This window comes from Paenibacillus sp. JDR-2 (genome assembly GCF_000023585.1).
In the GTDB taxonomy this organism is placed as follows: domain Bacteria; phylum Bacillota; class Bacilli; order Paenibacillales; family Paenibacillaceae; genus Pristimantibacillus.
Genome location: NC_012914.1, coordinates 2,759,721 through 2,875,063, shown reverse-complemented (window position 1 = coordinate 2,875,063; position 115,343 = coordinate 2,759,721). Strand labels below are relative to the sequence as shown.

Here is a 115,343-nt window from a genome sequence, read left to right as displayed (position 1 = left end):
AGGATAAGTTGTACGTACAACTTATCCTCTATACTACTCCGAACATGGCAGGATTTCAATATGCTTTTTTATTATTTTTTGCTATTACAACTTGTCCATGCGATAGGTGTATCCGCAAAACTTACATTTAAATAGCACTCCGTCTTCCCCAACGATATAAGTCATGCGGTCATCGTCTTCAAGCTCGATAAATTCTCTCCCTGTTTCGTCGCGGTCTCCGGTTGCAAACAGCCCTGTTTTATTGCCGCATTCGCATTCAAAGGTCAAAACCATGCTTTCCTATCTCCTTTCCTAATTTTTTCTATTATATTAGTAACTTTCTCATATAAAGCTTGACAATGATACGATTCGTATCATAAATTACTATTAGTGAGTGTAACTTATTGCTTGATTGATTACCAATGTGAGGAGCGAATGACCTTGACGATGGGAGATCGCCTGAAGGAGCTGCGCCGAGAGCGAAGCTTATCGCAAGAAATAGTTGCACAATCCATCGGCATAACGCGATCCGCTTACAGCCACTACGAGATCAACAACCGGCAGCCCGTGTACGAGACTCTGATTAAACTAGCGTCCTTTTTTGAAGTCACTACGGATTTTATTATCGATGGTGACACGCGCAGCACAGAACCCCAAGTTGCAGCAGATGCGGCTGAGATCATCCGCCTGCTCAATAACATGGACGTAGACAAACGCAAGGAGTCCATCGACAAAATGTTGGACGCTATCCGGGAGTCTTAATTAGCCGCTGTCCACTTTGACTAGCGGCTACTAAGCCTCTTCCCCCTTGCAAGCGCCATCACCAAGCATACGATTACAAATCCGGCTGCGTAACCGCCAATAATGTCCGTAGCATAATGCACGCTGAAATATAAACGCGATGCTCCCATTAGTATGATCAATAGAATGGCGATCATAGCCGTAATCCATTTGACCGTACGGGTTATACCGCTATCCGCTATGACCCAGGCTGCGGCCAGACTATACATAACAATAGCCAGCATGGCGTTGCCGCTCGGAAAGCTGGAACCATCAGCTTCAATTCCCCAGGCCATTGCCGGTCTTGCCCGGTCAAAGCCGGACTTCGCGAGCGTATTCACTACATAAGCCCCCGCTACCCCCGCAAGCAGCAGAACCGCGCTCTTCCACCCCTGCTTCCAGGCAAACCATACCGCAAGCAAAAGCGTAATCGCAATAATGCCTACCGTTGATCCCAATGCTGTCATCGCCTTGAACAAATCGGTTAAGATGCTGCTATGTATGCTTGCAAACCAATCAGCAACCGAATCATCCAGCTCCGAGGTCTTATGGCGCGAGGCCAGCATCGCAGCTGCGATAAAGATGATTAAGCTTACCGTCAAACCGATTAACCACCCTTGTTTTCGAATAATAAGTCCCCTCCTTAAAAGAATTGTCACACGCTTTTCGTGGCGATTCTTGCTTCGTAAGCATTAACCTAATTGCTTCATCTGGTGCGCTTCGTTATAATAGTCGAAGACTTCATTATAATACAAAGAAAATTATACACCAAGGAAGGATCACTATAACATGTACGTAGCAGATAAATGGGTTGATTACGAGGTAATTGATACGGGGGCAGGAGACAAGCTTGAACGCTGGGGCCAATACATTCTCCGCCGTCCGGACCCTCAGATTATTTGGCCAATCGCAAATGAAACCGGAGCTTGGAAAAAGGCAGACGGGCATTATCACCGCAGCTCCTCCGGAGGCGGAGAATGGCAGTTCAAATCCAGCCTGCCTGAGCGCTGGACCATCGCTTACGGAGAGCTCAAATTCCACATCAAGCCTACAAGCTTCAAGCATACCGGCCTGTTCCCCGAGCAAGCGGTAAACTGGAGCTGGATGATGGACAAAATCCGTTCCGCCGGCCGTCCAATCCGCGTGCTGAACCTATTCGCCTACTCCGGCGGAGCTACGGTTGCGGCTGCGGCAGCCGGCGCGGAAGTTGTGCATGTGGACGCCTCGAAAGGCATGGTGCAGTGGGCTAAGGAAAATGCGCAGCTGTCCGGCCTTGAAAGCGCCCCTATCCGGTATATTACGGATGATGTCTTCAAATTCGTGCAGCGCGAGCAGCGCCGCGGCCGCCAATATGACGCGATCATCATGGATCCGCCTTCTTATGGGCGCGGACCTAACGGCGAAACCTGGAAGCTGGAAGAGAACCTGTTCCCGTTCTTGGAGTTCTGCACAACCATTCTGTCGGATAACCCGCTGTTCCTGCTGATCAACTCCTATACGACGGGCCTGTCTCCAACCGTGCTTCACAATTTGCTGCATACAACGATGAAGGGCAAATTTGGCGGCATGATCAACTGCGGCGAGATCGGCTTGCCGATCACACAGTCAGGCCTGCATTTGCCTTGCGGCATTCTTGGACGCTGGGAGTCGGAATAATGACTGCGGGAAACGATGCGATTCAAATACCGGTATTGTATGAAGACAATCATATCATTGCCGTCGTCAAGCTCCCTGGTATCCCTTCCCAAGAGGATGAGACCGGGGATCCTGACATGCTCACGCTAATTAAACAGGATCTGAAAATCCGCCATAACAAGCCGGGGAATGTCTTCCTCGGCCTTATTCACAGACTAGACCGGCCGGTTGGGGGAGCAATGCTGTTCGCAAAAACGTCCAAAGCGGCTTCCCGCTTGTCCGAAGCCGTCAGAAGCCGTACCTTCGGCAAGACGTATGTCTGCGTTGTTCACGGCAAACCGGCGAAGCAGCAGGACCGTCTCCGCCATTACATACGCAAAGACGCCAAACGCAATCAAGTAACCGTATACAAAGAACCGGCTGCCGATGCGAAGGAAGCCATCTTGGAGTATAGGGTATGCGCACAGGCCGGAGGTTACTCTCTGATCGCCGTTAAGCTGCATACAGGCAGACCGCATCAAATCCGGGCCCAAATGGCTTATATCGGCTGTCCGCTTGTCGCAGACCGCAAATACGGCGCTCCTAACACGGCGTCCGTAACGGATATCGCCTTGTGGTCTACTTCGGTTGAAGCGCCTCATCCGGTTACGAAGGAGCTACAATGCTTCCGTTCCATACCATACGGTTCTCCAGCATGGTCCTGGTGGACGAGCGAACAGCTTGATGAAGCATCCAGCATCTATCTTTAAGGAGGGATCCGCCCTTCATGCGCAGAATGCGAAGCAAGAAGCGCTTGACCGTTCAATTCTTTCTCCTGCTGCTCTCGGCAGCAGGAATCTTGATTATCGTTACCGCAACCTTAAAGCAGGATTCCGTCAAACCCACTACGGCAACCAATAGCCCTGAAGCTTCCGTACAGCCAACGGCCACTCCGGTTCCTACGGTTGTTCCGACAGCGACGCCAGAGCCGACGCCAACGCCAGTGCCCACCCCGCAATACGAGGAGGCCGTATGGATGGCCGTCGGCGACATAATGATGCATAAGCCGGAGCTTCCTGGCGCGTACGACAGCAAGACGAAGAAATACAACTTCAATTATTTCTTCGACGAAGTAAAACCGATTCTTAAACAAGGCGACTGGGTAATGGCGAATCTGGAGACTCCGGTTGCCGGCCCCGCTTACGGCTATACGGGTTATCCAAGCTTTAATGCTCCGGTAGAGCTGCTGGACGCGCTGCAGTATGCCGGCTTCAACATCTTGACCAACGCCAACAATCATTCGCTCGATAAAGGCGACAAAGCACTGATGCTCACCTTGCAGCATCTCAAGGAATATCCTTTTGTTATCAAAGGCACGGCCGAATCCCAGGAAGAAGCGGATACTCCAGTCATCGTCGAGCATAACGGCATCAAGATGGGATTGCTCGCTTACACCTACGGAACAAACGGAATCCCGCTTCCGAAGGGAAAACCGTACGCCGTCTCCATGATCGATGAGCAGAAAATGATAAACGATATTCATCGCCTGAAAGAGCTTGGGGCCGATTTTGTTACGATAGCTTTGCACTTCGGCATCGAATATCAAACAACGCCTAACGATGAGCAGAAGCAGCTGGCCCGCAAGCTGGTTGCCGAAGGGGCGGATATTATCGCCGGCTCCCATCCCCATGTTATACAGCCGTACGAAGTACTAGATACGACAGACGCCAACGGACATGACAGACACGGACTTATTATTTATTCTATGGGCAATTTCATCTCCGCTCAGCGCGGCGATACAAAGGATTATGGCGTAATCTATAAAGTAACCGTACGAAAAAATAAATCCGACGGCTCAATCGAGCTATCGGATATTGAAGCAACTCCTACATGGGTACACCGTTACTTGTCAGGCAGCTATTATAAATACCGCATCCTGCCTGTTGAGCAGACGATTACAGCCGCCAGCGACAGCCTGCTTACGGAGAATGACTACAGCTCCATGAAACAAACGCTTAAGGTTCTACGCAATCGTCTGCGAGCTATGTTGAATACGGATTCACAGTGAAGCTAGTTAAGCATTTGCAACCTTGCCCAGCAGATACACAAGAAGCTGCTGGTTATGGGAAGAAATACGGTCCAGCGAATCGCCAATAAGTTTGGAGCGGACTCCCGCTCCGCGCTGGGCCTCGCTTTTTCCTTTCTCCGATACAGATACCCATACAATTCTGCGGTCCTGATTATCTCTTGTACGTACAATTAACTCGTTGCGCTCCATCCTGTCGAGCAAAGTTGTAATGGCAGCAGGAGTCGTTGCAAGATACTGCAGCAGTTCAGAAGGCTTCATCGGCTCGTGCCGCAGCAAAATATCCAATACATTCAATTGACCTTCCGTCAGAGGCGCAAGCCCCTCTTCCAAACTATCCTTCCAATCTCTTGTCATCTTCATCCACAGACGAGTAAATTCCTCAGAAACCATATCAGCACCCGCTTCCTGTCCAATTTTCTCATTTATACCAATTATAACATTCGCTAATGTCGAATAAAAGGTTAACCCGATTAATAATTTGAGTCATTAATCGCGATAAAGTCGAACATTCTGACAACAGTAGACATACAATGGACATAGGCATCTGACCAATTCGTCGAATTGATGCATGAAGGAGTGATCCCTATGGATGACCAAAAAGCAGAAATCATTCGCAAAATAAAAGCCTACGGCATCATAACAGACCCACAATGGCTTGACCGCCCGGATGAGCTGGTGCCAATGTGGGTCATGTTTGATGCGATCATTCGGTTGATCGAACGGTTTGATCCGCCTAACCGGCCTTATGACTGAGGAGATATTTCAGGCCTAACAAAGATCGTCGTAATAACATCGTTTTTCTCCATCGGAAGCAGGATGCGTCCAATGGACTTCCGGTCTTCAATCGGCGCTTTTTCCGAAGACGCCGCAAGTTGTGCGCCTTGCGATGTAAGCGCTATAATGCCTAACTCTTCCTTACAATATAAAGCTGCGACGAGTGCTGAACCGTTTGGCTTCACGCGCTTGCCTTCCTTGAATTCGAAGGTCTGAACGCCTTTTCCGCCTCTGCCTTGAAGCGGATAGTCAAGCAGCAGCGTGCGTTTGGCATAACCCAAATCCGTCACGACGAGCACTTCGCCTTCGTCATCCGCAACCCATTCCGCAGCAATCAGCTCATCGTCTTCTCTTAGCTGCATGCCGCGTACGCCTGCTGCGACACGCCCCATCGCGTTTACTTCCTGTTCACTAAACCGAATGCTCATACCAAGCTTGCTAACCAGCAGCAGCTGCTTCGTACCTTCGCTTAGCGTAACGCGGATAACCTCGTCTCCTTCAGCAACCTTGGCGGCTGCAATGGCGGTTGAACGGGTAGTCATGTATTCTTTAAGCTCCGTCCGTTTCACTTGGGCGCGTTTGGTTACGAATACAAGCGAAGCTCCCGGCAGATTGAAATCTTTAACCGGAATAATGGCTACGATGGAATCGTCTTTCGGGATCGGCACGATATTAACGACTGCCGTACCCGTATCCTTCCATTTGAACTCCGGAATTTGATGTACGGGCAGCATGTAGTATTGGCCCTTGCGGGTGAACAACAGCAGGTTGTCAATCGTATTTACTTCATAAACGCTGCTGATGGCGTCGCCTTCCTTCACCCCTGCCGTCTGCAGATCGCCGCCTGAACGGGTGAATGACAGCATGCTTGTCCGCTTCATGTAGCCTTCTTCGCTAAGCGTAACAATTACGTCTTCGGATTGAACCATAACCTCCAGGTTCACCTTCAGCTCTTCCACTTCGCCGCGGATCGAAGAACGGCGGTCGATGCCGTATTTTTCGCGGATCTCGGTCAGCTCATCCTTGATTACGCCAAGCAGCTTCTTCTCGCTCTCGAGAATCGAGCGCAGATAAGCGATCTTCTTCTGCGTTTCTTTCCATTCCTTCTCGAGCGACGTAATCTCCAGATTAGTCAAACGATACAGTTGGAGTGTCAGAATAGCATCCGCTTGCCGCTCGCTGAAGCCATACTTCGCAACGAGGTTGTTTTGCGCGTCAGCGCGGTTCTTCGAAGCCTTGATCGTCGCAATCACTTCGTCGAGGATATTCAGCGCCTTTACGAGGCCTTCCACGACATGCGCACGCTCTTCGGCTTTCTCAAGCTCATATTGGGTCCTATGAGTCACGACTTCCTTCTGATGGTTGATATACGCGTTCAGAATCTGCTTGATGCCAAGCTGCTGCGGCGCTTTGTTTACAATCGCAACCATGTTGAAGTTGTAGGTGACTTGAAGATCGGTTTTCTTCAGCAAATAAGCCAAAATACCGTTCGCATCCGCTTCCTTCTTCAGTTCAACAACGATACGAAGACCGTTGCGTCCGCTCTCGTCGCGAACCTCTGAGATCCCCTCTACCTTCTTCTCGAGACGGATATTTTCCATCGCGCTGACAAGACGGGATTTCACGACCTGGTACGGAATTTCCGTAATCGTAATCTGCTGGCGTCCGCCGCGTACATCCTCAATCTCGACTTTCGAGCGGATATAGATCCGGCCTTTGCCTGTCGTATAAGCTTCGCGGATTCCTTCCTCGCCCATGATAATGCCGCCGGTCGGGAAATCCGGGCCTTTCACGATGCCCATCAGCTCTTCAACGGTCATCTCCGGACGAGCCATGACGGCAATACAAGCGTCGATTGTCTCGCGCAGGCTATGCGGGGGAATTTCCGTTGCAAAACCCGCCGAAATCCCGCTTGTGCCATTCACCAGCAGGTTCGGATAGCGGGACGGCAATACAACCGGCTCTTTTGTCGTATTATCGAAATTGTCCTTGAATTGGACGGTTCGTTTATCGATATCGCGCAAAATTTCCATGGCGATTGGCGACAAACGCGCTTCGGTGTAACGCATTGCCGCTGCCGGGTCGTCGTCCATCGAGCCCCAGTTGCCGTGTCCGTCGATCAGAACATGGCCCATCTTCCAAGGCTGCGCCATACGCACCATGCCTTCATAGATCGAGGAGTCACCGTGAGGGTGGTAATTGCCCATCACGTCCCCGACGGTTTTCGCTGATTTGCGGTATGGCTTGTCCGGGGTATTGTTTGAATCGTACATCGCATACAAAATGCGGCGCTGAACGGGCTTAAGCCCGTCCCTTACATCAGGAATAGCGCGGTCCTGAATAATATATTTCGAATAACGGCCGAATCGGTCTCCAACGACCTCTTCCAAATACGCCGGTAAAAACTGTTCCAGCATGCCCATGCCGTTACCTCCTATTCTACGTATTCTGTGAAGTCCACGTTCTCGATAATCCAACGCTTACGCGGGTCAACCTTATCGCCCATCAGCGCGGACACGCGGCGTTCTGCTTTTGCCGCATCCTCGATCTGCACCTGCAGAAGCGTCCGCGTCTCCGGATCCATCGTGGTCTCCCACAGCTGGTCAGGGTTCATCTCGCCAAGTCCTTTGTAACGCTGAAGCTCAAAGTTCTTGCCGAATTCCTTCAGATAATTTTGCAGTTGCTCATCCGTCCAGGCATACCGGACCGTCTCCAGCTTGCCGGATTTGCGCGTAATTTTGTATAAAGGCGGCTGAGCGATATAGACACGCCCGGTGTCGATCAGCGGCTTCATGTACCGGTAGAAGAACGTCAGCAGCAGCACCTGAATGTGCGCGCCGTCCGTATCCGCGTCGGTCATTATAATGATTTTGTTGTAATTGCATTCTTCCGCGTCAAACTCCGGACCAACGCCCGCTCCAATGGCGCTTATAATCGCTTTGTATTCCTCGTTCTTCAGAATATCCAGCAATTTCGCCTTTTCCGGATTCATCGGCTTGCCTTTCAGCGGCAGAATTGCCTGATGCTTCGAATCCCGGCCTTGCTTCGCAGAACCGCCCGCGGAATCCCCTTCGACGATAAACAGCTCATTGCGCGAGAAATCCTTCGACTGCGCCGGCGTCAGCTTGCCGTTCAGATTGGAGCTTTCGCTCTTCTTCTTGCCGCTTCGGATCTCTTCGCGCGCTTTACGCGCCGCTTCCCTTGCCTTGGAGGCTTGAACAGCCTTCTTCAGAAGCATCTGAGCAACTTGCGGATTCTCTTCCAGGAACACCTGCATTTTGTCGGACACTACGGCGTCTACCGCGCTGCGGGCCGATGCGCTGCCTAACTGGTCCTTCGTCTGGCCGACGAATTCGACCTCGGACATCTTGATGTTAATGACCGACATCATGCCTTCGCGCAGGTCATTGCCTTCGAGATTCTTTTCCTTCTCCTTCAGGAGACCAGCTTTGCGGGCGTATTCGTTCATAACCCGCGTATAAGCGGTTTTGAAACCGGTCTCATGCGTGCCGCCGCCGCGTGTCGGGATCGAGTTCACGAAGGAAGCGATCGTCTCGGTATATCCGTCATTGTACTGAAGGGCAACCTCCACTTCAATCTCGTCTTTCTCTCCCGCGAAATGGACGACATCATGCAGGACGGTCTTGTCGTCGTTCAAATATTGCACGAACTGGCGTGCGCCGCCTTCGTAGTGGAAAATATCCTCTTTGCCGCTGCGGTCATCCTTGATCGTAACCTTAAGCCCCGAGTTCAGGAATGCAATTTCCTGCAGGCGCTCGGCCAGCGTATCGTAGTTCAGCGAGGTACCGCCCTGGAAGACACGGCCGTCCGGCTTGAACGTTACTTTGGTGCCCGTCCGGTTCGTGTTCCCCGTAATCTCAAGGCCTGTTACCGGCTCGCCGACATGCTCCTTGCCTTTATTGTCTACCCAGTATTCGAAGCGCATCTTATGTATTTTCCCGTCACGGAAAATTTCCACTTCTAGCCACTCGGATAATGCGTTTGTCACCGAAGCGCCTACGCCGTGCAGACCGCCGGATTTCTTGTATCCTCCGCCGCCGAACTTGCCTCCCGCGTGCAAGATGGTGTAAACGACCTGCGGTGTTGGAATTCCTGTCTTATGCATCCCTGTCGGAATGCCGCGCCCGTTATCCTGTACGGTAACCGCGCCATTCTTGTGCAGCGTGACGTCAATCGCCGTACAAAATTTCGCCAAATGCTCGTCCACGGCATTATCGACGATTTCCCAGACCAGATGATGCAGGCCGGAGCTGCTCGTGCTGCCAATGTACATGCCCGGCCGCTTTCTGACAGCGGTCAAGCCTTCGAGCACTTGTATGTCATCGGCCTCGTAATTCCGTTCCGGGGCCGCTGTTTTTGCGAAAAGATCTACTTGCTCTGCCATGGGTATGCCTCCTAAATTTTGCGAAGCTTCACGTTTCCATATCTTCAAGCTATTTTAATTCAACTTATCCCGATTAGTAAAGATACGAGTATGAACGACTGCTATGAAGTTTGTGCCCTTATCAATATCGGTCAAAAGCGCTCGATGGATTAACAGAATAACATAAATTCGCGTCCCACGCTAAATTATTCATGCTCGATATCGCCAAGTTCCATTCATGATCCATCAAAATGTGATTAAAATAACTACCTGCCAGTTTTCAAAAAAGGAGCGGCTTCTCCTTGTTCTCGCACAAGGGAAGCCGCTGCTAAGATGTCTGATTAATCGTACTGGATATAGAGAGATTCCGCTGCTTGGCGAGCAAGATCACGAGCCTCGTCTACGCTGCCCGCGGAGCTTAAGGCAACTGCCATACGACGGCCGACTTTTGTCTCCGGCTTGCCAAAGACGCGCACCTGCGTGTTGGGCAGAGCAAGCGCTTGTTCAACGCCGCCGATACGGAAGGAAGCCGACTCCCGGTCAGCCTTCAGCGTATGGGTTGCCCCAGGCGTAAGCAGACGGATCGTAGGGATCGGGAAACCGAGGATGGCGCGTACATGCAGGGCGAACTCCGACAGATCCTGCGTCGCCATTGTGACCATGCCTGTATCATGCGGACGAGGAGATACTTCGCTGAACAGAACGCCGTCCCGGGTAATAAACAGCTCTACTCCGTACAAGCCGTAGCCTCCTAGCTCGTCCGTAATTCGCAATGCAATATCTTCCGCTTGCTTGATTTGCTCCGGAGTCATATGATGAGGCTGCCAGGACTCGATATAGTCTCCATCCTTCTGAACATGGCCGATTGGCGCGCAGAAGCTTGTCCCGGATACCGAACGGATCGTAAGAAGCGTAATTTCGGATTCAAACGTAACAAAGCCCTCCACGATAATCCGCGCTTTTTTCGCGCGGCCGCCTTCCATCGCATAATTCCAGCAGCTTTCGATGTCAGCTTCCGTCTTGCAAACGCTTTGCCCTTTGCCCGAAGAGCTCATAATCGGCTTGATTACGCAAGGCAGACCTATTTCTTTGACAGCGGCCTTTAGCTCGTCAAGCGAATCCGCGAACTGATAAGGAGCCGTTGGCAGACCAAGCGTCTCGGCCGCCAGACGGCGGATACCCTCGCGGTCCATCGTCAGACGAGCCGCGCGTGCCGTAGGGATGACATTAAAGCCTTCTTGCTCAAGCTCCAGCAGCGTTTCGGTAGCAATCGCTTCAATCTCCGGAACGATAAAGTCCGGCTTCTCGTCTTCGATAATCCGTCTGATTGCGGCACCGTCAAGCATATCCGTAACATGGCAACGATGGGCAACCTGCATCGCCGGCGCATTCGCATAGCGGTCAACCGCAATAGTCTCTACGCCAAGGCGCTGTGCCTCAAGCGCAACCTCCTTGCCAAGCTCGCCCGAGCCGAGCAGAAGAAGCTTGCGTGCATTCGTTGTCAATGGTGATCCATACATAATAAAAAAGAACCTCCCGGAAGAACCCAGCGACGAGTGAAAGGAATATCCTTGTATTCCTCGAAGTCTGGTTTATTTTCTTCCATTGTGGAGGTTCTTTAACTAAAAATCAATACTAGGCCGACAAGAATCGATATTGGGCTTCGATAAGACCGTTATAAACGCCGTTTTTCTTGATTAGAGCGTCATGATTGCCTTGCTCCACGATCCGGCCATGATCCAGAACGATAATTTCGTCCGCATTGCGGATCGTTGACAGACGGTGGGCGATCATAAACGAAGTACGTCCCTTCAGCAGCGTCTTAAGCGCCTCCTGGATCTTCAGCTCCGTCTCGGTATCAATGCTTGCCGTCGCTTCGTCCAGAATAAGCACGCGCGGATCAGCCAGCAAGGCGCGGGCAAAGGAAAGCAGCTGGCGCTGTCCCATCGACAGAACATTCCCCCGCTCCTCGACTTCCGTATCGTAGCCGTCAGGCAGAGACATGATGAAATCATGCGCGTTAACGGCTTTGGCAGCCTCTACAATCTCGTTGTCCGTTGCGTCCAAGCAGCCATAACGGATATTGTCGCGGATTGTACCCGAGAAAATAAAGGTATCCTGCATTACTAGACCTACTTGAGAACGAAGACTGTCAAGCGTAATGTTGCGAATGTCTTGACCGTCAATCCGGACAACGCCGGAAACCGGATCATAGAAGCGGCAGAGCAAGTTAATAATCGTACTTTTGCCGGATCCGGTATGGCCAACAAGCGCAATGGACTGGCCGGCTTTTACATTTATGCTGATGCCATGCAGCGCAGGGCGCCCTTTCTCGTACTCGAACACAATATTATCGAAATGCACGTCGCCTCGGATGCTGGCAAGCGGCTTGGCGTATTCCAGTTCGCCTACAGTCGGCTCTTCGTCGATAAACTCGAAGATACGCTCGGACGAAGCCATCGCGACAAGCAGCTGGTTATACACCTGGCCAAGGCGGTTGATCGGATCCCAGAAGTTGCCGACATAGTTGGCAAAGCCGACGAGCAGACCAACGGTAATCTCCTGATGCTCAATCAAATAAGATCCGTACCAGAATAAGATAAACGTACCGATTGCCGAAGTAACCTCGATAACCGGGCCAAACGTCTGGTTAAGCGCGGAAGCCTTATTCCACGCTTTTACGTTGACCGCATTCATGTTCTCGAAGAAACGCATGTTTTCTTTTTCCTGTACGTAGGCCTGCGTAATTTTCATCCCTTGAATGCTTTCGTTCAAGTGGGAGTTGATCCGCGACTGCTTCTTGCGCACATCCTGCCAGGCGAAGCGGATCCGCTTGCGGAGCGTGGACGAGACAAGGAACATAATCGGAACCGTAATCATCACGGCAAGGCCAAGCTTGAAGTTCCAGATCAGAAGAATGATCACGATACCTGCAAGCTGCACGCAGTCCATAAGCGAGTTGACAACACCGTTCGTGAATAAATCCTGCAGGGCGTTAACGTCATTGGTTACCCGCACAAGCACGGAGCCCGCAGGACGCTTGTCGTAGAAACGGAACGACAGCTTCTGAATATGCTGAAATAGGTGATGGCGGAGGTCATAAATAACCTTCTGGCCGATAATGTTCGTATACTTGATCCGATACTGGTTGGAAGCCCACTGGATAATGAAAAGAGCCACCATAATGCCTGCAACCAAATAGAGCTTACCGTAGCTCGTATCGCCATTCTCCGGCTGAATAGCCTGGTCAATCGCCACGATGGTTAAGGCCGGAATGGTCAGTCTGGTAATCGTGCCGATAATCATGGCGACAATCACCGGAATCAGTTGGCGCGTATACGGCTTCATATAAATGAACAAGCGCCGCATCTGGGACCAGTTGAACGGCTTTTCGATCGCATCGTCATCCTGGTAAATAAACCGTTCCTTTTTATCGCTTGCATTCTTGATTCTATCCTTCAGTTCCTTATTCGAACTGCTCATTGAACAACGCTCCTTTTCCGCTCCGGTACCGAAGAATCGAGGTTCGCAAGCGGCCGATCGGCATATTGAATGTTATAGGTTTCGCGATAAGGTCCATGCTCGGCAATCAGCTCGTTATGCGTACCGCGCTGCACGATATGTCCGTTATCGAGTACGATAATTTCGTCTGCATGGCGGAGCGAGGAAATCCGGTGCGCAATGATAAACGTAGTCCGTCCGGCCATCAGCTCTTTAAAGCCGGCCTGGATCTCGTGTTCCGTCTCCATATCGACGGCGCTGGTCGCATCGTCCAGAATAAGAATCCGGGGATTACGGATCAGGGCGCGGGCAATCGCGATACGCTGCTTCTGTCCGCCGGATAAGCCCATCCCTCTCTCGCCAACGATCGTATCATAGCCAAGCGGCAGCTCCATAATGAAATCATGCGCTTTCGCAAGCTTGGCTGCGCGGATAATCTGTTCGTCCGTTACATTTTTTTCCCCATAGGCAATGTTGGTACGGATCGAAGCCGAGAACAGGAAGGTCTCCTGAAATACCGGCGCAATTTGGCTGCGCAGGGTTTGGACATCCAGATTCTGAATATCGATGCCGTCAAGAGTAACCCGGCCCGTTTTTACGTTATAAGCCCTCATCATGAGTTGAATAATGGTGGATTTGCCCGAGCCCGTTGCCCCAAGCAGACCAACAACTTTGCCCGGCGGTGCGTCGATGTTAATGTTCGTGACCGCAGGCGTTTTGTCCGGATAATTAAACGTCACGTTCTCAAAGCGGACATGGCCTCTAACCACTTCTTTATCCACTTCAACGGCGTTTTCGATGCTTTGGACATGAACATGAGTATTAAGCAGCTCCATAATCCGCTCGCCGGAGGCTTTGGACTGGGTATAGTTATTGATATGGAAGCCAATCCCCCACATCGGACCAATGATGTACCAGATTAAACTGAAGAAGGCTACCAGTTCGCCAAGCGTTAAAGACCCGCGGATAACCATCGTACCGCCTGCCACCAGCAGGATGACGACGCTTACGTTGGCGAGAAGCTCCATCGATGGGAAAAACTTCGCCCAAATCGAGGAGGCGCCAATCTGGTTCGCCTTGTATTGCTCGTTGCGCTTTGAGAATTTATCTACCTCATGAGGTTCGCGGGCAAAGGATTTGACCGTCCGCACGCCCGTAATATTTTCCTGAACCGCCGTTGTCAGATTACTCATCGCTTTACGCATTTCGCGGAAGGCCGGATGAATCCGTTTCTCGAAGCGGATTGCCGTAAAAGCAAGGAACGGGATCGTGACCAGCGTAATCAGCGTCAGCCTCCAGTCGATCGACATCATCATCGCTCCGCCGAACAGAATCATCAGCGCCACGTTCAGAATCTGGGCAAAGCCAAAGCCGATAAATTGGCGTATTGCTTCAAGATCGGCCGTTAGCCTCGACATCAAATCGCCGGTTTTCGCTTTATCGTAATATTGAAATGAAAGCGTTTGAAGTTTGTCGTAACAGGCGTTGCGCATGCGGAAGACTACCCGGTTGCCGAGCCTGCCGCCAAAAAATCCGTGCAGAAACTGCATGAATCCTTTCAGGGTAACGACCCCTACGACGGTAAGAGCTAACATCGGCACTTTGTCAAAGTCTTTTGGCTTGATAACATTGTCAATCAAGTAACGCAGCAAATTCGGATACACCAGGCCAAGCGCGGTCGCAAACATCAAACAAATAATGGATGACAGCAGGTACCTTCGCTCAACCCAATAAAACCGTTTCAATTGCCTAAAGACGTCCAAGTAAATCCATCTCCCCGTTCTTTATTTGTAAGTATAATTATGCAATGAATATTAGCAGTAACGGCGAGACCCGCGCAAACAGTAGATAATCACGTATATTTAGCTGAAACAGCCGATTATGGCGAATCGGGAAAGATTAGAGGGGTATCCTCCTAAATAATCCATAATCATCCCAGATGTGTGGCAATTCCTCCATTTTTGCACAGAAACACACAGAGATATGTAAAAGCGCCATAGAAAAGATTTTAAAAAAAATAAAAATGCGCCCTCTCACGCGGAAAGGACGCCTCTTTGCATGGGTTCAACAGGACAACGACTAACTTTTGTTCCATCCCTATCCCCGAGTATAATGAGGGGTATATAGGAACGAGGAGGATTATGCCAAATGGATAAGCAAAAAGCAGTCCTGCTCGGACAATTTCTGAAATCGCGCAGGGAAAAAATGAATCCTTCCGATGCCGGTCTTCCGCCCGGTTACGGCAAACGAAGAACCCCCGGTCTCCGCCGCGAAGAGGTCGCCCAGCTCGCCCATGTCAGTACAACCTGGTATACCTGGCTCGAGCAAGGGCGTGCATCTACCCCATCGAGACAGGTGCTGGACAGCGTCGCCCAGGCACTGAAGCTAAGCAAGAATGAGCATCTGCATATGCTTCATCTGGCAAACCTGGAGCTGCCAAACCCTTCTCCAGCCGTGAATCAGTTGTCTCCGGATATCGAAAAGCTTATCGATCAGCTTCCTTACCCTGCTTTCATTGCGACGGAACGTACGGAGGTTTTGAGCTGGAATGCTGCCGCCTGCCGGATTATTTTCGATTTCCCATCGGTTCCCGCCGAAGACCGCTCAATGGCCTGGTTAACGTTTATGAACGAAAATTTGCGCCGTTCCGTACCGGATTGGGAAGAATACGCCCAATATACGGCCGGAGTGCTTCGCGGACGTTATGAAAAAAATTTAAACGACCTGACCTTCCGCAAGCTGATCGACCGGCTGACGGGCGCAAGCCCCGAATTTCTCGAGTTATGGTCGACGCATGACATTATGGATAAGACAATCAAGACCATTCGTCTTCTTCATCCCGAGGCTGGGCTGCTCACCTTCAATATCAATACCTTCTCCCAAATTAACGGGAACAGCAGCGCGCATTGCTGCGTCTACATTCCCGTGGAAGGAACCGGTACGCAAGAGAAAATGCAGCTGTTGCTTGACAGTTAGCGGTCCGCGTGTCAGGATCCCACTTTTAATACCATTTTGCCCGTAGATTTTCTATCCTCGATTTGTCTATGGGCCTCTTCAGCCTTGTGCAGCGGCAGAAGGCCGGTAACATCAACTTTTACCTCCCCGCTCGCTACCAGAGCCAAGGCCTTTCTGGCGGATTCAGCCACTAGCCGCGGTGCCGTCATACTCAATAGCTGCAGGTTAAAGCCGGATACCGTTTTGCTTGTAAACCATAATTCATTTAGGGATTGCTTCACGTCTTCGGCGTCGCTGGCATTCCCCATTGCAATTAATCTTCCGAGAGGCTTAAGCAGCCGCAGCGACGCTTCCCTCATCAACCCGCCAACCGGGTCAACCACAACGTCTACTCCCTGCCCGACCGTCATCTCTCTTACTTGCTCTTCGAAATCCTCCCGCAGATAGACCTCGTCATAACCTAGGGCTTTCGCATAATCCACTTTATCGGGACTTCCGACCGTTCCTATAACAAGTCCGGCCCCCAGCGCCTTCGCTACCTGCCCGATTGCGCTGCCTACACCTCCCGCAGCCGCGTGGACCAGCACCGTCTCTCCATGCTGCATACGGGACACCTTCGAAATAATCATGTACGCAGTCGTTACATTCGACGGGAAAGCTGCCGCGCTTTCCATGCTGACTTGACCTCCCGCTTCATCAAGCGGGAATACAAACTCTGCCGGCACTTTGACAACCTCCGCATAACCGCCGCCCCCAACTATCGTTAAGGCTGCAACCGGCTGACCGGGACGCAGGCCCATTACTTTCTCCCCTATCTCCCGAATCGTGCCGGAAACTTCGATTCCCGGTACGAATGGAAGAGGCAATTTCGGGACGCCGCCTTTTCGGAACAATACCTCTGCGTAGTTAACCCCCGCAAAAGCAACATCTATCGTAACTTCTGAAAGTCCAGGTACAGGAACCTCCAAATGGGTCAGGGTCAATACTTCAGCTTCGCCAAACCGTGGAATCATTAATGCACGCATACGAAGCGCCTCCTTCTTCTTGTAAGTTCTCCTCCATTATGAAAAAAACAAAGGAAGGCAGCCAGTTGGCGGTTATACAGGTACCCGCAGTAACAGGAAATAAAAGGAGAAAAAACGGAAAATGATTGATCCTAATGATTGTAAAATGAACCGCGTGTCATTATAATAAATAAATGACACGCGGTTCATTTTAATGGAAGGTTGGTATGCAGGAAATGTCACCTAAAATATCAAACGATCAAAAGGAACAACGCAGGCTTCAAATTCTCGAAGCTGCAAAGCAAGTGTTTACGGACAAAGGCTACGGTGCAGCGACATTAAAGGACATTGTAGTCGAGGCGGGCATGAGTCGTGGGTGGATCTACTTATATTTCCAAACCAAAGAAGAGATTTTCGAAGCATTGATGGACCATCAAGACGAGGAATACGACAAGCAGCTAAAGGAAGCTCTAGCCATGAGCCCCCGCATCTGGCCGATCATCAACAATCAGATTAATCAGCTGAAAGAAGAGCTATGTTTATCCGGAAATGAAAGCTTGCTTCCCGCCTTCTATGAATATTTCCTTACCGGCTGGAGGGACAAAGAAATAAGAGCCCTCCTCCTTCAACGTTACGAGAACGGAATAAACCGTTTATCGGGCCTACTTCAGATTGGCATTGACAAAGGTGAATTTAATCCCGCAAAGCCGGTGGCGGATATCGCCAGACTCATCAGTTCCTATCAGGAAGGCATCATAACCCTGACCGTTGCCGTTGGAGCTGAAATGGCGCGCACAGCAGTACAGCTTGAAGAGATGAGCCAATATTTTTATCGTTTATTAAATCCGTCCCTGGACGGATAGGAACAACAGGAGGATGAGCTGTGATCACTTTGTTTCGCAATCCCGCGTTTAACAAGCTATTTATGGCTTCGATCGCTTCGCAGCTTGGAACTGTCATCGGCAATATGGCGTTCGCTTATTATCTCGTTGACAGATTTGCTTCCCGCCCTTCGCTCGCTTCAACCGCGGAGCTTATGTATTCGATCCCCACTCTCGCCGTATTCTGGATTGTTGGAGTTGTCGCCGACCGCTTCGACCGAAAGTTCATTGCGGCTTATAGTGACTGGATCCGCACATTGCTTACATTCGTCCTGCTTGTTTGCGTTCATTCCGACTGGCTCTTTCTTTGTTTCTTGGTATTGTTCCTTCGCAGTGCGGTAGCCCGATTCTTTGGACCTGCCGAGATGGGACTCGTGCAAGGATGTCTTGCGCAGGAACAATATGTTCAGGCAGCGGGACTAAATCAGATCGTAAGCGCATTATTCATGCTGTTTGGATTAAGCCTTGGCGCAGCGGCCTATCACTGGCTCGGGATTGAAGGTGCCATCCTTATTGATGCAATCAGCTTTATTATCTCCGGCTTGCTTATAGCATGGGGAAGATATCCCGAAGCTGCCCGAATTCCTAACGGAAAAAGCCGGGTTCGCGATATTAGCGCTTCGCTCATATGGAAAGATTTCGCGCAGGGAATTCAATATATTTATCGCAATAAACTGCTGTTGAACCTGATCCACGGCTTCTTATTTTTCGGTATCGTGAATGGCGTGTTCGCCGTTCTTCCGATTTTCGTCATGAAATACAAGCTAAGTCCGGAAAATTATTTGCTCTATTCCTCCCTTATTATGATTTTTCTCGGGATCGGTTTCTTAATCGGGAGCATGATTGCACCTGTTCTCATAAAAAAAATCTCAAAAACCAATGTCATGATTGCCGGTTTTTTCCTAGCCAGCCTTCTTGCGTTTACAATCGGCTCGATAACGTCAATCTACGTTTATCTTGGCCTTATTCTTCTAACCGGGGTTATTCTTGCACCTGCTAATATCGTCATCGGCGGATGGATGCCCGAGCTTGTTGCGCCGCAATTCATGGGGAAAGTCAATGCTTTGACCGATCCTGTTATGATGCTGGGCCATTCCTTGGCTCTTGGCTTTGTTGCATTGGCGTTTCCTTCATGGATCTCCATTAGCTGGCTGCATTACATCCTCGCGATCTGCATGCTTGGAGTAAGCATTTATTACTTTGTAGTTCTGCCTCCGCTTGTCAAAAATCAAGCAAAGACCACGCACACGGGATAAACAAGAGCAACCATTCCTCCACTTTTTGCGTTAACCTTGCAAGGGGGGAGAAAATGATCCGAATTCTTGTCATCTTAAGCATTGCCTTTGCATTTCTCGCGGGATGCAGCAAGGAGACTCAAAAGCTTCAAATGCCCGAGAATATGCCGGAGGACTTCCGATTCTCTGTCAGCTTTGGATACGGGGAAGTCAATAAAAACGAAATCGACACGTACAACGGCACCGTCACAAAGGATCTCGTCACGAAAGGGACGGCCTCGGCAGCTTTGACTTTTAGCAAGGATGAGCTTCAATCCATTTATGGCAAAATGAAAGACATCGCCATCCTAAGCGAGAAACGGTTTCCGCAAAAGGGTAACTGTTCTCAGACACCAAGCAGCACCGACAGTTGGAAAATTACCGTGAACGGCGAAACGAAGACCTTGTCATGGACCAATGAGTATTGCGACGTAACGAAGGATGCACAGGATTTGCTCGAGCTGAGGAGTTATATCCAGAAGATTGTGGAGGGAAAAGATACTTATAAAGCCTTGCCTGCTGCAGAAGGCGGATATGATTAAGAGGCAGTCTCAAAAGGTGATTGCTCACTTTAAAGATGGCTCGCATTAGTAAATAAAGAGTGATTCTTATGAAAATAGTGCTGCATAGGGTTACCCTTGCAGCACTATTTTTGTTCTTGCTGCTTTCTTCAGCAAATTGTGGGCAAGCGAAAGCCACCCGACCTCCAGGCTAACTTTCGGCAAGCCTCGAAGTAGGAATCTGCGGAATCCCCGATTATTTTTTATTTGGCCAAATACACTCTCGGGTTCGTGCATTCGTCGAACCGACAGGGCATGTCCTTCCTCGCTCTTTAATTGTTTCCTTGCTTGTTGTTTGAGTCGAAGATATTCCATGCTGACCTTTATTTCTCGATCCCCTTGGGCCTTTGTACATCTTTCCTTTAGCGGACAGCCCTCGCAAGAGATACTGCGGTAGTTACGCGTAACGATTTCATATTCGCTCTCTGTCGTGCTTTTGCTTTCATAACGGAATAGCAGTTTCTGACCAGCCGCACAGGTCCAGATATCTTCGCTCTCGTCATAGAGCCAGTTCTCGAACTTACTAATATCTTGTTTCCATGCCCTCGTGTTTTCTTTGTGATAAGTATTGTATTTCACAAGTGCTCGTTGTTCTTCGGACTCCAGATAAGCATAGTTTTCTTCGCTGCCATAACCTGCATCTGCGATGATGGTTCCCGGCAATTGCCCTAATGAGGCTTTTACTTTGTCTAGATGCGGCTTCAGGCAACGTGTATCTGTGGGACGTTGATGAATGCTGTAGCTAAGAATGAATTGATCTTCTGTTCCGATCTGCACGTTATATCCAGGTTTTAATTGTCCATTGCGCATGTGGTCTTCCTTCATGCGCATGAATGTGGCGTCGGTGTCCGTTTTACTAAAGCTGTTTCGGCTTCCGAGCGTTTCTTGCTGCCCTTCATATTTTTGCAGGCGAGGCAGAAGATCCCTCCGGACAAGGCGAACAGCTTTCTTTAGCGGTTTGTCCTTCGGCTTTTCTTGAAGCTTGTTTTCTAATTGCTGAACAGCCTGCTCCAGCTTTTCGCTCGTAATGGCTGAAGCTTCTCCGAGCTCTGGAAGGTCCAAGTTATTCAGCACCTGATCTTCCTGTTTCTCTGCTTCTTCAATAGCAGCGAACAAGGTCTGCACCTTTTCTTGCAACTTCATCTTCTGTTTGACGACAGCCTTGCCCCAGACAAACGTGTAACGATTGGCATTGGCTTCGATTTTTGTTCCGTCTAAAAAGTAATGCTCCAACTTTATGTAGTTTTCTTCCTTGAGAAACTGAAGAACTGCCGTGAAGACGGTCTCGAGCACGTCTTTCATGCGCTCAGAACGGAAACGGTTAATGGTACGGAAATCTGGACGTTGCCTAGCAGCCAGCCACATGAACATGATATTCTCACGTACGGCTTTGGCAATTTGGCGAGAGGAGTAGATGCGCTGTGTGTACGCATAGATAACGACTTTCATGAGCATCTTTGGATGATAGCTGTCCCGGCCACCTCCGGGATAAGCTTTGGTGAAGAGCTTCATATCTAAGCGATTGACCGCATCGTTGATGACGCGTACGAGATGATTTTCGGGGATATCTTCTTGCAAGTCCATTGGCAAGGACAGTTGATCCATGTTATATTCTTTGTACATAAAGAAGCCTCTCTTTACTTAGAATGGTTGGGTGGTACCTCCATTTTAACAAGGGTTGGCTTCTTTTTGTTTGAGCATTTCATGAACAGGTTAAAGGCAGACGGAGCATTAAATGATTCTGGAGAAGCGTCAGCGGTCGCTTTTGCTCAGGGATTCCTACCTTACCTCGTTTATTAAAGGGAATCCCTGAGCAATGGCGATTGGAAGAACATTTAATGCGCAGGCAGCTGGTTTACCTAAAACAAAAAACAGGGGTGTCCCATCGTCATTTTCATGACTTATGGGACACCCCCTTTCTATTTACGCTTATTTAGACCATTGCGAGAGCAGCAGCTTGGCTTGAGAGGTCAGATTTTTAACAGCCGCATCCGATACTTGATCCTTACCGGAACGCTTCTCCAGCTGAGACAAGAATTTGCTTACAAAATCAGCGGCTTTGTCCTTGGATCCCTTCTCGTATTGATGCTGTGCTTGCTCCAGGGAATTGGTCAGCTGACTGACAATTGCCCCTTTTACGCTGCCGTCCGCGATATAACCATCCAGCTTATTCTGCAGGTTGCTTAATAGACCCGGAAGCGATGCAATCGGAACCGGTACGTTGTTAAAGTTTGTGTCCGATGCAAAATAGAAGCTTGTATACGATGGCTGGTTATACGCCGTATTTTGACGGGCAACCTCGGCTCTGTACTGCGGATCATGCATTAAAGTATACAGCTTCCGGTTCGTCAGCTCGGTACTCATATAAATCCGGATGGCACTGCTGTCCGTTGTACGTACAAGCAATTCCTCTCGCCAGTCGCCAAAAATATCCGCCACCAGCGAAGGATTCCCCTTCGTATAGTTGTTGGTCAAGGTTCCGGTTGCCGTCAGCAGGTTCCCCCGCTTCCAGTCATCAATGGTTGGCGTTACGTCGATAGCGCCATTAACGATTTGCGTCGTCATATCCCCTGCCCATTTGATGCTCATATTCGTTCCAGGGGCTGTATTCCCGAGCTTCTGTCCATCCGCGCTCCAAAGACCAACTGCCCAAGTTTCCAGTCCAGGCTTCGTTGGATCCACATCTCCAACCATACCGCGTCCCGTATCCTTGCCGGTATATCCGCCGTACAACACTTCCCCAGTCTTTGCATCACGCAGAGAATAGCCGTAAGGGGCATAAGCTCCGCCTTCATGTACCATAAAGATTTCAAGACCCGGGCGGTTCGGATCGATGTCCGTCACATGCAAAGCATCGCCGTGGCCTAGTCTTGCTACCGCGCCGGGCGTTGCGCTTTGAGGAGGCATCACATCCATCGAGCTGTAGAGCAGACTGCCGTCATGGTCAATCGTTGCGGAGCCGTAAACAATCTCCTGCTTGCCGTCGCCGTCTACGTCAGCCGCGCTTAACGAGTGCGCGCCTTGGGTAGTAAGCGTACCAAACTCCGGATCCGTACCGTCGCGGCCATGCGGTCCGTCATTGAACGGATTCGTCATCGGTGTCCAGCCGCTGTCCACGTACCAGTTCTCTTTCAGATGATGGCCGTCCCAACCGTAAGAGACGAGAGTTGATCTTGTATAATAACCTCTCGCAAAAACGGCATACGGATTTTGACCGTCCAGATAAGCAACCCCGGCAAGGAAACGGTCTACCCGGTTAGCCGGCTCGATTCGGCTCATCGCATAATCGCCCCATAACAGTCCGTCATCCTCCCGAGGCGTCTTGAACGGAATGGTCTCCAACTCTTTGCCGGTCTCCCCCTCGAATACGGTCAAGTATTCCGGCCCGTCCACAATAAAGCCCTCGAATTCGCGCAGCTTGTTGTTTACGCTCCGGCTTGGCGCGTAGACATCCATGAAATAATCCGTCAGGCTTCGCGCATCCGCAAGCGACAGCGGATAGCTGTATTTCGGCGCAATGCCGAAAGCCTCTTCCAGCGTTTTCGGCCAGCTGCCGTTCTTCACTTCTTCCCGGTCGCTCCAGCCCATAAACATGTTCACCACATGATCGTAATAGCCTTGCGCGCTGAGACGGTAATCGTCCTCATTGCTGTAACCGGCATCGAGATCCGCTTTTGGCATGGTAATATATTTTTCGGATTCAACCTTGCCGTCTGCTCCGTATTTCATCACTTTAGTTCCCGGAGCAGTCTTGAACATCATCTCCGACTTGCCGTCCCCGTCAAAATCGTATACCAGAAACTGCGTGTAATGCGCTCCGGAACGAATGTTAACGCCAAGGTCAACCCGGTACAGCAGCTTGCCTTCGAACGTGTAGCAATCGATATAGGTTTTGCCCGTATAACCCCGCTGCGAGACATCCTTGGAATTGGAAGGCTCCCATTTGACGAAAAACTCATACCGTCCGTCGCCGTCTACGTCTCCCACGCTCATATCGTTAGCGGAATACGTGTAAGCCTCGCCTTTTGGCGTAACCCCATCCGCAGGCTTGTTCAGCTTCAGGTCGTAATAAGTCTGCGCCCATGGCTGAACGGCAGCGCTTTGATCGGTTTCTTTCCCATCGGTTACCGCAGACACGTAATAATGGGAAGATGATGTTCCCGACCGATCCAAATAATTGGTGCTGTCCGTAACGGTAGCGATCTTAACCCCGTCCCGGTAGACGTTAAACGCGGGTCCAATTAATCCTTTTTCCGTGCTGCCCGTTACTTCATTGGATAAAAGCCTCCAGCTGATGAACGCACCTTCTGAAGTTGTAGCTGCCGCAAGTCCCCGGTCCAAATATTCTAATTGCACGCGTCCTTTGCCCCCTTGCTGGCTAACAGTACCTTGCTCCGCAGGAGCTGCCCATGCAGAACCCGTCATCGTAAGGGATAAGGCGAGAACGCCAGCCATCATTGTACGAATTGTTTTCCCGCTAGTTGCACGCTTTGCCATTTACTAGTTCCTCCCGAAGAAAAATAGATTTGGATGCGCTTACAAAAGCAGTTTCCAGGATTACCCTCCTTTCTTCCTATAACAGATAAATACTGGAAATTCACCCCTTCATTATAGTTGCAGGACGAACATTTCCCATCTAAAAAACAGTGTATTTCTTGCAAAAAACCGACTTTATGAACCGTTTTTCTCTACTGCCCAGCAACAAGCGGAACCGTATCCTGCATCCGGAGGATTGCATTCCAAAGACATAGTCCGTAAGATTCATAGCGCTGCACCTCCCTTAGTTGCAAAAAAAGCCCGCAACGGCTCACTAAGCCATTGCGGGCATAACCACTATAAATGCAATAATCGTTAAGCCTTCGCCGAGGATTGAAGCTCCGCAATCTGCTGATGCAGTCTGCCAAGCTGCTCGGTATCCGCTTCGTCGGACAAGGAAGTCTGCATGCCTTGCACATAACGGGATAAATCGTCTGCAAGAGCAGAGCTAGTCTCCTCCGCACATTGTCTCCACAGGCCGGTATACAGGCCGGACCAGCTGTCAATATGCTCATTCATCCACATATGCAATGCTGGAGACAAGGCCTCCTCCAGCTCTTTGCGAAGCTGCCCTTTCCCGTCTCCTTCGAAGAATTGACGGGGAGATTTGAACCGGCTCCACAGCCATTTGGCATCCACGCCGGACATTTTCCATTCTGTTACAGCGTCGGGAGTAGGAAGATCCTTAGCCGTATAAGCTGCGCTGCTGTAACCGGCAATCAGTAATTCCAGCTGCTCCGTCAGATTCGCGTACAGCTTCTTGAGCAGGCTGTTCACCTTGCGGTCCATCCTAAGCGTTGTCGCCTGGAGTTCCTGGGACAGCTCGGTCTGTACCTGACGCTGAAGCTCCAGCCATGCGGTCCAGATCATTTTGCGCAGATCGCGGCCGTCATCCTGCAGCGTTGAAGGGTTAAACGCATAGTTGTAAAATTCTCCGAAGCGGAGCTGAATCCGCTGCACCACGTAATAGAGCAGCTCGTTCAGCTCTTGAAGCATTTGCGCCGGAGGATCGTTTTCCTGGAAGGTCCGGATCGAGGCATTCGCTTCAAGCTGCAGCTTGCCCAGGCGGTCGCTTTCCGCTTGGCGGGATGCGGCATCGCCTGCAGCGCTCTTCAGCCAGCCTGCCACTGTGGAAGCGGCTCTTGCAATCTCCTGCTCTGCAGCATTGATAGCCAGCTTGCCTAGGTCATTCTGCACAAAGCCAAGGAACGACTGTTCAAAGGCGCCGATACCCGACTGAGACAGCAGATCCATATTGCCGTCCATCTTCGCATCCAATCCTTGCAGACTGGATACCGGGAACAAGCGCGGATTCCGGATACCATGCTGAAGCAGGTTGGTCTCGACGTGGCTAAGCACGCCTTCAAGCTCTTCCTCATCGGCTGCCAGATCGGCTGCGTTGACCAGGAAGAACATTTTATCAAGCTCGAATTGATCCTTCACGCGTCCAAGCTGCATCAGGAACTGACGGTCCGCTTGCGAGAAGGCATGGTTATAGTAAGTGACGAACAGCACGGCGTCCGCGTTCTTGATGTAATTAAAGGCTACTCCCGTATGCCGGGCATTCACGGAGTCGGCTCCCGGCGTATCAACAAGCACGATCCCTTGGCGTGTCAGCGGGCAATCGTAATGAAGCTCGATTTCGCTGACGAAGCAGGAACGGGACTCCTCGGCTACAAACTTCTCGTATTCGTCCTGCGAGACCGAAATTTCGGTGCCAAGCAGCGCTTCATGCGCTTCCCAGCCTTTGCGGGCTGCGCGAAGGAAGCTGTAATGCGGACGTCCTCCGGCATGGATCACATCCGGCGTCAGCATATCAATGGCAAGCATAATTGCCGATGCGTTCGGCAAGGCGGATTCCGAAGCGTCCTCGCCAAGCAGTGCCAGCGAGTAACGCAGATCTTCGATAATGGCGTCACGGGACTTCATGACGACAAGGGCAGTGCCATGCTCGTGCTCAGCCGTTGGCGGCACGAGACGGTTGATCGCTGCGGTCGTCGGGTTCGGCGACACCGGCAGTACGGGCTCGCCAAGCAGCGCGTTCGCGAGCGAGGATTTGCCCGCGCTGAAGGCTCCGAACAGCGCGATGGTGAACCGGCTGTCCCGCAGCCGGTTGGCTTTATCGCGCATAGCGTCCGCGCTTGCGGTCAGCGGCGCGTAAGGCGCGAGCAGCGCCGCAGCGCTCTCGAGGCGCGATGCAGCGCTATGCTGCTGCGCGAGCGCTGCGCCGCCGGCCAGCGCGGCGCCTGCCTGCGGCGCCGCGGCGCGCGCGGCCATGCGCGGCTTCGCTGGCGCGCCGGCGCTGCCGCTTGGCGAAGCCGCGGCGCTTGCCGCTGGCGTTGCCGCGTGCGCGGCGCGAGGCGCCGGCAGCGCCGGGCGCGGCGCACGCGGCGGCAGCGCTGCGGCGAGCTGCGCCGCATGCGCCGCTGCGCGCTGCGCCAGCGCCGCTAGCTGCGCGAGCGCGCCAGCTTGCTCGCCAAGCGCCGCTAGCTGCGCGGCAACCTCATCCGCCGCGGCTGTGCTCGCGGCGGCAACATGCTGCGCAAGCACGTCGATAATATCGAACGCGTGCTTGCGGTAGACGAGCTTCACTTCCGCGGCAAGCTCGCGGCTGTAGACCATCGTATATTCATTACCGAAGGTTGCTCCGGTATTTACTTTCTCGATAAGCCAGTTCGCCTCAGGCTGCCAGGACAAGCCGGAGATAATCTCCTGCTCCATCCGGTCAGCCGGATAGCCCGCCTTCTCCGCCGCACGGCGAAGCAGATCCTTCACATGCCAATCGATGGCCGCATTCACCTGGGAAGCAAATTCCGTCCGGAACGTTTCCAGTCTGCGTTCCTGCTCGGCAGCCGTTTTCGCCCCGGCAAACAACAAGCCCGTCTTGAAGCCGGGCTTCCGGCTTTCCAGGAAGACATGCGCTTTGTCCCGCAATGGCGCCGGTGTAATGATCGCATTATCAAGAAGCGACTGAACGCTGCGGCGGAGCTCAACGCGCAGGCGCTCCGGCTCTTCGGCAAGCCTGTTCTTCTCGGCTTCAAGCTGAGCCATCTCCGCCTTCACCTTGGCTGCCGCTTCTTCGCCGCCAGCTTCCGCAATAAGGCGTTCACGCTCCGGCTCATCCCGCAGGTCCCACCATTTCTTGTGCTCAGCCACCAAATGATGCAGCGACGCATCCACGCTGTAAGCCGCTAGAGGTACTCTTTCCTCTGCCAGCTGGGACAGCAAAAGCTCAAGCTGCTCCCATTCCTGATGCGGATGATCCGGCTGCCGCAACGACAAATAAACGATTCCCGCCGGCTCCAGATGCCAAGCTTGAAACGCTTCTTCCACGCTCTTCCGGTACTGCTCGAACGACAATTCACGGTCACGGTGCTTATCAATCTGATTTACGATAAAATATAAGGGCTTGCCCCAGTCCTTCAATTGCTTCGCAAACGCAAAGTTAATCTCGGATTGGACATGGTTATAATCCATTACATAAAAGACGACATCCGCCAAATGAAGGGCGGATTCGGTCGACATTCTGTGAGCGTCATCCGTGGAATCAATACCGGGAGTATCAAGAAGAACCGTATGATCGCCAAGGCGGTCGGTAGGATAATAAATCGAAACGGACTCAATGTTCTCGCCGTCTTTGCAATACGCGTCAAGCTGCTCGAGCGGAATATCCACGCTGACGTGTTCTCCGTTCTTCACGCTAACGACACTTGCCTTTGCCGTCTCTCCGCCGCGAATGGCTACAACGTTTGCGCTTGTAGGAATCGGGCTGGACGGAAGCAGTTGTGCTCCGCATAATCGGTTGACCAGAGTTGATTTGCCTGCAGAAAAATGTCCGCAAAATGCAACAGTAAGCCGGCCTTCGGCCAGCTTACTGTTCAACTCCAGTACTTGCTTTGCGTGTAGACTGTCGCCAGCCGACTGCATTTCTGCAGCGGCCTGGGACAGTGCCTCTGTCATGCTTCGTACTGTCGTTTCCATCATGGTTTATACAGCTTCCTCTTCCGCAGGCAGGCAGATTTCAAATACATTGCCATGCTGCAAAATCATAATGTTGCGCTCTTTTTCTTTCATAACAACGACTTCAGGCTTTTGGCGCATACGCTCGATGTACTGATCCGGTACATCGCCGGAGCCGCTTACGGTAACGCCTTCTACCAGAATATCCTCGTTCTCTTGCGGAGGTGCTTCGAGTACCTGTTCAAAAATATCGGAGAACAGCTCGAAACTATTTGTATACACGGAAATGCATTTCATTGTCATCATCCTTCACTGGCTTTTTTCGGTTTGGTTGCCTTAATTTTAGTTTTCGTTTGTCCACCCGGCTTCATGCGCTGTTTGCCTTCCTTGCACATATCCAGCAGCGGGCATATCGGACATTGCGGGTTTTGTGCTTTGCAATGATAGCGGCCGAAAAAAATTAGCCGGTGATGGGTGAGCGTCCATTCCTCGCGGGGCACAAGCTTCATCAGCTTCTTTTCAACTTCCAGCACGGTATCATCCAGCTTAGCCATGCCAAGCCGTTTCGATACCCGCTCCACATGCGTATCTACGGCGATTGCAGGAACGCCAAACGCGTTTGAGACAACAACATTGGCTGTCTTTCGCCCAACGCCGGGCAGCTCTGTCAGCTGCTCGTGCCTCTCGGGAACTTCCCCTTCGTATTTATCGATTAGGATGCGGCATAGCTTTTGAATATTAGATGCCTTACTGCGGAATAGTCCGATACGGCGAATATCCTGCTCCAGCTCTTCCAGCGGCACAGCCAAATAATCCTCCGGCCGTTTGTATTTCTGAAACAGATTGACAGTGACTTTGTTCACCGTCTCATCCGTACATTGCGCCGACAGCAGGACGGCTATGGTCAGTTCAAACGGGTTGCTGTGATGCAATTCACAATGTGCATCCGGGAACATCTCCGCCAACGTATCCAATATATGTCGCATCTTCTGCTTCGCATTCATCGTCTCTCTCCTAATCCCAAACACTATCGTTCAAAGTGTAGCGAAATTTGTCACGAGAAGCAACCTTATTCGGCCTTAAATATAGAAAAAACCGCCCTTTTGGACGGTATTTTCACAAAATATAAGAATTTAGGCCGAGATCTTCTTTAAATCCCGTTAATTTTTAACAGAAGCCTACGATTTTACGATTTTGAGCGCCGTATTATTGAAGGCATAAACCGTAATCGTATCCCCGTCTTTTAACGCGCTCACTTGGATGGACGCATTGTTATACAGGATTTTTGTGTTCGAAGTAATATAGGCAAAGTTGCCGTTATCCTCCGATGTGTTTTTGTAGGTCCACAGGGTTGCGTTAGGAGCATCGTACTTCCAGAAAGTACGCTTGTCGCCGACTGCTACCGTAACAATCGTCTGCTCGTTCTCGTCCTTGTAGACTTGAATGATGTCGCCAGCGGCAATCGCTGAGGACGAATAGGTCGTCTGCGTGCCTTTAATGACTTTAATGCCTTTCGAGAACGATACTGTCGACGATGTACCGTTAGGTTCGGTAATGGTCAGGCTGCTTGCCGCCGCGGAGGACACCGTGCCGTATTTCATCGTAATCGTCTTCACCGACTGGACGTTGCTGCCGATGTAAGGAACATTAATGATAGTGCCGCTTGTCAAAGCGCCAACCGTCAAGGCATTCCCGTTCTCGTCCGTGATAGGAACATTTACCAGCGAAATGTCTTTTTGCGAATTATCCGCCGCTTTTACCGTAACTAGCTTTGTAGACGCGTTTGCGGACACAACCTGGTACTGCAACGTTTTATGGACCTGAATCGTAGCTGCTTTCTCCTGGTTGGCATCCAAGAGCACGGTTACGGTATCCCCTGCCTGCAGGCTTCCGATCGTCGGAACCGAAACACCAGGAATTTGGAGAAGCGGCGACACATAAGGAATGGATACCTTCTCGCCCGAATCCAGTTTAACGGACAATAATTTATCCGTTGTATTTACCGACACCAAGCTGCCGGTTTGTTTGTAAATAAAGCTGAGCGAGATAATGTTTTTGCCGGAATACGTAATTTTTACTTTGCGGTTGGCTACCAGATAAGATCTTGCCTGGCTGACTGTAATGGACGATCCGTTGTAATCAATCTTGGTGGAATCCGTCAGGAATAAGGCGTTGGCGTTTGAAGTAGCAGGATCGTATAACGTGAGCAGCTTGTTGTCGCCGCTGTAATTTACAACCGTCGCGGAATCAATCGTCGAGACGTTCCGGTTGACCACCTCAATGCGAGTCACCTGCTGATCGTCATTCAAAGTAAGCTTGATATTATCAACGTCTTTGAGCAAGTCGCTAACCGTAGGCGCATCGATGCCGTTGATCACGACAGTTACGTTATCGGCCAGGAACTTGGACTGCAGAGTGCCGTCTACCAGGTAATTGATCAGGCCGCTGCCTGCGGAATAAAATTGTCCGGTTACGGTATTAGCGCCCGTCTGTACATCTGCCGTAATGGATACAACCTGAGGCGCCGTACGGAAAGTATCCTGGACGATTGTCAGGTTCGCATCACGCTTCAGATCGGAAATTTGCAGCGTTTTGCCGGTGCTGTCTTTTACGGTAACCGCGCTGCTGTACGTGAATTTCACAGGCTCGTCGTTCACCCAAGCGTAGAAGTAACGGTCCGTCGTATTAATGCGGTCCAGCTTGGCGATTGTCGTTTTGACATGCTGCTCCGTGCCTTGCGATTCCACATAAAGCGCTTTGCCGGAGTTGCCAATCAATGTAACGTCCGTATACAGCTTGATATCCCCTGCAGCAATGGCGTTATCGCTGTCTGCCGCATAGTACAAAGTATTGGAATCAAGCGTGTAGGTTGTTTCCTTCCCTTCGCTGTACAGCGTGATCGATGTAGCGGTTTGAGCGGTAACAATGCCGCTTACTTGTCCGGCATAAGGCACCTTGTATTGATTCTCTGCCCGGCTGAACAAGGTTGCAAGGCTCGCCCGGTTAACCGGAGCTTTCGGATCAAACTTTGTTGCGGACACGCCTTTTACAAGGTCAAGCGATACGGCCGCATTAACGTAGCCCAAATATTTTGCCGTAATCTGATTGCCGTCGGCAAAAGTAGAAGCGGTCTTGCTTAGATCATCCGCTAATTGTTTCTTGTCAATGGCTTTCACGAGCAGCTTTGTTACCCATTCGCGGGTCGCCGGCGTAGTGCCCCATGCCGCTTTCGGGTTAGCAGCCGCGTTAGCGTACTCATCATTCTGGTCAAGAAGACCATGTTTGAAGGCTACGATAATATAAGGCTTGGCATAGTTGCTTACCTTGAACGAATCCGGATAAGCGACGATACCGTCCGGATCTACTTCTCCCTCAAGTCCGGCGAAACGAAGCGCCATAACGACCGCTTCTTCTTGGGAGACGCTTTTCAGCGGGCGGAATTCCGTCGTGCCGCTGGATGTTTTATAACCGTTGATAATTCCTTGAAGCGCCAGCTTGGAAACATGCTTCTGCGCCCATGCGGGGATGGTGTCGACAAACATGCTATTCGATACAGCCGCAAACGCAGATGGAGCCGGAACTGCAATGGAGGTGCCACCGGCAAGCAAGGAGAACGCTAAGGCGCCGGCAATAAGCTTGGAACGGGATGAATGCATTGGCATGGTTGAATAATCCTCCTCAATTCATTTGTTTGATTCTAGGAATGACGAACCGCCGGATGATCCAGATCAAAGTGACCCATCAGGCTCTCCAGCGCTTTGCCGTCAACCAGAAGATCATAAGATTGCACAAAATCGAACTGGAACAAGGTCTGACCCAGGGAATCCAGCAGCATTTGCTCTCCCGGTGCGCCAAGACGCGCGGTATCCGGCAGCTCGATATCAATCGTTACCGCATTATCCTTAAGAGTCACGGATTTGATTGGAATAGGCTTCCACAAATTGACCGTGCCCTCAGGACCGTCTTGGTGCAAAGCATCCAATACCTGCTTAATCAGGTCTTCATTCGAGCTCGACTTCACTTGAATATCCTTTGAAACCATCTTCTCGAGCTCTGTATCCGAATAATAGACTTTAACGGAAGTCTCTTGATCTGCCTCTGCGGTCGGTTCTACGGACGGATCAGGAGTTGCCGAAGGCTCCGTTGTTGCAGGCGTTTCTATCGTTGGGCTTGGCGAAGGTGCATTGCCGCTTACCTCATTACCGGACTGGCCGAGTGGTTTATTTGTATTTCCGCATGCCGCCGCAGTAAGAATGATGACAATTAATAATAGGATGAATGCCGGTTTGCGCACGATCGAATTCCTCGCTTTCTCAAGGTGAAACAGCTTTCGCCGTACTTGGACGGCAAGCGTGATTCATTCCGGTGAATTCTAAGCCTTGATTTAAGACGATAGATTTAATTCTTAGAATTTAGGAAAGTTTCAGGTATTCCTTAATTCCCGCTACGATTTCTGCTGCCATTTTGTTTTGTGCTGCATCGCTGTAGAGAATGTCGGAGTCGCCTTTATTGGACAAAAATCCGGTCTCGAGCAAAATGGCAGGCATCGTTGTTTCTCTCGTTACATGCAAATTTCCATATTTTACGCCGCGGTCCTTAAGACCGGTAGCCTTCACGAGATGTTTGTGGATCACATTCGCAAGCGCTTTACTGCTGTCGCGAGTGTAATAGGTTTCTGTTCCGGTAACGCTCGAAGTAGGATTACTGTTTGCATGAATCGAAATGAAAATATCTGCTTTGTTGTTCTTAGCGAACGTTACACGATCTGCAAGCGTTACGAATTTATCTTCCGGTCGGCTAAGAAGCGGTTTGATATTTTTTTCTTTGTCCAGCAAAGCTTTCACTTTAAGGGAAACAGCAAGATTTACTTCCTTCTCCCAGCGACCGTTGATGCTTTGCGCGCCTGGATCGGTTCCGCCGTGACCGGCATCGATAACGACGTTGTAGACCTTCGTTCCCGGATCTGTTGTAACTGGCGGAGTTGTCGTATCAACCGGAGGAGTTGTCACCGGATCCGTAAGACCAATGGTTATTACCCCAGCCCCGTTATCTTGAACCACCGCATCCGCATCTTTGTCCGTATTCAAATCGAGCACTAGTCTAGCAGTAGCCGGATTCGTAGAGAATACCGAATAACGGAACATGGAAATATACGGATTGTCCGCTACGGGAATGCGTGTTTCCGCTCCCATGAATTGCGACGACAAATTGTCCGAATAAGTCGTGTTCGGGAAATCGATTACGATGCGCTTAGGGCTGTCAAGCTTAAACGGTTTATTCGCCGTTACTTTACCATCATAGTTGATGATAATGCCGAAGCTGCTGTCGTATTGAACAGAAGTGATCGAACCTGTCTGACCGGGATCCGGCGTAGTAGAAGGATCTTCAGGGTCCGCTGCCTTATACAAATAGACGGACTGCGACGCTTGATCCCACTTCACCGTTAATCCAAGCTGTTCGCTTACAAAACGGATTGGAATCATGGTTGTTCTGCCTTTCTGAAGCTTGGCAGACATGTCCATTTGCACCTTGTTGTTGTTGACGAGTGCGATGTTGTTGTCAATGGTAAGTACAATTTCGTTCTGATCGTTATGTATGGTGACTGTCTTTGTGGCTGCCGCCCAATTCACCTCATAGCCCATGTTCTCGGACACGACCCTGATCGGAACGAGCGTGAAATTGTTGACGATCTGAGGATCATCATAAGGCTTAAGCAATTGGTCGTTCAGATAAAGCTTCGGGACGACTGGCGTTGTTGCAGCTTGTCCCACACCGGTGAACAAAGTAAACAGAACCGCCATAAACAACAAAATAGGTACAAACTTCTTCTTCATTTTCCACCTCGATGACTGAAATTGCCTGCATCGAATGTGAGATCATTCGACTTTGCTAGACGATTAAATAGACGCAATTTGTCAGAAAAAGTTGCGTGCAGAGGAAAAAAGAGGACAACTCTTCTTCATTCGAAGAGCTGCCCCCTTTTCTTAGTCCATCTATTAACCCAAATAGGCAGGACGCTTTTGTTCGTAAGCTGTAATTTCGTCTGCATGCTGCATTGTCAGGCCGATATCGTCCAGACCAAGAAGCAGGAACTGGCGGCGGTGCTCGTCAAGATCGAAGGAAAGATCAAGACCGTACTCGTCAGTCAGCTTTTTGTTCTCGAGGTCAACCGACAGCTTGTAGCCCTCATGCTTCGCTGTGCGTTGGAACAGGTCTTCAACTTGCTCTTCGCTCAGCTTGATTGGCAGAATACCGTTCTTGAAGCAGTTGTTGTAGAAAATGTCCGCATACGATGGTGCGATAACGACTTTGAAGCCGTAGTCCAGAATCGCCCAAGGAGCATGCTCACGGGAGGAGCCGCAGCCAAAGTTCGCACGGGAAATCAAAACGGAAGCGCCTTGATAGCGCGGTTTGTTTGGTTCGAAATCAGCGTTTACTTCGCCGTTTTCGTGGAAGCGCCATTCGAAGAACAGGAATTGGCCAAAGCCGCTGCGCTCGATGCGTTTCAGGAATTGTTTAGGAATGATAGCGTCCGTGTCGACATTCACGCGGTCGACCGGGGCAACGATGCCCGTAAGTTGTTTAAAAGCTTCCATTTCGGTAATACCCCTCTCTCACACGTTCAATTAGTTCAACACTTCGGATTTGACATTCCAATCGCGCACGTCTGTAAAGCGGCCGTTAATTGCGGCAGCTACAGCCATTGCCGGCGATACGAGATGCGTACGTCCGCCGCGGCCTTGACGGCCTTCGAAGTTACGGTTGGATGTCGATGCGCAGCGTTGTCCAGGCTGCAATACGTCAGGGTTCATCGCAAGGCACATCGAGCAGCCTGCTTCGCGCCATTCAAAACCGGCTTCCGTAAATACTTTGTCGAGACCTTCTTTTTCGGCTTGCAGCTTAACGCGGCCGGAACCCGGAACAACGATAGCTGTTACTTTCTCGCTTACTTTGTAGCCGCGTGCGATTTCAGCCGCTGCGCGAAGGTCTTCGATACGGCCGTTTGTACAGGAACCGATAAAGACATAGTCGATCTCGATTTCGGACATTGGCGTACCTGGTTTCAGGTCCATATATTCAAGCGCTTTTTCTGCTGCTTTGCGCTCGTTTTCCGTCGGCAGGTCTTTCGGGAACGGAACAGAAGAAGTAATGTCTGTACCCATGCCCGGGCTAGTGCCCCAAGTTACTTGCGGGATCAGCGAGTCTACGTCGAAGTCGACAACCACGTCATAAGCTGCGCCTTCGTCAGTAGTGAGCTGCTTCCAGTCTTCTACGGCTTCGTCGTAGTTGGCAGGAGCGTACTCGCGGCCTTTCAGGTAATCGAACGTTGTTTGGTCAGGTGCGATCAGACCGGCGCGCGCGCCGCCTTCGATCGACATGTTGCAGACCGTCATGCGCTCTTCCATAGTCAGGGAGCGGATAGCTTCGCCCGTGTACTCGATAACATAACCAGTAGCGAAGTCTGTACCGTATTTCGCGATAACGCCGAGGATCAAGTCCTTCGCGGTAACGCCGGGTTTACGGGAACCGTTGAAGCGAACTTCCATCGTTTTAGGTTTTGCTTGTTGCAAACATTGCGTCGCCATAACGTGCTCAACCTCGGAAGTACCGATACCGAACGCAAGAGCGCCAAACGCGCCGTGCGTCGAAGTGTGGCTGTCGCCGCAGACGATTGTTTTGCCCGGGTAAGTCAGGCCGATCTCAGGACCCATAACGTGCACGACGCCTTGGTCCAGGTTGTTCAGGTCAAACAGTTTTACGCCGAAGTCCGCGCAGTTTTGTGTCAGCGTATCGATCTGTTGTTTGGAGATCGGGTCTTTAATATTGAAGCGATCCTTGGTAGGAACGTTGTGGTCCATTGTCGCGAAGGTCAGGTCAGGACGGCGAACTTTGCGGTTCGACAAACGGAGTCCTTCGAATGCTTGCGGCGAAGTTACCTCGTGCACCAGATGAAGGTCGATGTAAATGATGCTTGGTTTGCCTTCTTCTTGATGAATGACGTGCTTATCCCAGATTTTCTCAAACAGTGTTCTTTTCGTCATTATGTTCACCCCATCGTTCAAGCGAATAATCGCTTTGCTCTATTAGATGTTACTAGCATAGCATCTCCTTCTTGATTCAACAAAGATATAATATCTATAATGATTATAGGCAATAACTATAAAAGATCGATAACTATTCTCATTTGGACTATAAGGGGAATGCTGGAATGGAACTTAGACAACTTCAGTACGTGATTCAAATCGCAATAGAGAAAAATTTTTCGCGCGCTGCCGAAAAGCTGCATATTGCTCAGCCTTCGCTCAGCCAGCAGCTGTCCAAGCTTGAACAGGAGCTTGGCGTCCTGCTGTTCCGCCGCACGACGAATTCGGTTGAGCTGACGCAGGCCGGCCAGGTATTTGTTGATAAATCCCAGTCGATTCTGGATGCCATCGAACAATTAAAGCAAGAGATGGACGATATGGCTCAGATGAAGCGAGGTCGTCTTGTCGTAGGAACGCTGCCTATTACCGGATCGCACATTCTGCCGCTTGTTCTACCGGTATTCGGCGAGCTGTATCCGCAGATCGAGGTTATATTAGTAGAAGACACAACCGTCAAGCTGGAGCAGCTTACGGCTAACGGGGGAACGGATATAAGCCTTCTTACCCTACCTCTCGTCGATCAGACGCTGGAATGGGAGCCGCTTATGGAGGAAGAAATTTGCCTGGCCGTTCCGCCGAGCCATCGCCTTGCCGGACGCACCGACGAGATTTCGATCGAGGAGCTGCGGGAAGAGCATTTTGTCGGCCTGAAGAAAGGCCAAGGCTTCCGCCAGATTCTGGTGCATCTGTGCCAACAGGCCGGGTTTACTCCTAACATCGTGTTTGAGAGCAGTAACATTGAGACGGTGCAATCGCTGATTGCGGGCGGCATGGGCATCACGTTTGTTCCGAAAATGCTGACCCGGGCCGCGGGCGGCGATTTCGTCCCCGTCTATTTATCGCTAAAGGACCGTCCTTCTCGCACTTTGATTATCGCCAGCCGCAAAGGACGGTATTTGTCCAAAGCGGCCGTGGCGTTTATCGAAACGATGAACAAAACGATCAGTCAGTACAAATAGCTCCTTAATATAAGGAAGGTCTGCGGTCCTCGAATACCGGAATTTTACCGCGTACGGTATCAACGAGAGATAAATCGATCTCGGCATAAAGAATAGTCTCTTCTTCCCCGGCTTCGGCGATTGTCTCGCCCCAGGGATCAAGAACCATCGAATGGCCGAAGAAATGCGTATCTCCGCTGATACCTACGCGGTTGCAGGCGATCACGAACATTTGGTTTTCGATTGCGCGGGCCGTCAGAAGCGTGCGCCAGTGATGAAGCCTTGGATGCGGCCATTCAGCCGGCACGAAGAGCAGCTTCGCACCATCCAGCGCAAGCTTTCTGGCCAGCTCGGGGAACCGGATGTCATAGCAGATCATCATGCCTGCTCCCGCACCCTCAATTTCCAGCTTGCCAAGCTTATCCCCCGCCGCCAGGTATTTTTCTTCATCCATCAGGCGGAACAAATGAATTTTCGAGTAATCCCCGATCTGGTTTCCTTCCCGGTCAAAAGCGTAGATCGTGTTGTATACGCCGTCTTCGCGCCCTTCCGCGATCGATCCGGCAATGATATGAATGCCATGCTTGCGGCTGAACTCCGTCAGGTAAGCTTTTGTGCGTTCGCCATTCGGGTCCGCAAGCGTTGTAATTTCGGTTAAAGCATAACCTGTATTCCACATCTCCGGAAACACAATGACATCCGGTTTGTTAGGCTGAGATGCCGCCTCTTCGAGCATGCTGGACAGCTTGCTGAAATTCGCTTCAGGCTGTCCTACCTCTATATTCATTTGCAAAAGTGCAATACGCAATGGCTGTGTCATATGTCTTGTTCCCTTCATCAATTACTTTTCCCTAATGATACCTTCTCATGGTTCTGTGTCAAGATGGACAGATTAATGGAGAAGAGTTATTCATTCCCGGACAAGGAGAGAAATAAAATGCGCCAAAAACGATTAGCAGCACTGCTGCTCGCCTTATGCTTCATGCTGACCTTCACCTCTGCCTCCGCCTTCGCGGCAGCACCGGAGGATCAGCCTTTCAAACCGGTTCAGGTATTTGACGTGAAAGCCGGAAAAGTCGTGCTTACTACGCCAAACGACAAGGAGTATCAGGAGTTTGCGAACAAATGGATCTCATCCATTACGGGACTTGCCCCGCAGCTTACGAATGACGACAGCTGCAATTACGTCTACCGCGTTCCGCTTGAGAAGCCGGTTACGATTTCCGTAAACGGCACCAAGCTGCTGGCTGACGATGTGTTCTTATTTTATTGCGACGGCAAGCCTCCGCTTCTTCTCGTATTTGATGAACAGCGCAGACCTTACCTGCTGCTCTTCAAAGAGGATATTAAACCATTTATTAAGAAGATCGGGATTCCTGCCGAGTAATAACAGCCTAATTGCACGCTCCATGCCGACTAATTTACTCGACATAAACGGTTTTTACATGCTACATTAAAGCTAATGTCGTTAAGGCGATTAGAGAGCATTTATGGTGGAGTGTGAGCAAATGGAAACTCAATTGAGTGAGCATGTAATAAAACCGGCAGACCGCATGACGGCGCTGCCAACGCAGTTTTTCGCCAAGCTTGTCGGCAAAGCGAATGCCCAAGCGGCCAAAGGCCGGGATGTTATCAATCTGGGGCAAGGCAATCCGGACCAGCCGACCCCTCCCCATATCGTAGCAAAGATGCAGGAAGCATCGGCGAATCCGATGTACCACCGGTATCCGCCTTTCAGCGGTTATTCGTTCCTGAAGGAAGCAGTAGCCACGCGCTATAAAGAAGATTATGGCGTTGAGGTTGATCCTGCCACCGAGGTGGCCATTTTGTTCGGAGGCAAAACAGGCCTTGTCGAAATAAGCCAGTGCATGCTTAATCCCGGTGACGTATGTCTTGTTCCGGATCCCGGTTATCCGGACTACTGGTCGGGCGTTGCGCTCTCCGGCGCGGAGATGAGCTTTATGCCGCTGACGGCGGATAACCGCTTCCTGCCTGACTATAACGCAATTGATCAGGAAGCTTTGAAGCGCGCCAAGCTGATGTTCATCAATTACCCGAACAATCCGACAGGCGCCGTTGCGGATTCCGCCTTTTATGAAGAGACGGTTGCCTTCGCCCGTCGTACCGGAGTCGTTATTGCAAGCGACTTTGCTTACGGCGCCATCGGCTTTGACGGCAAAAAACCGGTCAGCTTCCTTCAAACGCCGGGTGCCAAGGAAGTTGGCGTAGAGTTCTATACGCTCTCCAAAACCTACAACATGGCTGGCTGGCGGGTTGGCTTTGCTATCGGCAATGCCCAAATCGTCTCCCTGATCAATCTGATTCAGGATCATTACTACTGCAGCCTGTTTGGCGGCATTCAGGAAGCGGCAGCGCTTGCCCTTACGGGTCCGCAGGATTGCGTAACCGATCTTACCGCCCGTTACGAAAGCCGCCGCGAAGCGGTATTCGGCGCACTTGCGAAAATCGGCTGGAAAGCTGACCGTCCCGGCGGCTCCTTCTTCTGCTGGCTTCCGGTGCCCGAGGGTTATACGTCGGAATCTTTCGCCGATCTTGTCCTTGAGCAAGCAGATGTTGTAGTTGCCCCGGGCAACGGTTTCGGCACGCATGGCGAAGGCTATGTGCGCCTAGGTCTATTGACCAGCGAAGAACGGCTGGTTGAAGCTATCGAGCGGATTGGCAAGCTAGGCATCTTTTAACCTGTGCTGCAGACCGGCAAATCCCGGTCCGCAGCATGTTTTTATGGCGGTTGCCTTGCTTTACAGTAGGGTATGATCATGATATGCTAACATTAACTGAACATGTAACGTGATGACGGGACTAGTAAGTGAGATGGCCGTGTCCAGAGAGCAAATTCGTCAGGCTGCAAGATTTGCCTCGGTTCCTTGCTGAATCCAACCCCCGAGCGGCCGGCGAGAGCCGGACAGCGCCTCCTGTTATGAGGCTTGAGATGGACCTGTATGCGCGTATTTGCCATTCGGTCAACAAAGGTGGTACCGCGGAAGCTATAGACTTTCGTCCTTTATGGACGGAGGTCTTTTTATTTTGTCAGGAAATGGGATGAGAAGATGTCGGAGAGAATTGTTGTCAAAATCGGTAGCAGCTCCTTAACCTCGGAAGAAGGCGGCTTAAACCGCGAACGTATCACCTATTTTGCTTCTGAACTTGCCGCTTTGCACAAGCAGGGCTGCCCTCTTATTCTGGTAACCTCCGGAGCGGTGGCTGCCGGCTTCCGCCAGATCGGTTACGCAGCACGGCCAAAAGCGGTACATGAAAAGCAGGCCGCTGCCGCGGTTGGCCAAGCGCTGCTTATGCAGGCTTATCAGGAAGCTTTCGGAGAGTTCGGCATTGGGGTTGCCCAAATCCTGCTTACGCGGGCAGACTTCTCCAACCGCAAACGGATCCAGAATGCGCTCAAGACGATTGAGGAATTGCTTCGCCTCCGCATCATACCTATTATTAATGAAAACGATACGGTAGCTACCGACGAGCTTGAGCTGAAGTTTGGCGATAACGACAAATTGTCCGCGCTGGTTGCGGCGATGACGAAAGCAAGCAGTCTGGTCATGATTACCGATATGGACGGCTTGTATACGGAAGATCCGCGAAAAAATCCCGAAGCCGTCAAGATCGAACGGGTTGATCAAATCTCGGAGGAGATTATGCAGCTGGCCGGCGGAGCAGGCTCTGCGGTCGGCACCGGCGGCATGCGTTCCAAGATTGAAGCCGCGCGTATCTCCATGCGCGGCGGCGTCAGAGCTTTTATCGGGAAAGTTCAACAGCCTGGCGATTTGCAATTAGCGCTTAACGGTACAGGCAAAGGCACTTATTTCGATACCCAGTTACATAGCCTGCCTATGAAGAAGCAATGGCTGGGCTTCCACTCCAATCCTCATGGCCGCATTATCGTTGATGACGGCGCCGAGCATGCCCTGCTTGTACGCGGAAAAAGCTTGCTGCCGGCCGGAATACGCGAGATTCAGGGTGATTTTCATTCGGGGGATGTTGTAGAAGTGACAAACCTGACGGGCGACACCATCGGCCGCGGGGTAGTAAACTACGAAGCTTGGCAAGTTCAAGCCGTAGCCGGTCTCAGTACGGAAGAAGTGAAACGCCGGGTGGATGTTAACAGAATCGAAGTCATTCACCGCGACGAGTGGGTTTCCCTGCGATAGGATGAACTTTTCAATTCATTTTAGGAGGAATCGAGATGGTTAGTGAAGTTAGACAAAAAGCAACGATTGCTCAGGCCGCTGCCAGCATCATGAACAAAATGACGACCGAGCAGAAAAATACTGCTCTTACGGCGATGGCCGATGCCCTTATCGAGAATCAGGCTTCTATTATCGTAGCCAATAAGAAAGATCTGGAACGAGGCCGGGAAAACGGCACTAGCCCTTCCCTGCTGGACCGTCTCGCCTTGAACGAAAGCCGTGTTGCGGACATTGCGGAAGGACTTCGTCAAGTTGTGGAGCTTCCGGATCCCGTTGGAGAGCTGCTTGAGCAATTCGACCGCCCTAACGGTCTTCGCGTGGAGAAAACACGCGTGCCGCTTGGCGTTATCGGCATGATTTACGAAGCACGTCCTAATGTTACCGTTGACGCTGTCGGCCTTTGCCTTAAAACCGGCAACTGCGTTGTGCTTCGCGGCGGCTCCGCTGCTCTGGAATCTAACCGCCGGATCGTTGAGGTATTGCGCGAAGCTTTGGCGTCAACCGCTTTGCCGCAGGATGCGATCCAGCTTATTGAAGATTCGGACCGCGCCTCCGTTAATGAAATGCTTAAATTAAACGGACTGCTGGATGTTGTTATCCCTCGCGGCGGCGCCGCACTGATCCGCAATGTAGTCGAAAACGCGACAGTGCCTGTTATCGAGACAGGTGCCGGCATCTGCCATACCTTTGTGGATGAGAGCGCGGATTACGACATGGCGGAACAGATCGCCTTCAATGCGAAGGTCCAGCGCCCTTCCGTCTGCAATTCAATGGAAACCCTGATTCTGCACGAAGCATTTGCCAAACGTCACTTACAGCAAATCGCCGACCGTTTCCTTGCGGCAAATGTCGAGCTTCGCGGCGATAAGCAAGCGACCGAAAGCATAACGCAGGCCAAGGCTGCAACCGAACAGGATTTTGCGACGGAATATAACGATTATGTTTTAAATATCCGTATTGTAGCAAACTTAGATGAGGCGCTTGAGCACATTCGCAAGTACAGCACGAAGCATTCGGAATGCATCGTAACGGAGAATGCCGGACACGCCGAGCGTTTTCTCAACGAGGTTGACGCGGCAGCGGTATATCATAACGCTTCTACCCGCTTCACGGACGGTTTCGAATTTGGCTTTGGAGCGGAAATCGGCATCAGCACGCAAAAGCTGCATGCGCGCGGCCCAATGGGTCTGCCGGCTCTTACATCAACAAAATTCCGGGTTTACGGCAACGGCCAAATCCGCGGTTAAGATAGAGGAAAACCAGGTTGGAGGGTGAACGGTATGTTATCAATGGAACAAACAAATGCCGGTGTAAATATTGAAGCTTTGAAAATCAGCTTCTACGGCGCAGGCTCGATGGCGGAAGCTATCGTACGCGGACTTATTAATCAAAAACTGACAAAACCGGAGCAAATCTCGATGCTGAACCGGCAGAACGCGGACCGTTTGAATGAGTTGAGCGAGAAATACGGCGTGCAAACGGTATTGAACGGATCTACGAACGAGCAGTTTATTCAGGATGCGGATATTGTTTTCCTGGCGATGAAGCCTAAGGACGCTGTCAGCGCGATTTCGTCCATCAAGCATCTCCTCTCGGAGAAGCAGCTGATCGTCTCGGTTATTGCCGGCCTGTCGATCTCTTCTATTGAACGCGTGCTTGGCAGATCCGCCGCTATCGTGCGGACGATGCCCAATACTTCGAGCACAATCGGTCTTGGAGTAACGGGAATCAGCTATTCGGGCAGCGTAACGGAAGAGCAGCGCAAGCTTGCGGAAACGATGTTCGCTTCGATCGGCATTAATGCGGTTGTCGAGGAATCGCTGCAGGATTCGATCGTGGGCGTGTCGGGCAGCGGCCCGGCATATGTCTATTTCTTCATGGAAGCGATGATGGAAGCTGCGGAGAAGCTTGGCCTCCCTGCAGACCAAGCGAAGGAACTGATCGTTCAGACCGTGCTTGGCGCTGCCGAGATGGTCAGAACAACCGGCGAGGAGCCGGCTGAGCTCCGCCGGAAGGTGACTTCCCCTAACGGTACAACGCAGGCTGCAATCGAATCGATGGCCGCAAGCGGCTTGACGGATGCTGTCGTTCGCGGCATGCTGCGCTCGGCTGAACGCGCCGGCGAAATCGGAGCAGATATTGAAAGGAGCACGTTGTCCTAATGAATCAGATGTGTGTTGCAACTTACCGCTGTTTTGACGAGAAGGCGGATTTTGATAAAAAAGCATTATCCATTGCCGTTGGCTTAACGGTTGGCAGCTGGACGGAGCTCCCAGAAGCACGTAAGGCCGAGATGGAAAAGCATCTTGGCAAGGTACTGTCCGTTGACGTGCATGAAGAGGCAGGCAGCGAGCGTTATGCCGATATTCGGATCGCGTATCCGGATATCAACTTCAGCCGCGATATCCCTGCCCTGCTCGTTACCATATTCGGCAAGCTGTCCATGGACGGTAAAATCAAGCTGATTGATCTGAATGTCTCGGAGCAATTCCAGTCCGCCTTCCCTGGTCCCAAATACGGCCTTGAAGGCGTGCGCCAGCTTCTAGGCGTTCACGACCGCCCGCTTCTGATGAGTATTTTCAAATCGGTTGTTGGGCATGATCTTCCGAACCTGCAAGAGCAGTTCTACAAGCAGGCGCTTGGTGGCGTTGACCTTATCAAGGATGACGAGATCCTGTTCGAGAACCCGCTTACTCCGCTGGAGAAGCGCGTGGAAGTATGCATGGAGGCGGCCCGCAAAGCACAGCAGGAAACCGGTCAAAAGCTGCTTTACGCGGTTAACCTGACAGGTCCAACATCGCAGCTGGCAAGCCAAGCGCGAAAAGCTATCGCAGCTGGTGCAAACGCATTGCTGTTCAACGTATTGTCTTACGGCTACGACGTGCTGCACGAGCTGAGCAAAGATTCTGAGATTAATGTGCCAATCGCGGCGCATCCGGCAATGGCAGGCGCCTTTTACCCATCGCCGCATTACGGGATCAGCGCATCCGTGCTGCTTGGCAAGCTGATGCGTCTGGCCGGCGCGGATCTGGTGCTGTTCCCTTCTCCTTACGGTTCCGTTGTTATGCCGAAGGAAGAGAACATGGCCGTAAAAGACGCGCTGCTTGCGCCTTCGGATACGCTCCGGACGAGCTTCCCTGTACCGTCGGCCGGCATTCATCCCGGACTCGTTCCGCTTATTTTGCGCGACTTCGGCACGGACGTGGTCGTTAATGCCGGCGGCGGTATCCATGGCCATCCTATGGGCACAGCGGCCGGCGGCAAAGCTTTCCGCAGCGCGATTACGGCAGCAATGAACGGCGTACCGCTTCGCGAAGCAGCGGCGCAGCCGGGTAATGAGCCGCTTCAGGCGGCTATTGACGCATGGGGGATTAAGGAATGACAACAGCTAAGAAACGCGTCATCTTCTGCGACTTTGACGGAACCATCACCGTCAACGATAACATTGTAGCTATTATCAAGCATTTCAACCCGCCGGGATGGGAAGACATTGCAAATGCGGTTCTATCCCAGAAAATATCGATCCGCGACGGCGTTGGCCAGATGTTCCGCCTCCTTCCGACTTCCATTCAGAAAGAGGTTGTGGAGTATGGCATCAACAACGTGCAAATCCGTGACGGCTTTGCCGAACTGCTCCAATACTGCAAGGACGAGCAGATCGAATTCTACGTGACAAGCGGCGGCATCGACTTCTTTGTGTACCCGGTGCTTGCCCGTTTCGGTATTCCAGAGGATCATATCTACTGCAACGGCAGCGACTTCAACGGCGAGCAGATCGAAATTACATGGCCTCATCCATGCGATGAGCATTGCTCCAATGACTGCGGCATGTGCAAAACAACGATCATGCGCCGTTTCCCGGCAAGCGTGTACGAACGGATTATTATCGGCGACAGCGTAACCGACTTTGAAGGCGCCAAGCTGGCCGATACAGTCTTTTCCCGCCATCATTTGACTGTTAAATGCAAGGAGCTTGGCCTTCCGCATACCGAATTTACTACCTTCCATGACATTGTGCATGAGCTGAAGAAAGAAAGGATCGTATAATATGGCTTTTACCGATATTAAGCTGGAACAAAAGCAGCAGGCGCTCGCCGAGTTGCGCAGCGTTAAAGAACTATTCGCCTCCCGCGGCTGGTTTGCCGGAACAAGCGGCAATCTCTCGGTTCGCGTAGGGGATTTCAACCCTGACGAATTCTACTTCGCCATTACGGCAAGCGGCAAGGACAAAACGGTACATACGCCGGAAGATTACCTGTTCGTCGACAAAAACGGCCAAGCTTGCGAGGCGACTAATCTGAAGCCTTCCGCAGAAACGCTTATTCACAACGAAATCTACCGTTTAACGGGTGCAGGCGCTATTTTCCACGTTCACTCCGTATACAGCGCCGTTATGTCCGAATGGTTCTGGGAGCGCAAAGCTGTGCCTGTGGATGGGGTAGAGCTGATCAAAGGCCTGAACATCTGGGATGAGGAAGCGCATATCGACATTCCGATCGTCTCCAACTTCGCTGAAATTCCTCGCATCGTACCGGAAGTGACGGAGCGGATCGACAAGCGTATTCCGGGCATTATTCTCCGCAAGCACGGCATTTACGCATGGGGGGCGAACGCCTTCGAAGCGAAGCGCCATATCGAAGCGTTTGAGTTCCTGTTCGAATACGTGTACCGCTGGGAAATGCTGAACGGCCGCAAATGAATCGAAAAAGCTGGTCAACTCGTTTGTTACGAGATTGACCAGCTTTTTATTTACCACTATAGAAAGAATAAATGACGGGTTTTCTTACACGCTCTCTTCAACTGCGGCCAGTAATTCTTCCATCTTGTACAAGGAGCGAACTTCGAATTCCGCTTCTTCAAGATTGGCTCTGCCAGCCTTTTCATTCTCGATGACGCAAAGCACCTCTTTCAGCTCCGCATCGTGGTTCAAAAGGTCTGCCGCGCTTAAGAGCACCTGTCCGCCCGTTGTAATGACATCCTCGATAATGCAGACCTTCTTGCCCGTAATATCGATTCCTTCGGCCAATTTGCTTGTTCCGTATTCCTTCGCTCTCTTGCGGACAAATACGACCGGAATGCCCGTTTTGAGGGAAAGCGCGGTGGCAATCGGAATACCGCCCATTTCAAGTCCGGCTAAAACTTCCGTTCCTTCAGGAACAAGGGGTGCAAGCTGTTCTGCGATCGCAGCTAGAATCGCGGGATTGGATTCGAACAAGTATTTATCGAAGTAATGATTCGAGGTTTTACCTGAGCGAAGCTTGAATTCTCCCGTCAGTCGTGACGTTTGCATAATTTCTCTTGCAAGCTCTGTTTTGTTCATCTACAGTCCCCTTCTTCCTTAAAAGTTAATTACCCTAAACATACGCCGTTTGACAGTTTAGCAAATCTTAAAGGAATTGTCTATGCGGCTATAGAGAGTTTTTTAAATCGAAGTCGATTGATATTCATCCTTCAATAATTGCTTGGCGATATAAAATATCTGGCCCATATGCTCCGAGTAATGCGCCGCGCATTGGTGCAGCATATCCAGATTGCTGCGTTCCTTGCCGCGGACCAGTTGCTTCTGTTCCAGCTGCTCATCCGATAAGGAGGGAATGGTATCTATCACAAATTGGAGGCGTTCCTGTATGCTCCTGGACAGCTCATCCTTTGTTACGAAAGCCGGTTTTAACTCCGCCTCCCTGTCTCTTATCCTATTCTGGCAGAGAATCCCTTTATTAACCCGTTCCAAAATATTGCCTTCCATATGCCTGATTAAAGTCGAAATAGAGTGGCTGTTTGGTCCCGGACTCCAATTGACCTGCCCATCATCCAACTGATTAAGCGCTTTCAAAACTCGCTTCTGCATCTCTTCGAACTTTTTGGTTAACCACACTCGATTAAATTCATAGGTCATGTCAATTACCTCCGCCAAAAAAACTCCATCCCACCGGGACGGAGTATAGTTGAATAGGCTGCTAGTCGCCCTTCAGCATATTGAAGATAGAGCCTGCCGCGCTTCCTTCATCCTTGCCTCCCGTGCCGAATCCGCGAGGCGCTGCTGCGAATACGCGGCTCGCCAGCCTGCTGAACGGCAGCGATTGAATGTAAACGGTGCCTGGTCCTTCCAGCGTTGCGAAAAATAGACCTTCTCCGCCAAAGAGGAAGGTTTTAACCCCTTTTACCATTTCAATGCTGTAATGCACGCTTGGCGTGAAAGCCACGAGGCAGCCCGTATCGACACGAAGCTTCTCTCCCGGGTTCAGGTCTTTGCGGATAATCGTACCGCCCGCATGCATAAAAGCAAGACCGTCGCCTTCAAGCTTTTGCATAATAAAGCCCTCGCCGCCAAAGAAGCCCGTTCCGATCTTGCGCTGGAACTCGATGCCCACCGACACGCCTTTTGCGGCTGCAAGGAAGGCGTCCTTCTGGCAAATCATTTTACCGCCTGCGGCATGCAGGTCAATCGGGATGATTTTGCCCGGATACGGTGCTGCAAAGCTGGCTTTCTTCTTACCCATGCCTTCATTCGTAAAAGCTGTCATAAACAAGCTCTCGCCCGTCAAAATCCGTTTGCCCGCGCTCATCAGCTTACCCATAAGACCGCCGGAGGACTGTGCGCTTCCATCGCCGAAAATCGCTTCCATATGTATGTCGTCATCCATCATCATAAGGCTTCCCGCCTCGGCAATAACCGTCTCGGCAGGATCCAGCTCAATCTCTACAAATTGCATATCGTCGCCATGAATGTAATAATCGATTTCGTGATTGCTCTTCAAAATATAATCCCTCCTGAACGATAATAAAGCTCCCTCCTATCATAACATTAACATCCAGTTATTTCCCATATAAAAAAAGAAAGCATACGACGAATCGTATGCTCCCGCTTCCTATCCCAAAGCCCTTACCCAGACGGTCATCTCGCCTTTCTCGCGGTTGCCCCATAGATAATACGGGACGGCCGTCAGCCGAACTTGCTTCGAAGCTTGTTGCTGCGTATACGGACGATACGGCGTATTCTCCTGCCAGGAATCCTGTTCATCCAGCTGCCCCTCGGCTTCTATGACGACCGCTCCGCCCAACAATTGATCATCAAAGCGGAAATGAAGCTCCCCGTTTGTAACGAGCGACACCGCAGCAAGCGGGCTTCCGTTATCCGTTTCCTCCAAGCAATAAACGAGCGGCCCGCGCTCAATGGCTACCTTGCCGGCATTTGCGCGGATTTGCGGGTGGGCAGCCGTCAATTGAGCTTCAAGTGCCGGTTCCCATTCCGCAACGTCTCCCTGCTGCCAATTGCGGTTAACGAGTGCGTACCCGTTCTCTTCCGTATATTCCGCAGCCTGGCCATTAATATTCAGTACGGCCTTCCCTCTGCTCCAGGATGGAATCCGAAGAGCAAAAGTAAATGCGGCACCCGGAACATCGTCAAACTCGAATCGGGTATATCCCTTCCATGGCAGCTGCGACTGCTGCTTCAAAGAAACGGAGCCTGCAGCAAGTTCGAATCGGGCAACACTGCCAATAAACAGATGGGTGTAAATAGTGTTGTTCGCGGCAGATACCGTGTAAATATAATCGTTCAGGGAGCTTAGCAGACGCGCCACATTGGGAGGGCAGCAGGAGCAGCCAAACCATTTCTGACGCTCGGCCTTCACATGATGGCGGCCCGGATTTTTCTCGGAGGCTTGAGGCCATACTTCAAGCGGATTGACGTAGAAGTAATGCTTGCCGTCCTGCGACATGCTGCCTACCACGTTGTTATATAACGCCCGCTCCAGAACATCGGCATATTCGCTTTTTGCTTCCAGCTTCAGCATACGCTGAGCAAAGAAAATCAGGCCGATCGAGGCACAGGTCTCCGCGTATACCGTATCGTTCGGCAGATCATAGTCAAAGGAGAATGCCTCGCCATGATGCGTAGAACCGATGCCGCCGGTAATATACATTTGTTTTCTGGTCATGTTGTTCCATAACCGCTCACATGCTTCGAGAAGCTGCTTATCCCCCGTTAATCTGGCCAAATCCGCCATCGCGGTATACATGTACACGGCGCGGACCGAGTGGCCAACCGCCGCTTCCTGCTCGCGGACCGGCGTATGCGCTTGGTTATACGCTAATTGCTGCACGGTCGGAATAGGACGTTTGCCTCCGGCCCATAAACTATAGCCATCCCGCTGCTTCCCTTCTTCCACCAGGAAATTCGGTTCCGCCCCGCGTTCGTCAATAAAGAACTGGGCCAGCTTCAAATAACGCTCTTCCCCAGTCGCCTGTTGGAGTTTCACCAATGCAAGCTCAATCTCCTGATGGCCGTCATAGCCTCTTAACTTGCCTTCCTCCGTGCCAAAGACCTCATCGATATGATCGGCGAATCGGCTCATGACGTCCAGCAGCTTGCGTTTTCCCGTAGCGTCATAATAGGCAACCGCCGCTTCCATCATATGGCCCGCACAATACAGCTCATGAGCCTCATACAGATTGGTCCACTGCTTGCCCGGATCTTTTATCGTGAAATACGTATTTAAATAGCCGTTCTCATGCTGCGCCATCGCGATAAGATCGATTACTTCATCAGCGGTGCGCTCCAGCTCGGCATCGGGATGATTCGCCAAGGAATAACCAACTGCCTCCAGCCATTTCGCCACATCGCTGTCCTGGAACACCATGCCGCCGTAAGGATGCTCCTCGAGTCCTGCCGCGACGCGGAAATTACGAATGGCATAGCTTGGCTCCGCATCCGCGATCCTGTCGTTTAACGCTTCCCATTGATAAGGAATAACGGTCTCTCGCACCAGTTCCGTAAAGCGGTTCCAAAAAGCATCCTCAATATGTACCCTGCTGCTTCCCAGCTGTCCGTTAAGTTGCTTCGCCATGAATGTTCCTCCTGCTCGAATATAAAAGATTTGATTATTGCTGATTTCTAGTTTATTCTCGAAAAGACAAGGAAACTACAACTAAAACGACCTTCTTTTTTATAAAATATAACACTGACGGGAGATGGGACAACCGCATGACTTACGTATCCCTGCAGCTTCCTCCTATTCCTTATTACATCGCAACCGGCCAGACCGTCTACAAGCCTGGCGAACAGCATCCTAACCGCCGCAACCTTGGTTTGTTCGATCTCCTGTGGGTAACGCAAGGCACCTTGTATATCGGGGAAGAAGACAAGCAGTGGGAAGTTAAAGCCGGGGAGGCGCTGCTGCTTCTGCCGGACCGCTATCATTATTCGACCAAGCCTTGCGATAGCGATACGTCGTTTCATTGGATACATTTTGACTTCCAAGGGGAATGGAAGGAGCATACGTCGGATGCTCCTTCCCCTCCTCTGCCTTTGCGTCACGCCTGGGAAAATCCGTATTTCATCCAGATTCCCCAGTATGCGGCACCGCCTGAATTCACCCTTGCCGAACGGCATCTCGGTCAGCTGTTAGCCTATGCAAGCGAGCATCAGAGAGGCGTTTACTGGCAGGAGCACCAGCTCTTTATCGAGCTGCTGGGCTTGCTGGAGGAACGGCGGGACCGCGCCAGCACGGATTCCCCGGCTATGAAGCTCGCAAGCAAGACGGAAGCTTATATCCGGCAGCATTATCAATCGGAGCTGACCAATGCGGCGCTGGCAGAAGCCCTTCATTTTCATCCCAATTACATCGTCAGGTGCATGAAAGAAATCTATCATTGCTCCCCAATGGACTATTTGCACCAATACCGGCTGGAGCAAGCAAAGCTGCTGCTCGTAAAGACCGAATGGTCCATCGCGGTTATCGCCGATAAGACTGGCTTTCGCCATGCTCCTTACTTCTCCAACTGCTTTAGAGCATACACAGGCACATCACCACTGAAGTACAGGAAGCAATTCTCGCGGTGACGGAATGAAAAAAGCCTTGTACTCTCCCTTTGGGAAGTACAAGGCTTTTGTATAATATTCGATATAAGTGCTATCCGCGTGGTCCACGGAACTTCTGGGAATGAGCTCTTGCTTCATCCACGTTCGTAACCCGGTTTCGGCCCCACTCGATCAGAATCCGGTCGATATAACGGAAATTCAGCTTGCCTGCAAAGACAGCTTCCTTCAAGGCAAACCGGATGAGTTCATCCGCGTAACGGTCCTGATCCAGCCATCCGGATATCGTCTCGCATTCCATGGGCGATAACAGACGTCCAAACTCCTGCTCGAATACCGAAAAAATGTTGCCCGGATCCGTTGCCCGCTTAACGGTACGGCGCTCCGCTCTCCGTGTCTCCCGCTTCTCTTCGGCCGCCCATTCGGCAGCCTTGAGCAGCCATCCGCTCCAATTATATTGCTCGGATTGAATTCCCGTCGCCGGATCAATGCGCTCGTCAATCGTCAAGAAGCCTTCTTTCATCAGACGGCCAATCGTCTGCTCAATGGTTCTGGTCGTTGAGCCGCTACGTTCTGCCAACTGCTCCATCGTCGGGAATTCGATCCCTTCCGACTCTCCGAACAGCATCAGCTGCAGCATCAGCATCGCTTCCGTATCGGATAAATTCAATTGGCGGTAAGACCGTAGAAGAAGTGCGGATACATGCACGCCTCCTTCACTCATTACGGCCGCCATCCCCCGCGAATAGGCCTTCCACATGTCCTCATTGCTCATGTAACCGATCCCTCCGCTACCTTAACTACTGCTATTCTTTTATTTCGACTCGCCTTTCACAATCGCATACGTATCGCGGGCAATAAGCAGTTCCTCATTCGTAGGAACAACCAGCACTTTTACTCGGGAAGCATCCGTCGAAATCTCGCGGACTTCCTTGCTGCGGATGTTGTTGCGTTCTTCATCCAGCTCAACGCCCAGGAACGAGATGCCTTCGCATACCGCTTTGCGCAGAACGTTCGAATTCTCGCCAACTCCAGCCGTGAACAGAATAACGTCAACGCCATTCATCGCTGCTGCATAAGCCCCGATATATTTGCGCACGCGGTACGTATACATATCGAAAGCCAGCTTCGCATTAGCATCGCCTTCGTCCATTGCTTCTACGATTTCGCGCATATCGCTGCTGATGCCGGAGATCGCAAGCATACCGCTGTGCTTATTCAGCATCGAATTCACTTCGCTTAACGTCAGCTCTTCTTTGTTCATAACATACGGCACGATTGCCGGGTCCAGGTCACCGCTGCGAGTACCCATCATCAAGCCTTCCAGCGGCGTCATCCCCATGCTGGTGTCAAACGACTTGCCGTCCAGAATGGCCGTAGCGCTTGCACCGTTGCCGATATGGCAGGAGATCATCTTCAGCGACTCCAGCGGCTTGCCCAGGTACTTGGCAGCCTTCTGGCTGACATATTGATGCGATGTTCCGTGGAAGCCGTAACGACGCACTTTATGGCGGCGGTAGAGCACTCTCGGAATAGGATACAGGTAGGAAGTATTAGGCATTGTCTGATGGAAGGCCGTATCGAATACGACCACCTGCGGAACATTAGGCATATTCGTTTCTACCGCATTGATGCCCATCATATGTGCCGGATTATGCAGCGGAGCAAGATCAAACAGCTTTTTGATTTCCTGTTTCGCTTCAGCCGTTACAAGCGCCGAGCTCTTAAACACTTCGCCGCCGTGCACGATCCGGTGCCCAACCGCATCGATCTCTCCCATTGAAGCAACAACGCCATGCTCGGGATGCGTCAGCATGTCGATAACCTTTTTAACCGCCGTGATGTGGTCAAGAATCTCGCTCACTTGCGTCACGTCCGGCTTGCCTGGAGGTTCGTGGGTCACGATCGAGGAATCCATGCCGATTCTCTCTACGCGCCCGCTCGCAAGCACCGTCTCATTCTCCATATTATAAAGCTGATATTTCAGCGAAGAGCTTCCTGCATTAATTACGAGTACTTTCATCTAGATACGGTCCCCATCCTTGTCATATTTGAAAAATCCGATGCCCGACTTCACGCCGAGATGTCCTCCGCGCACCATCTTCTTCAGGACGATAGAAGGACGGTATTTCAACTCCCCGTATTCGCGGAACATCCGGTCAAGGGCGGCAAGGACGGAGTCCAGACCAAAGCGGTCCGCCATCTCGAAAGGTCCGTTCTGGAAAGAATAGCCGATACGCATCGCATTGTCGATATCTTCGGCAGAAGCTACGCCTTCCTCTAGAACATGCAGAGCTTCGTTTATGAAGAGACAGATCAGACGGGTAGTCACAAAGCCTGGCGATTCGAACACCATGATCCCCTTTTTCTGAATAACCTCATCAACAAATTCTTTCGTAGCGTCAAACGTGGCATCGGAGGTCTTTAGACCGCGGACAATTTCGACCAGATCGATCTTGGATACCGGATAAATGAAGTGAAGGCCAATGACACGCTCCGGGTGGCCGGTTACGCTTGCCAGCTCGGTCAAGCTAAGCGTGGAGGTGTTGCTTGCAATAATGACCTTATCGTCGCAAATCTCGTCCAGCTTCTTGATTACCTGTTTTTTACTCTCCAAATCCTCGGTGATGGATTCAATAACCAGCTCGCAGGAAGTCAGATCCTCATAGTTCTTGCATGTATGGATACGATTCAGAATCAATTTTTTCTCAGCCTGCGTCAGAGCCCATTTCTCAATCTGTTTATCCAGGTTGAGTTCGATCATCTGCATACCGTATGTTAAGCGTTCCTCCGAGCTTTCGATTAAATACACATCCAGCCCTTTAGAAGCGAGCATTTCCGCAATTCCTTGCCCCATTGTACCGGCGCCGATAACGCCAACTTTTTTGATTGCCATAATTCTGTAGGTTCTCTCCTCGTATGTTTTTCTCTTTTTTTAAGTGTTATTGAGAATAGTTCTCTCTACCTCGCATCCATTATACCCTTTTTTAGACAAAGAATGAAGGCGGGAAGATGAACGGATCTTGAACACCTCATGAACAACACATGAACGATTTATGTGCTTATCGATTTATCTTTACACCAAAAAATGAACGGCAGCTTAACATGAACTGCCGTTCATTGTGGTATACCACTTTTTATGCGCTTTGGGACAACCGGCTCAGAAGAGCGCGGAAATCATCGCCGCCAAGCGTTTCTTCCTTGATCAGCACATCCAGGGACTGAACAAACACTTCGCGTTTTGCTTCCAGCATCGCTTTCGTTTTTCTCATCAGCTCATCCAGAATGGAACGGGTAATGTTCGCCCATTTATCCGGCGTCATCATGTTTGCGTCAATGATGCCAAGTTCGGTAAGTCCCGATTCCACCATCGTGCGAACGATGTTCATCGCCTGATCGAAGTCGCCTCGGGAGCCGGTGCTGCGTCCGCCGTAAAAAATCTCTTCGGCAGCTGCGCCGCCAAGCGCGATCATAATCTGGCTTTCCAAGAACTCTTTCGTGTACAGGTAACGGTCCTGCTGAGGGTTATGACGGACATAACCAAGCGCTTGACCGCGCGGCGACAAGGCGACCTGCGACACGCTGCCCGGCCGAACAAGCTCTGCAGATATAGCATGACCAAGTTCGTGCAGGGCAACACGTTCGCGTTCCTCGGCCGTAGCCTCGCGGTCCGTTTTCTCGCCCATCATAACCTTATCAATGGCCATCGCAAGGTGCTGCTCCAGAATAGTCTCGTTCTGCTCGCGCATCGCGTAGATTGCGCCTTCGTTCATGACGCTCTCCAGCTGTGCGCCCGAGAAGCCAAACGATTCGGATGCGATCCGCTCCAGATCAACCGATTCATCTAGAGGTTTGTTTGCCGCATGCAGACGCAAAATATGAAGACGGCCTTTCTTATCCGGCAGATCAACGCCAATATGGCGGTCGAAACGGCCCGGACGGAGTAACGCGCTGTCCAGCATTTCTTTGCGGTTCGTCGCGGCAATAATAAGGATACGCGGCGCTTCGTCGGAATGAATGCCGTCCATTTCCGTAAGCAGCTGATTTAGCGTCTGATCGTATTCCCGATGCTGGCCGCCGTCTCGTTTGCCGCCGATAACATCGATCTCGTCGATGAAGATAACGGCGCTTTTCTTGCTTGCTTTTCTTGCTTTCTCACGAGCTTCTTTGAACAAATCGCGAATACGACCCGCACCTACGCCAACATACATCTCAACGAATTCACTGCCGGATGCTGCCAGGTAGATGGAATCCGTATAATGGGCGGCTGCCTTCGCAAGCAGCGTTTTACCTGTACCCGGAGGGCCTGTAAGCAGGATCCCTTTCATCGGGCGAATACCAAGCTTCGCAATTTCGTCTTGTTTAACCAGGAAGTCCAAGGCTTCGGTTAGCTCTTGCTTGGCTCTGTCTTGGCCGCCGATCTGATCAAAGCTGATGGATACCGCATGAATCTGTTTGCTGCGCTTTGACCCCGGCAGAGCGGTCATACGTCCTTTGCCTCCGCGCGATGCAAACCAGACCCCTCCCGCCAAACAGGCAAGCAAAAGGACAGGAATAATATTAATTCCCCTAAAAGCAAGGAAAACAACAACCATCAGAACAAAGCCTGCCGTAATCTCAACCCAATATTTACGCATTAGCCGACACCTCCAACATAGCAGGAGTGCGTGGAAGCACTACATACTTCGTCGAGTTACCATCCTTCAGCGTGATATATACATTGTTATCGTCTAGCGCGGTTTCATATTGAACGCCCGCATGACCTGCGGTTGCTTTCTGAAGAGCGTTTGGAATTTCCGAATAGTTTTTCTTCTCCATCGCTTCGGCTACATTAAACAATACCGAAGACCAGACCTTCTCTAATTGATCGCTTGGCGCCTGATTCGTAATATCGAGCGATAATTCGCGGCTGCCAATCGCCTCTTTGCCTTCTTTGGAAATGGATTCGTAGACGTCTTTCAAATTCGCATCCGGCTTGAGAGTTACCTGCACCGAAACGCGGTTTTGATCTATAGTAGGGGCATTCGCCGAAGCGATGCCTTCAATGTGTCCGATAGATTTCTGAAAAGGAGAAACAACGGCGAACTGCTTATATAACATCCACCCGCCAAAGAGCAGCAAGGCTGTGGCTACAGCGGAAAGCACGAACGGGACAATACGAAGTTTCATAGTTGGTTTCCTCCTCTATATCTGTTATATAGCAACACTAACGTATATCAACTCTGCCATACGAAAGTATATCATATAACGACATCAAAGAGGCGGTGTAAAAACAGGAAGCGGAGCCAGCCGCTTGATTGCGGCTAGCTCGCTGTTTTGGCAGGAAGATGATATTCGGTCACATACGTACCGCTGCGGAAATCATAGAAATCGTAGCTGTATTTCTCAGGATTGCTGCCTTGCGAATAGAATACTTCCCACACGAGCTGACCGTTTAACGTTCCCGGCTGAATGCGTTTGATCGCTGCGTCCGGTTTCTTCTGCAAGACGGCTTGTTTAATCGCAGCTGTATCTATTGCTTCGGAGGCCTTAACCGTTTGAACGGTCTTGTCAGGACCAATCAACCACACGTAAATTTCTTCATTCGCGTCATTCTCGCCCTTTACGATCCACGATGTCGTATCCCAAACCTGCTTCGTAATGGATGATACCTCGGTCAGACCGGCTGCTTCCTTTGCCTCTTTCCGGATCGGATTCTCCGAATTCCAGAACGGCTGCTGAATCGTGTTATAGTACATGATGACTACCGCGATTACAGCAACCAAGGCGACTAGGAAAACAGCCAGCCAGCGCTTGGCGCTCATCACCGGCTGACGTTTTCTCGTTGTCGCTCTCATTAGGCGTTGAGCAGCCGTTCAAAGCTGGCCTGTGCCTCGAAACGGATTTTTTCCTCGTCCATCATCGTGCATTCGCCATTATGAACAACCTTCTTGCCATCTACCCATACATGCTTGACATCCCGGCCGGATCCGGAATAAACAAGGTGGGATACGATATCTGTGAGCGGATAGTAATGCGGCTGATCCAGATCAATCGCGATAAAATCGGCCTTCATCCCCGTCGCGAGCTGTCCGATGCTGCCTTCCTGCCAGATCGATCGGGCACCGTAGACGGTCCCCATGCGCAAAGCTTCCATCGCCGGAATGACCGTAGGATCCCCGGAAATTCCTTTATGCAGCAACGCCGCAAATTTGATTTCTTTAAACAGGTCCAAGTTGTTATTGCTTGCTACGCTGTCCGTGCCAAGCGACACCGTCACGCCTGCGCGGAGAAGCTCGGGAACGCGGGCTACGCCGCTTGCCAGCTTGAGGTTGCTGACAGGGTTATGGGATACGGCTACGTTGCGTTCAGCAAGCAGAGCAATCTCTTCATCGTTCAGATGCACGGCATGCGCCACAAGCGCCGGACGCGAGAAGAAACCAAGCTTGTCCAGATGCTCCACCGGACGGGAACCGTAGTCGCGGACATTTTGCTCCACTTCGGCAAGCGTCTCGGACATATGGGTATGAACTGGCAGATCATAATCATGGGCAGCTTGTACAAACTTCTCAATATAATCCGGAGGGCAAGTGTAGGGAGCATGCGGTGAGATCATCGTTGTGATGCGGCCATCCGCCTTTCCGTTCCAGTCACGGGCAAAAGCAATCGCTTCCTTCAGCTTCGCCTGTTGAATCTCCTCCGAACACAATCCGATTACGCCGCGGGTCAAAGCGCTGCGGATCCCCGATTGCTCAACCATTTGAGCAACCTGATCCATCCGGTCGTACATATCAACAAAAGCGGTTGTTCCCGTCTTCAGCATCTCCACAATCGCAAGCGCGCTGCCTGCACGCGTATCTTGGTCGACGTATTTGGCTTCCATCGGCCACATCTTCTGCTCCAGCCATACCTGAAGGTTCTGATCATCCGAATAACCGCGGAGCAATGACATGGCAGCATGGCCATGAGTATTAATAAGTCCCGGCATGAAAGCCAGCTTGCTGCCGTCAAGACGCTCTGCCCGCTCATCCAGTCCGGTTGGAGCCTCCGCTCCGATATATGTAATTTGATTGTCCGTAACGACCATATGGCCGCGGAAAACCGCATTAACATCGTTCATTGTTACAAACAGGCCGTTCTCAATCCACAACTGCGCCATTTTCCTGCTCATTCCTTTCCTTCTCCAAATAATAAGCCAAGCTCAGCAACTCTCTCGTAAAGTCCGCATGGTGAATGCGGATATGATCGGGTAAACGCAAAATTGCCGGTGCGAAATTAAGAATGCCCTCGATCCCGGCCTCCACGAATTGATTGGCTACGTTTTGCGCTTCAGGGCCGGGCACGGTAATAATGCCGATCCGTATATTGTTCTCCTGAACGGTCTCCTTCAGCTTGTCCATCGGCTGAATGGTCAAGTTGTTGATCATCGTACCGATCTTGTTCTGATGATCGTCGAAGACCGCGACGATTTTCATATTGTCCTTGGAGTATTTATTGTAATTACACAATGCATGTCCGAGATTGCCGGCGCCAACAAGCGCAACGTTAATCCGCTGATCGAGCTTCAGAATCTGCTGAATTTTCTCTATCAGGTAAGAAACGTCGTATCCGATACCTTTACGGCCGAAGTCGCCGAAATAAGCAAGATCCTTACGGATTTGAGCGGGATTGAGATCCAGCTTGAGTCCTAGCTCCTGCGACGAAACCGTCTGCACTTCACGGTTATACAATTCGTTTAGCACCTGCAGGTAGATGGGAAGCCGTCTGACAACGGCCTCCGAAATTTTCGCCTGCTTCACCCGATTTCCTCCTCTTCCGTTTGCAGCCATTCCCGCATCCGCGGTACCATCTGGTCGATATGCATCGTTTCGATCTTTGGACCAGGCAGCGAATAGAGGAAGTGCTTGCCGTAATACGTATCAATGACACGCGTGTCGTAGATAATAACAATTCCTTTGTCCTTCGCCGTGCGTACAAGTCTTCCGAAGCCTTGCTTGAAACGGATGACCGCCTGCGGAATCGACAGCTTCATGAATGGATTCTGCTTCTGCTTCTGCAAGAGCTCCGACTTCGCTTCGACAAGCGGATGATTCGGCGGCTGGAAAGGCAGACGGACAATAGCCAGACAAGTCAAAGCCTCGCCCGGAATGTCTACCCCTTCCCAGAAGCTGCTTGTTCCGAGCAGAACCGTTTCGGGCTGCTGGGTGAACCGTCTTGTAAGCTTCGTCCGGTTGCCGCTGTCGATGCCTTGGCCAAGCACTTGAATGCCAGACCCCATCAGAGCTTCTTTAAGCGGTTCGTAAACCTGCTTCAGCATCCGGTAAGAAGTGAACAGCACAAGCATGCGGCCTTTTGTCTCAACCGCTGAATCGGCAAGCGAGCTTACCAGCATGGAGATAAACTGCGGATCGCCCGCAGAACCCTTCAGGGTCGGGAAATTACGCGGGATTATGACCAGTGCTTGCTCCCGGTAATTAAACGGAGATGGAAGCTGCACGGTCTTCAGCCGGTTATTCTCTTCGAATCCTTCTAGTCCAAGCTGCTCTTCCGCATATTGGAACGATTTATGAACGGACAAGGTTGCGGAAGTTAGAATAATACTATCCTTCACGTCGAAGAAATATTGTTGCAGCTGCTTGCTTACGTCAACCGGGACCGCATACAAATGAACGGAACGGTAACGGTAAGTCGTGCTTGCCTCGATCCAATATACTTCCGAATTCTGCTCCATCTTGAGGAACGTACGGAGATCATCCTTCACCCGGGTCAGATCGCGGACAACGCCGTTCAAATCCGTTATCAGGCCCTGTATCGATTGATCGTCAAGCCGGTCCTTGATATCCGTTGCCATTTTATCAACCGTCTTCACAACGCGGCTCAGCTCGGTATGCACATTGTTCTCAATCGTCAGAACGTCGTCCCAACCCTTTGGCGGCGTGTCGCTGCGCAAACGGCATACGGCCTGACCGTTATCATTGCCGGCCTCTCCCGACTCTCCCACAAAGGCATACAACAGCTCAAACAGCTTATCCCAATGCTCCTTCACGTCCTGGAACACCGGAATAACCGTATCGATCGTTTCCGTCCATGCCTGAACCCGCTCGTCATCCTCTTGCTGAAGACGAAGTCTAAGCGCTGGCAGCAGACCCGAACGGGCATCTTTAAACAGCCTTGTTGTCTGGTGGGTCAAGGAGAAATAATTTAATTGCATGCCAAGATGCTTGCCGGCTACTTCTTCCACATGATGGGCTTCATCGATAATCAGATGGCTGTAGCTTGGCAACAGACGGTGATCCGCCTGGACATCCGTAAACAGCATCGAATGATTCGTAATGCATACATCGGCAATATTAGACTCGTGCTTGGCGCGATGGTAATAGCAGCGCTTGAACCACGGACATTGGCGATTAAGGCAGGAATCCGCGTCGCTTGCCACGGTTGACCAGAAATCCGAGCCTTTATTGCCGAAATTGAGCTCTTCCTGATCGCCGGTTTCCGTTTCGCTCAGCCAAACGACCATTTGCGATGCCGTAATGGCATCGTCAATGGGAGCAACTAGATCTTTCGCATTGATTTTACTTTCAAATTTCCGCAGACACAAATAATTGCCCCTGCCCTTGAAGATCGAGGCACGGAAATCAAAAGGTAAAATCTCGCGAAGCAGCGGTACATCCCGCTGACGAAGCTGTTCCTGCAGATTGATCGTATGAGTGCTGACTACGATTTTGCTTTCCTGTTGAATGCCATAGTAGAGCGCAGGAATCAGATAACCAAGCGATTTGCCTGTGCCCGTTCCCGCTTCAATGAGCAAATGACGGTCACTGCACAACGAGTCGTAGACCTCGCGGAACATTGTTGTTTGCGCTTCACGCTCTTCATAATTCGGATACTTCTCCATAAAACGCTGCCGGATACCGTCCAGATATTGCTCGAAGGAAACATCCTTAAGCGGATCATCCTCCTGGTCGGCACGGGCGGGCTGTTCATCGGTCCATTCTCCGGCTTTGAGCGCGAATTGGTTGAAATACTGGTAAGCATTCATATCGATGGAGGTATGAAGCTCGGCATATTTCAACGTTTCGGCCATAAACCAGCTCAGATCGCTTCCGTTGTCTATAAGAAAGGATAGCCGCTGCAAAGTGAGCAGCGGCAACTGTCTGAGCTTTTGTACGGATTGAGCAAATAATTCGGCTGTTGCTATCGCGTCGCTGTCGGCCCGGTGATGCTGATCATGGGCAATGCCAAACAACTCGGTTACAGCTCCTAGCTGATACGTCGTAATGGACGGATATAAAATTCTTAGCAGCTCAATCGTATCCAGCCGCCGTCCGATAAACGGATGGTAGCCGCACCGGTCAAGCGCCTGATTTAAAAACCCGGCGTCGAAGTTAACGTTATGAGCGACCAGCACGGCATCCTCCAAATAAGGGATGAGCTGCATAAGCACCTCATCCAATTCTGGAGCATCCGCCACCATATCGGCGTCAATTCCGGTCAGCTGCGTTATAAATGCCGGAATTTCTATTGTAGGGCGTACAAAGGAGCTGTAGGTTTCAACGATTTCGAGATTGTCGTCCAGCACGGCCAGACCAACCTGCAAGATATCATCGCTGACGCTATGTCCTGTCGTTTCCAAATCCAATACTGCGAATTTCATTAAGTTTCTATCCCCTCATAAGCAGCAAAGCTCGGTACTGCCGAAAAATAAGGATAATTGCTGCGGCGTTTCTTTACAACATTTCAAATTGTTTAACGGGTCCTTGAAGCTTGGGCAGGTTTCGTATGCCTTCAGAAAAAATTGCTCCGCCTGCTCCAAATTCATATAAATCGCTTGAATGCACCCAAGGGCATTATAGCCTAAAGCACGCCACTTCGGATAGTCCGTTAATGAAACCAGCAATTGGAAATGCCGCTGCGCCTCACTCCAATTTTGCAGATGCATATGCGTCATTGCCAGATAAAGCCGGGCCAGATTACATTCCGGAAGATAAGAAACCGCGGATTGAAAATGAGTGGCAGCATCGGAAAACATAAATAATTTATAATACCCCTGCCCCTTCGAGATCATCATCGCGTATTCGTACGGTACCTCCATATCAAGCTCCGCATTGTAAGCTTCCTCGGCCGATACTGGTTCATGTTTCTCTGCCTGTTTGGCAGAATGCATAGCCTGCGGCGGCGCAGTCGGCTTCATGGACGGTGACGGCGTAACATGATCTGCTGCCGGGAACGGCTTAGCAGGCGGTTCGCCAAGCTCCGTGCTGCTCTCCATCGCCAGCATGGGCGGCGGAATCATTGGCGTCACGTTGCCTTCCAAGGCAGCTGTATGCTGCTCCACAAAACAAGAAAACTTTTCTTCGAAATCAATCCACTGCTCGACAAGTGAATCGCTCATTTTCTTGAGCATTACGAGCTGCTCATCGAATTGGGCTTTCTGCTCGTCGGTTGCCGTTGGATAGGCTTCAATCAGGTGATCCAGCATTTCGTTCATGGCTTCGAACATTTGTTGAAACATTACGCATCCCGCCTTCACCAAAGAATTGAGGAGTGTTATGCTCATTCTTTGTTTCGGGGGTGCTTTTCATACCCCATGCCATTCGTTACATAGCGCTGGAACGGAGCTTTTACAAAACCGTTGCGTGAATTTCCTCGGACAAGCTTTTCAGCGGACGGTTATCGCTGTCCAGGATCGTTACGATCGGCTTGTGCGCGCGCGCTTCTTCGTTGGACATGGAAGCATAAGAAATAATAATGACCTGGTCTCCCGGCTGAACCTGTCGCGCAGCCGCGCCGTTAAGACATATCACGCCGGAGCCGCGTTTGCCCGTGATAACATATGTTTCAAAACGAGCGCCGTTGTTGTTGTTCACGATTTGCACCTTTTCATTTTCCCAGATATCGGCTGCATCCATCAAATCCTCGTCAATGGTAATGCTTCCGACATAATTCAGGTTCGCTTCCGTTACGGTAGCCCGGTGCAGCTTCGATTTCATCATCGTTCTATACATGATCATTCACCTCGGTAGTTGGTACAAATAAGGCATTGTCAATCAGGCGCGTCGAGCCAAATTTGACGGCCAGTGCCAAAATAAATTTACCGCTCTGGGCAGCAATTGGCTCACTCCGGACCGGCAGCTCCAGAGAAGGATAAGTCAGCCATTCCGCGTAGTCAATGTCAGCTTGGCTTGCTTCGTTGATTTTCGCTTTTATTCTTGCAAGCAGTTCCTCGGGAGTGATCCCTTTCTCTTTCATCCATGCTTTCGCAAGGTTCAGTGATTGGGACAATACCACTGCCTGCTGGCGTTGCTCCGCCGACAAATAGACATTGCGCGAGCTGAGCGCAAGACCGTCCGGCTCCCGCACAATCGGACATGGCACGATTTCGACCGGAATATTCAAATCATCTGTCATCTGTTGAATAACCGCAAGCTGCTGGGCATCTTTCATTCCGAAATACGCCCGGTCCGGCTGCACCAGATGGAACAGCTTGCTGACGACAAGACCCACCCCGTCGAAATGTCCCGGTCTCGAGGCGCCGCACAGACGGTCCGTCAGCTGGCTTATAATAACCGAAGTGCGCGGCTTAGAAGGGTACATTTCCTTTACATCCGGCATAAAGACGATATCAATGCCGTTCTCCTTCGCAAGCGCAAGATCCCTCGCCTCATCGCGAGGATAACGATCGAAGTCTTCGTTAGGACCAAACTGCATCGGGTTAACGAAAATGGATAAGACCGAAGCGGTATTCTCCGACACCGATTGGCGCATCAGGCTGGCATGGCCTTCATGCAGGAATCCCATTGTCGGCACTAAGCCGATTGTAGCATTGTCGTTAGATTTTTTAATAGAAATGAGTTCGTTTTTTAGCTCAGCTATGGTTCGACACAAAATCACGCTTGGGAGACTCCTCTCTGCTTGCCTGACTGTTGCTTGCATTTGTTGCTTCTCCTGCGCCATACAAATGATTGATGGCTGCCGGCTTGGCTCCAAACGAATGCTCTTCAGCCGGGAAAGCACCTGCTTTCACTTCATTGACATAGCTGCTAATGGCATTCCGGATCGTGGAGCCGATATCCGCATAGGTTTTGACCATTTTTTTCTCGATATAAGGAGAAGAATATTGCAAAATATCATGATACACGAGTACCTGGCCGTCACAACCGCGTCCAGCTCCGATCCCTATCGTTGGAATCTTAAGTTCTTTGCTGATCGCTGCCGCAAGCGGCTCTGTCACAAGCTCAAGGACAATCGCAAATGCTCCTGCGGCTTCCAGCGCTTTGGCATCCTCCATCAGCTTTTCCGCTTCCGCATCCAGCTTGCCCTGCACTTTGTAGCCGCCAAGCTGGTGCACGGATTGCGGCGTTAGTCCGATATGCCCCATTACCGGAATGCCGGCTTTGACGAGCGCTTCGACTTCCGATGCGATTTCCGTTCCGCCCTCAAGCTTGAGTGCCTGGGCTCCGCCCTCCTGCATCAGGCGTGCCGCATTGCGCAGAGTTGTTTCCCGGCCGATGCCGTAAGTCATAAACGGCATGTCGGTTACGATAAAGGTGTTCTTCGCACCGCGCGCAACGGCGCGTGTATGATAAATCATATCATCGAGCGTGACCGGTATCGTGGTGTCATAACCAAGTACAACGTTACCCAGCGAATCGCCGACCAGAATAACATCCAGTCCGGCTTCCTCTGCCAGTACGGCAGACGGATAATCGTAAGCGGTCAGCATCGAGATTGGATTTTTGTCCTGCTTCATCTTCTTGAGGTTGGTGATCGTTAAACGTTTCCTCATTACGCTTCATCCCCTTTTAAGTTTTAGGATAAACACAAAAAAACCTTTTAGCCGCTGCTAAAAAGGTTCCCGAACTAAAAAGGAAACGTATGCTAAATATTTGCTTCCTTCTGTCTCGGTCCCTACGGCTCAGAGCAGAGTGTGCCTTGCTTGCTTACAACATCTATTACCCTTCGCAGTGCAGCTCTTACCAGATACCGCCTGCTTCCTTTATAGTAGCAAAAAAAGGCGTGCCCGTAAACGCCCTTAGCGTACGGGCTCGCCCATTTCGGCGGAGAACACGACAACCGTGCTGCCGTCGTCCTTGCGAACGGTTAATGCGCCGCTTGCGTCAAGGCCAATTGGCACGCCGTCAATTGTTCCTTGCGGGGTAATCAGTCGCGCTGGCTTGTTAAGGGATACCGATAACGCTTCCCAAAGCGTAATAATCGGCGCAAATCCTTTGTCCAAATAGAGATTATACAACTGCTCCCACTCCTGCAAGAAATCGGTTATAACCGTGATACGGTCAAAGCCGTCTCCTCCGTTGGCAATTCGTAAAGAGGTAACTTTCTCAAGCATTTCCTCCGGATAATCCGTTTTCTCCAAATTTACGCTGATACCGATTCCGGCAATGACATAGCGGAGACGTTCCTCTTCTGCCGTGGATTCCAGCAAAATGCCGCTAATCTTCTTCCCTTCGATCAGCAGGTCATTCGGCCATTTGATCCCAATGGGCAGCGAAGTGATCCGGCGCAAGCTGCGGCATAAAGCAACAGCCGTGAGAAGCGTTAATTGCGGTGCAAAATGAATCGGTACGGACGGACGGAGCACCATGCTCATCCAAATGCCCTTTCCTTGCGGCGACACCCAGCCGCGCCCCATCCGGCCGCGTCCGTTATGCTGCTGCTCCGCGATAACTAGCGTCCCTTCAGGTGCACCTTCTTCCGCCAGCTTCTGTGCCAGATTTTGCGTAGAGTCAACCGCTTCATGCCACTCTATCGCGCTGCCGAACACCTTTGACTTCAATTCTTTTATCAGCTTGGGAATGGACAAGGTATCTGGTGAAGATATCAGCTTATAGCCAAGCCGTCTGGACGCTTCAAAAATATAGCCAAGCGACTCCAGCTTCTTAATCTGCTTCCATACGGCTGTCCGGCTGACGCCTAGCTCTTGGCTGATCATTTCTCCCGACACATACGCGCCGGGATTTTGTTCAAACAATTCAAGCAATCGGTTATTTGACATGGTTATTGGTCCTCGGCATTCCATATTTGAGCTTGCTTAAGTAATAAATCTTTCTCGTTTGGCAGCTTGTCCAGCGCTACCTCCAGCAGGAGGCGTTTAAGCATCAGGCCTGTCCAATTACCAGTTACCCTTTGCAGTTCTTCCGCGAGTTGTTTGCCGTTCAGGTTCAGCTGCTTTAACGTCATGGCGGGCATTGCGTCCAGCCATTTATCAAACAAGTTTTTCTGGTCATGAAGATGATGCTTTTGATTCCACACGACTATCGAAAGCCATCTGCGAGATGCTTCTTCTCCATATTGAAGAACCGTACTTGTCCAAACAAGCCGCAAACCGGATTGCTGATTAAGCTGATTCATGGCGAACTGTACGAACAAAACGGACAAAATTGCGTTCATCTTCTGAGTAGGAAGACGAAGCGCCTTTAAAGTTTCTTCTGCATCAGAGAGCGTGATCCCTTCCGCCAATAATAGCGCGGCATAACGGGCATCCGGATCGTTAAGCTTGTCTAATTCGCTATAAGAAGGATCAACTTGCGCAAGCTTTTCTGCTGCAGGCAGAACCGTGCCCGTGTATCTTAGCAATTTGCTGGCTGCAAGAAGATGCAATGCACGCCCGGGATGAGCTCCTCCTATCATGCGGTCCAGCTCGGCATGAACGCGCTCCATGGCAATGTGTCGAAGCAGTTCCCGATGCCTGACAAGCGCTCTCCAGGTAGTGTGAGCAATAGTGAACTCAAACTGCGAAGCAAACCTGATCGTCCGCAGCATTCTCAGCGCATCCTCCTGGAACCTGGCGTCAGCATCGCCTACGCAGCGAATCGTTCTATTCTTAAGATCATTCAAACCGCGAAAAGGATCGTACAGCTCCCCGGCAGCATTCATCGCCATTGCATTTATGGTTAAATCACGGCGCAGCAAATCGCCGTCCAAGCGGTCGATGAACTCGACCTGCAATGGGCGGCGATGCTTCTCGTATTCCGATTCCGTACGGAAGGTCGTCACTTCATAAGAGCCGCCATCATGCAGGACAGTCACCGTTCCGTGCTGCAGCCCCGTCGGAATACAGCGCGGAAAAATCGACATCACCTGCTCGGGTCTAGCCGAAGTTGCAATGTCAACATCCTTAATCGGCAGTCCCATAGCTGTATCTCTTACGCAGCCTCCGACAAATACAGCTTCAAAGCCCTGCTGCACAAGCGCTTCAAGCACAGGTATTGCCTGCAACATGAGGTTTGGCATATCGAAGCGTACTTCCATTGGCCTTAAGCACTTCCTTCCTGTATTAAGCCTCACATACCGGCATCGGCAAATCGGCTTCCATTCCCAGAACCCGATAATAAATTTGTTCATATTGCGTGGTAATCACATCATTGCAGAATTCGTTGCGCGCACGGAACAAGCAGGCTTCCTTAAACGACTGATGAAGCTTCTCGTCCTTGAGCAATTGAGTGGCATATGCGGCCATTCCTTCAACATCTCCGATTGGGCACAAATAACCGGTCTCGCCATGCGTCACGAGTTCAGGGATGCCACCGGCATTAGAACCAACGGTAGGCACTCCGCAAGCCATCGCTTCAAGCGCAACAAGGCCAAAACTCTCCTTCTCCGAAGGCAGGAGCAATAGATCGGCCATCGAAATAACCTGTGCGACGTCCTCTTGTTTGCCAAGGAAATGGACACGGTCTTCCAGGCCCATTTGGCGGATCTTGCATTGGATTTTGGACAATTCCGGACCCTCGCCTACAAGCAGCAGCTTAGCTGGAAGTTGCGAGGACACCCGTTCAAATACATCCACAACGTCACTAACTCTCTTCACGGGACGGAAGTTCGAAATATGCATAAGTATTTTTTCATGCGGCTGCGCATAATCGGCTCGCAGGGATTCCGCGTCTCGCGGATAATAAACGCGTTTGTCTACGAAATTGTACGTCAGATCAATCGGGCGCGTAATATCCAAAAGCTGTCTGGTTTCATTAATCAGGTCCTGCGATACGGCTGTCACGGCATCGCTTTCGTTAATGGCCAGACGGATCAAATCCTTGAGCGATTCATCCTGAGCAAGCACGGTAATGTCGGTGCCATGGAGCGTTGTAACGGTTTTGAAGCCGTCGCCAATCATTTGTTTGGCCAGATGCGCGCAAACGGCATGAGGAACCGCGTAATGCACATGAAGAAGATCCAGCTTCTCCATTTTGGCAACCTGAGCCATCTTGCTTGCTAACGATAAATCATATGGCGGATAACGGAAAACGTAATAATCATTAACTTCAACTTCATGGAAAAAGATGTTTTTATGAAATTTCCCGAGACGGAACGGTATGCTATGGGTAATAAAATGAATTTCATGGCCGCGTTCGGCCATCAACTTGCCAAGCTCCGTAGCTACAACGCCGGAACCGCCCAGGGTAGGATAACACGTGATTCCGATTTTTAATTTACGTGCCATATCGTAAGTCCACCCTCTCGTGTAACATGCTGATATTCTATATATTCGACATCATTTTGATTATGAGATTTTTTTATCTTTGTTAAAACCACTCAACGGCATGCGGGCGTTTGATGGCAAAGCCCTCCGCATAATTCCAGCCTCGAGTCTGGCCAAGCAGACTATCCCGTGCTTCAACCCGCTCTATATAACGATCCGTAAGAGGTGTCGTCACTCGGTCTTCGCCGGGGGCAGCCGTTTGGAATTGCGATTGGTAAGCCATTAAAGATTGTCTCTTCTGGTTGTAAAAATCCGATACGTTAACCATAAGCGAGACATCATCCACATCGTTTATGTAATAATAGATGAATTGTTCCACCTGCACGGCTGGCAGCTCCGGCATATAACGGCGCAGCTTTGCATTAAATACAGCCTCTTCAACCAGCTTGCTGCAAGCAATATGATCCGGATGGCGGTCCACCCAATACGGAGCGAACACGATGCGCGGACGGGAGCGGCGAATTTCCGCAACAATCGCATCAATGTGCGGCTTGTTGATTTCGAGCCCCCGGTCTGGCAGTCCCAGATTGGTACGGGTATATAAACCAAGCACCGAGGAAGCCTCGGAAGCTTCCTGCTTCCTGAGCTCCACGGTGCCGTTTGAAGACATTTCCGCTTCGGTTAAATCACAGATGCCTACCCGTTTACCGGCAGCCGTATACTTCGCGATCGTTCCGCCCATCCCGATCTCCGCATCATCCGCATGTGCGCCAAAGACGAGAATATCTAACGGTTCGCTCATGGTGCATCCACACCTGGCTTATATTTGTGAACAAGCTCACGCCATGCGAAATCCCCGCGTGCCAATGCACGGACAAGCAGCTCTGCAGTTGCCACGTTTGTAGCAACCGGAATCCCTTGTACGTCGCAAAGGCGAAGCAATGCGATAATGTCCGGCTCGTGAGGCTGTGCCATGAGCGGATCCCGCAGGAAGATAATCAGATCCATCTCGTTTTGGGCAACCATAGCGCCAATCTGCTGGTCTCCGCCAAGCGGACCGGACATAAAGCGTTGGATCTGCAGATTTGTTTTTTCCATAATGCGGGTACCTGTTGTACCGGTAGAATATAATTCATGCGGCGCAAAGACGCTCTCATAAGCGGTTACAAAGTTAACCATCTCTTCTTTTTTACGGTCATGCGCGATAAAAGAAATTTTCAACATCCTAAATCCCCACTCTTTCTAGGCTGTATATAGATTAGTCCATCAAATGTTCAAAGCCATAAATCAAGCCGCTGTAGTCCATCACTTTCTTAACCGCTACGTTAACTCCAGGCATATAACCGGCACGGTCATAAGAATCATGACGGATCTTCAACGTTTGGCCATAACCGCCAAATACAACCTCTTGCTGCGCAAATACGCCCGGGAGTCTGACACTATGTATACGGAAGCCGTTATAATAGCCGCCACGTGAGCCTTCAATGACTTCTTCCTCATTGGGGTTGCCTTGACGAAGCTCTTGGCGAACCTGAGAGATCAATTCGGCCGTTTTAATCGAAGTGCCCGATGGGGCATCCAGCTTTTGATCGCCGTGATATTCGATAATTTCAACATGAGGCATGTATTTGGATGCTTCCGCAGCAAATTTCATCATCAGAATGGCGCCAATCGAGAAGTTTGGAGCAATCAGCCCGCCAATTCCTTTTTCCTGGCAGAGCTTGTCCAGCTCTTCGATTTGTTCCGGCGTAAACCCGGTTGTGCCCATGATGGGACGGACGCCATGCTCAATCGCAACCTTAGTATGTTGATAAGCAAGCGCCGGCACGGTGAAATCAACCATAACATCTGCTTTTACATGGCTTAACGCTTCCTCAATGGTTGCGCTAACGGTAACTCCCGTATTCGCTTTGCCCGCAAATACGCCTGCGTCCACAGGACCTGCTGAAGGAGCGACGGCAGCAACGAGCTCGAGCGCCTCGTCCTCCAGCACCATTTTCACAACTTCACGGCCCATTCGGCCGCTTGCTCCGATTACTGCTACCTTAATTGCCACCAAGATCACCTATTCCTTCTGTTGTTGTTTGCCCATCACCCGTTTGCGCAGCATTCTGCGCTTCCGATTCACATCAGCGAATAAGCGGCGCGCCGCGGAATGACCGGGATCTAATCTGATTGCTTCCCTGGCGTTTATTGCGGACTCCTCCAACCGCCCCATCTCCGAGTAGGTTAACGCAAGCAAATAAAACGCCTCGAAGCTAAGCGGATCCAGATCTGCCGCCTGCTGCAGCAAAGGTATTGCATCCGTATACTGCGATGGCTCTTCCGCAAGCTTTTGCTCCGCCGCGGCCACGAGTAGTCTCGATTCAATCGTTTGTAAATGGTATTGATATTCGGGATGATTTCCGTCAAGCTCTACTGCTTGCTTCGCATATTGATGCGCCTTGGTCCATTTCCCGCTTCTGGCGCATGAAACCGCGCATATATGTTGATAGCCCGCATTTAGAGGTTCTGCCGCTATCGCTTGCTCGAACCAATAAATCGCTTGTTCAAAATCACTGTTAAGAATAAACTCATACGCCTTCTTCACGCAGCTTTCCCCGTCCATCTGCCCATCCTCCTTGTACACAGGTTGATGGTACAGCATATGTAAAGGTACGTTCTACTGTTCGCCGTTTTTTCTCGTCCAGCGGTTAGCGTCCCGGGTATTGAATTTATTCATGACTTTGTTATGCGCTTCAGTCAAGTCAATGTTGAGTGAATTTGCAAAACAGGACAAAATAAACAAAATATCGCCAAGCTCCATCTCAATGGAGTTTTCTTCTTCATTCGGCTTCTTTGGTTTCTCGCCGTAATAGTGATTCACTTCCCTAGCGAGCTCGCCAACCTCTTCGCTCATACGCGCCATAAGCGCTAACGGGCTGAAGTAGCCTTCCTTAAATTGACCGATATAAGCATCCACCTCACGTTGGATATCGGCTAAAGATTTCTCTGCCATGTGTGAATGACCCTTTCTTCCTTATGTATAACGCTAATATCACCTATGTTAACGTAAAGAAGCAATGAAAACAATGTTTTTTGAACCGTCTGTTAAGCTATAATACATAAATAGCCTGTTCAAGAACTTAAAAGGAGTTTACTTTATGTCCCGGAAATTCATGCTTCAGCTTCAAACCGTGCTGCCGATTCTGGTCGGTACAGCCGTCTATGCTTTTGGCCTTCACTATTTCGTTATTCCGAATCAGCTGATGGAGGGCGGCGTAACCGGTATTGGCGTATTACTCAATTACGCAGCCGGAATTCCTTTGTCTCTTTCCACGTTGATTTTGAACATACCGCTTTTCCTGATCGGCTGGAGGAAATTAGGCCTTGGCGAAATGGCCTATACCTTGGTTGGCGTCGTGTCTTTATCAGGCTTCCTAGCACTAATGGAATGGATGATCGACAAAGGCTGGATTGTCACCTTTCATAATTCCCATGATTACCTGCTTGCCGCCCTTTATGCCGGCGTTACCTTGGGAGGCGGTTTAGGCATCGTATTCCGCGCAGGCGGAACCACCGGCGGTGTAGACATTATCGCGAGGATTGCCTCAAGACGCAAGGCGTTCAGCATGGGGCAATTTATATTAATCTCGGACGCTGTTATTATCGGGATTTCCTTATTGTTCATTCCGATCGAAAAGGTTTTGTACACGCTAGTTACAGTCTTTGTTGCTTCCAAGTTGATTGATTTTATTCAGGATGGCGCTTATGCAGCCAAATCCTTCTCCATTATTACCGAGCAAGGCAAAGAAATGGCTGCCCAAATTACGACCGAGCTGGACCGGGGCGTCACGTTAATGCCGGCAAGGGGCGCTTTTTCCGGACAATCAAAAGAGGTCGTCTACTGCGTTGTTCAGCGGCAAGAAATGCGCCGTCTTAAGAACATCATACGCCGTATCGACCCCAAAGCGTTTACCGTTATTAGCGAAGTGCACGATGTGCTTGGTGAAGGATTCAAAGAAGAATAAATTAAGACAATGGCTTTACTCCATAAGGCTGCTGCTTGTACTTCCTCCAGCCTGTATAGGTAAGAACCGCCATAATAATGGCGCCAAGAAGCAAAATCCAACTAATGGGATGTGCTTCTCCAACTGGAGCAACAACCGGTTCCTCGTCCTGCGAATGACCGTTATCGAATAACCGGTTTACCGAAAACTCAAGGTCCGATATCGAATTGTCCGTCCAGTCCTGCTTGGTCTGCCCTTTCATCCCCGCTTCAAGCAGTACGTTCGTATAATGGATCCGATCACGCAATTCGTCAATCCGTTCCATTGGCCGCTGCATGGAAGCAGCGGCTTCAATGCGCGATAAATGTTGATTAAAGCTGTTCATCGCAGCTCTCGCCGCTATCGCGCCGTCATCCGTCTGCCTGTTCCAGGAGCGGTTCACCCTCTCTAAATCCTCCAGCATCACTTTCTCATACTGCAGCCATAACGCATGATCCGGGCGCAGCAACGCATCAGTCGTTAAATGAATGCGCGCCGCTGCCGTCAGCCAATCGGAGGTTACCTTGCCGTTTTTAAGCGTGTAGGTAATCGAAGCAATGCTCTCCTCCATCAGTTTCCATCCGGCAGCTTGTCCGGCATGTCTGATATCGCTCTTGTTCACAAGCTTATCCAGCTGCTGGACATATTTATAGCCGGCTTGGCGATTATTCATGTAAGCAGCTTGGTATAAAGCTGCAGCCGTCTCGTCTAGGCGAAGCAGCTCGTTCCTGGTTTCGTTTGCATTGCCTGTCCTAAGCAGGTCCGCAGGAAAGGCTTTGGCAGCCGTAACCGAACAGACGGTCATGACGATACATAAAAATAATGGCAATACAATTCGTATCTTCATGGTCATCCCTCCTAAAGAGAATTGCTATGACCACTTTATGAAGGGATGTCCATACTTATGTCTCTTTTCTTGCCCTTAATGCAAGTCCGCCGACAATAAAGCTAAAGATCGTTAAGCTGTATGTAAACCATTTGACAGCCGTCAGATCATCCATAAGCCTATCCGAAAGCCACGGAAAAACATCATACGCATAGTCTACGGTGTCATTTAGCAAAAGCCACAACGTACCAATTACGGCCGCCCATATACCGGCTTTCATAAAACGGGCATATAACAGCACTTCTACGGCCATTGCCGTATGCGAGGCCATCAGCATCCAATGCTCCCATTGAAGCGGATCCCCCTGCATGCTTCCTGCAACAATCATAGAAACCGCCCAGATGCCATATTTAATAGAAGTAACGACCGCGAGGCCTTCAATAATCATTCGCGCTCCGTTGACAAAGCGGGAGTTGCCTTGCGGCGGAAACAGCCAATACAGCAAGGTAAGAGTAAAGAACAAGCTTGCCGTTGGACTATCCGGGACAAATACAACCTGCCATAACGGATGGTTGCTTACCGTATCTTCAATCTGATTACCGTACCAGATGTAACCGTACACGGTGCCCAGGAAATTAAAGATAAACAATACCCATAAAAAGAGGCGGCTTAATAAAAAAGATCGGCTCCAGAACCAAGATATCGGTACGCCCATAGAAATATACGCCTCCTGTTTCGTCGTTTAGATTTGAAAAAACCTGACCGCATAAATACGATCAGGTTTTTAAATGTTGCTATTATTCAGCCGGCGCTTTTTGCTTCGCAAGCCAAGTTGTTAATTGGTCAATCTCTTCAGCTGACAACTGATCTTTGAAAGATGGCATGCCACCGCGTCCATTGGTCACGGTTTCAACCAATTCTTCCTTCGACAACCGGTCGCCTACGCCAGTCAAAGCCGGCACTTGCGGCGGATTGCCCTTCAGATCGTTAGCATGACAAGCAACGCATTGTGCTTTCTTGACAATGTCCATTGCCGGGTCATTCGCGTCAACCAATGCTACCGTTTTTGCCGGCTTCGATGCGCTTGGAGCTTCTTGACCTTTCTCATGTGCTTCGCGCGCTTTCTCTTCACGGACCTTATGCTCCGGAATCGAATTCGTAGCTTCCATCTCATGCGTGTAGTGACTCCATGAGATAACCGTCAAATACACACAGGCGATCAAGGACAAGAACATGAGCGATGATGCGATTGGACGGCGGTAGAACCGGCGCTCTTTACCTGTGTCCAGGAACGGAGCAAGCAGCAAGCCGCCGAACATAACAGCTGGAACCCCCATCGTACCAAGCACGATGTAGTCGCCAGAAACCCATGGATATTTCAAAAACTGATACAGGAACAAGAAGTACCAGTCCGGCATCGGAATAAAGGATGCATTCGTAGGGTCCGCCGGATAACCAAGCGGTGCACCTTCTGCAATGGTCCAAGTCAGGAAACCAACCAAGACTACGCAGCCAACCATCCATTCCTTAAGCAGGAAGTTCGGTATGAACGCTTCCGATTTACCGGGGTAGGACGTATAATCTGGCGGAATGTTCGGATGATTGCTTTTCTTCACCCGCGAGTCGCCAACATAAACGACCTTCTCGTTCGATTTATGACCGTGCGCCATAATAAATCCTCCCTTCGCTTAAAGTGGTCCCGAAATGCCTTGCTTCCGAATCATCAGGAAGTGCGCTGCAAGCATTGCAATCAAAGCGCCAGGCAGGAAGAATACGTGAATTGCGAAGAAGCGTGTTAGCGTTTGCGCGCCTACAATGTCGCCGCCGTACAGGAACTCGCCGATGTAAGGACCGATATACGGTACGGATTCTGCGATCTGTACGCCTACTTTTGTTGCAAAGTAAGCTTTGTTATCCCAAGGCAGCAGGTAGCCCGTGAAGCCAAGGCCTAACATAATGAAGAAGATCAGCATCCCTACGACCCAGTTCATTTCACGCGGTGCTTTGTAGGAACCCGTGAAGAATACACGCAAGGTATGTAAAAACATCATTACGATAACCAAACTTGCGCCAAAGTGATGCATGCCGCGAACAATGCCGCCAAATGCAACCTTATGGTTCAAGTAGTCAACGCTTGCATAAGCGTTGATAATGTCCGGTACATAGTACATGGTTAGGAACATGCCGGACAAAATTTGAATTACGGTGATAAAGAACGTCAAACCGCCGAAGCAGTAAACGAATGCCGAGAAGTGGTGAGCAGGGTTAACGTGCTCCGGTACTTCATGGTCCGCTACATCCCGCCACAGCGGCGTAATATCAAGACGTTCGTCAATCCAGTTGTACATCGATTTAAACATCTGCTATTAGCCTCCTATACACGAGAGTTCGCTTTAATCGGACCTACGTACACAAAACCGTTTTCAACTTTCACTTCATATTCATCTAATGGATGTGGGGCAACTGCAAGGTTTTTCCCGTCAACGGTATAACGTGCACCGTGGCATGGACAATCATACTCGTGATGGCCAAGCGTATTCCAACCGATTGTACAACCGAGGTGCTTGCATACCGGAGAAAGCGCAAAAACCTGATTATTTGCGTCCTTCGTAATCCAGGCAGAAAGTTCGGGATCGCTTACATACCAGCCATCGACCTGATGAATTTGGAACTTGAATTCTTGAGGCTCAGTTGTTACTTTGCTCTCTTCAACTACTTTAACCCATGTTCCCTCAGCTTTTTTTGCCAAGAGAGGATCAACCGCAAAACGGACCATAGGCAAAACCGCGCCACCAACCATAAATGCAGTCGTACCGCCGAGTGTATACGACAAAAATTGACGCCGGGACATCTCTTTGCGTTGAACCGGACGATGCGCGGTTTCTTGATGTTCGTGGTTACTCATCTTCTGTTCTAACCCCCTTTGCCAACCATTTCTCGCGTTCAGCCGCACGGCAAAACGCTTGACGAACTAGGACATAAACTATAATAGCCTAGGCGCTTGGGAGCGTCAAGAATATGGCTCGCGATTTATTTACCTATAAAATGCCATTCACAAATTTGTTGGCAATTTGTCACATTTAACCTTGCCTTAACTTTTGTTTCCCCAAAACCCATTTTTTTTATTCAAAAATACCCCCGTTTGGAAGATGACAGCGCTTTATTGTCGTTTAGGAGCCGCCGCGGTTCCACAAAGCCTGCACGGCTTTCGACACATTTGCCGCAGTTGGCGCTTCCCCTTCGCCGTCCGGACAGATCACAAGATCGGCATCCGGGCATTCCAGACCTTCCTGATTCTTAGCCGAGATGACGATGACAAACCGGAATCCGGACTCCTTTAACGATCGGCAGGTTTTCGAAACGAGTGCCCCTGCAGAGTCTCCATTCATGTAGTGCATCGCCGGATAGGTCACGATTCTTCCTTTAAAAGGGATTTCTATGAGGTCCATTACGTCCCTTAACTGCTCAAGTGCAAGTGTTGCTTCAAACGGCTGCTCTAATCCCGTCATTCCGGTGACCGGCAGCAAGCATGTGTCGAGGTAGGGCTTAAGCTCGTCCCATTGTTGCTCGGCAATGTCGCTAAATTTCATTTCCTGCTCCCTTTCCTGTTGAGATTCGTCCGTAATCTCTATGTTACCCATAAAGGGGGATTTTGCCAATCCAAACAACAAAAAAACTCCCGCTGCTATGACGGATCCTTAAGTCCTCCATCATAGGGCGGAAGTTTCTATTCGCGTAAATTAGCTCTTTAATTGATTTAATTGAGCGGCTAAACGGTAGAACGTATCCTCGTCTCCAACGGCCAACGCTTGATCGATCGCTTTGTAGATCCGATCCGAGCGAAACTTGTGAACGGCTTCATCTAATACCATCTCCGCTGCTAATCCTAGCATTGCTTCATAAGCAACTTTCATTTTGTCCATAGGATACACCTCCAAACCGGCGTTAAAGAGATCCTATCGTCTTCGACTATCGTCACGCGGTGATTCAAGTGAAAGAGTATAGGTCAACTCGTCATTCTCAGTCACAATCGAACCGGCTCCTACTTTAAGCATATTCACCATTCTGCGCGCCGATAAGTACGATTGCCCCCATTTCAATTAATATGCCATCGCCTAGTTGGTTTCATAGAAAAACTAATAGAGAAACATCCGGTCCTGATCTTCGAGATTTACTCCGGCGACAAGCGCCCTTCCCAATTTGGTCATCCGCACAACCGTCCCATGCTCCTGATGCTCGCCAATCCGAAGCATACCCAGATGAACCATCATTCCAATTAATCGGATATCCAGCACCTTATCTGCTGTATCGTAATAGAACGGTTTGACGAAGGGAATAAGCACAGTGCGAAGTGAATCAACCGTAACCCATTGCTCCGCCAGATTATTCATCCAATGCACAAGCGAATGAATATTGGGGATTGCCCCTTTGTACAACTTCAGCCAAAATTTATAGATTTGCTCCATTTCATTGGCTGGTTTGCTGCGCAACCGCTCTTCGCCGCTCGGCGATAAAGCCAATACCACGTTATCGTCCACGAAATACTTCATATAGCCGCAATAGTCAAACAGGAGAGACATTCGGTTCGGATAATGGTGAAAATGTCTGCCGTATCCGAATCGCCATTCGCCTTTACCGGGCGGTTCTTCCGAAATGGCCAGCTTTTCCAAAATCTGTCCGCTGAACCGTTTGTACATCGAGCCGTCCGCCGACAGCTGTACTTCATTGTGATAAATATAATGAAGCAGCTGATAAACATCTTCTTGAACGAGCATTTGTTCGTCCCGGTACATATGCGGCTCATCCGTGTAATGCAGCTCTGCTGTAAACTTTTTGCGCAGCGTTTCGCGGAATCTCGTTCTCAGATCCTGCGGTACCTGGAACATATAACGATTGGTTCCGGTTACTCCGTTAAACAGCCATCCCTGATGCTTGAACCTGGATATCATCTCGCGTGGTCCGGATTCTTTAGGCGCTTCGGCCTCGGCTTGCTTCTTCTTTGTGCGTTTCGTTTTCTTCTGCGGCGGTTCTTCCGCTGGGGGCTCGAGCTCGCCAAACTTGCTTTGCTGAACCCTTGCAATCAGCTCTTCCAGACTGAAGGAATCTCTCGATTCAAAGAGCAGGGAGTTCAAGAACCGCATTTCGTCCAGTTTCATACTGCTGATCTGCGCCTCAAATACATCTTTCCGGCTGACGGTAGAGAGAATCGACTGAATCAAATCATTTTTTGAGTGGCCATTGCACTCACATTGATACACGGAGGCGATCCGGCTCAATTGCTGAATATCTGCATAGCCCAACATATCCGACAAATTCATGGTATCTCTCCTTTCCGTAACTGCCCGCCGTTTGTGTCTCGTTCGCGAGCTTATTTGATTCGCTAGCAATAGTTAGTACCATTATGGGAAGAATTTTGAATTTTAAAACTAGTTGTGTGAAAAAGCTTCACATTTGGCGGTTACGTTGCAAATTGTGGCCGCTGCGCAAGCAAATGTTCTTTCGATCGCCGTTGATACCGGATTCCCTTCGATTCGAAGTTTTATGGAGGGGAATCCGGATATCAAAAGCGAACGCTGAGCTTCTCAATGAACATTTGCTTGCTCCGCTTCCGCTCGCTCGTTTTTCACACAAAAAGCCTTGTAAAATTCAAAGGCGGGAACAGCAACAAGGGCTGCCATTGATATTGGCAGCCCTTGTTCTTCATAAAAAAAGGCTGCCAAATTAACGGCAGCCCAAACTGTTGTAAAAAAAATAAATTGACGAGGAACGAGCGGCGAATGTATCTCTTGGAGGAAAGTCTATGCTTCCGAAGCAGCTTTCTTTCAGAAAGCTTTTAAGCGTACGCCTTTGTCACTTCTGAATACACCTTATCAAATCTAATCCATATTCAGAATGACAACAGTTGCCGGAAGGAGATACATTTCCGAGAATGACCTATTTCGTCAAACTCTCGAATTCGCCTCCTCAAGGTGACGAGTGCAATTATATAGAAGCGGAGCCCATTGTTCATCCTTCAACTGGAGAATCGAGTAAGAAAGATTGCCCAGATGCTGCTTCTCGAGGTCGGCGCAAAGCGTGTCAAACATTTGCGCCAGAAACCCGCCATGGGACACAACCAACAGCCTGCCTTCTGGCCGCTGTTTCTGCCAATCCTGCAGAAATGCCATTCCCCGGGCACGGACCTCCTCGTCCGTTTCCAATCCTCTCGCTACTTCACGCCAGTTCTCTCCCCAACGCTCCACTCTCTCGGGCAATGTCAGACCTTCGACTTCGCCGAAATTTCGTTCCCGCAATCGCGAATCGCCCTCCAGCAGCGGAATATCCAACTTGTCTGCAATTACTTCAGCCGTCTGGCGAGCACGCTGCAAATCACTCGATATAACGGCGTCCCACAGCTTCTCATCTAGGCTTAAGCGCTCGGCAAGTGCATTCGCCTGCTTTTTCCCAAGCTCATTTAACGGAATATCAGTCTGGCCTTGAATCTTCCCTAGCGCATTCCAATCGGTATTGCCGTGTCGTACCATACCAATAATCAATTGTGATTCCTGCCTTTCCGACTATAAATGAGAAAACCTCTACCGCGGCCCTGAATGGAAACGGCCACGGTTAGAGGTTGAATATCTGAACAACACCTTTGTTAAGCTTGTGCATTAGCTTCGCGTTCTAGACAACCAGTTCAAGATTAACAACGTCATCACAACCCCAAGAAGTGAAAGTGCTACCCAATATTGCGGGAAGGTTGGAACGACTTGCAAAACAAACGGGTCACTAACGCTTGCCACGGGAACTTCAAATTCCGCGCTAATGACAAAATCACTGCCCGATGCATTAGCAGTATCCATTAATCCGGTTAGTTGCGCCATTTTTTCTTCCGGTGTGCCATGTTCGTTGCCTTTGATGAAGAAAATAAGCGAACACGCGAAAATTGCTAAACAAGCGGACAACACAATAGCAAGGTTACGCCTGAAAGCAGGCGAGAAATAATAGCTTTTCTGGGACACCGGCATCAACCACGATTGTTCAGCATAAATGCGATCCATAACGCTGCGATTGACATGCTCCATCTGGGCTGTAACAACTTCATCCTCTTCCGAAAGCTTAAGGATCATTTCTTCGCTTTCTTCCCATAGACGGTATTGTTCAGCACATTGCTCGCAGTCGAGCAAATGGGCTTCCATCGCTTCCCGTTCGGCATCTTCCTCTGATAAATATCCGAAGACATCGAACTTGTCTTGTACGTCATCGCATTTCATCGCGTGTTCATCCCTTCGTATTCTTCCATCATCGGCGTCTCGCCAAAGTAAGGCTCAAGCTGCGACTTTACGCTGGCTCGTGCCCGGAATAACAACGATTTTACGGAGCTGACCGTTTGGCCCAGAATATTTGCGATCTCCTGATAGTCTAACTGGTCATATTCCCGCAGAATGAGTGCTGAGCGTTGTTTCTCAGGTAGATTGTTAATCGCTTCGCGAACCATCGCCATCCGTTCGTTGCGCAACACATGCTGCTCCGGCACTTGGTCTGGCGGAGCGGCCGGCATCATATTCGACTCATCGAGCGGGACGTGAGCCGACTTCTGCTTGCGCAGTTCACTAAGCACGGTATTTCGTGCTATCGTATACAGCCACGTCGAAAAAGAAGCATCCACTTCGCGGAAGGAATGGAGGCTGCGGTATGCTTTATAAAACGTTTCCGAGCACAAATCCTCAGCGAGCAGCTCCAGCTTGGCACTCTTCAACATATGATAGATAAATGCTAGTATCTTGCGTTGGTAACGGCGCATCAGCTCCGAGTAGAGCTCGATGTTACCGTCCTTAATCTCACGTATTAATTGGGAATCAGTCATGACAGGCGAACCTCCTCACCTGCGAATTCTTCTTCCCAGTTCGATTATGTATCCTTATACCGAACCGGAAGCGAAAAGTTGCGGTTATTATCATAAAAAATTTCAATAATACGATGTATGTAATTCGATTCATAATAGCCAAATTCCTTCTTGTTTCGACAAAAAGGATTTTAACCCATATTTTAACAATACCCACTGTCCTTCCGTATTGTAACATACCTCTTCCTGTTAGTCTCAAAAAATAAGTAAACTCTAATTTCTGATTGCAGGATTTTGTCGGAATTAGAGCAAAAGGCATGTCCACTAAAAAAGAACAAAAAAAAACCACTCCGAAGAGTGGTCAGCATTCATGTTGAACGCTATAGTTTTGGATAGGAGTGGAGAGAAACCATACTGTACTTTTATTATATGTATACGCTTCCACAATGTCAACGGTTTTTTTGAAAACGCTTAAACTTTTTTCGCCTTGATAAATCTAATCATGAATCTAAATCTTTGAAAACAAAAAAACCTCTTTCGAGGTTTTATTGACGAACGGTATATCCGGTTTTGCCGAGAAGCTCCATCGCTTGGTCCAGATCTTCTTGAGTCCGGAACGATAAGCGAAGCACGCCGGGAACATCTTCCCTGCTCTCGATAATATTGATGTTGCTAAGGTTAATACGGGCACTGCCCAGCTCGCTGGCAATATTGCCGATAATGCCGGGATGATCGGGTACATCCACGTAACAATCGTATAAGGAATGAATCATGCCTTTGCGTCGCTCAGGCAGCTTACTGCGGAATTCACCGGCTGTCTGGAAGGCTTCCTCAATCGCATCGCCGTTCAAAGCTTCCAGCATTACCGCAAACTTCTCCACTTCGGCATTCCAATCCTTCAGAAGCTTTAACAGAACCACGCGGTTGTTGATTAGTATATCCCGCCATACAATCGGGTCGCTTGCCGCGATTCTCGTAATATCCCGGAAGCCCCCGGCAGCCAGCAATTCGTACAAGCCGTTATTCTCATTGTAACCGCGGACCTGATTAACGAGAGCTACCGCGATAATATGCGGCAGATGGCTAATTGCGCCTACAATCTCGTCATGCGAATTTGCATCAACGCTGACAAGATGCGCTCTTGTATGAACCAGAAGGTTTCTCAGCCGTTCCAAAGCCTCCGGCGGTGTAGTCTCTTCCGGCGTCAAAACATAAAACGCGTTCTCGAACAGATTCGTGGAGGCTGCTTCAACACCCGAGCGTTCAGAACCTGCCATTGGATGGCCGCCGATGAACGACACGCCATTCCGTTCCAGTCTTCTTCCGCACTCGGCCACCGAAGCTTTCGTACTGCCTACATCCGTTACGATGCAGCCTGGCTTCAATTCAAGCTTGCCGAGCTCCGTTACGTATTCCTCCAGCTTGCCGACAGGCACGCACAGGAATATAAAATCTGCACCTTCGGCTGCTTCGCGCAAGGAAGTTGTCGCATAATCAACAACTCCCCTCTTCATATATTTTTCAACGGAGGACTGACGGTTCGAGTAGCCTACAACGGTAAGCTCCGGTTTGCCTTTGAAGCAAAGCGCCAAAGAACCGCCAATCAATCCTACCCCAAATATCGCGATCTTCGTCATAAGGCTATCCGCGCACCGCCGCTTCCTGCAGAACTAGCTCAAGAGCTGCGATAAACTTTTCGTTTTGTTCCGGAGTACCTACCGAGACGCGGATGTGAGTCGGATAGTACGTCCAGCGCGGCCTTACGATAACTCCTTTGCGAAGCAACGACTGGAATACGTCAGCTGATGGAAGCTTTGTATCAACCATGACAAAGTTGCCGTATGCCGGGAAGTAGCTCAAGCCAAGACGGTCGAAATGGTTCGTCATGTATTCAATGCCCGCACGGTTCTGCTTGCGGCAGAACGTAATGAAATCATCGTCGGCAAGAGATGCTTTTGCCGCTACTTGTCCGAGACGGGTCGTATTAAACGGTTCACGGATTTGATTCATATATTGAATGACATCCGCGTGGCCGATTCCGTAACCGATACGCAGCGATGCCAGACCGTAAATTTTCGAGAAGGTGCGAAGCACGATCACGTTACGGTATTTTTTCAGCAGCTTAATGCCGTCCGGGAAACCAGGCTCGTCCACAAATTCGCAATACGCTTCATCCAATACGACCAGAACATCCTTAGGGACCTGATCCAGGAAGGCGGTTAACTCTTCTTCAGAGACGATTGTGCCGGTCGGGTTATTCGGATTGCACACCCATACCAGCTTGGTGCGGTCCGTAATCTTAGCCAGCATCGCCGGAAGGTCATGTTTACCCTCCTTTAATGGTACTTCAATAATGCGGGCATTTTCGATTTCTGCGTTATGTTTGTATTGGGAGAACGTTTCGTCGGCCATAACCGTTTCGTCCCCTGGAGCCAGGAAAGTTCTCGCCAGCATAAGGATAATGTCGCTCGAGCCCGTGCCAAAAATAATCTGATTGGACTCTACACCGTATTTTTCTGCTACAGCGGCAGTAAGCTCAAAGCTGGCACCGTCCGGATAGGTTGCAATTTGATCTAATTCATTTATAATAGCTGCTTTCGCCTGTTCCGAATAACCAAACGGGTTCTCGTTGGAAGCAAGCTTGATAACCTCGTCTAATCCTAGCTCTCTCTTCACGTCTTCAACCGGTTTTCCCGGCTGATAAACAGGGAGATGCACGATATTGCTTTTTGGCTGCATCGCCATTCACCTCTTTGTCATATTGGCCATATTGGCTAACCGCATGTTTTCTATTGTCTCACATCTTGTCAAGGTTTTAAAGGGTCGTCTTATAAAATAGGAATTGGAGCACACAAGGCGCAACGAATCTGTCATCCTTTGGCAGGCAGCCCAAATGCTTAGAATTAAAAAAAGGACAGAGCCAGCAAGCTCTGTCCTTTCGCATCAGCCCTTGAATCCGGCAACAAAGCTGCGGATTTCGGCAAGTCCATCTTCCCGCTTCGAAGAATCGCTTAATTTAGGAAGCGTTTCTTCGATTTTGCGCACAATCGCGCTGCCTACGACTACGCCGTCGCAGATTTTCTCGAACCGCTCCACCTGCTCGCGGCTGGAAATACCAAAGCCCACGGCAATTGGCAGGTCTGTTGCTTCGCGAACCGTTGCAAGGAATTCGTCGATTCCGCTGTGGAATTCGGCACGGACTCCCGTTACCCCCAGCGAGGATACGCAGTAGACAAAGCCGCGTGCTTTCTTGGAAATGCGGACAACGCGGTCCTTAGAAGTTGGGGCTACCAAAGGAATAAGGTGAACGCCTTTCGCTTCAGCCAGCGTACGTACTTCCTCATCCTCTTCAATCGGAAGATCCGGAATAATAAGACCGCTGATTCCCTTTTCCACGACAAGATTCATAAAGTCCTCCAGGCCAAATTGCAGCACCGGATTGAAATAAGTAAACAAAATAAACGGCAGCTTGACGCCGGCTTCACGGGCTTGCGCAGCCGTCTCGATGCAATCCAGAATCGAAATACGGTTCTTAAGAGCGCGTTCGGATGCCCGTTGAATAACGGGACCGTCTGCAAGCGGGTCGGAATAAGGGACACCAAGCTCAACGAGATCCGCGCCTGCTTGTTCAAGCTCTTTAATAATAGCGATTGATGTAGGGATATCCGGATCCCCAATCGTCAAAAACGGAATAAGCGCCGTCTTTCCTTCTTGCTTCAATTTGGCAAAAGCAGCATCAATCAAATTCACGCCTCCGCACCTCCCAGGTAACCCATGATCGCTTCGACGTCTTTATCGCCGCGTCCGGACAAGCTGACAACGACAATTTTATCTTGATCAAGCGTTGGAGCCAGCTTAATCGTCTGCGCAATCGCATGGGCTGATTCCAATGCCGGAATAATGCCTTCCGTACGGGACAGCAATTGAAGAGCGTCAAGCGCTTCCGCATCGGTAATCGGGAAGTATTCCGCGCGGCCGGAATCCTTTAAGTAAGCATGCTCCGGTCCGATGCCCGGATAGTCAAGCCCCGCCGAGATGGAATGAGCTGGCTGAACCTGGCCGTATTTATCCTGCAGCAAGTAGCTCATCGAACCCTGGAATACGCCATGGCTGCCCATGGTCATCGTAGCTGCATGCTCTTCCGTATCAATACCCCGTCCCGCTGCTTCAACCCCAACAAGACGGACGGCTTCATCTTTAATAAACGGATAGAAAATACCGATGGCATTGCTTCCGCCGCCAACCGCTGCAACCACATAGTCCGGAAGACGCTCTTCCGCTTCGACAATCTGCTTGCGGGATTCGTCACCGATAATACGCTGGAAGTCGCGGACCATCATCGGATAAGGATGCGGACCCGTTGCGGAACCCAAAATGTAGAACGTATCGTCTACATGGCTGACCCAGTAGCGGAGCGTCTCGTTGCAGGCATCCTTAAGCGTACGGGTGCCTGACATAACAGGTACAACCTCTGCTCCAAGCAGCTGCATGCGGAATACGTTAAGCTGCTGGCGCTTCATGTCTTCTTCACCCATGAATACTTTGCATTCCAGTCCCAGCAAAGCGGCAACGGTAGCCGATGCAACGCCGTGCTGGCCTGCGCCGGTTTCGGCAATGACTTTTGTTTTGCCCATGCGTTTGGCAAGTACAGCCTGCCCGATCGTATTGTTGATTTTGTGAGCGCCGGTATGGTTCAAATCTTCGCGTTTCAGGTAGATCTTTGCGCCGCCAAGATGCTGGCTTAACCGTTCCGCGTAATAAAGCGGCGTCGGACGTCCCGAATATTTGTGCAGAAGATCATGAACCTCCTGCTTGAAGGATTCATCCTGCGAATAATGTTTATAGGCTTCTTCGAGCTCCAGCAAAGCGTTCATCAGCGTCTCCGGTACATACCGGCCGCCAAATTTGCCAAAGCGCCCGTTCTCGTCTGGTACTTGGTTCATCGCTCTATCACCTTTCTAACGAATAGTCTAATCTTCTCGATGTCTTTACGGCCGTCCGTTTCAACCCCGCTCGATACGTCAATACCGTCAACAGGGTTGCCTGCCAGTAGTTCTCCCACATTGCCGGGATGAAGTCCTCCCGCTACGTACAAAGGAACATCAATGGCTGCTGCTGCATTCTGATAGTCCGTTATAAGCTGCCAGTCAAAGGTTTGACCCGTACCGCCGCCTGCTGTATCGATCAGAATGGCGTCTACGGCTCCCTCATAGGCGGAAACACGAGCCTGAGCGTCAGCGCCGTCTTTTCCGATAGAGAATACTTTCCATACCTTCTTATCCAAGCGGTTCTTAACCAGACGGCAAAATTCCGGCGTCTCCTGCCCATGCAGCTGCACGACGTCAAGAGGCGCTTTCTCCACAATTGCTGTCAGTTCCTCAATTCCGGGATTAACGAAGACGCCTACCGTTTGAGGTGCTTCACCCTCAGCTGCCTGAAGCCGCTTGGCTGACTCGATTAGAACGGCTGCCGTTTCCGAATCGACCTGGCGTTTGCTTGGCGCAAACACGAATCCGATCTCGTGAAAAGGAAGTCCGTTCATCTCCGCAATGGTAGCAGTATCCTTTAATCCGCAAATCTTGATTCTTGGCGATGCCGTCATGCCCGCGTCACCGGACCCATAAGGTCGATAACAGCCTGTCCGGCATCCGGCTGGCGCATGAAATGTTCGCCGATCAGGACGCCTTGCGCACCGACGGTTTGAAGGTAATCCATGTCCTTGCGCCCTGCAATGCCGCTTTCGCTTATTACCGTAACTCCTTTGGGTATGAGATCGATAAGAGCCTCTGTCGTGTGAAGATCGGTTACGAAGGACTTCAGGTCTCGGTTGTTAACGCCAATCAGGGTCGCTTTATCAAGCTCTAGAACCCGCTCCAGCTCTTCGCGGTCATGAACCTCTACAAGAACGTCCATGCCAAGCGATTTTGCCGTGTCATACAGCTCCGACAGCTCGGAAGATGTAAGAATTGCTGCTATTAATAGTACCGCATCCGCTCCGATAACACGAGCCTCGTATACCTGACGGTAATCGATAATAAAATCTTTGCGGAGCAGCGGATTGCTGACCGTCTCCTTGATCAGGGTTAAGTATTCATTGGAGCCTTGGAAATAATCGCGGTCCGTCAGCACTGATAAACAGTCCGCGCCTGCGCGCTCATAAGCGGCCGCAAGCTCGGCAGGATGAAAATCAGGACGGATAAGGCCTTTGGATGGGGATGCCTTCTTCACTTCCGCAATCAGGCCGACATCCCGTTTGCGGCCGGACGTTAGCGCGCGTTCGAAGCCGCGGCATTCGGGAAGCGAAGCGATTTTGCGTTCATAATCGGCTAGCTGGAAGTCCGAAGCGAGATGAGCAACCTCTTCCCGCTTCGTTACTACGATTTTATCAAGAAACATGAGTCAACTCTCCTGTCGTCTGAATAAGCTTTTGCAATTGCTGATTTGCCATGCCGGAATCAATCATCTCGGCAGCCAGCGCTACGCCTTCGCGGAGTGAATCCGCGCAGCCGCCTACATAAATGCAAGCCCCTGCGTTAGCAAGCACGATATCGCGGTAGGCACCGCGCTGTTCGCCGCTGAAGATCCCGCGGATTAAAGCCGCATTCGTCTCCGGATCTCCGCCGATCACTTCGGATATCGGATAGCGGGAGAGCCCCAGCTCTTCCGGAGTCAGTTCATAGGTCACCACTTCACCGCTTCGCAGCTCGGAGATTTGGGTTGGCGCCGAAATGCTGATCTCATCCAATCCGTCCACGCTGCTGACAACCATTGCCCGCTTCACGCCTAGCTCGTTTAATACGGCTGCGATGGTGGATGTTTTGGTACGGTCGTACAATCCGATCAACTGACGGTCGGCGCCAGCCGGATTCGTTAAAGGACCAAGCATATTAAAGATCGTGCGGACGCCAAGCTCACGGCGAGGTGCTGCCGCATGGCGAAGGGAAGGATGATAAAGCTGTGCGAACATGAAGCAGATGCCGATTTGACTCAGGCATTCGGAAGCTTGCTCCGGAGTGAGCGTAATGTTCACGCCTAGTGCCTCGAGTACATCCGCGCTGCCTGCTTTGCCGGACATCGCCCGGTTACCGTGCTTCGCTACGCGAATGCCGGCAGCCGATGCGATAATAGCGGAAGCGGTGGAAATATTGAATTTATGAATACCGGAACCGCCCGTTCCGCAAGTATCAAGCAAGCCCTCCTGCTTTGTCTGCACATGGCTGGAATGCTGGCGCATCACTTCCGCAAACCCTGTAATCTCATCCTTCGTCTCGCCCTTCATGCGAAGAGCTGTAGCTACTCCCGCAATTTGCGAAGGTGTAGCATTGCCGCTCATAATAATATCCATCACCGACCGGGCTTCTTCGCGAGTCAGATCGGTGCTGCTCATCAGCTTGTTTAAAGCTCCTTGCATCGTTACCTGTTTTGTCACCAAACTCATTTTACAACACCTCTCCGCTTGTTACATAGTAGTCCGCGTTAACCGCCTGTTCAGCCGAACTCTTTCGTTTGCCAAAAACCGCTTCCGCAGCGCGAATCGCCTTAAGGCACGCTTTTGCTTTATTGACCGTTTCCATATATTCGCTCTCCGGAACCGAGTCCCATACGATCCCCGCTCCGCTTTGAACGTAAGCCTTGCCGTTCTTGAACACAATGGTCCGGATTGTGATGCATGTATCCAGTGATCCTCCAAATCCGAGATAACCAATTGCCCCTGCGTAAGCGCCGCGCGCTTCGTTCTCGAGCTCAGCGATAATCTCCATCGCCCGAAGCTTGGGAGCGCCGGATACCGTACCGGCCGGCAGACAGGACAGGAAAGCGTCGAAAAAGTCTTTGTCCTCGCGAAGCTTGCCGGATACGTTGGACACGATGTGCATGACATGCGAGTAACGCTCAATCTCCATATAGGCATCGCATCGTACCGTGCCGAATTCCGATACGCGCCCTATATCATTTCGTCCAAGGTCCACCAGCATCAGATGCTCCGCCCGTTCCTTCTCGTCGGCGAGCAATTCCACCTCAAGCGCCTTATCTTCCTCCGGCGTTTTGCCGCGCGGCCTTGTTCCGGCAATCGGGCGGGTCTCGACTTTGCGGTCGCCGTTAACCTTTACGAGCGCTTCAGGCGACGTGCCTACGATTACTTCATCTCCCATTTTCAAATAGTACATATAAGGAGACGGGTTCATCGTGCGTAGCACGCGGTATACATGAAGCGGATCAACCTCGGTTTCGATGCTGAAGCGCTGAGACAAGACCACTTGGAAAATATCGCCGGCGCGGATGTATTCCTTCGCCTGTTCAACATTCGAGATAAACTGTTCCTTCGTCAGGTTCGACTGCACATCGCCAAGCTCAGGATCAACCGGAATCGACGAACCCGATGTTACCGGAACCGTAATTGGCTGCTGCAAACGTTCGATCGTTGCCTCGATCTTGGCTGCCGCACGGTTATAAGCCTTCTCGATATCCGCGTTGGTTGCTGCATGAGGGATATGAACATTCCCGATAATTTGCAGCTGCTGCTTGAAGTGGTCAAATACGATAACCTGGTCGCAGAACATAAATTGCAAATCATTCATTTGCAAGTCATCAATGCGGTGCGCCGGAAGGTTCTCGTAATATTGGAGCAGATCATATCCGAAATATCCGATCGCACCGCCCGTAAATGGCGGGAGCTCCGGCAGCGACGGGCTGCGGAAGCCGCGCAGCTGAGCCTTCAAGAGCTCAATCGGCTTCTCGTCGAACTCTTGCTTCTCTCCGTTATGCTCCAGTACCATCTTGCCGTTCTTCCCGTAGAGCATCATGAAAGGATCCGTCCCGATGAATGAATATCTCGCCCATTTCACTCCGCCCTCTACGCTCTCAAGCAGGAACGCGTGCTGCTCCTTCGCAAAATGCTGGAACAGCCTGATTGGTGTTTCTGTATCTGCAAGAATATAGCGTACAATCGGAATAATATTGTATTGGTCGGCCAGCTTCGTTACTTGCTGCAATTCATTTGTCATGGGGGGGTTCCTCCTCTTGGTACTCGCGTATGGGTTAGAAGGGCATTAAAAAAGCCCCTGCCGGGAGCAGGGGCGTTGAATGTATAGATGATGACAAATAAGATTGCGAACAAAATAAAGAATAGACCTAAGGCGCATGATAACGATACTATCTTCTGCGCTTAGCTGCGGTAAACAAGCCTTCTATTCTCAACTGTCCTGCACTCGTCTCTGCTTAACTCATCTCAACTCAACTAAAAGCCTGCTACCTCTTTTGAAACGGATGCGCCATCCTGTGATGACGGTCCATGTTTCCTCTAAAACCTGTCTCTTAACTTGCTACTCTTCTCTTGCCTAACTATTGTTAAGTCTCAATATACTACCGATTAGACCTCGCGTCAATCAGGATTTTGACAAATCCGGACGAAGCACGCGCGCTCCTCCAAGATAGACATGGTTAATCTCGGCTTGGGTTTTGTCCGTATTCAGATGGATCATAAAACGGACACAGCGCTCAAGGCTGCCTTTCACCGGCACTTCAAGCGCGCACATTAATGGAACAAGATCCCAGCCGCCCATTTGACGGATCGCAATTGCCGGGAATGTAGCGTCCAAGTCTTGCGTAACGGTAATAAACACGCTTGCAATATCATCCGGTACGATATCGTTTTGTTTCACAACTTCCTGCAGCAGCTCAAGCGTTGCCTGCAAAATAGGCTCTTTTTCATTTACGTCGACGGTAATGGCACCGCGAATCCCTCTAACTGTCATCCCTTTTACGCCTCCAGTTTCAATTGCTCAACGATGTACCGTACCCATGCGGACTGTACATCCTTCTTGATTTCCACCTTGCCGATCTCGGTTGGCACTACAAATACCATCGTGCTCTCGCTGAATTTCTTGTCATGCATCATCGCATCCATAATGGCATCTACGTCAAAATGCGCCGGAAGCTTTACCGGAAGGCCTACCTTGGACAATACGCGCTTCGTGGTCGTATAAACCTCTTCAGGCGCGCCGTAGCGCAATCCCAGTCTCGCCGAGCCAATCATGCCAATGGAGATTGCTTCCCCATGCAAAAGCTCGCCATAGCCGGCTACCGCTTCCAGCGCGTGGCCGATCGTATGGCCAAGGTTCAGAATCGCGCGCAGGTCATTCTCGCGCTCATCTTGAGATACAACGGCTGCCTTTACGCTGCAGCCTTTATAAAGGGCATATCCAAGCGCATCCGGTTCAAGCGCAAGCAAACGGTCTGCATTTTCTTCGCACCATGTCGTAAATTCCGCATCCCAGATTAACCCGTGCTTCACAACTTCCGACAAGCCCGCGCTTACTTCCCTCGGAGGCAGCGACTGCAGCGTGTTTAGATCATAAAGCACCATCTCAGGCTGATGGAAAGCGCCAATAATGTTTTTGGCAAGCGGATGGTTAACCGCAACCTTGCCGCCAACACTGGAGTCATGCGCCAGGATCGTCGTTGGGATTTGCACAAACTTCACGCCGCGCATGTAGGATGCCGCGACAAATCCGGCAAGATCCCCAACTACACCGCCGCCCAAAGCTACAATCGTTGATTTCCGGTCGAGTCCGGCTTCAAGCGCTTTTGTCACGAGGCTTTCCAGCATGGAGAGCGATTTGGAGCTTTCGCCAGCAGGGACAACCGCACTAGCTACTGTAAAACCGGCTTCACGAAGAGTACCTTCGAGCGGCTCGAGATAATGAGGGGCAACACGTTCATCCGTAATGATAAGAAGCGGAGATTTCAAGCTAATCTGATGCTTTTTGAAATACGCTGCCGCTTCCTGCAAAAGACCTTCACCGATATAAATGGGATAAGAGCGTTCGCCTAGCTCAACTTTCAGTTCGCGCATGATCTGTACCATCCTAACTGTTCATATTCCGGGCTTGTTATGTAAACATCTTTGCTCATTATAGTACAGGCTTCAGGCTTTGACAAGAAATGCGGAAGCGCTTAGTTACGCAAAAAGGCGGATGCCAAAGCCATTTCTGGCTCTAACATCCGCCTTTCGGGCGGCTATGGAAAAGCGTTAGCTGTTCACAAAGCGCTTGTTTGTTTCCCAGTCTGCCTTCACTGCCATCTGACTTAACAGATTAGGCAGCTGACGGCTGTCGAGACCAAGAATCTGAGCGCATTCTTGAATGGATATGATCCCGCTTCGGTAAGCGTGAATCACTTGTCGCTTGTCCATCTTCATCCTCCAATAAAAGTTCGGTTGTCTTTAGTATTGGAGCGGATGGAAATCGGTATACATTAGCCGGTAATTCTTCTGTAGAAAAAGGTATCGGCCGACTCAAACCCATATTGAGAAGGGGAGAAAATCTGCTCCGTGCTTCCGACGAACAGGAGTCCTCCGGGCCGAAGCGCGCTTGCGAATTTTTGATACAATAAGTGCTTGGCTTCTTCCGTGAAATAAATCATGACATTCCTGCAGACGATGAGGTCAAAGGATTGATCAAATGAATCGTAAAGCAGATTCTGCTGTTTAAACGTAATTGCGTTCTTGAGCTTATCCGACACCGCGTGCATCCCGTGATCCGGCTGGAAATACTTCTGCCTGTAGGCAGCCGGGACATCCCGCAAAGAACGCTCCAAATACTGCCCTTCTTTCGCTTTTTCCAGTACAACGGAATCCAGGTCAGTCGCCAGTAAGGACGTTTTAGGAAGCGCGTTAAGTTCTGACAGAATCATCGCGATCGTGTACGGCTCTTCTCCCGTCGAACAAGCGGCACTCCATACCTTGAGCCTCTCCCCCCGCTGGAGCATTTCCGGCAGGAAGCGGCTTTGCAGCACTTCCCACCGGTTCGGGTTTCTCCAGAATTCGGATACGTTAATGGTCATGCGGTCCAAAAATTCATTCAGCAGGCTCCGGTCCTGTTCAATAGCTTTCCAATAAGCCTCAAACGTATCGTATCCGTGCTTCTGGCGAAGCGTCGTCAGACGACGCTTCATTTGGGCTTCTTTATACTGCGACAAATCGATATTGGTCTTAGTCTTCATTCTTTGGATAAAAAGATCGAAATCCAGATCCTCCGACATGGACGCCTCCTGTTGTAACTACAGCGTTATGTATGGCTTAGATCCAACGCTGAACGGTATGTTCGTATTCCACCAGCTGCTCAGGCGAGAAGAAATTCGCGATTTCCCTTGCCGCGCTTTCCGGAGAATCCGATCCATGAATCAAATTCAAATTCGTATGTACGGCAAAATCCGAACGAATAGTGCCTGGCAGCGCGTCTACCGCATCCGTCTTGCCAATCATGGCACGCGTGAGAGCGATAACGTTATCTCCCTGCCATACCATGGCAAAGACTGGGCCGGCTGTAACAAAGTTCAGCAGCGGCTCGTAAAAGGGCTTGCCATGGTGTTCGGCATAATGGGTTTCTGCAAGTTCTCTGCTTATCGCCATAAATTTGGCGGCAACCAGCTTCAGGCCTTTGCGTTCGAACCGCGATACAATCTCACCGATGAGGCCGCGTTGCACGCCATCCGGTTTAATCATCAAAAATGTTCTTTCCATACGCTACCTCCTTAAAAGAATTGTGGAGCAGTTCTTGCTTCGTAAGCATCTGCTTTAAAGAATTGTGGAGCAATTCTTGCTTCGTAAGCATCTGCTTTAAAGAATTGTGGAGCAACTCTTGCTTCGTAAGCATCTGCTTAAAAGAATTGTGGAGCAATTCTTGCTTCGTAAGCATCTCCTTAAAAGAATTGTGGAGCAGTAAGAATGCATTCCCTAATAGTTACGCTTTCCTACAAAATGCGCAATGTCAATCAGATTCTTCTTCGCCCCGATACTCGGTAATCCTTCTAAAGCGGCCAAAGCTTTTTTGATGTAATCATTTGCAAGCTGATCAGCCAGCTGAATGCCTTTGCTGCTCTTGATCAGCGAAATGGCCGGTTTGGTATCAACATTCCCGTTATGCTCACGGATAATCCGGATTTGTTCCAGCAAAGGTTCACGCACCTTGTCATCCTTCAAGGCGAGAATGACGGGCAGCGTAATGTTTCCTTGCCGGATATCCGAACCCGGAGGCTTGCCGATCTGCTTCTCCGTGCCGAACAAATCCAGCATATCATCACGGATCTGGAAGGTCATTCCGACATTATAACCGTAACGGTACAGCCGGTTAAGCGTAGCCCTGTCCGCCCCTGCCGCAGCAGCGCCAAGCTGACAGCTGATTGCGATCAGCAGTGCCGTTTTGCGGCGAATGCGCAGCAAATAATCGCGGATCGTTTGTTCGGTATTAAAGAAATAACGGATTTGCTCCATCTCTCCGATGCTCATCTGCACAAGAGATTTCGAGAGCATCTGATGAATAAACGGATCATCCAGCTCTGTTACTATCGTGAGCGCCCTGCCGAAAATATAATCGCCCGTGTACATGGCAATCCGATTATCCCATTTGGATTTGACGGTTAGCTGACCGCGCCGCGTTGATGCATCGTCAATAACATCGTCATGCACCAGGGAAGACATATGGATGAGTTCAAGCGGCACGGCTACTTTCGTCAGTTTATCAAGGTCGTATTGGCCGAACTTGCCCGCTAGAAGCACAAATACGGGGCGCAGCCGTTTCCCCCCTGCCTTCAGCAGGTGAAGAGACGTCTCGCTAAGCAGCTCATCGCCGAACGATATGCTTCGTTCCAGCTCTTGCTCGATTCGGGACATATCGCCTTTTAACTTTGCAAAAATGTCTAATAGTTTCATACTTTCACCTGTTCGGCAGAGATTCTTCTTTATAAAAATGCAGGTTCACGTCGTGATCGAGCAAGCCAAGCTCACTTGCATACCGGAAATACAACGTAAGGCCTTCCTGCTGCTTTGGTCCAAAGTCGTAATTAAGGCAAGTGAAGTACATTTGCCAATAATCCGGATCGCCGCCAAGCTGCTCCATTGCCTTCTGGATAAGCGGCTTAAGATCGCCTACGCTTTTCTCCTTGCTGGCCGTAAATGCCTGGAACAATCGCTCGAAAGCCTCCGGTGACTGTTCCACCGCTTCCTTGCGCGCCGCTACAACGGCGTAAGTCATTGCCAGCCCCGTCCATTGATTCCACACTTCACCAAGATCAATGACGGTCAAGCCTTTGTTTTCCCAAGACTCCCGGATAGCAGGATCGCCGATCAGAAGAGCGCCATCGGCCCACTCCAGCATCCGGTCAAGATCCGGCTCAGCCGACTCGTATGCCGGATCAAGCTCGTAATACTTTTTCATTAATATTTTCAGCAGGTTAACCGACGTTGCCGACGTTGTTGTAACAGCAATTCGCTCCGGAGAAGATTGCTCGATCGGTTGTTTAAGGAACAGCAGGATTGAGTTTACTTTTCCCTCCGACCCTACCGATAAATGCGGCAACAGGACATAATCCTTATCGTTCATACCGTAAGCAAAGGAAGATACAGCCGAAACTTGTATCTCCCCTTCGCGCAGCAACCGGTTCAGTTCAGCCGGTACCTTCAGCACAATATCGATGCCGGCTTGCTCGGTATAGTCCTCTAAATAGTGAAAAAGCGGCCATGCATTTGCATAATCAATCCGGCCGACGCGAAGCGGATGATTCAGTCTTCCCGTCATGTAAGGTCATCTCCCCATCTTCTGAATAATTGATGCTCGATCGACATGCTATCGAGCACTTTACCGACAAGGAAATTAATCATTTCATCCATCGATTGCGGTTTATAATAAAAGGCCGGCATAGCCGGAATGATTCTTACCCCAAGCCGGGCAAGCGTAAGCATGTTCTCCAAATGTATCGCATGAAGCGGAGTCTCGCGCGGAACGATAATGAGCTTGCGCCCTTCCTTCAGCATGACATCCGCCGCACGCGTCAGCAGATCGTCCGAAATCCCTCGAGCCATCGAGGCGAGAGACCCCATCGAGCAAGGCACAATCGCCATGCCTTCAACCTGGAAGGAGCCGCTTGCGATGCTTGCGCCGATATCGGCATTCGGATGGAATACCAGCCGGCCAGCCGTTACGGCTTCACCGAACCGCTGCTCCAGCGCAGCCTGACGGCGCGATGTATCCCAGCCAAGTTCTTCTTTCAATACCCGCCAGCCCGCTTCCGTCACGACGACATGAACGACGTAATTCGCTTGAAGTAATTCTTCAATCAACCGGATTCCGTAAATCGCCCCGCTAGCTCCGGTGATCCCGACTACCCAGCGTTTAGGTCTTGTTGCACCGCTAAATTCTACCATTGGTGCACCACCAGCAGATCAAACATCGCAAATACAAACAATACAACGCTGAGGGTTCCGTTCATGCCGAAGAAGGCAATTTGCACGCGGGACAGATCATTCGGCCGTACCAGCCAGTGTTGATAGAAGAGCATCAGAATCGATGCGATTGTGCCAATCAGGTACACCCAGCTCAGTTCGGTCATCCAGAACAAAGCGAAGAAACCGATTGCCGTAACAACATGGAAGCCCCTAGCGATCCACAAAGCCCCTCTGAGGCCAAAACGCGCGGGAATCGAATGAAGGCCGTTATCGCGGTCATATTCGTAATCCTGCGTAGCGTACACAATATCAAAGCCTGCGATCCAGAGGGCAACGGTAAAATACAGCACCCATGCCGAGGCATTCAGCGAGCCCGTTACCGCAACCCAGCCCCCAAGCGGAGACAAACCGATTGTAAGGCCAAGGAACACGTGGCAGAGCCAGGTGATTCTTTTCATATAAGAATACAGAACCAGCATCACAACCGCAATCGGCATCAGCTTCATCGCAATGGGATCCAAGTTTGCCGCCGCAATAAACAACAGGGCGAAGGAGACGATAATAAATAAGATGACTTCAATCGATTTCAATAGGCCTGCAGGCAATGCCCGCTGCGCCGTTCTTGGGTTAGCCTTGTCAATTGCTTTGTCAATGACCCGATTTAGGCTCATGGCCGCGCTGCGGGCACCAACCATCGCAAGTGCAATCCAGCCAATCTCGCCCCAGGAAGGCAAACGCTTCTCTACCGCTAAAGTACCAAGAACAGCGCCCATAAAGGCGAATGGAAGAGCAAATACGGAATGTTCAAATTTTATCATTTCCAAAATAATGCGTAGTTTGCGAATCATTGCTGCGATTTCTCCTTTGTACCGATGTGAAGTGCCGCGATTCCGCCAGTAAGCGGATAGGCTTGTACTTCACGAAGCCCGGCTTGCCGGAATAACTCGGATAACTGGTTGGCGTCGGGGAACAGCTTCAGGGAATCCGGAAGCCACTTGTATTCGTCAAAGCGCTTCGCCACCCATTTGCCGATTGTCGGCAGCATCCGTTCAAAGTATAAGTAATACATTCCCTTGAACGGCTGCCACAACGGCTTCGACAACTCGAGGCATACTACCTTGCCGCCCGGCTTCACGACCCGTTCCATTTCCTTCAGCACCTGCAGGTAATCCGGAACGTTGCGAAGTCCAAAGCCGATCGTAACAAAGTCGAAGGAGTTATCGGCAAAAGGCAGCTCCATCGCATTGCCCTGTATAAGCGTAATCTGCTTATTCAACCCTTCGCCGTTCACCTTAACGGAACCAACGTCCAGCATGTTCTGGCTGAAGTCGAGCCCCGTAACCTGACCGGTACCGCTTGCTTTCGCAAGAGCTATCGTCCAGTCGCAAGTACCGCAGCACAAATCCAGCGCTGTCTGACCTTGCTGTACGCTCATCTTGCGCATCGTAAATTTCCGCCAAGCCTTATGTCTGCGGAAGCTGAGCAGATCGTTCATCATATCGTATTTAGGCGCTATATTCTCGAACAGCGCATGCACATGTTCTTTCGAGCCGGAGCCTGAACTTGATTCAGAGCTTGTGTTTGCATTCATCTGTCATATCCCTCGCTTCGTTACGCCCTGGTGTGGGCTGCCATCTTCTCCAGGAAGGAATCCGCCAATTCCTGAAGCACTTTCTTCAGCTGGTCGGACTCCAGCTTTGCTGCCGTACTGCGAAGACTGTCTGCTGCGGCTTTCAGCTTCGAGACCAGGCTGCTTTGAAGCTCGTATTTGCCCCGCAGGTCGTAAATAAAGGAATGCTCCGTCTTCCGGGACAGACTTTGCTGTTCTTCCGGCGTGCCTTCCTGCATGACATGCCAATAAGCCCAGCTTTGATAAAACCGGGATGGTGAATCAAAACGATTCATTTCATCCAACACCGTCTCGCAACGGCTCACATCCTCCAGCATCTCCGGCCAAAGCTTCACGAACGCACCTTCCATCATGCCGCTGAACAGTTGGAACATCTCGCTCTTCAGCTCCGTCAGCTTGTTCAAATACTCTTCGGCCTTCAATTGCGATTGCTGCATCTTTGTATAAAGATCCATTTTCAATCGGTTTACTTCGCATACCGCAGCGCTGATCTTGGATACCATGCTGATCTGCCCGGCTTGAGATAACAGCTGATAAAAACGGCTGCTGAAATAATCGCCGGCCAGCACCTTCAGCTGCCTCGACCTCATCTCGTTTTCTGATCGCCGAGTCTCTTCCGTGTCTATCAGATCATGCGTATCCATCCCCAGCTGTACCAACGATACAACCAGCGAATAGAGCTCGCTCCTAGGCTCCAGGGTTTCATGCTCGCTTAATACGGCATGAAGCAGCCTTAACCTCGGGTCGGGGAAAGCAGGCAGCTCGGTGTAAGTTTGAATCATGTCATACTCGACATACTTGGATGCGAGTTCATTGATACGATAAGGTTTCATGGGGTAAGCCTCCGAACAGATATTGCCGCTAAATAATCTAAACTATTATAGCACAACTTTAGGTCATGAGCATACGAAACAAGCTTCCAAGGTTAAATTGTTCATTATTTAGCTACAACTCCGTTAGGAAGATGGAAGGGGTGCGGTAGAATAGGTATCAATTGGTCCCAGCTTCTCTTCAAGCAAGGAGGTGTAAGCAATTCTCAGACGCTTCCTCCACAGCTCATCATGCAGCGGATCGGCGTCGCTTAATTCGTTAAAGTTCTCTCCAAGCCATATGTCCGTCCTCCTGACATCAGCCGCAAACAGCAGCTGGCCGTCAGATTTGGAGTCGACATAGCGGATCAGCAGCCGGTTCACATTTTCCATCTGGGTGAACGACAGTCTGATCAGCTTCTCCATATCCTTATACCAACGCTCAGCCTGCTTCTCATCGTCAGCGCGCATTTCAACGGTCAGCACCGCCTGGGTCCACTGCACCTTGCCTACCCTTCCAGTCAGCTGCAGGCCAACAATGGCATCAACCAGATTACTGCTTGTCAGTCTTTTCATCTCGGAGGGATGAAAGACGGCCACCTCGCCCCTACCCCTATCCGGACCAATTCCGGAATGAGGCATTAGACCAATCACCGCCGTTACCGCAAGCGCCGCGCCTAGTGCCGTCAAATAGGCCTTTCGCATAGAATCCCTCCGATCCTGGTAAACGTTTCAAAAATCCCTTATATCCCATTTTACAACCGAAGATGCCAAGCTATGCACAAAAAAACTCCCTGCACGCATATTCTGCGTGAGGGAGTTTGTCCGAACAATCATTTTACTGGTCTGTATCCATGGTACCGTGCTTGGTCATGACGGAAGCTTTGCCGCGGATTTTGACTGCCGATGTATGATCCGTAAATTGAACTATCAAGATTTCATTCTTGTCCAGCTTCTCCGTATGATGGAACTTGGTATCCTGACCACGCGTGAGGCCGATCACCTGAACGCCTTGATCCTTCGCTTTGATAACGATGTAATCGCCTTGATTCGGCTCCATCTTAACCCTCCTAAAAAGAATTGTCACACAATTGGCTGCCTTTCAGCCGATTGTGATAATTCTTACTTCGTAAGCATTCGCTGTGCAGCACTCTGGGCTGCTCTAGCATCCTATTGCTGGGCTCGATTATACTATAGACCGGCTCGGACATGCAAGACTTGCCAGCACGGCCAAAAACGAAAGCGCCCGAACGCGTAGGCGTTCGGGCGCTATACAAAAGCAATTAATTGGAAACGAGGTCTTTAAGAGATTTACCAGGCTTGAATGCAGGCATTTTGCTTGCAGCGATATCAATCTCTTCGCCTGTTTGCGGATTGCGTCCTTTACGGGCTTGGCGTTCGCGAACTTCAAAGTTACCGAAGCCAACCAGTTGTACTTTGTCTCCGCTTTGAAGGGCATCGGAGATTGCTTCGAATACAGCGTCAACCGCTTTCGTCGCATCCTTCTTCGACAGATCGGACAATTCAGCCACTTTGTTAATCAAATCGGTTTTGTTCATTTGTTTCACCTCCCCTAAAGGCAAATGAAGAGTCATCTTATCCCTCTTATTTACTGAAAACTTGAAAAATATACCTCGACCTCAAACAAACTTATAGTAATACAGCCGATTTCCAATTTCAAGTAGCCTAAAGAGGTTACGCGTACTTTCATCAATTTTTCATTTTATCCGCTTCGTCTTCTTGACAAATGAATGAAGGTAACGGCAAGCGCAAGCACAAGGACTACCCCCTTGACAATGTCGTTGGCATAGTACTGCACCTTCATCATCGTCATGCCGTTCAGAAGCACGCCGATCAGGATCGCGCCAAAGAACGTACCGATTACGTTAGGACGGCCCGCGCCAAGCACGGAATAACCGATAAAGACAGCGGCTACCGATTCCATCATCATTGGAGCGCCGGCATCGATCTGGCCTGTTCCGACGCGTGCCGCATACAGAATACCGCCAATGGCCGCAAAAATACCGGATGCGACGTAAGCAAACGTACGGATACGGCGCACTCGAACGCCTGACAGTCGCGCTGCTTCTTCGTTGCCGCCAGTTGTGTACATCTGACGTCCCCAGCGAGTGTATTTAAAGAACAGGTGAACCGCAATAACGGCAATAATCATCAGCACAACCGGTACCGGGATGCCAAGCAGCTTGCCTTGTCCAAGCCATAGGAATGACTCGCTGAACTTGCCCGGTGCCGTAGACCCGTCAGGCATAGGCATATTGTTATAGATCGAATAGCCTTTTGTATAGGTCTTATGAATACCGCCAACGATGTACATAACCGCCAACGTCGCCAGCATGTCCGGAATCCGGATTTTGACGATTAGGAGCGCGTTCAGCAAACCTACCAAAGCGCCAATCAACAGAGCCACAATGATAACAACAACAACCGGCTGCTCGTACCAGACCATGAAGGCCGCCGTGACAACCGTCGTTAACGATACGGTAGAGCCTACCGACAAGTCGAAGCCGTCTACCGTCAGAGAGAAGGTTACGCCAATCGCAACAAAGGTAGTAATCGAAATAGACCGCAAAATATCCGACAAATTCGCATACGTAAAGAAATGCTCATCCCACATTGAGAAGAATAGGATGACTAAGGCAATAACAAGTAATGATCCGAATTTAAAAATGAAATCTAGTGACTTCTCTCTCATGCCTGCTCCTCCTTGCCGCCGCTTGCATAAAGCATCAGCAGCTCTTGCGTGGCTTCACCCCGGCCAAATTCCTTCACAAGTGCACCGTCGCACATGACGAGAATCCGGTCGGCGATACCCATCGCTTCCGCAAATTCACATGTTAAGTAAACAATTGCCTTCCCCTGCTCGGCAAGCGATCCGATAATCCGGAAAATATCGCTTTTTGCGCCGATATCCACGCCTTTCGTCGGCTCATCGAACAAATAAACTTCCGCACCGGTTGGAAGCCATTTACCGATGGATACCTTCTGTTGGTTACCACCGCTAAGCTGACCGGTTTTCTGATTGGGAGAAGAGGTCTTGATCCCCAGCTTCCCGATAATCGCGGCTGCGTTGTTCGACTCTTTCTTCCCTGACAGGAAACCGCTTCTCGTCAGCAGCTTCAGAATCGGCAGGCTTAAGTTGTTCTGAACCGATTCTCCTACAAGGATACCCTGCTTCCGCCGCTCCTCGGGCACAAGCACAATGCCGCCGGCAATGGCATCCGCCGGTTCGCTGTTGTTAACCGCTTTTTTCGCGATGGTCACATTACCCTTTTCTGCCTTGTCGGCGCCAAACAAAACTCTAGACAGCTCGGTTTTGCCAGCTCCGACAAGACCAACGATGGCAACAACTTCACCGCTGCGGGCATTAAAGCTTACATTGCGGACATGATGGCCACGAGTTACGCCGGACACCTCAAGCAGCGGGGCACCAATCGGAACCTCCGTTTTCGGGAATTCTTCCTCGAATACTCGGCCCAGCATAGCTTGCACAACGTCATCAATCGTCAACGAAGAAGTAGACTCGGTCAACACCCGCTCACCGTCACGCATAACCGTAATGCGGTCGCAGAGCTGGAACACTTCCGGAAGACGGTGGGAAATAAATACGATTCCGATCCCTTCTTCTTTGAGCTGCCCGATAACACGGAATAACCGCTCCGCTTCTTCAAGGCTCAGCGGTGCGGTCGGTTCGTCAAAAATAACGTATTTTGCTTTCTCCGTCAGCAGTCTGGCAATAAGCACAAGCTGCTTCTCGGCGAGCGTCAGCTCCCCTGCCTTCTTCTTGACAGGTATCGACGCGCCAAGCCGCGCCAGTGTTGCTTCCGCCTGCTTCTCCAGCTTGCGCCAGTTCAGCCACAGGCTGCTGCCTTTGCTGGAAATACTGTCAAGCATAACATTCTCCGCCACGCTCAGCTGCGGCACAAGAGCCGTGTCAACTTCCTGATAAACACAATGGATGCCCAATTGTTTGGCATCCCCAGGTGAACCAATATGAACTTGCCGCCCGTCGATTGTAATCGTGCCTTCGTCTTGGCTGTAAGCACCGGATAAAATTTTCATCAAGGTACTCTTGCCGGCGCCGTTGGCACCCAGCAGCGCATGAACCTCGCCGCTTAGCAGGTTAAATTCGACGTCGCGGAGGGCGGGGACGCCGGAAAAAGCTTTCCGGATCCCCTTCATTTGCAATTGCTTTGCAACACTCATGTTGTGCACCTCTCCAGCTAAAAAGAATTGCGACCTCTAGATTACTTCGAACCTTCCAGTTCTTTCATCCAGTCTTCATAGTTTTGCGTGCTGCTACCCCAGCCATTGATATATTGGGACAGCTGAGTTGTGCTTACTTTCTCGGCTGGCAGCTCGTCGCGGCTTACGTATACAGCGTTAAGCACGGTAATCGGGTCGTTAGCCTCGCCTTTAAACTCTTTGTACAGGGTGCGAACTTGAACGCGGCCGATATCTTTCGGATCTACGGCAGCCGAAGCAATCCAAGGGCTGTTCTTGTCTTGAATCATTTGAAGATCTTCGTCGCTCATGTCGATACCGTAAACTTTGATTTCAGTACGGCCTGCTTGTTGGATTGCGCGTGCAGCGCCTTTTGCGAACTCGTCCCAAGCTGCCCATACAGCCGTGATGTCGCCTTTGTTCGGATATTGTTTCAGAATCGCTTCCATTTGCGCTTGCGTGTCCATTGCCGGGTTGTTAGCGTTGCCGAATGCAGCGATTTCTTTGATGTCAGGATACTTCTCTTGGAATGCTTTGTAAGCCACTTGGCGGCGTTCCATTGGAGCAAAGCCAGCTACCCACACTTTAACGATGTTGCCTTTGCCGCCAGCGTCTTTAGCAAGCTGCTCAAGCGTAAGGTTTGCCATCGATTGGTCATCCTGTTGAAGAAGAGGTACGCCGTCTACTTTTACGTCTGCGTCGAATACGACAACTTTGATGCCTTTTTCTTTTGCTTTTTTGATTCCTTGTTCCAATGCGCCAGCTTGTCCATGGTCGATCAGAATACCGTCGAAGCCTTGGTTAACAGCTGCGTCAAGGTTGGAAGACATTTTAGCCAGGTCATTATCGGAAGCGAAAACTTGAACAGAGCCGCCGAACTTCTCAACTTGCTCTTTCACGCCTTCAACGTATTGCGAAGAAAAAGTGCCTGTGTTGAACTGCATAACGAGTGCTACTTTCTTACCTTTCAGTGCGTCAAGCTCGCTGTTGCCCGATGCTGCAGGCGCTTCCGATGCGTTAGCCGCTGTATTGCCGCTAGCTTCGGAATTAGCAGAGTTGTTGTTCTTGCTGTTACCGCATGCCGATGCAATGACAAGAACGATTGCAACAAGCAGCGTTAACGAAAGTTTACCCCATTTTTTCATGTTCTTCTCTCCCTTTTTATCTAACCAAAATGATAGATGAAATGATCTATTTGTAATCATATCATTTTTACCAAGTATGTCAATCGGAATTTAAGTATTACTATCACAATATGGGAATATCTCGACAAACACGAACGAAAATGTCGAAAAAGATCGAAACGTTCAACAATTGCCATTATATTAACCACAACGGATAATTGCAATGAATAATTTGTTACAGCAACAGCAAAACGCCTCGCAACGCAAAAAGAACGGCTGATCCGGCGTCAAACCGGTTCAACCGTTCTCCTAATCTAGCTTTACAGAATGATGGCAATGAGTCCTCCGGAACCTTCGTTAATAATTCTTCCGAGGGTCTCCTGCAGCTTGTAGCGCGCATTGTCCGGCATCATGGCGATTTTGCCTTGGATGCCTTCGCGAACTAAGGAATGGAGCGATCTTCCGAAAATGTCGGACTCCCAGATCTTGATCGGATCTGCCTCGAAGTCCTGCATTAAGTAACGGACCAGCTCCTCGGTCTGCTTCTCGGAGCCGATAATCGGAGCGAATTCGGATTCAACGTCAACGCGGATCATATGGATCGAAGGCGCAGTCGCTTTCAGCCTTACGCCAAAGCGGGAGCCCTGACGGATGAGTTCCGGCTCATCCAGAGCCATCTCTGCAAGCGTAGGTGCCGCAATCCCGTAGCCTGTAGCCTTAACCATTTCGAGCGCTTCCGCGAACCTGTCGTATTCCCGCTTCGCATGCGAGAACTCCTGCATCAGCTGAAGCAGATGATCCTTGCCGCGGATTTCAACTCCGACCACTTCCATCAGGATGCGGTCATACAGTTCATCCGGTGCGAAGAGATCGATTTCCGCTACGCCTTGGCCCATGTTCATGCCGCTGAGGCCGGCTCTGGCAATGAAATCATAGTCGGAGAATTGCGAGACAACGCGATCGACGTCTCTCAGTCTGCGAATATCTTTTACAGTATCGCGTACGGAATTTTCGTAATTGCTGCGCAGCCAGTGGTTCTCGTTAAGCACCATTACCCAGCTTGGCAGATTAACGTTGACTTCGTGAACCGGGAACTCGTAGAGCACTTCGCGCAGGACGGACATAACTTCTTCTTCGCCCATTGTCGCGACGCTCATCGTAATTACCGGAATATCGTATTTGGCCTGCAGCTCTCCGCGAAGCTGGATCGCTTCATCGCCGCGAGGACGAGTGGAGTTGATAATAAGGACGAACGGTTTGCCGACTTCCTTCAGTTCGGCGATCACGCGCTCCTCGGCTTCTACATAGGATGCTCGCGGGATTTCGGCTATGGAGCCGTCCGTTGTCACCACGACACCAAGAGTCGAATGCTCTTGAATCACTTTTCTGGTGCCGATCTCCGCCGCCTCTTGGAACGGGATCGGTTCGTCGAACCAAGGCGTAGTAATCATGCGAGGGCCGTTCTCATCCTCATAACCTTTCGCCCCTTCAACGGCGTAACCAACGCAGTCCACAAGCCTGATGTTTACATCAAGTCCTTCACTGACGCGTAATTGTACCGCTTGATTCGGTACAAACTTCGGTTCAGTTGTCATGATCGTTTTACCCGCGGCGCTTTGAGGAAGTTCATCAACGGCTCTCACACGCTCGGCTTCGCTTGCAATATTCGGAAGCACAACCGTTTCCATAAACCGCTTAATAAACGTTGATTTGCCCGTACGGACAGCCCCTACGACCCCGAGGTAAATATCCCCGCCGGTACGTTCGGCTATATCCTTGAAAATGTCTACTTTCTCCACTGAATATCCCCTCCCAATTGATTTTCCGGTTCGCCGCCTTCCACCGGACTCAGAGGGCAGGCCAGCGACGCAACTCGTACAGCTTGTTGGACTAGTAATATCATATTGTCCTAGCCTACCGAATATTCCGATTCCTTTCACAATTTTTCCCTTAAGTCAGTCACGCTCTTGCCCTTCCAAGATTGAGTTATATGAAGATGTAAAGATTTCTATACCAAAAAATCCTCACTACCGGTCCGTATAGGAAGGTAATGAGGATTCGTGTTTTCCGCTTATTTGCCTTGATCCGAAACGGCCTGCGGTTCTTTATTCACCCAGTGATAGACAGGCGCTTTGACCGGTACAAACATACCCGAATCAACCAGAACGGTTCGTAGATCGGTGTCTGCCGCAATATCCGTCTCGCCTTTCTTCTGCATCGCCTGCATGATGTCTATCCCGTAATCCGTATATACGCGGCCGGACTCGTCCATAATTGCCGCCAGCGTCTGGAAGGTATAATCGCTATGCAGCTCCGGTTCTTTTTTGTTCACCGCTTTATAATCGATATAAGAATATCCCGGATAAGCGGGCTCGCCTTTAGGCAGCTGGTTATCGTGGTTCTTCTTATAATCGTTCACCCAGCTTTGAATATCGTTGATCTGCTGATAGGTAACCAGATTCATCAGCTTGATCTGCGGCTTTGTCTCTTCGTTAATAATCAGAAAATAATAATTGCCGCCATTCTCGAAAGCTGCGGTTGGTATCGAACTCAGATATCCCTTGTTCTTCAACTGCGTAAAATCAACCTGGAACTTTTCATAGACCGGTGTATCCCCGCTGCTGTTTTTCATAGGCAGCATCCCGGTCTCTGACTGGTATTGATCAATAGCTGCCTGCACATTCCTGACGGCTTCCTTTGGTGCGGCCTGATTTTGCTTAAGCTCGCTCTTCGGATACATGCAGCCGCTTAACGACAGCACGGTCACGATCAAAATAGTAAGCATTGCCAAACGGCCAGAAGCTCCAGGCAATGGATTTCTCTTTTTTACCCGCATCAATTGCTGCTCCTCCTCGTTCTACCACAACTCGTCTTTTTCCTCCGCCTGCTTCGCCAGAAGCTTCTGAACAGCGGCACGGAGCGGATCAAGCGGCACGTCCACTTGAACGACGCCTCTTACCTTTGCCTGACAAGCAAGCCTGTATCCCTCTTGTTCCAGACCGGCAAGCTTCCGCTTCTCCTCATCCGCGATAGGCATCAGGTCGCTCTCCGGACGTATTTTCACCTTGCACATAAAGCAAGCGGCATTTCCCCCGCAGCGTGTCTGAATGAGCACACCGGCCCTTCTCGCCGCCGTGAGAATGGGGGTTCCCGGCTTTACTTCTATCGTAGTGCCAGAGGGCCAGAACGTAATCCTTCCGCTCATTTGGCAGCACCTGCCTGCTTGCCGGAGAGTCGCTGATTCATTTGCTTCCTGGCCTCTATCGTAAACACATTCCGCTGTTCAAGGAGCAATCGCGCCGCCTCATGCCGGGATTCTTCTTTAATGTAATGATCCACGATCATTTGCAGCCGGTCTTCACGTTGTCTCAATCTGTTGAACCAGAGCTCATGCGCAAGCGGAACAACCGGAACATGCTGCTCCTCTTGCCCATTCCTAACAACAAATTGCTCCGAATACGGTTTCAGCAATTTACGGACTTCCGTAATATAACGCGAGCGTTCCGCACGGACGACAAAGCCGCCTACCAGTTCTACCGGAACGCCTTCAATGACAAAATGACTGAGGATGGACCTGTAATTACCGCATTCGCTCAGCTCTTTCGTATCGGAAGCATACGGCTTCAACCGCTCGTAGATGAGATCATAATCTTCATCGTCGGCATACAAGTCAATATCATTCGGTTTATCCTGTAGCGGCAAACCGCGCAGCATCAGGCCTGCGCTTCCGCCAAGAACCCAATCTGCATGAGCACCCTCGAGCAGCCGGACGATGGCAGCAAGAGCGTTCTCTATGGTTATATCTTTGTTCATAACTGCACATCCTCTCCAGCGTTTTGGCTAGAAATACGGCTTGTTTATGGCTTTTACCGGGATCTCTCTGTTCTTTACGACTGCTTGGCAGGCAAGCCGGTAACCGTCTTCAAATTCCTCCGGCTCCATCCGGTCCCATTCGGCATCCGTAATTCCTTCAAGGGCTTCAGCCCCATCTTCAATCAAACAGCGGCATCTCGCGCAGGTCCCGCGGGTACAATTGGAAGACCAATCTACTTTCGCTTTTAACGCGTGCCTTAGAAGCGTTGCCCCCACCTCAGGCTCAACCACCGCCGTTTTCGTTCTCCCCTTCAATTCAATCATGCGATTATGTTTCCTTTCGCGTTGTCAATATGTATGGTCATTCTGTTAGACAATGGCAATCAGCCCGCATAGAAAACCAAATACAAGCAGAATAAAGGAAACAAAGGATAACGTAAACTTGATAATTCCTTTGGTCTTTAACCGGGCAAACGTAATGATAACGGCGGCAATCGCCATAAGTCCGATTCCGATTAAAGATACCCACATCTTCGTCATTGGATCCATGAACTAATCTACTCCCTAGTTGATAACGGTAATAAATGCAACACTCATTATAACATCAAGCTCAAAAAAGGACAAAAAAAGCCAAAAAATCTGCTTTTTGAAAGCAGATTTTTTGGCTTTAACATTACTTAATCATCATTTTGATCAACGATTCGATACCGCCTATGCTCATGCCGCTAGCCTTCACGGCCTTTACAATATCGTTCATCGTTTTGTCCGATACCGGAACCTTTGCCATATCCGATACATTCTTGATCAGCTTCCGGAGCTCCTCTTCGTTTTTCATCGTGGAAGCCGAAACGCCGTTAGCCAATTTTTTAACCGCATTCTCGGAAATGTTTTTGCCGGTTTTCTTATTTATTGCGTTAAGAACATCTTTGGAAAGATCTTTAGCCACTTCTTTCCCCTCCTTCAATGTCGCTGCTTTGACCATATAAGCATTAGCCTTGCAACATCATATGAGAAGGAGAAATCATTGGTATAGGCGCATGTCTTAACTTAACTGTTCAATTTCGTGCGTCTTTAAGCGGCCCATCAAATTCTCGACCGCAGACTTTGGCGAATTGTTCGCAAACAGTACGCTGTACAACTCTGCCGTAATCGGCATTTGTACATCATACTGCTTCGCAAGCTCGTTGGCTGCCCGGGTCGTTCTTACGCCTTCGACGACCATGCCCATCCGCTCCAGAACTTCATCGAGCGGCGTGCCGTCCGCCAGCATCGAGCCTGCGCGCCAGTTCCGGCTGTGTTGACTCGTACAAGTTACGACCAGGTCACCGACACCCGCAAGACCTGCAAAGGTCAGCGGGTTAGCGCCCATTGCCGTTCCAAGCCGGCTGATCTCGGCCAGACCCCGGGTGAGCAGGGCTGCTTTTGCGTTATCGCCAAAGCCAAGGCCGTCTGACAAGCCTGCTCCAAGCGCGATGATATTTTTAATCGCGCCAGCCACTTCCACACCAACCACATCCGGGTTCGTGTATACGCGGAAATATGTACTCATAAAAGCGTCCTGCGCCTGCTCCGCCGCGTCCATATCCGCGGAAGCAACCACTACGGTTGTTGGTTGCTTGCGGATTACCTCTTCGGCATGGCTTGGACCTGACAACACGACAATCTTGTCGGCGGGACGATTCAGCTCCTCCGATAAAACGGTTGTCATACGCTTTAATGTATCTGCTTCAAAGCCTTTTGTCGCATGAACGACCAAAGCCTCTTCCGCCAAATAAGGAGCGGCTTGCTTCGCAACCGCCCTCATTGCCGACGAAGGGGCAACAAATAAAGCCAGCTCCACATCTCTAAGAGCTTCCTGCATGTCCGTTGTCGCATGAAGCGACGCCGGCAGAGCAACGCCAGGCAAATACTTCTCATTCTTATGATTGGCGTTCATCTGGTCCGCATGCTCGGCAGACCGTGTCCACAGCTGTACATCGTAACCATTGCCGGCCAGTACAGCGGCAAGCGCGGTTCCCCAGCTGCCTGCCACCAATACCGCCGCACGCCCTTTACGTTCCGACTTTACTTGCGACATCCTTCCGATCACGACCCTTTCTTAGCACCAAGCTTGTTCTCTGTTCCTTGCAGCAGCTTAACAATATTCGTACGATGCCGTACAAACGCGAATACGCATAGAATGAGACTGACCGTTAGAACGGGAGCGGAATAGAAAAAAATCGAAATAAGTACGGGAGTCAAAGCCGCGAAAATGAGCGATCCAAGCGATACATAACGGGTAATGGCAATAACGATAATCGTAACTACCCCTGCGATAATAGCCGGTACAAAGGCAAGCGCAGCAATTGCGCCAATCGTAGTCGCAATTCCTTTGCCGCCTTTGAAGTTGAAATAGATCGGCCAGTTATGTCCCATGATCGCCGCAAGACCGCATAACGCAGGCGTCCAGTCAACCCCGTCCAATCCGAGCCAGCGACCGATAAATACCGCGGCAATCCCTTTACCAAAATCAAGCACGAAGCAAAGCAGGCCCGGCCCTTTTCCAAGGACGCGGATTGTATTGGTAGCACCTGCATTGCCGCTGCCATGTTCCCGGATGTCTATGCCCTTCACCAGTCTGGCGATTACGATGCTAAACGATACCGAGCCGAGCAAGTAACTCAGAACAACCGCGATTACAGCGTATATCAAGCTTCTTCTCCCCTAATCTTCATCCGATTTCTTTCTTGTGAACAAACGGACAGGCGTTCCTTCAAAATCAAATGCCGCACGGATCTTGTTCTCGAGATATCGCTCGTACGAGAAGTGCATCATCTCCGGATTGTTAACGAAGATAACGATGGTAGGCGGCTTGGTTGCCACTTGGGTCACATAATTGATTTTGAGACGCTTGCCTTTATCCGTCGGAGGCGGGTTATAAGCAACTGCATCAGACACAACATCATTAAGCAGATGAGTCTGAATCCGCATGGCATGCTGTTCCGATACATGGTTCACGACAGGCAGCAGCTTGTGCAAGCGCTGTTTTGTCTTCGCAGACAAAAAGACGATTGGCGCATACGTCATGAACAGGAAGTGATCGCGGATATTTTGCGTGAATTCCTGCATGGTCTTGTCATCCTTGTCGACAACATCCCATTTATTCACGACAAAGATTGAAGCCTTGCCCGCTTCATGCGCATAACCGGCGATATGTTTATCCTGTTCGATGATGCCTTCCTCGCCGTTAATCAGAACGAGTACAACATCGGCACGCTCGATTGCTTTCAACGCGCGCATCACGCTGTATTTCTCCGTAGACTCATAGACCTTGCCGCGTTTACGCATGCCGGCCGTGTCGATCAACACATACTTCTGTCCATCGCGCTCGAACGGCGTATCAATCGCATCGCGGGTTGTTCCTGCAACGTTGCTGACGATAACACGTTCTTCCCCAAGCAGCGCGTTAACAAGCGACGATTTGCCTACGTTCGGGCGTCCGATCAAGGCTACGCGAATGACATCGTCATCATAGCCGTCATCCTCAAGCTCCGGAAGCTTTTCAATCGCCGCATCCAGCATATCGCCGATTCCGAGGCCATGCGAGCCGGATACCGCAATCGGGGTACCGAAGCCCAAGCCGTAAAATTCATAAATTTCGTCCATCCGGTTCAGGTTGTCCACTTTGTTGACCGCGAGAACTACCGGCTTGTGGGAACGGAACAGCATTTGTGCCACTTCGTCATCCGCATGCGTAACGCCTGTTTTCGCGTCGCACATAAAGATAATGACATCCGCTTCCTCAATTGCAAGCTCTGCTTGCATACGGACGGATTTCATAATTTCATCTTCGCCATCGATTTCAATACCGCCTGTATCTACGATGCTGAATGCTTTACCATTCCATTCTCCTGGGCTATAAAGACGGTCCCGGGTTACGCCCGGTTTATCTTCAACAATTGCCAGTCGATCGCCAACCACCCGGTTAAAAATGGTGGATTTGCCCACATTCGGGCGACCAACTATTGCAATAACGGGTCTTGCCATAGGTCAATGCTCACTCCTTCAGAAATACTCACGACTATCATCATAGCAAAAAACAACGTTCTTGGCTAACTTTTCATCTTTTTAATGATGGTTTACAATGACAATCGTGCCGTTTTTCAAGTCGTGCGCGCTGGCATCCAATATTTTTTCGAGCAGGAAGGCGGTCTGCTGCATCGCTTTCTCATCCGGTTCAATAAAAATAGGCGCGCCACCGCCAACCTTCTCATGCTGGGTGGATACAACCGCAATGATCTTAGCCATTGTTCGGAGCCTCCTTATTAACGGAAGCTTCCGTAGGCATGCGGACGGCTGACTCCAGAATCGGCACCTTGTTAATGATTTGCAGCGCTTTGGACATGTCTCTCTCCTGCGGCAGGAAAAATACGGCTAACCGTCCATCCTTCATATCCAGCTTAGCCATAGGAATAAGCGCCGGCTCTCCGTCATCCCGGTATACGCCAAGAATCGTGGACAAATCGTACAGGATCGCCTGTCTTTGGCCCAGGTTGCCGATCGTTACTTTTCCATTCGGATTATAGGGAGTCAGAATAAAGCCCATTCCACGCTCCTTGATGATCTCCTGATTCGATTGCAGACCAACGTTCATGATGTAGATGTCGCCGACGAACAGATCCGGACCGTCTACGCGAACCTCAGCTCCTTCGGTACGGCAAATGTGGGATATCGCCTTGCCCGATTTAAGGTACCGTACAAAGAGCAATGACAGAATCCCGCCTGCAAAGCCCAAATAAACGTTCCAGACGATGGAGAACAAGCTAGTCACCAATGCCGTCATGATAACAAGGTAGTTTCGTCCTTCAAAGACCATAGCAATGCCTTCAATGTAAGTGGAGCCCCGGCTGACAAGCTCCAGTTCGTCGATCTTGGTCAAGGTCTCTCTTTCCATCTTCCTCACATCACGGAATTGCTGGGCGGCAAGAGACAGGAAGGTGATCGCCGTATAGTCCTTGTTATAAAGCGCGGGAACGGCAACTGCTCCAAGCGCAGCGGCAATTACGCCAAGCGAAATATGGATAATCCGTCCGTGGGGGTAAGTCGGATACTGCCTGTAATCGGTAGTCAGCATTAGAAGCCGTGATACAATGCCAAATACAATTCCGAGCAATACGCCTAATAGCATTTTGTGCTCTACAAGATAAGCATTCATTCGGGTGAGCTCCCTCCTTTATTCCGCCAGGGAATGGCTATAAATCGTGTAACGCCGGTGCGCACGAGCAGGAACAGCAGGCTGATCAAGCGCGCGGCGACGAATGCAATCCATATGCTGTCCCACCACTGCAGCGAACCGACTGAAGCCTCGTAAACACCATGCTGCAGCAAGGCATGAACAAGCTCTGCTGCAGCGCCGGCATACAGCAGTACGGTTAATTGATGCTGCCCCTTCGACGAGAAGGCCGCTGCCAGCACGCCGGCTACAACGGGACCGTCAAGCAGCGGATCAAGCCAGAAAAACACAGGGTCAACGCTGTACATCTTTCTCAAGCTCCCCCAGATCATGCCGGCCAGTAGAGCACAGATAAGAAGATACCCGCGGGAATCCCATACAAGCGGTCCGCGCATCGCAAGAAGGCTGATCAGCATAAGCAGGACCGTGCCCGCAAAAACATGAAGCTGAATGGTTCCAAGCCGGAAGGTTTCTTGTATTGGCTGAAGTGCCGCGCATACGGCAAATGCAATAAAGAGCCATCTTTTATGCTTTATCGTCAATCCGACAAAATCCGACCAGCCTGTTGTAATTAAGATAAAAGCCATTAGCATAATCCAGATTGAAATATATCCGGCATTCACCAGCAAAATCACCTCTCGTTGACCTATTATGCTCCAAATAAAAGGGGCTATTCCCGTTTTTTACAATTCCGGAATAGAAAAAGAGGCTGTTCCTGATTAGGTACCTAATCAGGAACAGCCTCCGTATTACATCGAAATTAAATTATTTCAATTTGCTCAGCTTATCGCCGAAACGCTCAGCCAGCGAGTAGCTCATGCTGGAGCTGTTCAAGCTGACATTCGGGTTGTTGCCCAAATCTTCAGGCTTAACCTGAGGAGTACGCTCACGTTGAGGTCTGCCCGCTTTAGGAGCTTGCTCAGCAGCAGGCTGCTCGGGAGCTTCTTCTGTTTCTTTGATGCTCAGGCTTACGCGTTTTTCCGCAGGGTTGAAATCAAGCACTTTCGCTTGCACTTCTTGGCCCTCTTTCAATACTTCGAAAGGAGTTGCGATGTGACGGTGAGCGATTTGAGAGATGTGCACAAGGCCTTCAACGCCTGGAGCGATTTCAACAAATGCGCCGAAAGTAACAAGGCGGCGAACCGTACCCGTTACAATGTCGCCAACGTTGAATTGGCCGGCAGCGGATTCCCAAGGGCCCGGTTGAGCTGCTTTGATGCTCAGGCTGATTTTGCCTGCTGCAGGATCAACTTTAAGTACTTTAACCGTAACCTGTTGGCCTTCGGATACAACATCCTTCGGATGAGCAACATGCTGCCAGGACAGCTCGGATACGTGAACCAGACCATCGATGCCGCCGATATCAACGAATGCGCCAAACGGTGTAAGGCGTTGTACAGTACCTTCCAGCTGTGCGCCAACTTGCAGGCCGGCAATGACATGTTGTTTGTTTTGCTCGAACTCAGCGTCCAGCACGTCTTTTGCCGACAGGATCACTTTATTGTTCTCGCGGTCGATTTCTTTCACTTTAACGCGGAGCGTACGGCCTTTGTAATCGCTGAAATCTTCAACGAAGTGACGCTCTACCATCGAAGCAGGAATGAAGCCGCGTACGCCAACGTCAGCCACGAGGCCGCCTTTTACAACGTCAGCAACTGCTACTTCGAATACCTCACCGCTTTCGAAGCGGCTTTGCAGACCGTCCCAAGCGCGCTCGCCGTCGATCAGGCGCTTAGACAAAACAAGCTTTTCTTTCTCGTCGTCGATGCTGACAACCTTCAGTTCAAC

Annotated in this window: 115 protein-coding genes (1 of these 115 only partly in view); 20 read left to right on the top strand and 95 right to left on the bottom strand. The window is 50.4% G+C overall.

Features of this window, described 5'->3' with window-relative positions; translation table 11 throughout:
• Positions 1–84 precede the first annotated feature (84 nt).
• On the bottom strand, positions 85–273 hold the full coding sequence (locus PJDR2_RS12700; RefSeq protein ID WP_015844100.1) for a hypothetical protein: 189 nt from the start codon (positions 271–273) through the stop codon (positions 85–87).
• A gap of 141 nt (positions 274–414) precedes the next feature.
• Here PJDR2_RS12700 and PJDR2_RS12695 point away from each other — a divergent pair, with 141 nt between their 5' ends.
• A complete protein-coding gene (locus PJDR2_RS12695) occupies positions 415–741 on the top strand; it encodes a helix-turn-helix transcriptional regulator (protein ID WP_015844099.1) in 327 nt (108 codons plus the stop codon).
• A gap of 20 nt (positions 742–761) precedes the next feature.
• On the opposite strand, the gene PJDR2_RS12690 is transcribed toward PJDR2_RS12695, so the two are convergent.
• A complete protein-coding gene (locus PJDR2_RS12690; protein WP_015844098.1) occupies positions 762–1,361 on the bottom strand; it encodes a phosphatase PAP2 family protein in 600 nt (199 codons plus the stop codon).
• Between the two features lie 187 nt (positions 1,362–1,548).
• Here PJDR2_RS12690 and PJDR2_RS12685 point away from each other — a divergent pair, with 187 nt between their 5' ends.
• Genes PJDR2_RS12685 through PJDR2_RS12675 form a run of 3 tightly spaced genes read left to right on the top strand, consistent with a single transcriptional unit; the run spans position 1,549 to position 4,441 of the window.
• Entirely contained in the window at positions 1,549–2,415 is an 867-nt protein-coding gene (locus PJDR2_RS12685) for a class I SAM-dependent methyltransferase (protein WP_015844097.1), read from the top strand.
• Positions 2,415–3,143: an RluA family pseudouridine synthase gene (locus tag PJDR2_RS12680; protein WP_015844096.1), complete on the top strand. Its 729-nt coding sequence runs from the start codon at positions 2,415–2,417 to the stop codon at positions 3,141–3,143. Before PJDR2_RS12685 ends, PJDR2_RS12680 begins: the two co-directional genes overlap by 1 nt.
• A 17-nt stretch (positions 3,144–3,160) precedes the next feature.
• Entirely contained in the window at positions 3,161–4,441 is a 1,281-nt protein-coding gene (locus tag PJDR2_RS12675; protein ID WP_015844095.1) for a CapA family protein, read from the top strand.
• Positions 4,442–4,447: 6 nt separating this feature from the next.
• Here the strand turns inward: PJDR2_RS12675 and PJDR2_RS12670 are convergent, their stop codons facing one another.
• Positions 4,448–4,852: a MarR family winged helix-turn-helix transcriptional regulator gene (locus PJDR2_RS12670; protein WP_015844094.1), complete on the bottom strand. Its 405-nt coding sequence runs from the start codon at positions 4,850–4,852 to the stop codon at positions 4,448–4,450.
• Between the two features lie 195 nt (positions 4,853–5,047).
• On the opposite strand from PJDR2_RS12670, the gene PJDR2_RS33150 reads away from it, so the two are divergent.
• Positions 5,048–5,215, top strand: a complete 168-nt coding sequence (locus PJDR2_RS33150; RefSeq protein WP_015844093.1) for a hypothetical protein — start codon at positions 5,048–5,050, stop codon at positions 5,213–5,215.
• Here PJDR2_RS33150 and gyrA read toward each other — a convergent pair.
• The 5 genes from gyrA to PJDR2_RS12645 form a co-directional block, all read right to left on the bottom strand.
• The gene (gyrA, locus tag PJDR2_RS12665; protein ID WP_015844092.1) at positions 5,206–7,659 is read right to left on the bottom strand and encodes a DNA gyrase subunit A; all 2,454 of its coding nucleotides are present in this window, start codon (positions 7,657–7,659) and stop codon (positions 5,206–5,208) included. The genes PJDR2_RS33150 and gyrA overlap by 10 nt on opposite strands.
• Positions 7,660–7,670: 11 nt before the next feature.
• Positions 7,671–9,641, bottom strand: coding sequence for a DNA topoisomerase IV subunit B (parE, locus tag PJDR2_RS12660; protein ID WP_015844091.1), 1,971 nt, complete (start codon positions 9,639–9,641; stop codon positions 7,671–7,673).
• Between the two features lie 320 nt (positions 9,642–9,961).
• Complete coding sequence (purT, locus tag PJDR2_RS12655; protein ID WP_015844090.1) at positions 9,962–11,140, bottom strand: formate-dependent phosphoribosylglycinamide formyltransferase; 1,179 nt, start codon at positions 11,138–11,140, stop codon at positions 9,962–9,964.
• Between the two features lie 115 nt (positions 11,141–11,255).
• A complete protein-coding gene (locus tag PJDR2_RS12650; protein ID WP_015844089.1) occupies positions 11,256–13,103 on the bottom strand; it encodes an ABC transporter ATP-binding protein in 1,848 nt (615 codons plus the stop codon).
• Positions 13,100–14,884 carry an ABC transporter ATP-binding protein gene (locus PJDR2_RS12645; protein WP_015844088.1) on the bottom strand — a complete coding sequence of 595 codons (1,785 nt, stop codon included), beginning with the start codon at positions 14,882–14,884 and terminating at the stop codon, positions 13,100–13,102. The genes PJDR2_RS12650 and PJDR2_RS12645 overlap by 4 nt, the downstream gene beginning before the upstream one ends.
• A 385-nt stretch (positions 14,885–15,269) precedes the next feature.
• Here PJDR2_RS12645 and PJDR2_RS12640 point away from each other — a divergent pair, with 385 nt between their 5' ends.
• The gene (locus PJDR2_RS12640; protein ID WP_015844087.1) at positions 15,270–16,097 is read left to right on the top strand and encodes a helix-turn-helix transcriptional regulator; all 828 of its coding nucleotides are present in this window, start codon (positions 15,270–15,272) and stop codon (positions 16,095–16,097) included.
• Positions 16,098–16,108: 11 nt separating this feature from the next.
• Here the strand turns inward: PJDR2_RS12640 and PJDR2_RS12635 are convergent, their stop codons facing one another.
• A complete protein-coding gene (locus tag PJDR2_RS12635) occupies positions 16,109–17,101 on the bottom strand; it encodes a quinone oxidoreductase family protein (protein WP_015844086.1) in 993 nt (330 codons plus the stop codon).
• 215 nt (positions 17,102–17,316) lie between these two features.
• Here PJDR2_RS12635 and PJDR2_RS12630 point away from each other — a divergent pair, with 215 nt between their 5' ends.
• Genes PJDR2_RS12630 through PJDR2_RS12620 form a run of 3 tightly spaced genes read left to right on the top strand, consistent with a single transcriptional unit; the run spans position 17,317 to position 19,777 of the window.
• Entirely contained in the window at positions 17,317–17,943 is a 627-nt protein-coding gene (locus tag PJDR2_RS12630; protein WP_190276193.1) for a TetR family transcriptional regulator, read from the top strand.
• Positions 17,944–17,963: 20 nt separating this feature from the next.
• Positions 17,964–19,217 (top strand): MFS transporter, encoded by a 1,254-nt coding sequence (locus tag PJDR2_RS12625; RefSeq protein WP_015844084.1) that lies wholly within the window; start codon positions 17,964–17,966, stop codon positions 19,215–19,217.
• A gap of 53 nt (positions 19,218–19,270) precedes the next feature.
• A complete protein-coding gene (locus PJDR2_RS12620; protein WP_015844083.1) occupies positions 19,271–19,777 on the top strand; it encodes a hypothetical protein in 507 nt (168 codons plus the stop codon).
• A gap of 90 nt (positions 19,778–19,867) precedes the next feature.
• Here the strand turns inward: PJDR2_RS12620 and PJDR2_RS12615 are convergent, their stop codons facing one another.
• From PJDR2_RS12615 to leuC, 10 genes are all read right to left on the bottom strand, one after another.
• Entirely contained in the window at positions 19,868–21,418 is a 1,551-nt protein-coding gene (locus PJDR2_RS12615; RefSeq protein ID WP_015844082.1) for an IS1182 family transposase, read from the bottom strand.
• Between the two features lie 306 nt (positions 21,419–21,724).
• On the bottom strand, positions 21,725–24,292 hold the full coding sequence (locus tag PJDR2_RS12610; RefSeq protein WP_015844081.1) for a rhamnogalacturonan lyase: 2,568 nt from the start codon (positions 24,290–24,292) through the stop codon (positions 21,725–21,727).
• Positions 24,293–24,646: 354 nt separating this feature from the next.
• Positions 24,647–28,315, bottom strand: coding sequence for a dynamin family protein (locus PJDR2_RS12605; protein WP_015844079.1), 3,669 nt, complete (start codon positions 28,313–28,315; stop codon positions 24,647–24,649).
• A gap of 3 nt (positions 28,316–28,318) precedes the next feature.
• Positions 28,319–28,588: a hypothetical protein gene (locus tag PJDR2_RS12600; protein WP_015844078.1), complete on the bottom strand. Its 270-nt coding sequence runs from the start codon at positions 28,586–28,588 to the stop codon at positions 28,319–28,321.
• Between the two features lie 5 nt (positions 28,589–28,593).
• Positions 28,594–29,295 carry an endonuclease III gene (gene nth, locus PJDR2_RS12595; protein WP_015844077.1) on the bottom strand — a complete coding sequence of 234 codons (702 nt, stop codon included), beginning with the start codon at positions 29,293–29,295 and terminating at the stop codon, positions 28,594–28,596.
• 174 nt (positions 29,296–29,469) lie between these two features.
• Positions 29,470–31,953: an S-layer homology domain-containing protein gene (locus tag PJDR2_RS12590; protein ID WP_015844076.1), complete on the bottom strand. Its 2,484-nt coding sequence runs from the start codon at positions 31,951–31,953 to the stop codon at positions 29,470–29,472.
• Between the two features lie 35 nt (positions 31,954–31,988).
• Positions 31,989–32,585 (bottom strand): GerMN domain-containing protein, encoded by a 597-nt coding sequence (locus PJDR2_RS12585; protein WP_015844075.1) that lies wholly within the window; start codon positions 32,583–32,585, stop codon positions 31,989–31,991.
• Positions 32,586–32,703: 118 nt separating this feature from the next.
• Positions 32,704–34,125, bottom strand: coding sequence for an N-acetylmuramoyl-L-alanine amidase family protein (locus PJDR2_RS12580; protein WP_015844074.1), 1,422 nt, complete (start codon positions 34,123–34,125; stop codon positions 32,704–32,706).
• 162 nt (positions 34,126–34,287) lie between these two features.
• Positions 34,288–34,887, bottom strand: coding sequence for a 3-isopropylmalate dehydratase small subunit (gene leuD / locus PJDR2_RS12575; RefSeq protein WP_015844073.1), 600 nt, complete (start codon positions 34,885–34,887; stop codon positions 34,288–34,290).
• Positions 34,888–34,917: 30 nt separating this feature from the next.
• The gene (gene leuC / locus PJDR2_RS12570; RefSeq protein WP_015844072.1) at positions 34,918–36,333 is read right to left on the bottom strand and encodes a 3-isopropylmalate dehydratase large subunit; all 1,416 of its coding nucleotides are present in this window, start codon (positions 36,331–36,333) and stop codon (positions 34,918–34,920) included.
• Positions 36,334–36,500: 167 nt separating this feature from the next.
• Between leuC and PJDR2_RS12565 the strand changes: the two genes are divergently transcribed.
• A complete protein-coding gene (locus tag PJDR2_RS12565; RefSeq protein ID WP_015844071.1) occupies positions 36,501–37,394 on the top strand; it encodes a LysR family transcriptional regulator in 894 nt (297 codons plus the stop codon).
• Between the two features lie 4 nt (positions 37,395–37,398).
• Here the strand turns inward: PJDR2_RS12565 and PJDR2_RS12560 are convergent, their stop codons facing one another.
• Positions 37,399–38,193, bottom strand: a complete 795-nt coding sequence (locus PJDR2_RS12560) for a carbon-nitrogen family hydrolase (protein WP_041613430.1) — start codon at positions 38,191–38,193, stop codon at positions 37,399–37,401.
• Positions 38,194–38,310: 117 nt separating this feature from the next.
• Between PJDR2_RS12560 and PJDR2_RS12555 the strand changes: the two genes are divergently transcribed.
• From PJDR2_RS12555 to mtnB, 8 genes are all read left to right on the top strand, one after another.
• A complete protein-coding gene (locus PJDR2_RS12555; protein ID WP_015844069.1) occupies positions 38,311–38,760 on the top strand; it encodes a hypothetical protein in 450 nt (149 codons plus the stop codon).
• Positions 38,761–38,881: 121 nt separating this feature from the next.
• Positions 38,882–40,072, top strand: a complete 1,191-nt coding sequence (locus tag PJDR2_RS12550) for a pyridoxal phosphate-dependent aminotransferase (RefSeq protein WP_015844068.1) — start codon at positions 38,882–38,884, stop codon at positions 40,070–40,072.
• Positions 40,073–40,441: 369 nt separating this feature from the next.
• Positions 40,442–41,548, top strand: a complete 1,107-nt coding sequence (gene proB, locus PJDR2_RS12545; RefSeq protein ID WP_015844067.1) for a glutamate 5-kinase — start codon at positions 40,442–40,444, stop codon at positions 41,546–41,548.
• Positions 41,549–41,583: 35 nt separating this feature from the next.
• A complete protein-coding gene (locus tag PJDR2_RS12540) occupies positions 41,584–42,834 on the top strand; it encodes a glutamate-5-semialdehyde dehydrogenase (RefSeq protein ID WP_015844066.1) in 1,251 nt (416 codons plus the stop codon).
• 33 nt (positions 42,835–42,867) lie between these two features.
• Entirely contained in the window at positions 42,868–43,749 is an 882-nt protein-coding gene (proC, locus tag PJDR2_RS12535; RefSeq protein ID WP_015844065.1) for a pyrroline-5-carboxylate reductase, read from the top strand.
• Positions 43,749–44,969, top strand: a complete 1,221-nt coding sequence (locus PJDR2_RS12530; protein WP_015844064.1) for a 2,3-diketo-5-methylthiopentyl-1-phosphate enolase — start codon at positions 43,749–43,751, stop codon at positions 44,967–44,969. Before proC ends, PJDR2_RS12530 begins: the two co-directional genes overlap by 1 nt.
• Complete coding sequence (locus tag PJDR2_RS12525; protein WP_015844063.1) at positions 44,966–45,634, top strand: 2-hydroxy-3-keto-5-methylthiopentenyl-1-phosphate phosphatase; 669 nt, start codon at positions 44,966–44,968, stop codon at positions 45,632–45,634. The genes PJDR2_RS12530 and PJDR2_RS12525 overlap by 4 nt, the downstream gene beginning before the upstream one ends.
• A 1-nt stretch (position 45,635) precedes the next feature.
• Complete coding sequence (gene mtnB, locus PJDR2_RS12520) at positions 45,636–46,286, top strand: methylthioribulose 1-phosphate dehydratase (RefSeq protein WP_015844062.1); 651 nt, start codon at positions 45,636–45,638, stop codon at positions 46,284–46,286.
• 84 nt (positions 46,287–46,370) lie between these two features.
• On the opposite strand, the gene pyrE is transcribed toward mtnB, so the two are convergent.
• The 4 genes from pyrE to PJDR2_RS12500 all read right to left on the bottom strand — a co-directional run bounded on the left by pyrE (position 46,371) and on the right by PJDR2_RS12500 (position 50,436).
• Complete coding sequence (pyrE, locus tag PJDR2_RS12515; RefSeq protein WP_015844061.1) at positions 46,371–46,907, bottom strand: orotate phosphoribosyltransferase; 537 nt, start codon at positions 46,905–46,907, stop codon at positions 46,371–46,373.
• A 102-nt stretch (positions 46,908–47,009) separates the two neighbouring features.
• The gene (locus PJDR2_RS12510) at positions 47,010–47,483 is read right to left on the bottom strand and encodes a DinB family protein (RefSeq protein WP_015844060.1); all 474 of its coding nucleotides are present in this window, start codon (positions 47,481–47,483) and stop codon (positions 47,010–47,012) included.
• 61 nt (positions 47,484–47,544) lie between these two features.
• Positions 47,545–48,345, bottom strand: a complete 801-nt coding sequence (locus PJDR2_RS12505; RefSeq protein WP_015844059.1) for a TIGR00266 family protein — start codon at positions 48,343–48,345, stop codon at positions 47,545–47,547.
• A 111-nt stretch (positions 48,346–48,456) separates the two neighbouring features.
• Positions 48,457–50,436, bottom strand: coding sequence for a glycoside hydrolase family 127 protein (locus PJDR2_RS12500; protein ID WP_015844058.1), 1,980 nt, complete (start codon positions 50,434–50,436; stop codon positions 48,457–48,459).
• A gap of 137 nt (positions 50,437–50,573) precedes the next feature.
• Here PJDR2_RS12500 and PJDR2_RS12495 point away from each other — a divergent pair, with 137 nt between their 5' ends.
• Positions 50,574–51,431 carry a helix-turn-helix transcriptional regulator gene (locus PJDR2_RS12495; RefSeq protein WP_015844057.1) on the top strand — a complete coding sequence of 286 codons (858 nt, stop codon included), beginning with the start codon at positions 50,574–50,576 and terminating at the stop codon, positions 51,429–51,431.
• 70 nt (positions 51,432–51,501) lie between these two features.
• Here the strand turns inward: PJDR2_RS12495 and PJDR2_RS12490 are convergent, their stop codons facing one another.
• The 21 genes from PJDR2_RS12490 to PJDR2_RS12390 all read right to left on the bottom strand — a co-directional run bounded on the left by PJDR2_RS12490 (position 51,502) and on the right by PJDR2_RS12390 (position 71,824).
• Positions 51,502–52,182 (bottom strand): DnaD domain protein, encoded by a 681-nt coding sequence (locus tag PJDR2_RS12490; protein WP_015844056.1) that lies wholly within the window; start codon positions 52,180–52,182, stop codon positions 51,502–51,504.
• 39 nt (positions 52,183–52,221) lie between these two features.
• Positions 52,222–53,430 (bottom strand): acetate/propionate family kinase, encoded by a 1,209-nt coding sequence (locus tag PJDR2_RS12485; protein WP_015844055.1) that lies wholly within the window; start codon positions 53,428–53,430, stop codon positions 52,222–52,224.
• Entirely contained in the window at positions 53,431–54,303 is an 873-nt protein-coding gene (locus PJDR2_RS12480; RefSeq protein ID WP_015844054.1) for a 3-hydroxyacyl-CoA dehydrogenase family protein, read from the bottom strand.
• Between the two features lie 241 nt (positions 54,304–54,544).
• On the bottom strand, positions 54,545–56,044 hold the full coding sequence (locus tag PJDR2_RS12475; protein WP_015844053.1) for an AAA family ATPase: 1,500 nt from the start codon (positions 56,042–56,044) through the stop codon (positions 54,545–54,547).
• Positions 56,037–56,576 carry a hypothetical protein gene (locus tag PJDR2_RS12470; protein ID WP_015844052.1) on the bottom strand — a complete coding sequence of 180 codons (540 nt, stop codon included), beginning with the start codon at positions 56,574–56,576 and terminating at the stop codon, positions 56,037–56,039. Before PJDR2_RS12470 ends, PJDR2_RS12475 begins: the two co-directional genes overlap by 8 nt.
• A 134-nt stretch (positions 56,577–56,710) precedes the next feature.
• Positions 56,711–57,244, bottom strand: coding sequence for a DUF5590 domain-containing protein (locus PJDR2_RS12465; RefSeq protein WP_015844051.1), 534 nt, complete (start codon positions 57,242–57,244; stop codon positions 56,711–56,713).
• Positions 57,244–58,557 (bottom strand): amidohydrolase, encoded by a 1,314-nt coding sequence (locus PJDR2_RS12460; RefSeq protein ID WP_015844050.1) that lies wholly within the window; start codon positions 58,555–58,557, stop codon positions 57,244–57,246. Before PJDR2_RS12460 ends, PJDR2_RS12465 begins: the two co-directional genes overlap by 1 nt.
• Positions 58,526–59,185, bottom strand: coding sequence for a redox-sensing transcriptional repressor Rex (locus PJDR2_RS12455; protein WP_015844049.1), 660 nt, complete (start codon positions 59,183–59,185; stop codon positions 58,526–58,528). The genes PJDR2_RS12460 and PJDR2_RS12455 overlap by 32 nt, the downstream gene beginning before the upstream one ends.
• Positions 59,182–62,043 (bottom strand): ATP-dependent DNA helicase DinG, encoded by a 2,862-nt coding sequence (gene dinG, locus PJDR2_RS12450; protein ID WP_015844048.1) that lies wholly within the window; start codon positions 62,041–62,043, stop codon positions 59,182–59,184. The genes PJDR2_RS12455 and dinG overlap by 4 nt, the downstream gene beginning before the upstream one ends.
• Positions 62,044–62,058: 15 nt before the next feature.
• Positions 62,059–62,901, bottom strand: a complete 843-nt coding sequence (locus PJDR2_RS31905) for a hypothetical protein (RefSeq protein ID WP_015844047.1) — start codon at positions 62,899–62,901, stop codon at positions 62,059–62,061.
• A gap of 109 nt (positions 62,902–63,010) precedes the next feature.
• The gene (panD, locus tag PJDR2_RS12440) at positions 63,011–63,394 is read right to left on the bottom strand and encodes an aspartate 1-decarboxylase (RefSeq protein ID WP_015844046.1); all 384 of its coding nucleotides are present in this window, start codon (positions 63,392–63,394) and stop codon (positions 63,011–63,013) included.
• On the bottom strand, positions 63,387–64,280 hold the full coding sequence (gene panC / locus PJDR2_RS12435) for a pantoate--beta-alanine ligase (RefSeq protein WP_015844045.1): 894 nt from the start codon (positions 64,278–64,280) through the stop codon (positions 63,387–63,389). Before panC ends, panD begins: the two co-directional genes overlap by 8 nt.
• Positions 64,255–65,175, bottom strand: a complete 921-nt coding sequence (gene panB / locus PJDR2_RS12430) for a 3-methyl-2-oxobutanoate hydroxymethyltransferase (protein ID WP_015844044.1) — start codon at positions 65,173–65,175, stop codon at positions 64,255–64,257. The genes panC and panB overlap by 26 nt, the downstream gene beginning before the upstream one ends.
• Positions 65,176–65,421: 246 nt before the next feature.
• Positions 65,422–66,402, bottom strand: a complete 981-nt coding sequence (locus tag PJDR2_RS12425) for a biotin--[acetyl-CoA-carboxylase] ligase (RefSeq protein WP_015844043.1) — start codon at positions 66,400–66,402, stop codon at positions 65,422–65,424.
• Positions 66,403–66,404: 2 nt separating this feature from the next.
• The gene (locus tag PJDR2_RS12420) at positions 66,405–67,658 is read right to left on the bottom strand and encodes a CCA tRNA nucleotidyltransferase (RefSeq protein ID WP_015844042.1); all 1,254 of its coding nucleotides are present in this window, start codon (positions 67,656–67,658) and stop codon (positions 66,405–66,407) included.
• Between the two features lie 25 nt (positions 67,659–67,683).
• Entirely contained in the window at positions 67,684–68,847 is a 1,164-nt protein-coding gene (gene bshA / locus PJDR2_RS12415; RefSeq protein ID WP_015844041.1) for an N-acetyl-alpha-D-glucosaminyl L-malate synthase BshA, read from the bottom strand.
• An 82-nt stretch (positions 68,848–68,929) separates the two neighbouring features.
• The gene (bshB1, locus tag PJDR2_RS12410; protein WP_015844040.1) at positions 68,930–69,628 is read right to left on the bottom strand and encodes a bacillithiol biosynthesis deacetylase BshB1; all 699 of its coding nucleotides are present in this window, start codon (positions 69,626–69,628) and stop codon (positions 68,930–68,932) included.
• A complete protein-coding gene (gene mgsA, locus PJDR2_RS12405; protein WP_015844039.1) occupies positions 69,625–70,050 on the bottom strand; it encodes a methylglyoxal synthase in 426 nt (141 codons plus the stop codon). Before mgsA ends, bshB1 begins: the two co-directional genes overlap by 4 nt.
• Positions 70,051–70,084: 34 nt before the next feature.
• Positions 70,085–70,888: a 4-hydroxy-tetrahydrodipicolinate reductase gene (gene dapB / locus PJDR2_RS12400; RefSeq protein ID WP_041614238.1), complete on the bottom strand. Its 804-nt coding sequence runs from the start codon at positions 70,886–70,888 to the stop codon at positions 70,085–70,087.
• Between the two features lie 3 nt (positions 70,889–70,891).
• On the bottom strand, positions 70,892–71,434 hold the full coding sequence (locus tag PJDR2_RS12395) for a tetratricopeptide repeat protein (protein ID WP_015844037.1): 543 nt from the start codon (positions 71,432–71,434) through the stop codon (positions 70,892–70,894).
• A gap of 54 nt (positions 71,435–71,488) precedes the next feature.
• On the bottom strand, positions 71,489–71,824 hold the full coding sequence (locus tag PJDR2_RS12390) for a nucleotide pyrophosphohydrolase (protein WP_015844036.1): 336 nt from the start codon (positions 71,822–71,824) through the stop codon (positions 71,489–71,491).
• A gap of 145 nt (positions 71,825–71,969) precedes the next feature.
• Between PJDR2_RS12390 and PJDR2_RS12385 the strand changes: the two genes are divergently transcribed.
• Positions 71,970–72,836, top strand: coding sequence for a YitT family protein (locus tag PJDR2_RS12385; protein WP_015844035.1), 867 nt, complete (start codon positions 71,970–71,972; stop codon positions 72,834–72,836).
• A 1-nt stretch (position 72,837) separates the two neighbouring features.
• Here PJDR2_RS12385 and PJDR2_RS12380 read toward each other — a convergent pair whose 3' ends face one another.
• From PJDR2_RS12380 to rpsA, 50 genes are all read right to left on the bottom strand, one after another.
• Positions 72,838–73,575, bottom strand: coding sequence for a sporulation protein YpjB (locus tag PJDR2_RS12380; RefSeq protein WP_416202272.1), 738 nt, complete (start codon positions 73,573–73,575; stop codon positions 72,838–72,840).
• A 181-nt stretch (positions 73,576–73,756) separates the two neighbouring features.
• Entirely contained in the window at positions 73,757–74,395 is a 639-nt protein-coding gene (locus PJDR2_RS12375; RefSeq protein WP_015844033.1) for a DUF1405 domain-containing protein, read from the bottom strand.
• 82 nt (positions 74,396–74,477) lie between these two features.
• Positions 74,478–75,350 carry a menaquinol-cytochrome c reductase cytochrome b/c subunit gene (locus PJDR2_RS12370; RefSeq protein ID WP_015844032.1) on the bottom strand — a complete coding sequence of 291 codons (873 nt, stop codon included), beginning with the start codon at positions 75,348–75,350 and terminating at the stop codon, positions 74,478–74,480.
• A gap of 18 nt (positions 75,351–75,368) precedes the next feature.
• A complete protein-coding gene (gene qcrB, locus PJDR2_RS12365) occupies positions 75,369–76,040 on the bottom strand; it encodes a menaquinol-cytochrome c reductase cytochrome b subunit (protein ID WP_015844031.1) in 672 nt (223 codons plus the stop codon).
• 14 nt (positions 76,041–76,054) lie between these two features.
• Positions 76,055–76,585 carry a ubiquinol-cytochrome c reductase iron-sulfur subunit gene (locus PJDR2_RS12360; RefSeq protein WP_015844030.1) on the bottom strand — a complete coding sequence of 177 codons (531 nt, stop codon included), beginning with the start codon at positions 76,583–76,585 and terminating at the stop codon, positions 76,055–76,057.
• A 265-nt stretch (positions 76,586–76,850) separates the two neighbouring features.
• Positions 76,851–77,270: a DUF2487 family protein gene (locus tag PJDR2_RS12355; protein ID WP_041614236.1), complete on the bottom strand. Its 420-nt coding sequence runs from the start codon at positions 77,268–77,270 to the stop codon at positions 76,851–76,853.
• A 150-nt stretch (positions 77,271–77,420) separates the two neighbouring features.
• Positions 77,421–77,603 carry an IDEAL domain-containing protein gene (locus PJDR2_RS12350; protein WP_015844028.1) on the bottom strand — a complete coding sequence of 61 codons (183 nt, stop codon included), beginning with the start codon at positions 77,601–77,603 and terminating at the stop codon, positions 77,421–77,423.
• 213 nt (positions 77,604–77,816) lie between these two features.
• Positions 77,817–78,998 (bottom strand): hypothetical protein, encoded by a 1,182-nt coding sequence (locus PJDR2_RS12345; RefSeq protein WP_015844027.1) that lies wholly within the window; start codon positions 78,996–78,998, stop codon positions 77,817–77,819.
• 624 nt (positions 78,999–79,622) lie between these two features.
• The gene (locus tag PJDR2_RS12340; protein WP_015844026.1) at positions 79,623–80,216 is read right to left on the bottom strand and encodes a histidine phosphatase family protein; all 594 of its coding nucleotides are present in this window, start codon (positions 80,214–80,216) and stop codon (positions 79,623–79,625) included.
• Positions 80,217–80,330: 114 nt separating this feature from the next.
• Positions 80,331–80,933, bottom strand: coding sequence for a hypothetical protein (locus PJDR2_RS12335; protein ID WP_015844025.1), 603 nt, complete (start codon positions 80,931–80,933; stop codon positions 80,331–80,333).
• A complete protein-coding gene (locus PJDR2_RS12330; protein WP_015844024.1) occupies positions 80,930–81,526 on the bottom strand; it encodes an RNA polymerase sigma factor in 597 nt (198 codons plus the stop codon). The genes PJDR2_RS12335 and PJDR2_RS12330 overlap by 4 nt, the downstream gene beginning before the upstream one ends.
• Positions 81,527–82,050: 524 nt before the next feature.
• A complete protein-coding gene (locus tag PJDR2_RS12320; RefSeq protein ID WP_015844023.1) occupies positions 82,051–83,142 on the bottom strand; it encodes a prephenate dehydrogenase in 1,092 nt (363 codons plus the stop codon).
• A 4-nt stretch (positions 83,143–83,146) separates the two neighbouring features.
• Positions 83,147–84,244: a histidinol-phosphate transaminase gene (gene hisC / locus PJDR2_RS12315; RefSeq protein WP_015844022.1), complete on the bottom strand. Its 1,098-nt coding sequence runs from the start codon at positions 84,242–84,244 to the stop codon at positions 83,147–83,149.
• Between the two features lie 204 nt (positions 84,245–84,448).
• On the bottom strand, positions 84,449–85,255 hold the full coding sequence (gene trpA, locus PJDR2_RS12310; protein ID WP_015844021.1) for a tryptophan synthase subunit alpha: 807 nt from the start codon (positions 85,253–85,255) through the stop codon (positions 84,449–84,451).
• The gene (gene trpB / locus PJDR2_RS12305; RefSeq protein ID WP_015844020.1) at positions 85,252–86,448 is read right to left on the bottom strand and encodes a tryptophan synthase subunit beta; all 1,197 of its coding nucleotides are present in this window, start codon (positions 86,446–86,448) and stop codon (positions 85,252–85,254) included. The genes trpA and trpB overlap by 4 nt, the downstream gene beginning before the upstream one ends.
• Complete coding sequence (locus tag PJDR2_RS12300; RefSeq protein ID WP_015844019.1) at positions 86,445–87,107, bottom strand: phosphoribosylanthranilate isomerase; 663 nt, start codon at positions 87,105–87,107, stop codon at positions 86,445–86,447. The genes trpB and PJDR2_RS12300 overlap by 4 nt, the downstream gene beginning before the upstream one ends.
• Positions 87,104–87,901: an indole-3-glycerol phosphate synthase TrpC gene (trpC, locus tag PJDR2_RS12295; protein ID WP_015844018.1), complete on the bottom strand. Its 798-nt coding sequence runs from the start codon at positions 87,899–87,901 to the stop codon at positions 87,104–87,106. Before trpC ends, PJDR2_RS12300 begins: the two co-directional genes overlap by 4 nt.
• A complete protein-coding gene (trpD, locus tag PJDR2_RS12290) occupies positions 87,891–88,943 on the bottom strand; it encodes an anthranilate phosphoribosyltransferase (RefSeq protein WP_015844017.1) in 1,053 nt (350 codons plus the stop codon). Before trpD ends, trpC begins: the two co-directional genes overlap by 11 nt.
• Before the next feature lies 1 nt (position 88,944).
• Positions 88,945–90,507, bottom strand: a complete 1,563-nt coding sequence (trpE, locus tag PJDR2_RS12285) for an anthranilate synthase component I (protein WP_015844016.1) — start codon at positions 90,505–90,507, stop codon at positions 88,945–88,947.
• A gap of 381 nt (positions 90,508–90,888) precedes the next feature.
• Positions 90,889–91,257: a chorismate mutase gene (gene aroH / locus PJDR2_RS12280; protein WP_015844015.1), complete on the bottom strand. Its 369-nt coding sequence runs from the start codon at positions 91,255–91,257 to the stop codon at positions 90,889–90,891.
• A 5-nt stretch (positions 91,258–91,262) separates the two neighbouring features.
• Positions 91,263–92,357, bottom strand: coding sequence for a 3-dehydroquinate synthase (gene aroB / locus PJDR2_RS12275; protein WP_015844014.1), 1,095 nt, complete (start codon positions 92,355–92,357; stop codon positions 91,263–91,265).
• A 177-nt stretch (positions 92,358–92,534) separates the two neighbouring features.
• Positions 92,535–92,696: a hypothetical protein gene (locus PJDR2_RS33145; RefSeq protein ID WP_015844013.1), complete on the bottom strand. Its 162-nt coding sequence runs from the start codon at positions 92,694–92,696 to the stop codon at positions 92,535–92,537.
• A 62-nt stretch (positions 92,697–92,758) separates the two neighbouring features.
• Positions 92,759–93,544 (bottom strand): CheR family methyltransferase, encoded by a 786-nt coding sequence (locus PJDR2_RS12270; RefSeq protein ID WP_015844012.1) that lies wholly within the window; start codon positions 93,542–93,544, stop codon positions 92,759–92,761.
• A 37-nt stretch (positions 93,545–93,581) separates the two neighbouring features.
• Positions 93,582–94,025 (bottom strand): nucleoside-diphosphate kinase, encoded by a 444-nt coding sequence (ndk, locus tag PJDR2_RS12265; protein ID WP_015844011.1) that lies wholly within the window; start codon positions 94,023–94,025, stop codon positions 93,582–93,584.
• A 213-nt stretch (positions 94,026–94,238) separates the two neighbouring features.
• On the bottom strand, positions 94,239–95,213 hold the full coding sequence (locus PJDR2_RS12255; protein ID WP_015844010.1) for a polyprenyl synthetase family protein: 975 nt from the start codon (positions 95,211–95,213) through the stop codon (positions 94,239–94,241).
• A 4-nt stretch (positions 95,214–95,217) separates the two neighbouring features.
• Complete coding sequence (locus tag PJDR2_RS12250) at positions 95,218–96,078, bottom strand: menaquinone biosynthesis protein (RefSeq protein WP_015844009.1); 861 nt, start codon at positions 96,076–96,078, stop codon at positions 95,218–95,220.
• Positions 96,075–96,704 carry a UbiX family flavin prenyltransferase gene (locus tag PJDR2_RS12245; protein ID WP_015844008.1) on the bottom strand — a complete coding sequence of 210 codons (630 nt, stop codon included), beginning with the start codon at positions 96,702–96,704 and terminating at the stop codon, positions 96,075–96,077. Before PJDR2_RS12245 ends, PJDR2_RS12250 begins: the two co-directional genes overlap by 4 nt.
• Positions 96,698–97,573 carry a UbiA-like polyprenyltransferase gene (locus PJDR2_RS12240; protein ID WP_015844007.1) on the bottom strand — a complete coding sequence of 292 codons (876 nt, stop codon included), beginning with the start codon at positions 97,571–97,573 and terminating at the stop codon, positions 96,698–96,700. The genes PJDR2_RS12245 and PJDR2_RS12240 overlap by 7 nt, the downstream gene beginning before the upstream one ends.
• Positions 97,570–98,316 carry a demethylmenaquinone methyltransferase gene (locus PJDR2_RS12235; protein ID WP_015844006.1) on the bottom strand — a complete coding sequence of 249 codons (747 nt, stop codon included), beginning with the start codon at positions 98,314–98,316 and terminating at the stop codon, positions 97,570–97,572. Before PJDR2_RS12235 ends, PJDR2_RS12240 begins: the two co-directional genes overlap by 4 nt.
• Before the next feature lie 20 nt (positions 98,317–98,336).
• Positions 98,337–99,188, bottom strand: a complete 852-nt coding sequence (locus PJDR2_RS12230; RefSeq protein WP_015844005.1) for a heptaprenyl diphosphate synthase component 1 — start codon at positions 99,186–99,188, stop codon at positions 98,337–98,339.
• Positions 99,189–99,311: 123 nt separating this feature from the next.
• Positions 99,312–99,869 carry a hypothetical protein gene (locus PJDR2_RS12225; protein WP_015844004.1) on the bottom strand — a complete coding sequence of 186 codons (558 nt, stop codon included), beginning with the start codon at positions 99,867–99,869 and terminating at the stop codon, positions 99,312–99,314.
• Between the two features lie 133 nt (positions 99,870–100,002).
• The gene (gene mtrB, locus PJDR2_RS12220) at positions 100,003–100,224 is read right to left on the bottom strand and encodes a trp RNA-binding attenuation protein MtrB (protein WP_015844003.1); all 222 of its coding nucleotides are present in this window, start codon (positions 100,222–100,224) and stop codon (positions 100,003–100,005) included.
• A 223-nt stretch (positions 100,225–100,447) separates the two neighbouring features.
• Positions 100,448–100,723, bottom strand: a complete 276-nt coding sequence (locus PJDR2_RS12215) for an HU family DNA-binding protein (RefSeq protein ID WP_127494178.1) — start codon at positions 100,721–100,723, stop codon at positions 100,448–100,450.
• Positions 100,724–100,887: 164 nt separating this feature from the next.
• A complete protein-coding gene (locus PJDR2_RS12210) occupies positions 100,888–101,877 on the bottom strand; it encodes an ABC transporter permease (RefSeq protein WP_015844001.1) in 990 nt (329 codons plus the stop codon).
• Positions 101,874–103,388, bottom strand: a complete 1,515-nt coding sequence (locus PJDR2_RS12205) for a sugar ABC transporter ATP-binding protein (RefSeq protein ID WP_015844000.1) — start codon at positions 103,386–103,388, stop codon at positions 101,874–101,876. Before PJDR2_RS12205 ends, PJDR2_RS12210 begins: the two co-directional genes overlap by 4 nt.
• A gap of 41 nt (positions 103,389–103,429) precedes the next feature.
• A complete protein-coding gene (locus PJDR2_RS12200) occupies positions 103,430–104,551 on the bottom strand; it encodes a sugar ABC transporter substrate-binding protein (protein WP_015843999.1) in 1,122 nt (373 codons plus the stop codon).
• A 299-nt stretch (positions 104,552–104,850) separates the two neighbouring features.
• Entirely contained in the window at positions 104,851–106,329 is a 1,479-nt protein-coding gene (gene spoIVA, locus PJDR2_RS12195; RefSeq protein WP_015843998.1) for a stage IV sporulation protein A, read from the bottom strand.
• Between the two features lie 272 nt (positions 106,330–106,601).
• Positions 106,602–107,321 (bottom strand): DUF3939 domain-containing protein, encoded by a 720-nt coding sequence (locus tag PJDR2_RS12190; RefSeq protein WP_190276192.1) that lies wholly within the window; start codon positions 107,319–107,321, stop codon positions 106,602–106,604.
• Positions 107,322–107,387: 66 nt separating this feature from the next.
• Complete coding sequence (locus tag PJDR2_RS12185; protein WP_041613426.1) at positions 107,388–107,735, bottom strand: 2Fe-2S iron-sulfur cluster-binding protein; 348 nt, start codon at positions 107,733–107,735, stop codon at positions 107,388–107,390.
• On the bottom strand, positions 107,732–108,343 hold the full coding sequence (locus tag PJDR2_RS12180; protein ID WP_015843995.1) for a hypothetical protein: 612 nt from the start codon (positions 108,341–108,343) through the stop codon (positions 107,732–107,734). The genes PJDR2_RS12185 and PJDR2_RS12180 overlap by 4 nt, the downstream gene beginning before the upstream one ends.
• A gap of 27 nt (positions 108,344–108,370) precedes the next feature.
• Entirely contained in the window at positions 108,371–108,667 is a 297-nt protein-coding gene (locus tag PJDR2_RS12175; protein WP_015843994.1) for a 2Fe-2S iron-sulfur cluster-binding protein, read from the bottom strand.
• 45 nt (positions 108,668–108,712) lie between these two features.
• Complete coding sequence (locus PJDR2_RS12170; protein ID WP_015843993.1) at positions 108,713–108,892, bottom strand: DUF2768 family protein; 180 nt, start codon at positions 108,890–108,892, stop codon at positions 108,713–108,715.
• A 124-nt stretch (positions 108,893–109,016) separates the two neighbouring features.
• Positions 109,017–109,289, bottom strand: coding sequence for a stage VI sporulation protein F (locus PJDR2_RS12165; protein WP_015843992.1), 273 nt, complete (start codon positions 109,287–109,289; stop codon positions 109,017–109,019).
• A gap of 96 nt (positions 109,290–109,385) precedes the next feature.
• Positions 109,386–110,420 (bottom strand): NAD(P)H-dependent glycerol-3-phosphate dehydrogenase, encoded by a 1,035-nt coding sequence (locus PJDR2_RS12160; protein ID WP_041613425.1) that lies wholly within the window; start codon positions 110,418–110,420, stop codon positions 109,386–109,388.
• A gap of 8 nt (positions 110,421–110,428) precedes the next feature.
• Complete coding sequence (gene plsY, locus PJDR2_RS12155) at positions 110,429–111,034, bottom strand: glycerol-3-phosphate 1-O-acyltransferase PlsY (protein WP_015843990.1); 606 nt, start codon at positions 111,032–111,034, stop codon at positions 110,429–110,431.
• A 12-nt stretch (positions 111,035–111,046) separates the two neighbouring features.
• A complete protein-coding gene (gene der, locus PJDR2_RS12150; protein ID WP_015843989.1) occupies positions 111,047–112,369 on the bottom strand; it encodes a ribosome biogenesis GTPase Der in 1,323 nt (440 codons plus the stop codon).
• An 81-nt stretch (positions 112,370–112,450) separates the two neighbouring features.
• The gene (locus PJDR2_RS12145) at positions 112,451–112,630 is read right to left on the bottom strand and encodes a capping complex subunit for YIEGIA (protein WP_015843988.1); all 180 of its coding nucleotides are present in this window, start codon (positions 112,628–112,630) and stop codon (positions 112,451–112,453) included.
• On the bottom strand, positions 112,623–113,537 hold the full coding sequence (locus PJDR2_RS12140; RefSeq protein WP_015843987.1) for a YIEGIA family protein: 915 nt from the start codon (positions 113,535–113,537) through the stop codon (positions 112,623–112,625). The genes PJDR2_RS12145 and PJDR2_RS12140 overlap by 8 nt, the downstream gene beginning before the upstream one ends.
• Entirely contained in the window at positions 113,534–114,142 is a 609-nt protein-coding gene (locus tag PJDR2_RS12135; RefSeq protein WP_150106474.1) for a hypothetical protein, read from the bottom strand. The genes PJDR2_RS12140 and PJDR2_RS12135 overlap by 4 nt, the downstream gene beginning before the upstream one ends.
• A 178-nt stretch (positions 114,143–114,320) precedes the next feature.
• Positions 114,321–115,343 carry the 3' portion of a 30S ribosomal protein S1 gene (rpsA, locus tag PJDR2_RS12130; RefSeq protein WP_015843985.1) on the bottom strand. It continues 213 nt past the right edge of the window, so the window shows 1,023 of its 1,236 coding nt (coding positions 214–1,236); its start codon lies off the right edge, out of view — the gene reads right to left on this strand; the stop codon is at positions 114,321–114,323.

What these genes read in the sequence shown, in the direction of transcription:
- PJDR2_RS12700 (WP_015844100.1), bottom strand. Translation starts at nt 273, where the DNA reads ATGGTTTTGACCTTTGAATGCGAATGCGGCAATAAAACAGGGCTGTTT.
- PJDR2_RS12695 (WP_015844099.1), top strand. Translation starts at nt 415, where the DNA reads ATGACCTTGACGATGGGAGATCGCCTGAAGGAGCTGCGCCGAGAGCGA.
- PJDR2_RS12685 (WP_015844097.1), top strand. Translation starts at nt 1,549, where the DNA reads ATGTACGTAGCAGATAAATGGGTTGATTACGAGGTAATTGATACGGGG.
- PJDR2_RS12680 (WP_015844096.1), top strand. Translation starts at nt 2,415, where the DNA reads ATGACTGCGGGAAACGATGCGATTCAAATACCGGTATTGTATGAAGAC.
- PJDR2_RS12675 (WP_015844095.1), top strand. Translation starts at nt 3,161, where the DNA reads ATGCGCAGAATGCGAAGCAAGAAGCGCTTGACCGTTCAATTCTTTCTC.
- PJDR2_RS12670 (WP_015844094.1), bottom strand. Translation starts at nt 4,852, where the DNA reads ATGGTTTCTGAGGAATTTACTCGTCTGTGGATGAAGATGACAAGAGAT.
- PJDR2_RS33150 (WP_015844093.1), top strand. Translation starts at nt 5,048, where the DNA reads ATGGATGACCAAAAAGCAGAAATCATTCGCAAAATAAAAGCCTACGGC.
- gyrA (WP_015844092.1), bottom strand. Translation starts at nt 7,659, where the DNA reads ATGGGCATGCTGGAACAGTTTTTACCGGCGTATTTGGAAGAGGTCGTT.
- parE (WP_015844091.1), bottom strand. Translation starts at nt 9,641, where the DNA reads ATGGCAGAGCAAGTAGATCTTTTCGCAAAAACAGCGGCCCCGGAACGG.
- purT (WP_015844090.1), bottom strand. Translation starts at nt 11,140, where the DNA reads ATGTATGGATCACCATTGACAACGAATGCACGCAAGCTTCTTCTGCTC.
- PJDR2_RS12650 (WP_015844089.1), bottom strand. Translation starts at nt 13,103, where the DNA reads ATGAGCAGTTCGAATAAGGAACTGAAGGATAGAATCAAGAATGCAAGC.
- PJDR2_RS12640 (WP_015844087.1), top strand. Translation starts at nt 15,270, where the DNA reads ATGGATAAGCAAAAAGCAGTCCTGCTCGGACAATTTCTGAAATCGCGC.
- PJDR2_RS12635 (WP_015844086.1), bottom strand. Translation starts at nt 17,101, where the DNA reads ATGCGTGCATTAATGATTCCACGGTTTGGCGAAGCTGAAGTATTGACC.
- PJDR2_RS12630 (WP_190276193.1), top strand. Translation starts at nt 17,317, where the DNA reads ATGTCACCTAAAATATCAAACGATCAAAAGGAACAACGCAGGCTTCAA.
- PJDR2_RS12620 (WP_015844083.1), top strand. Translation starts at nt 19,271, where the DNA reads ATGATCCGAATTCTTGTCATCTTAAGCATTGCCTTTGCATTTCTCGCG.
- PJDR2_RS12615 (WP_015844082.1), bottom strand. Translation starts at nt 21,418, where the DNA reads ATGTACAAAGAATATAACATGGATCAACTGTCCTTGCCAATGGACTTG.
- PJDR2_RS12610 (WP_015844081.1), bottom strand. Translation starts at nt 24,292, where the DNA reads ATGGCAAAGCGTGCAACTAGCGGGAAAACAATTCGTACAATGATGGCT.
- PJDR2_RS12605 (WP_015844079.1), bottom strand. Translation starts at nt 28,315, where the DNA reads ATGATGGAAACGACAGTACGAAGCATGACAGAGGCACTGTCCCAGGCC.
- PJDR2_RS12600 (WP_015844078.1), bottom strand. Translation starts at nt 28,588, where the DNA reads ATGAAATGCATTTCCGTGTATACAAATAGTTTCGAGCTGTTCTCCGAT.
- nth (WP_015844077.1), bottom strand. Translation starts at nt 29,295, where the DNA reads ATGAATGCGAAGCAGAAGATGCGACATATATTGGATACGTTGGCGGAG.
- PJDR2_RS12590 (WP_015844076.1), bottom strand. Translation starts at nt 31,953, where the DNA reads ATGCCAATGCATTCATCCCGTTCCAAGCTTATTGCCGGCGCCTTAGCG.
- PJDR2_RS12580 (WP_015844074.1), bottom strand. Translation starts at nt 34,125, where the DNA reads ATGAAGAAGAAGTTTGTACCTATTTTGTTGTTTATGGCGGTTCTGTTT.
- leuD (WP_015844073.1), bottom strand. Translation starts at nt 34,887, where the DNA reads ATGGAAGCTTTTAAACAACTTACGGGCATCGTTGCCCCGGTCGACCGC.
- leuC (WP_015844072.1), bottom strand. Translation starts at nt 36,333, where the DNA reads ATGACGAAAAGAACACTGTTTGAGAAAATCTGGGATAAGCACGTCATT.
- PJDR2_RS12565 (WP_015844071.1), top strand. Translation starts at nt 36,501, where the DNA reads ATGGAACTTAGACAACTTCAGTACGTGATTCAAATCGCAATAGAGAAA.
- PJDR2_RS12560 (WP_041613430.1), bottom strand. Translation starts at nt 38,193, where the DNA reads ATGACACAGCCATTGCGTATTGCACTTTTGCAAATGAATATAGAGGTA.
- PJDR2_RS12555 (WP_015844069.1), top strand. Translation starts at nt 38,311, where the DNA reads ATGCGCCAAAAACGATTAGCAGCACTGCTGCTCGCCTTATGCTTCATG.
- PJDR2_RS12550 (WP_015844068.1), top strand. Translation starts at nt 38,882, where the DNA reads ATGGAAACTCAATTGAGTGAGCATGTAATAAAACCGGCAGACCGCATG.
- proB (WP_015844067.1), top strand. Translation starts at nt 40,442, where the DNA reads ATGTCGGAGAGAATTGTTGTCAAAATCGGTAGCAGCTCCTTAACCTCG.
- PJDR2_RS12540 (WP_015844066.1), top strand. Translation starts at nt 41,584, where the DNA reads ATGGTTAGTGAAGTTAGACAAAAAGCAACGATTGCTCAGGCCGCTGCC.
- proC (WP_015844065.1), top strand. Translation starts at nt 42,868, where the DNA reads ATGTTATCAATGGAACAAACAAATGCCGGTGTAAATATTGAAGCTTTG.
- PJDR2_RS12530 (WP_015844064.1), top strand. Translation starts at nt 43,749, where the DNA reads ATGAATCAGATGTGTGTTGCAACTTACCGCTGTTTTGACGAGAAGGCG.
- PJDR2_RS12525 (WP_015844063.1), top strand. Translation starts at nt 44,966, where the DNA reads ATGACAACAGCTAAGAAACGCGTCATCTTCTGCGACTTTGACGGAACC.
- mtnB (WP_015844062.1), top strand. Translation starts at nt 45,636, where the DNA reads ATGGCTTTTACCGATATTAAGCTGGAACAAAAGCAGCAGGCGCTCGCC.
- pyrE (WP_015844061.1), bottom strand. Translation starts at nt 46,907, where the DNA reads ATGAACAAAACAGAGCTTGCAAGAGAAATTATGCAAACGTCACGACTG.
- PJDR2_RS12510 (WP_015844060.1), bottom strand. Translation starts at nt 47,483, where the DNA reads ATGACCTATGAATTTAATCGAGTGTGGTTAACCAAAAAGTTCGAAGAG.
- PJDR2_RS12500 (WP_015844058.1), bottom strand. Translation starts at nt 50,436, where the DNA reads ATGGCGAAGCAACTTAACGGACAGCTGGGAAGCAGCAGGGTACATATT.
- PJDR2_RS12495 (WP_015844057.1), top strand. Translation starts at nt 50,574, where the DNA reads ATGACTTACGTATCCCTGCAGCTTCCTCCTATTCCTTATTACATCGCA.
- PJDR2_RS12490 (WP_015844056.1), bottom strand. Translation starts at nt 52,182, where the DNA reads ATGAGCAATGAGGACATGTGGAAGGCCTATTCGCGGGGGATGGCGGCC.
- PJDR2_RS12485 (WP_015844055.1), bottom strand. Translation starts at nt 53,430, where the DNA reads ATGAAAGTACTCGTAATTAATGCAGGAAGCTCTTCGCTGAAATATCAG.
- PJDR2_RS12480 (WP_015844054.1), bottom strand. Translation starts at nt 54,303, where the DNA reads ATGGCAATCAAAAAAGTTGGCGTTATCGGCGCCGGTACAATGGGGCAA.
- PJDR2_RS12475 (WP_015844053.1), bottom strand. Translation starts at nt 56,044, where the DNA reads ATGCGTAAATATTGGGTTGAGATTACGGCAGGCTTTGTTCTGATGGTT.
- PJDR2_RS12470 (WP_015844052.1), bottom strand. Translation starts at nt 56,576, where the DNA reads ATGAAACTTCGTATTGTCCCGTTCGTGCTTTCCGCTGTAGCCACAGCC.
- PJDR2_RS12465 (WP_015844051.1), bottom strand. Translation starts at nt 57,244, where the DNA reads ATGAGAGCGACAACGAGAAAACGTCAGCCGGTGATGAGCGCCAAGCGC.
- PJDR2_RS12460 (WP_015844050.1), bottom strand. Translation starts at nt 58,557, where the DNA reads ATGAGCAGGAAAATGGCGCAGTTGTGGATTGAGAACGGCCTGTTTGTA.
- dinG (WP_015844048.1), bottom strand. Translation starts at nt 62,043, where the DNA reads ATGAAATTCGCAGTATTGGATTTGGAAACGACAGGACATAGCGTCAGC.
- PJDR2_RS31905 (WP_015844047.1), bottom strand. Translation starts at nt 62,901, where the DNA reads ATGTTTCAACAAATGTTCGAAGCCATGAACGAAATGCTGGATCACCTG.
- panD (WP_015844046.1), bottom strand. Translation starts at nt 63,394, where the DNA reads ATGTATAGAACGATGATGAAATCGAAGCTGCACCGGGCTACCGTAACG.
- panB (WP_015844044.1), bottom strand. Translation starts at nt 65,175, where the DNA reads ATGAGGAAACGTTTAACGATCACCAACCTCAAGAAGATGAAGCAGGAC.
- PJDR2_RS12425 (WP_015844043.1), bottom strand. Translation starts at nt 66,402, where the DNA reads ATGTCAAATAACCGATTGCTTGAATTGTTTGAACAAAATCCCGGCGCG.
- PJDR2_RS12420 (WP_015844042.1), bottom strand. Translation starts at nt 67,658, where the DNA reads ATGGAAGTACGCTTCGATATGCCAAACCTCATGTTGCAGGCAATACCT.
- bshA (WP_015844041.1), bottom strand. Translation starts at nt 68,847, where the DNA reads ATGGCACGTAAATTAAAAATCGGAATCACGTGTTATCCTACCCTGGGC.
- bshB1 (WP_015844040.1), bottom strand. Translation starts at nt 69,628, where the DNA reads ATGAGCGAACCGTTAGATATTCTCGTCTTTGGCGCACATGCGGATGAT.
- mgsA (WP_015844039.1), bottom strand. Translation starts at nt 70,050, where the DNA reads ATGTTGAAAATTTCTTTTATCGCGCATGACCGTAAAAAAGAAGAGATG.
- PJDR2_RS12395 (WP_015844037.1), bottom strand. Translation starts at nt 71,434, where the DNA reads ATGGACGGGGAAAGCTGCGTGAAGAAGGCGTATGAGTTTATTCTTAAC.
- PJDR2_RS12390 (WP_015844036.1), bottom strand. Translation starts at nt 71,824, where the DNA reads ATGGCAGAGAAATCTTTAGCCGATATCCAACGTGAGGTGGATGCTTAT.
- PJDR2_RS12385 (WP_015844035.1), top strand. Translation starts at nt 71,970, where the DNA reads ATGTCCCGGAAATTCATGCTTCAGCTTCAAACCGTGCTGCCGATTCTG.
- PJDR2_RS12375 (WP_015844033.1), bottom strand. Translation starts at nt 74,395, where the DNA reads ATGGGCGTACCGATATCTTGGTTCTGGAGCCGATCTTTTTTATTAAGC.
- PJDR2_RS12370 (WP_015844032.1), bottom strand. Translation starts at nt 75,350, where the DNA reads ATGGCGCACGGTCATAAATCGAACGAGAAGGTCGTTTATGTTGGCGAC.
- qcrB (WP_015844031.1), bottom strand. Translation starts at nt 76,040, where the DNA reads ATGTTTAAATCGATGTACAACTGGATTGACGAACGTCTTGATATTACG.
- PJDR2_RS12360 (WP_015844030.1), bottom strand. Translation starts at nt 76,585, where the DNA reads ATGAGTAACCACGAACATCAAGAAACCGCGCATCGTCCGGTTCAACGC.
- PJDR2_RS12355 (WP_041614236.1), bottom strand. Translation starts at nt 77,270, where the DNA reads ATGAAATTTAGCGACATTGCCGAGCAACAATGGGACGAGCTTAAGCCC.
- PJDR2_RS12350 (WP_015844028.1), bottom strand. Translation starts at nt 77,603, where the DNA reads ATGGACAAAATGAAAGTTGCTTATGAAGCAATGCTAGGATTAGCAGCG.
- PJDR2_RS12345 (WP_015844027.1), bottom strand. Translation starts at nt 78,998, where the DNA reads ATGAATTTGTCGGATATGTTGGGCTATGCAGATATTCAGCAATTGAGC.
- PJDR2_RS12335 (WP_015844025.1), bottom strand. Translation starts at nt 80,933, where the DNA reads ATGAAATGCGATGACGTACAAGACAAGTTCGATGTCTTCGGATATTTA.
- PJDR2_RS12330 (WP_015844024.1), bottom strand. Translation starts at nt 81,526, where the DNA reads ATGACTGATTCCCAATTAATACGTGAGATTAAGGACGGTAACATCGAG.
- PJDR2_RS12320 (WP_015844023.1), bottom strand. Translation starts at nt 83,142, where the DNA reads ATGACGAAGATCGCGATATTTGGGGTAGGATTGATTGGCGGTTCTTTG.
- hisC (WP_015844022.1), bottom strand. Translation starts at nt 84,244, where the DNA reads ATGCAGCCAAAAAGCAATATCGTGCATCTCCCTGTTTATCAGCCGGGA.
- trpB (WP_015844020.1), bottom strand. Translation starts at nt 86,448, where the DNA reads ATGAACCAAGTACCAGACGAGAACGGGCGCTTTGGCAAATTTGGCGGC.
- PJDR2_RS12300 (WP_015844019.1), bottom strand. Translation starts at nt 87,107, where the DNA reads ATGACGGCATCGCCAAGAATCAAGATTTGCGGATTAAAGGATACTGCT.
- trpC (WP_015844018.1), bottom strand. Translation starts at nt 87,901, where the DNA reads ATGTTTCTTGATAAAATCGTAGTAACGAAGCGGGAAGAGGTTGCTCAT.
- trpD (WP_015844017.1), bottom strand. Translation starts at nt 88,943, where the DNA reads ATGAGTTTGGTGACAAAACAGGTAACGATGCAAGGAGCTTTAAACAAG.
- trpE (WP_015844016.1), bottom strand. Translation starts at nt 90,507, where the DNA reads ATGACAAATGAATTGCAGCAAGTAACGAAGCTGGCCGACCAATACAAT.
- aroH (WP_015844015.1), bottom strand. Translation starts at nt 91,257, where the DNA reads ATGACAGTTAGAGGGATTCGCGGTGCCATTACCGTCGACGTAAATGAA.
- aroB (WP_015844014.1), bottom strand. Translation starts at nt 92,357, where the DNA reads ATGCGCGAACTGAAAGTTGAGCTAGGCGAACGCTCTTATCCCATTTAT.
- PJDR2_RS33145 (WP_015844013.1), bottom strand. Translation starts at nt 92,696, where the DNA reads ATGGACAAGCGACAAGTGATTCACGCTTACCGAAGCGGGATCATATCC.
- PJDR2_RS12270 (WP_015844012.1), bottom strand. Translation starts at nt 93,544, where the DNA reads ATGTCGGAGGATCTGGATTTCGATCTTTTTATCCAAAGAATGAAGACT.
- ndk (WP_015844011.1), bottom strand. Translation starts at nt 94,025, where the DNA reads ATGGAAAGAACATTTTTGATGATTAAACCGGATGGCGTGCAACGCGGC.
- PJDR2_RS12255 (WP_015844010.1), bottom strand. Translation starts at nt 95,213, where the DNA reads ATGAAACTATTAGACATTTTTGCAAAGTTAAAAGGCGATATGTCCCGA.
- PJDR2_RS12250 (WP_015844009.1), bottom strand. Translation starts at nt 96,078, where the DNA reads ATGACGGGAAGACTGAATCATCCGCTTCGCGTCGGCCGGATTGATTAT.
- PJDR2_RS12245 (WP_015844008.1), bottom strand. Translation starts at nt 96,704, where the DNA reads ATGGTAGAATTTAGCGGTGCAACAAGACCTAAACGCTGGGTAGTCGGG.
- PJDR2_RS12240 (WP_015844007.1), bottom strand. Translation starts at nt 97,573, where the DNA reads ATGATTCGCAAACTACGCATTATTTTGGAAATGATAAAATTTGAACAT.
- PJDR2_RS12235 (WP_015844006.1), bottom strand. Translation starts at nt 98,316, where the DNA reads ATGAATGCAAACACAAGCTCTGAATCAAGTTCAGGCTCCGGCTCGAAA.
- PJDR2_RS12230 (WP_015844005.1), bottom strand. Translation starts at nt 99,188, where the DNA reads ATGAAACCTTATCGTATCAATGAACTCGCATCCAAGTATGTCGAGTAT.
- PJDR2_RS12225 (WP_015844004.1), bottom strand. Translation starts at nt 99,869, where the DNA reads ATGCGAAAGGCCTATTTGACGGCACTAGGCGCGGCGCTTGCGGTAACG.
- mtrB (WP_015844003.1), bottom strand. Translation starts at nt 100,224, where the DNA reads ATGGAGCCGAATCAAGGCGATTACATCGTTATCAAAGCGAAGGATCAA.
- PJDR2_RS12215 (WP_127494178.1), bottom strand. Translation starts at nt 100,723, where the DNA reads ATGAACAAAACCGATTTGATTAACAAAGTGGCTGAATTGTCCGATCTG.
- PJDR2_RS12210 (WP_015844001.1), bottom strand. Translation starts at nt 101,877, where the DNA reads ATGAGAGAGAAGTCACTAGATTTCATTTTTAAATTCGGATCATTACTT.
- PJDR2_RS12205 (WP_015844000.1), bottom strand. Translation starts at nt 103,388, where the DNA reads ATGAGTGTTGCAAAGCAATTGCAAATGAAGGGGATCCGGAAAGCTTTT.
- PJDR2_RS12200 (WP_015843999.1), bottom strand. Translation starts at nt 104,551, where the DNA reads ATGAAAAAATGGGGTAAACTTTCGTTAACGCTGCTTGTTGCAATCGTT.
- PJDR2_RS12185 (WP_041613426.1), bottom strand. Translation starts at nt 107,735, where the DNA reads ATGAGCGGAAGGATTACGTTCTGGCCCTCTGGCACTACGATAGAAGTA.
- PJDR2_RS12180 (WP_015843995.1), bottom strand. Translation starts at nt 108,343, where the DNA reads ATGAACAAAGATATAACCATAGAGAACGCTCTTGCTGCCATCGTCCGG.
- PJDR2_RS12175 (WP_015843994.1), bottom strand. Translation starts at nt 108,667, where the DNA reads ATGATTGAATTGAAGGGGAGAACGAAAACGGCGGTGGTTGAGCCTGAG.
- PJDR2_RS12170 (WP_015843993.1), bottom strand. Translation starts at nt 108,892, where the DNA reads ATGGATCCAATGACGAAGATGTGGGTATCTTTAATCGGAATCGGACTT.
- PJDR2_RS12160 (WP_041613425.1), bottom strand. Translation starts at nt 110,420, where the DNA reads ATGTCGCAAGTAAAGTCGGAACGTAAAGGGCGTGCGGCGGTATTGGTG.
- der (WP_015843989.1), bottom strand. Translation starts at nt 112,369, where the DNA reads ATGGCAAGACCCGTTATTGCAATAGTTGGTCGCCCGAATGTGGGCAAA.
- PJDR2_RS12145 (WP_015843988.1), bottom strand. Translation starts at nt 112,630, where the DNA reads ATGGCTAAGATCATTGCGGTTGTATCCACCCAGCATGAGAAGGTTGGC.
- PJDR2_RS12140 (WP_015843987.1), bottom strand. Translation starts at nt 113,537, where the DNA reads ATGAATGCTTATCTTGTAGAGCACAAAATGCTATTAGGCGTATTGCTC.
- PJDR2_RS12135 (WP_150106474.1), bottom strand. Translation starts at nt 114,142, where the DNA reads ATGGCTTTTATCTTAATTACAACAGGCTGGTCGGATTTTGTCGGATTG.